Source organism: Alcanivorax sp. (assembly GCF_002733835.1).
Lineage (GTDB): Bacteria > Pseudomonadota > Gammaproteobacteria > Pseudomonadales > Alcanivoracaceae > Alcanivorax.
This window is the reverse complement of record NZ_NVWY01000004.1, coordinates 1-113,862: the sequence shown is the minus strand read 5'-3', so window position 1 is coordinate 113,862 and position 113,862 is coordinate 1. Positions and strand designations below refer to the sequence as shown.

At 58.5% G+C, this 113,862-nt stretch carries 112 protein-coding genes and 1 pseudogene (1 of these 113 only partly in view); 56 read left to right on the top strand and 57 right to left on the bottom strand.

The window, feature by feature from the left end; all coding sequences use genetic code 11:
• Positions 1-1,415 carry the start of a methionine synthase gene (gene metH / locus COA55_RS03740; protein ID WP_063518942.1) on the bottom strand. Its footprint begins 2,287 nt before the window's first position, so the window shows 1,415 of its 3,702 coding nt (coding positions 1-1,415); it begins with the start codon at positions 1,413-1,415; its stop codon lies beyond the left edge, outside the window.
• A 300-nt stretch (positions 1,416-1,715) separates the two neighbouring features.
• Here metH and COA55_RS03735 point away from each other — a divergent pair, with 300 nt between their 5' ends.
• The gene (locus COA55_RS03735) at positions 1,716-2,534 is read left to right on the top strand and encodes a mechanosensitive ion channel domain-containing protein (protein WP_063518939.1); all 819 of its coding nucleotides are present in this window, start codon (positions 1,716-1,718) and stop codon (positions 2,532-2,534) included.
• Between the two features lie 10 nt (positions 2,535-2,544).
• Positions 2,545-3,330 (top strand): DUF481 domain-containing protein, encoded by a 786-nt coding sequence (locus tag COA55_RS03730; RefSeq protein WP_063518940.1) that lies wholly within the window; start codon positions 2,545-2,547, stop codon positions 3,328-3,330.
• A 347-nt stretch (positions 3,331-3,677) separates the two neighbouring features.
• Here COA55_RS03730 and COA55_RS03725 read toward each other — a convergent pair whose 3' ends face one another.
• The 4 genes from COA55_RS03725 to COA55_RS03710 all read right to left on the bottom strand — a co-directional run bounded on the left by COA55_RS03725 (position 3,678) and on the right by COA55_RS03710 (position 8,223).
• Positions 3,678-5,060 (bottom strand): NAD(P)(+) transhydrogenase (Re/Si-specific) subunit beta, encoded by a 1,383-nt coding sequence (locus COA55_RS03725; RefSeq protein ID WP_063519402.1) that lies wholly within the window; start codon positions 5,058-5,060, stop codon positions 3,678-3,680.
• 3 nt (positions 5,061-5,063) lie between these two features.
• Positions 5,064-5,339 carry an NAD(P) transhydrogenase subunit alpha gene (locus COA55_RS03720; RefSeq protein ID WP_007151153.1) on the bottom strand — a complete coding sequence of 92 codons (276 nt, stop codon included), beginning with the start codon at positions 5,337-5,339 and terminating at the stop codon, positions 5,064-5,066.
• Entirely contained in the window at positions 5,339-6,562 is a 1,224-nt protein-coding gene (locus tag COA55_RS03715; RefSeq protein WP_063519403.1) for a Re/Si-specific NAD(P)(+) transhydrogenase subunit alpha, read from the bottom strand. Before COA55_RS03715 ends, COA55_RS03720 begins: the two co-directional genes overlap by 1 nt.
• Positions 6,563-6,795: 233 nt before the next feature.
• Complete coding sequence (locus COA55_RS03710; protein WP_290500701.1) at positions 6,796-8,223, bottom strand: AarF/ABC1/UbiB kinase family protein; 1,428 nt, start codon at positions 8,221-8,223, stop codon at positions 6,796-6,798.
• Positions 8,224-8,313: 90 nt separating this feature from the next.
• Between COA55_RS03710 and COA55_RS03705 the strand changes: the two genes are divergently transcribed.
• A complete protein-coding gene (locus COA55_RS03705) occupies positions 8,314-9,084 on the top strand; it encodes an alpha/beta hydrolase (protein WP_290500700.1) in 771 nt (256 codons plus the stop codon).
• Positions 9,085-9,178: 94 nt separating this feature from the next.
• Positions 9,179-10,321, top strand: coding sequence for an oxygenase MpaB family protein (locus tag COA55_RS03700; protein ID WP_063519406.1), 1,143 nt, complete (start codon positions 9,179-9,181; stop codon positions 10,319-10,321).
• A 98-nt stretch (positions 10,322-10,419) separates the two neighbouring features.
• Here the strand turns inward: COA55_RS03700 and COA55_RS03695 are convergent, their stop codons facing one another.
• Positions 10,420-12,528 (bottom strand): carboxy terminal-processing peptidase, encoded by a 2,109-nt coding sequence (locus tag COA55_RS03695; RefSeq protein ID WP_290500699.1) that lies wholly within the window; start codon positions 12,526-12,528, stop codon positions 10,420-10,422.
• A gap of 163 nt (positions 12,529-12,691) precedes the next feature.
• Here COA55_RS03695 and COA55_RS03690 point away from each other — a divergent pair, with 163 nt between their 5' ends.
• On the top strand, positions 12,692-13,915 hold the full coding sequence (locus COA55_RS03690) for a nucleoside recognition domain-containing protein (RefSeq protein WP_290500698.1): 1,224 nt from the start codon (positions 12,692-12,694) through the stop codon (positions 13,913-13,915).
• On the opposite strand, the pseudogene COA55_RS03685 reads toward COA55_RS03690, so the two are convergent.
• A pseudogene (locus COA55_RS03685) lies at positions 13,897-14,337 on the bottom strand (alpha-ketoglutarate-dependent dioxygenase AlkB); the annotation flags it as partial. The gene COA55_RS03690 and the pseudogene COA55_RS03685 overlap by 19 nt on opposite strands.
• A 271-nt stretch (positions 14,338-14,608) precedes the next feature.
• Between COA55_RS03685 and corA the strand changes: the two are divergent.
• A complete protein-coding gene (gene corA / locus COA55_RS03680; protein ID WP_063519410.1) occupies positions 14,609-15,559 on the top strand; it encodes a magnesium/cobalt transporter CorA in 951 nt (316 codons plus the stop codon).
• Positions 15,560-15,610: 51 nt separating this feature from the next.
• Here the strand turns inward: corA and COA55_RS03675 are convergent, their stop codons facing one another.
• Positions 15,611-16,447 (bottom strand): MBL fold metallo-hydrolase, encoded by an 837-nt coding sequence (locus tag COA55_RS03675; protein WP_290500697.1) that lies wholly within the window; start codon positions 16,445-16,447, stop codon positions 15,611-15,613.
• A 76-nt stretch (positions 16,448-16,523) separates the two neighbouring features.
• Positions 16,524-17,003 (bottom strand): hypothetical protein, encoded by a 480-nt coding sequence (locus COA55_RS03670; RefSeq protein WP_290500696.1) that lies wholly within the window; start codon positions 17,001-17,003, stop codon positions 16,524-16,526.
• Between the two features lie 74 nt (positions 17,004-17,077).
• Here COA55_RS03670 and yaaA point away from each other — a divergent pair, with 74 nt between their 5' ends.
• Entirely contained in the window at positions 17,078-17,857 is a 780-nt protein-coding gene (gene yaaA, locus COA55_RS03665) for a peroxide stress protein YaaA (RefSeq protein WP_290500695.1), read from the top strand.
• Positions 17,858-17,907: 50 nt separating this feature from the next.
• Here the strand turns inward: yaaA and COA55_RS03660 are convergent, their stop codons facing one another.
• From COA55_RS03660 to COA55_RS03585, 16 genes are all read right to left on the bottom strand, one after another.
• Complete coding sequence (locus COA55_RS03660) at positions 17,908-18,213, bottom strand: hypothetical protein (protein WP_007149397.1); 306 nt, start codon at positions 18,211-18,213, stop codon at positions 17,908-17,910.
• 21 nt (positions 18,214-18,234) lie between these two features.
• On the bottom strand, positions 18,235-19,167 hold the full coding sequence (locus COA55_RS03655; protein WP_290500694.1) for a universal stress protein: 933 nt from the start codon (positions 19,165-19,167) through the stop codon (positions 18,235-18,237).
• Positions 19,164-19,901 carry a fumarate/nitrate reduction transcriptional regulator Fnr gene (fnr, locus tag COA55_RS03650; protein ID WP_290500745.1) on the bottom strand — a complete coding sequence of 246 codons (738 nt, stop codon included), beginning with the start codon at positions 19,899-19,901 and terminating at the stop codon, positions 19,164-19,166. Before fnr ends, COA55_RS03655 begins: the two co-directional genes overlap by 4 nt.
• A gap of 53 nt (positions 19,902-19,954) precedes the next feature.
• Positions 19,955-21,328 (bottom strand): oxygen-independent coproporphyrinogen III oxidase, encoded by a 1,374-nt coding sequence (gene hemN / locus COA55_RS03645; protein ID WP_290500693.1) that lies wholly within the window; start codon positions 21,326-21,328, stop codon positions 19,955-19,957.
• A 73-nt stretch (positions 21,329-21,401) separates the two neighbouring features.
• Positions 21,402-22,184 (bottom strand): sulfite exporter TauE/SafE family protein, encoded by a 783-nt coding sequence (locus COA55_RS03640; RefSeq protein ID WP_290500692.1) that lies wholly within the window; start codon positions 22,182-22,184, stop codon positions 21,402-21,404.
• Positions 22,174-22,434: a cbb3-type cytochrome oxidase assembly protein CcoS gene (gene ccoS, locus COA55_RS03635; RefSeq protein ID WP_290500691.1), complete on the bottom strand. Its 261-nt coding sequence runs from the start codon at positions 22,432-22,434 to the stop codon at positions 22,174-22,176. The genes COA55_RS03640 and ccoS overlap by 11 nt, the downstream gene beginning before the upstream one ends.
• Positions 22,413-24,779 carry a heavy metal translocating P-type ATPase gene (locus COA55_RS03630; protein WP_290500690.1) on the bottom strand — a complete coding sequence of 789 codons (2,367 nt, stop codon included), beginning with the start codon at positions 24,777-24,779 and terminating at the stop codon, positions 22,413-22,415. The genes ccoS and COA55_RS03630 overlap by 22 nt, the downstream gene beginning before the upstream one ends.
• On the bottom strand, positions 24,776-25,294 hold the full coding sequence (locus tag COA55_RS03625; protein WP_290500689.1) for a FixH family protein: 519 nt from the start codon (positions 25,292-25,294) through the stop codon (positions 24,776-24,778). The genes COA55_RS03630 and COA55_RS03625 overlap by 4 nt, the downstream gene beginning before the upstream one ends.
• Positions 25,263-26,675 carry a cytochrome c oxidase accessory protein CcoG gene (gene ccoG / locus COA55_RS03620; RefSeq protein ID WP_290500688.1) on the bottom strand — a complete coding sequence of 471 codons (1,413 nt, stop codon included), beginning with the start codon at positions 26,673-26,675 and terminating at the stop codon, positions 25,263-25,265. Before ccoG ends, COA55_RS03625 begins: the two co-directional genes overlap by 32 nt.
• A gap of 100 nt (positions 26,676-26,775) precedes the next feature.
• Positions 26,776-27,693: a cytochrome-c oxidase, cbb3-type subunit III gene (ccoP, locus tag COA55_RS03615; protein ID WP_290500687.1), complete on the bottom strand. Its 918-nt coding sequence runs from the start codon at positions 27,691-27,693 to the stop codon at positions 26,776-26,778.
• Positions 27,690-27,857, bottom strand: a complete 168-nt coding sequence (locus COA55_RS03610; protein WP_290500686.1) for a cbb3-type cytochrome c oxidase subunit 3 — start codon at positions 27,855-27,857, stop codon at positions 27,690-27,692. The genes ccoP and COA55_RS03610 overlap by 4 nt, the downstream gene beginning before the upstream one ends.
• Positions 27,854-28,489: a cytochrome-c oxidase, cbb3-type subunit II gene (ccoO, locus tag COA55_RS03605; RefSeq protein ID WP_063521377.1), complete on the bottom strand. Its 636-nt coding sequence runs from the start codon at positions 28,487-28,489 to the stop codon at positions 27,854-27,856. Before ccoO ends, COA55_RS03610 begins: the two co-directional genes overlap by 4 nt.
• 10 nt (positions 28,490-28,499) lie before the next feature.
• Positions 28,500-29,930 (bottom strand): cytochrome-c oxidase, cbb3-type subunit I, encoded by a 1,431-nt coding sequence (gene ccoN, locus COA55_RS03600; RefSeq protein ID WP_290500685.1) that lies wholly within the window; start codon positions 29,928-29,930, stop codon positions 28,500-28,502.
• A 317-nt stretch (positions 29,931-30,247) separates the two neighbouring features.
• Positions 30,248-33,352, bottom strand: a complete 3,105-nt coding sequence (locus COA55_RS03595; RefSeq protein ID WP_290500684.1) for an efflux RND transporter permease subunit — start codon at positions 33,350-33,352, stop codon at positions 30,248-30,250.
• Positions 33,352-34,422 carry an efflux RND transporter periplasmic adaptor subunit gene (locus tag COA55_RS03590; protein ID WP_290500683.1) on the bottom strand — a complete coding sequence of 357 codons (1,071 nt, stop codon included), beginning with the start codon at positions 34,420-34,422 and terminating at the stop codon, positions 33,352-33,354. The genes COA55_RS03595 and COA55_RS03590 overlap by 1 nt, the downstream gene beginning before the upstream one ends.
• A gap of 255 nt (positions 34,423-34,677) precedes the next feature.
• Positions 34,678-34,965, bottom strand: a complete 288-nt coding sequence (locus tag COA55_RS03585; RefSeq protein ID WP_290500682.1) for a hypothetical protein — start codon at positions 34,963-34,965, stop codon at positions 34,678-34,680.
• A gap of 226 nt (positions 34,966-35,191) precedes the next feature.
• Between COA55_RS03585 and COA55_RS03580 the strand changes: the two genes are divergently transcribed.
• The 21 genes from COA55_RS03580 (at position 35,192) to COA55_RS03480 (ending at position 47,805) form a co-directional block, all read left to right on the top strand.
• Entirely contained in the window at positions 35,192-35,389 is a 198-nt protein-coding gene (locus COA55_RS03580) for a hypothetical protein (RefSeq protein WP_290500681.1), read from the top strand.
• On the top strand, positions 35,386-35,730 hold the full coding sequence (locus COA55_RS03575) for a hypothetical protein (protein ID WP_290500680.1): 345 nt from the start codon (positions 35,386-35,388) through the stop codon (positions 35,728-35,730). Before COA55_RS03580 ends, COA55_RS03575 begins: the two co-directional genes overlap by 4 nt.
• Positions 35,731-35,911: 181 nt before the next feature.
• A complete protein-coding gene (locus tag COA55_RS03570; RefSeq protein WP_290500679.1) occupies positions 35,912-36,037 on the top strand; it encodes a hypothetical protein in 126 nt (41 codons plus the stop codon).
• A 163-nt stretch (positions 36,038-36,200) separates the two neighbouring features.
• Positions 36,201-38,045 carry a replication endonuclease gene (locus COA55_RS03565; protein WP_290500678.1) on the top strand — a complete coding sequence of 615 codons (1,845 nt, stop codon included), beginning with the start codon at positions 36,201-36,203 and terminating at the stop codon, positions 38,043-38,045.
• A gap of 15 nt (positions 38,046-38,060) precedes the next feature.
• On the top strand, positions 38,061-38,240 hold the full coding sequence (locus tag COA55_RS03560) for a hypothetical protein (RefSeq protein ID WP_290500677.1): 180 nt from the start codon (positions 38,061-38,063) through the stop codon (positions 38,238-38,240).
• Positions 38,237-38,452, top strand: a complete 216-nt coding sequence (locus COA55_RS03555; RefSeq protein ID WP_290500676.1) for a hypothetical protein — start codon at positions 38,237-38,239, stop codon at positions 38,450-38,452. Before COA55_RS03560 ends, COA55_RS03555 begins: the two co-directional genes overlap by 4 nt.
• A gap of 44 nt (positions 38,453-38,496) precedes the next feature.
• On the top strand, positions 38,497-38,814 hold the full coding sequence (locus COA55_RS03550; protein WP_290500675.1) for a hypothetical protein: 318 nt from the start codon (positions 38,497-38,499) through the stop codon (positions 38,812-38,814).
• A gap of 3 nt (positions 38,815-38,817) precedes the next feature.
• Complete coding sequence (locus COA55_RS03545; RefSeq protein WP_290500674.1) at positions 38,818-39,327, top strand: hypothetical protein; 510 nt, start codon at positions 38,818-38,820, stop codon at positions 39,325-39,327.
• Positions 39,317-39,958, top strand: a complete 642-nt coding sequence (locus COA55_RS03540; RefSeq protein ID WP_290500673.1) for a hypothetical protein — start codon at positions 39,317-39,319, stop codon at positions 39,956-39,958. The genes COA55_RS03545 and COA55_RS03540 overlap by 11 nt, the downstream gene beginning before the upstream one ends.
• 300 nt (positions 39,959-40,258) lie before the next feature.
• The gene (locus COA55_RS03535; RefSeq protein WP_290500672.1) at positions 40,259-40,414 is read left to right on the top strand and encodes a hypothetical protein; all 156 of its coding nucleotides are present in this window, start codon (positions 40,259-40,261) and stop codon (positions 40,412-40,414) included.
• 13 nt (positions 40,415-40,427) lie between these two features.
• The gene (locus COA55_RS03530) at positions 40,428-41,276 is read left to right on the top strand and encodes a major capsid protein P2 (protein ID WP_290500671.1); all 849 of its coding nucleotides are present in this window, start codon (positions 40,428-40,430) and stop codon (positions 41,274-41,276) included.
• Positions 41,277-41,286: 10 nt separating this feature from the next.
• Positions 41,287-41,598 (top strand): hypothetical protein, encoded by a 312-nt coding sequence (locus COA55_RS03525; RefSeq protein ID WP_290500670.1) that lies wholly within the window; start codon positions 41,287-41,289, stop codon positions 41,596-41,598.
• A gap of 32 nt (positions 41,599-41,630) precedes the next feature.
• Positions 41,631-41,819 (top strand): hypothetical protein, encoded by a 189-nt coding sequence (locus COA55_RS03520; protein WP_290500669.1) that lies wholly within the window; start codon positions 41,631-41,633, stop codon positions 41,817-41,819.
• Positions 41,795-42,256 carry a hypothetical protein gene (locus COA55_RS03515; RefSeq protein ID WP_290500668.1) on the top strand — a complete coding sequence of 154 codons (462 nt, stop codon included), beginning with the start codon at positions 41,795-41,797 and terminating at the stop codon, positions 42,254-42,256. Before COA55_RS03520 ends, COA55_RS03515 begins: the two co-directional genes overlap by 25 nt.
• Positions 42,154-42,633, top strand: coding sequence for a hypothetical protein (locus COA55_RS03510; RefSeq protein WP_290500667.1), 480 nt, complete (start codon positions 42,154-42,156; stop codon positions 42,631-42,633). The genes COA55_RS03515 and COA55_RS03510 overlap by 103 nt, the downstream gene beginning before the upstream one ends.
• Entirely contained in the window at positions 42,633-44,081 is a 1,449-nt protein-coding gene (locus COA55_RS03505) for a hypothetical protein (RefSeq protein WP_290500666.1), read from the top strand. The genes COA55_RS03510 and COA55_RS03505 overlap by 1 nt, the downstream gene beginning before the upstream one ends.
• On the top strand, positions 44,081-44,494 hold the full coding sequence (locus COA55_RS03500; protein WP_290500665.1) for a hypothetical protein: 414 nt from the start codon (positions 44,081-44,083) through the stop codon (positions 44,492-44,494). The genes COA55_RS03505 and COA55_RS03500 overlap by 1 nt, the downstream gene beginning before the upstream one ends.
• Positions 44,494-45,084: a hypothetical protein gene (locus COA55_RS03495; RefSeq protein ID WP_290500664.1), complete on the top strand. Its 591-nt coding sequence runs from the start codon at positions 44,494-44,496 to the stop codon at positions 45,082-45,084. Before COA55_RS03500 ends, COA55_RS03495 begins: the two co-directional genes overlap by 1 nt.
• Positions 45,084-45,356, top strand: a complete 273-nt coding sequence (locus COA55_RS03490) for a hypothetical protein (protein ID WP_290500663.1) — start codon at positions 45,084-45,086, stop codon at positions 45,354-45,356. The genes COA55_RS03495 and COA55_RS03490 overlap by 1 nt, the downstream gene beginning before the upstream one ends.
• A 4-nt stretch (positions 45,357-45,360) precedes the next feature.
• On the top strand, positions 45,361-46,104 hold the full coding sequence (locus COA55_RS03485) for a hypothetical protein (RefSeq protein ID WP_290500662.1): 744 nt from the start codon (positions 45,361-45,363) through the stop codon (positions 46,102-46,104).
• Positions 46,105-46,377: 273 nt separating this feature from the next.
• Positions 46,378-47,805 carry an MATE family efflux transporter gene (locus COA55_RS03480; RefSeq protein ID WP_290500661.1) on the top strand — a complete coding sequence of 476 codons (1,428 nt, stop codon included), beginning with the start codon at positions 46,378-46,380 and terminating at the stop codon, positions 47,803-47,805.
• Between the two features lie 24 nt (positions 47,806-47,829).
• On the opposite strand, the gene COA55_RS03475 is transcribed toward COA55_RS03480, so the two are convergent.
• The 3 genes from COA55_RS03475 to COA55_RS03465 form a co-directional block, all read right to left on the bottom strand.
• A complete protein-coding gene (locus COA55_RS03475; RefSeq protein WP_290500660.1) occupies positions 47,830-49,038 on the bottom strand; it encodes a hypothetical protein in 1,209 nt (402 codons plus the stop codon).
• Between the two features lie 302 nt (positions 49,039-49,340).
• Complete coding sequence (locus COA55_RS03470) at positions 49,341-50,519, bottom strand: VWA domain-containing protein (RefSeq protein ID WP_290500659.1); 1,179 nt, start codon at positions 50,517-50,519, stop codon at positions 49,341-49,343.
• A gap of 18 nt (positions 50,520-50,537) precedes the next feature.
• Positions 50,538-51,380 (bottom strand): MoxR family ATPase, encoded by an 843-nt coding sequence (locus tag COA55_RS03465; protein ID WP_290500658.1) that lies wholly within the window; start codon positions 51,378-51,380, stop codon positions 50,538-50,540.
• 204 nt (positions 51,381-51,584) lie between these two features.
• Here COA55_RS03465 and COA55_RS03460 point away from each other — a divergent pair, with 204 nt between their 5' ends.
• Entirely contained in the window at positions 51,585-52,304 is a 720-nt protein-coding gene (locus tag COA55_RS03460) for a 16S rRNA (uracil(1498)-N(3))-methyltransferase (RefSeq protein ID WP_290500657.1), read from the top strand.
• Positions 52,305-52,640: 336 nt separating this feature from the next.
• Here COA55_RS03460 and COA55_RS03455 read toward each other — a convergent pair whose 3' ends face one another.
• Positions 52,641-53,228, bottom strand: coding sequence for a hypothetical protein (locus COA55_RS03455; protein WP_290500656.1), 588 nt, complete (start codon positions 53,226-53,228; stop codon positions 52,641-52,643).
• A gap of 48 nt (positions 53,229-53,276) precedes the next feature.
• Entirely contained in the window at positions 53,277-54,845 is a 1,569-nt protein-coding gene (locus COA55_RS03450; protein ID WP_290500655.1) for a GMC oxidoreductase, read from the bottom strand.
• 160 nt (positions 54,846-55,005) lie between these two features.
• Here COA55_RS03450 and COA55_RS03445 point away from each other — a divergent pair, with 160 nt between their 5' ends.
• Together COA55_RS03445 and COA55_RS03440 are read left to right on the top strand one after the other, a co-directional pair.
• Positions 55,006-55,263 (top strand): hypothetical protein, encoded by a 258-nt coding sequence (locus COA55_RS03445; RefSeq protein ID WP_063521635.1) that lies wholly within the window; start codon positions 55,006-55,008, stop codon positions 55,261-55,263.
• Positions 55,264-55,401: 138 nt separating this feature from the next.
• Entirely contained in the window at positions 55,402-56,574 is a 1,173-nt protein-coding gene (locus tag COA55_RS03440; protein WP_290500654.1) for a prolipoprotein diacylglyceryl transferase family protein, read from the top strand.
• Here COA55_RS03440 and modC read toward each other — a convergent pair.
• From modC to COA55_RS03410, 6 genes are all read right to left on the bottom strand, one after another.
• Positions 56,552-57,604: a molybdenum ABC transporter ATP-binding protein gene (modC, locus tag COA55_RS03435; protein WP_290500653.1), complete on the bottom strand. Its 1,053-nt coding sequence runs from the start codon at positions 57,602-57,604 to the stop codon at positions 56,552-56,554. The two genes, COA55_RS03440 and modC, sit on opposite strands and share 23 nt — an antisense overlap.
• Entirely contained in the window at positions 57,601-58,287 is a 687-nt protein-coding gene (gene modB / locus COA55_RS03430) for a molybdate ABC transporter permease subunit (RefSeq protein WP_290500652.1), read from the bottom strand. The genes modC and modB overlap by 4 nt, the downstream gene beginning before the upstream one ends.
• The gene (modA, locus tag COA55_RS03425) at positions 58,277-59,005 is read right to left on the bottom strand and encodes a molybdate ABC transporter substrate-binding protein (protein WP_290500651.1); all 729 of its coding nucleotides are present in this window, start codon (positions 59,003-59,005) and stop codon (positions 58,277-58,279) included. The genes modB and modA overlap by 11 nt, the downstream gene beginning before the upstream one ends.
• A gap of 69 nt (positions 59,006-59,074) precedes the next feature.
• Positions 59,075-60,028 (bottom strand): rhodanese-related sulfurtransferase, encoded by a 954-nt coding sequence (locus COA55_RS03420; protein WP_063520056.1) that lies wholly within the window; start codon positions 60,026-60,028, stop codon positions 59,075-59,077.
• Positions 60,025-60,384: a BolA/IbaG family iron-sulfur metabolism protein gene (locus tag COA55_RS03415; RefSeq protein WP_063520057.1), complete on the bottom strand. Its 360-nt coding sequence runs from the start codon at positions 60,382-60,384 to the stop codon at positions 60,025-60,027. Before COA55_RS03415 ends, COA55_RS03420 begins: the two co-directional genes overlap by 4 nt.
• Positions 60,385-60,539: 155 nt before the next feature.
• Positions 60,540-62,060 carry a carboxylesterase family protein gene (locus COA55_RS03410; RefSeq protein WP_290500650.1) on the bottom strand — a complete coding sequence of 507 codons (1,521 nt, stop codon included), beginning with the start codon at positions 62,058-62,060 and terminating at the stop codon, positions 60,540-60,542.
• 307 nt (positions 62,061-62,367) lie between these two features.
• On the opposite strand from COA55_RS03410, the gene COA55_RS03405 reads away from it, so the two are divergent.
• Together COA55_RS03405 and COA55_RS03400 are read left to right on the top strand one after the other, a co-directional pair.
• Entirely contained in the window at positions 62,368-62,724 is a 357-nt protein-coding gene (locus COA55_RS03405; RefSeq protein WP_063521099.1) for a hypothetical protein, read from the top strand.
• A gap of 221 nt (positions 62,725-62,945) precedes the next feature.
• Positions 62,946-64,010 carry an AraC family transcriptional regulator gene (locus tag COA55_RS03400; RefSeq protein WP_290500649.1) on the top strand — a complete coding sequence of 355 codons (1,065 nt, stop codon included), beginning with the start codon at positions 62,946-62,948 and terminating at the stop codon, positions 64,008-64,010.
• Here the strand turns inward: COA55_RS03400 and COA55_RS03395 are convergent.
• Positions 63,992-65,080 (bottom strand): geranylgeranyl reductase family protein, encoded by a 1,089-nt coding sequence (locus tag COA55_RS03395; protein WP_290500648.1) that lies wholly within the window; start codon positions 65,078-65,080, stop codon positions 63,992-63,994. The two genes, COA55_RS03400 and COA55_RS03395, sit on opposite strands and share 19 nt — an antisense overlap.
• A gap of 144 nt (positions 65,081-65,224) precedes the next feature.
• On the opposite strand from COA55_RS03395, the gene COA55_RS03390 reads away from it, so the two are divergent.
• Positions 65,225-66,205 (top strand): malate dehydrogenase, encoded by a 981-nt coding sequence (locus tag COA55_RS03390; RefSeq protein WP_063520123.1) that lies wholly within the window; start codon positions 65,225-65,227, stop codon positions 66,203-66,205.
• Positions 66,206-66,301: 96 nt separating this feature from the next.
• On the opposite strand, the gene COA55_RS03385 is transcribed toward COA55_RS03390, so the two are convergent.
• From COA55_RS03385 to COA55_RS03360, 6 genes are all read right to left on the bottom strand, one after another.
• On the bottom strand, positions 66,302-66,883 hold the full coding sequence (locus COA55_RS03385) for a DUF805 domain-containing protein (protein ID WP_290500647.1): 582 nt from the start codon (positions 66,881-66,883) through the stop codon (positions 66,302-66,304).
• Positions 66,884-66,942: 59 nt separating this feature from the next.
• Positions 66,943-67,353, bottom strand: coding sequence for a CBS domain-containing protein (locus COA55_RS03380; protein ID WP_290500646.1), 411 nt, complete (start codon positions 67,351-67,353; stop codon positions 66,943-66,945).
• Positions 67,354-67,450: 97 nt separating this feature from the next.
• Positions 67,451-67,933 carry a ribonuclease E activity regulator RraA gene (rraA, locus tag COA55_RS03375; RefSeq protein ID WP_063521648.1) on the bottom strand — a complete coding sequence of 161 codons (483 nt, stop codon included), beginning with the start codon at positions 67,931-67,933 and terminating at the stop codon, positions 67,451-67,453.
• A 46-nt stretch (positions 67,934-67,979) separates the two neighbouring features.
• Positions 67,980-68,672, bottom strand: coding sequence for an NAD(P)H-binding protein (locus COA55_RS03370; protein ID WP_290500645.1), 693 nt, complete (start codon positions 68,670-68,672; stop codon positions 67,980-67,982).
• Positions 68,669-70,810 (bottom strand): response regulator, encoded by a 2,142-nt coding sequence (locus COA55_RS03365; RefSeq protein WP_063521646.1) that lies wholly within the window; start codon positions 70,808-70,810, stop codon positions 68,669-68,671. The genes COA55_RS03370 and COA55_RS03365 overlap by 4 nt, the downstream gene beginning before the upstream one ends.
• A 142-nt stretch (positions 70,811-70,952) precedes the next feature.
• On the bottom strand, positions 70,953-73,256 hold the full coding sequence (locus COA55_RS03360) for an MMPL family transporter (RefSeq protein WP_290500644.1): 2,304 nt from the start codon (positions 73,254-73,256) through the stop codon (positions 70,953-70,955).
• Between the two features lie 123 nt (positions 73,257-73,379).
• Between COA55_RS03360 and COA55_RS03355 the strand changes: the two genes are divergently transcribed.
• The 7 genes from COA55_RS03355 to COA55_RS03325 all read left to right on the top strand — a co-directional run bounded on the left by COA55_RS03355 (position 73,380) and on the right by COA55_RS03325 (position 82,991).
• Positions 73,380-73,778, top strand: a complete 399-nt coding sequence (locus COA55_RS03355) for a MerR family DNA-binding transcriptional regulator (protein ID WP_063519088.1) — start codon at positions 73,380-73,382, stop codon at positions 73,776-73,778.
• Positions 73,771-74,934: an isovaleryl-CoA dehydrogenase gene (locus COA55_RS03350; RefSeq protein WP_063519087.1), complete on the top strand. Its 1,164-nt coding sequence runs from the start codon at positions 73,771-73,773 to the stop codon at positions 74,932-74,934. The genes COA55_RS03355 and COA55_RS03350 overlap by 8 nt, the downstream gene beginning before the upstream one ends.
• Before the next feature lie 96 nt (positions 74,935-75,030).
• A complete protein-coding gene (locus COA55_RS03345) occupies positions 75,031-76,638 on the top strand; it encodes a carboxyl transferase domain-containing protein (RefSeq protein WP_290500643.1) in 1,608 nt (535 codons plus the stop codon).
• A gap of 54 nt (positions 76,639-76,692) precedes the next feature.
• Entirely contained in the window at positions 76,693-77,466 is a 774-nt protein-coding gene (locus tag COA55_RS03340; RefSeq protein ID WP_063519085.1) for an enoyl-CoA hydratase/isomerase family protein, read from the top strand.
• 257 nt (positions 77,467-77,723) lie between these two features.
• The gene (locus COA55_RS03335; protein WP_290500642.1) at positions 77,724-79,709 is read left to right on the top strand and encodes a biotin carboxylase N-terminal domain-containing protein; all 1,986 of its coding nucleotides are present in this window, start codon (positions 77,724-77,726) and stop codon (positions 79,707-79,709) included.
• A complete protein-coding gene (locus COA55_RS03330) occupies positions 79,706-81,646 on the top strand; it encodes an acetoacetate--CoA ligase (RefSeq protein ID WP_290500641.1) in 1,941 nt (646 codons plus the stop codon). Before COA55_RS03335 ends, COA55_RS03330 begins: the two co-directional genes overlap by 4 nt.
• Positions 81,647-81,725: 79 nt before the next feature.
• Positions 81,726-82,991, top strand: a complete 1,266-nt coding sequence (locus tag COA55_RS03325) for a hypothetical protein (protein WP_290500640.1) — start codon at positions 81,726-81,728, stop codon at positions 82,989-82,991.
• A gap of 35 nt (positions 82,992-83,026) precedes the next feature.
• On the opposite strand, the gene COA55_RS03320 is transcribed toward COA55_RS03325, so the two are convergent.
• Positions 83,027-83,266: a YdcH family protein gene (locus COA55_RS03320; RefSeq protein ID WP_290500639.1), complete on the bottom strand. Its 240-nt coding sequence runs from the start codon at positions 83,264-83,266 to the stop codon at positions 83,027-83,029.
• A gap of 268 nt (positions 83,267-83,534) precedes the next feature.
• Between COA55_RS03320 and COA55_RS03315 the strand changes: the two genes are divergently transcribed.
• Entirely contained in the window at positions 83,535-84,479 is a 945-nt protein-coding gene (locus tag COA55_RS03315) for an oxygenase MpaB family protein (protein ID WP_290500638.1), read from the top strand.
• 550 nt (positions 84,480-85,029) lie between these two features.
• Here the strand turns inward: COA55_RS03315 and djlA are convergent.
• From djlA to COA55_RS03290, 5 genes are all read right to left on the bottom strand, one after another.
• Positions 85,030-85,872: a co-chaperone DjlA gene (djlA, locus tag COA55_RS03310; protein WP_290500637.1), complete on the bottom strand. Its 843-nt coding sequence runs from the start codon at positions 85,870-85,872 to the stop codon at positions 85,030-85,032.
• Positions 85,872-86,660 (bottom strand): hydroxypyruvate isomerase, encoded by a 789-nt coding sequence (hyi, locus tag COA55_RS03305; protein ID WP_290500636.1) that lies wholly within the window; start codon positions 86,658-86,660, stop codon positions 85,872-85,874. Before hyi ends, djlA begins: the two co-directional genes overlap by 1 nt.
• Complete coding sequence (locus tag COA55_RS03300) at positions 86,660-87,574, bottom strand: NAD(P)-dependent oxidoreductase (RefSeq protein WP_290500635.1); 915 nt, start codon at positions 87,572-87,574, stop codon at positions 86,660-86,662. The genes hyi and COA55_RS03300 overlap by 1 nt, the downstream gene beginning before the upstream one ends.
• Positions 87,575-87,714: 140 nt before the next feature.
• A complete protein-coding gene (locus COA55_RS03295) occupies positions 87,715-89,631 on the bottom strand; it encodes an FTR1 family protein (protein WP_290500634.1) in 1,917 nt (638 codons plus the stop codon).
• Between the two features lie 109 nt (positions 89,632-89,740).
• Positions 89,741-90,409 (bottom strand): DNA-3-methyladenine glycosylase I, encoded by a 669-nt coding sequence (locus tag COA55_RS03290; RefSeq protein WP_063520494.1) that lies wholly within the window; start codon positions 90,407-90,409, stop codon positions 89,741-89,743.
• A gap of 107 nt (positions 90,410-90,516) precedes the next feature.
• Here COA55_RS03290 and COA55_RS03285 point away from each other — a divergent pair, with 107 nt between their 5' ends.
• Positions 90,517-91,746, top strand: a complete 1,230-nt coding sequence (locus tag COA55_RS03285) for a pyridoxal phosphate-dependent aminotransferase (protein WP_063520495.1) — start codon at positions 90,517-90,519, stop codon at positions 91,744-91,746.
• Positions 91,747-91,819: 73 nt separating this feature from the next.
• Positions 91,820-92,299: a hypothetical protein gene (locus COA55_RS03280; protein WP_290500633.1), complete on the top strand. Its 480-nt coding sequence runs from the start codon at positions 91,820-91,822 to the stop codon at positions 92,297-92,299.
• A 100-nt stretch (positions 92,300-92,399) separates the two neighbouring features.
• Here COA55_RS03280 and COA55_RS03275 read toward each other — a convergent pair whose 3' ends face one another.
• The gene (locus COA55_RS03275; RefSeq protein WP_290500632.1) at positions 92,400-94,898 is read right to left on the bottom strand and encodes a penicillin acylase family protein; all 2,499 of its coding nucleotides are present in this window, start codon (positions 94,896-94,898) and stop codon (positions 92,400-92,402) included.
• A 164-nt stretch (positions 94,899-95,062) separates the two neighbouring features.
• Between COA55_RS03275 and COA55_RS03270 the strand changes: the two genes are divergently transcribed.
• Positions 95,063-96,196: a helix-turn-helix transcriptional regulator gene (locus tag COA55_RS03270; protein ID WP_290500631.1), complete on the top strand. Its 1,134-nt coding sequence runs from the start codon at positions 95,063-95,065 to the stop codon at positions 96,194-96,196.
• Positions 96,197-96,264: 68 nt separating this feature from the next.
• Here the strand turns inward: COA55_RS03270 and COA55_RS03265 are convergent, their stop codons facing one another.
• On the bottom strand, positions 96,265-96,528 hold the full coding sequence (locus COA55_RS03265) for a PepSY domain-containing protein (RefSeq protein WP_290500630.1): 264 nt from the start codon (positions 96,526-96,528) through the stop codon (positions 96,265-96,267).
• Between the two features lie 74 nt (positions 96,529-96,602).
• A complete protein-coding gene (locus COA55_RS03260; RefSeq protein ID WP_231883988.1) occupies positions 96,603-97,511 on the bottom strand; it encodes a class I SAM-dependent methyltransferase in 909 nt (302 codons plus the stop codon).
• Positions 97,512-97,715: 204 nt separating this feature from the next.
• Between COA55_RS03260 and htpX the strand changes: the two genes are divergently transcribed.
• The gene (htpX, locus tag COA55_RS03255; protein ID WP_063520908.1) at positions 97,716-98,612 is read left to right on the top strand and encodes a protease HtpX; all 897 of its coding nucleotides are present in this window, start codon (positions 97,716-97,718) and stop codon (positions 98,610-98,612) included.
• Between the two features lie 100 nt (positions 98,613-98,712).
• On the opposite strand, the gene COA55_RS03250 is transcribed toward htpX, so the two are convergent.
• Complete coding sequence (locus COA55_RS03250) at positions 98,713-99,849, bottom strand: ATP-NAD kinase family protein (protein ID WP_063520907.1); 1,137 nt, start codon at positions 99,847-99,849, stop codon at positions 98,713-98,715.
• 92 nt (positions 99,850-99,941) lie between these two features.
• Between COA55_RS03250 and COA55_RS03245 the strand changes: the two genes are divergently transcribed.
• Complete coding sequence (locus COA55_RS03245; RefSeq protein ID WP_197468714.1) at positions 99,942-100,118, top strand: PA1571 family protein; 177 nt, start codon at positions 99,942-99,944, stop codon at positions 100,116-100,118.
• Here the strand turns inward: COA55_RS03245 and COA55_RS03240 are convergent.
• On the bottom strand, positions 100,078-101,205 hold the full coding sequence (locus COA55_RS03240) for a 4-phosphoerythronate dehydrogenase (RefSeq protein WP_063538595.1): 1,128 nt from the start codon (positions 101,203-101,205) through the stop codon (positions 100,078-100,080). The two genes, COA55_RS03245 and COA55_RS03240, sit on opposite strands and share 41 nt — an antisense overlap.
• A gap of 36 nt (positions 101,206-101,241) precedes the next feature.
• Positions 101,242-102,120, bottom strand: a complete 879-nt coding sequence (locus COA55_RS03235; protein ID WP_231880780.1) for a fructosamine kinase family protein — start codon at positions 102,118-102,120, stop codon at positions 101,242-101,244.
• A 150-nt stretch (positions 102,121-102,270) separates the two neighbouring features.
• Between COA55_RS03235 and COA55_RS03230 the strand changes: the two genes are divergently transcribed.
• From COA55_RS03230 to COA55_RS03190, 9 genes are all read left to right on the top strand, one after another.
• Positions 102,271-102,789: a hypothetical protein gene (locus COA55_RS03230; RefSeq protein WP_063521606.1), complete on the top strand. Its 519-nt coding sequence runs from the start codon at positions 102,271-102,273 to the stop codon at positions 102,787-102,789.
• A complete protein-coding gene (locus tag COA55_RS03225) occupies positions 102,786-104,702 on the top strand; it encodes a tetratricopeptide repeat protein (RefSeq protein WP_290500629.1) in 1,917 nt (638 codons plus the stop codon). The genes COA55_RS03230 and COA55_RS03225 overlap by 4 nt, the downstream gene beginning before the upstream one ends.
• Positions 104,699-107,644, top strand: coding sequence for a tetratricopeptide repeat protein (locus COA55_RS03220; RefSeq protein WP_290500628.1), 2,946 nt, complete (start codon positions 104,699-104,701; stop codon positions 107,642-107,644). Before COA55_RS03225 ends, COA55_RS03220 begins: the two co-directional genes overlap by 4 nt.
• The gene (locus COA55_RS03215) at positions 107,625-108,389 is read left to right on the top strand and encodes a tetratricopeptide repeat protein (RefSeq protein ID WP_290500627.1); all 765 of its coding nucleotides are present in this window, start codon (positions 107,625-107,627) and stop codon (positions 108,387-108,389) included. The genes COA55_RS03220 and COA55_RS03215 overlap by 20 nt, the downstream gene beginning before the upstream one ends.
• Positions 108,389-108,676 carry a hypothetical protein gene (locus COA55_RS03210; RefSeq protein WP_290500626.1) on the top strand — a complete coding sequence of 96 codons (288 nt, stop codon included), beginning with the start codon at positions 108,389-108,391 and terminating at the stop codon, positions 108,674-108,676. The genes COA55_RS03215 and COA55_RS03210 overlap by 1 nt, the downstream gene beginning before the upstream one ends.
• 149 nt (positions 108,677-108,825) lie before the next feature.
• Positions 108,826-109,518, top strand: coding sequence for a MotA/TolQ/ExbB proton channel family protein (locus COA55_RS03205; protein ID WP_007151030.1), 693 nt, complete (start codon positions 108,826-108,828; stop codon positions 109,516-109,518).
• Positions 109,519-109,558: 40 nt separating this feature from the next.
• Entirely contained in the window at positions 109,559-110,098 is a 540-nt protein-coding gene (locus COA55_RS03200) for a biopolymer transporter ExbD (RefSeq protein ID WP_290500625.1), read from the top strand.
• On the top strand, positions 110,095-110,595 hold the full coding sequence (locus COA55_RS03195) for a biopolymer transporter ExbD (RefSeq protein ID WP_063521611.1): 501 nt from the start codon (positions 110,095-110,097) through the stop codon (positions 110,593-110,595). Before COA55_RS03200 ends, COA55_RS03195 begins: the two co-directional genes overlap by 4 nt.
• Complete coding sequence (locus COA55_RS03190) at positions 110,592-111,581, top strand: TonB family protein (RefSeq protein ID WP_063521612.1); 990 nt, start codon at positions 110,592-110,594, stop codon at positions 111,579-111,581. Before COA55_RS03195 ends, COA55_RS03190 begins: the two co-directional genes overlap by 4 nt.
• A gap of 256 nt (positions 111,582-111,837) precedes the next feature.
• On the opposite strand, the gene COA55_RS03185 is transcribed toward COA55_RS03190, so the two are convergent.
• Both COA55_RS03185 and COA55_RS03180 read right to left on the bottom strand, forming a co-directional pair.
• Positions 111,838-112,275, bottom strand: coding sequence for a thioesterase family protein (locus COA55_RS03185; protein ID WP_063518735.1), 438 nt, complete (start codon positions 112,273-112,275; stop codon positions 111,838-111,840).
• Between the two features lie 48 nt (positions 112,276-112,323).
• Entirely contained in the window at positions 112,324-113,481 is a 1,158-nt protein-coding gene (locus COA55_RS03180; RefSeq protein ID WP_290500624.1) for an iron-containing alcohol dehydrogenase, read from the bottom strand.
• Positions 113,482-113,862 lie beyond the last annotated feature (381 nt).

Below are 113,862 nucleotides of genomic sequence, written 5' to 3'. Positions count from 1 at the left end.
AATAGGCGCGCCTGATGAAGAAAGGCCTCTTCGCCTTCCTTCATGGAGATGGAGTTCACCACCCCCTTGCCCTGGATGCATTTCAGCCCGGCCTCGATCACTTCCCACTTGGAGGAGTCGATCATGATCGGCACTTTGGAGATTTCCGGTTCTGAGGCCACCAGATTGAGGAACTTCACCATGCACTCGGCGGATTCCAGCATCCCCTCATCCATGTTGATATCGATGATCTGGGCGCCGTTCTCCACCTGGTCGCGGGCCACGTCCAGCGCGGCATCGTAGTCCTCTTCCTTGATCAGGCGCAGGAATCGTTTGGACCCGGTCACATTGGTCCGTTCGCCCACATTCACGAACAGGGAATCCTTGGCGATGGTGCAGGGTTCCAGGCCGGACAGGCGGCATGCCACTTCAATGTCCGGGAGCTGGCGTGGCGCCAGACCTTCAACAGCCTCCGCCATGGCGGCGATGTGCTCCGGGGTAGTCCCGCAGCAACCACCGATAATGTTCAGAAAGCCTTTCTCTGCCCAGGCGCGGACTTCTTTTGCCATGGTGAACGGATCCAGGTCATATTCACCCATTTCGTTGGGCAGCCCGGCGTTGGGGTGGGCGGAAACATAAGTTTCGGAAATGCGCGACAGCTCTTCGATGTACGGACGCAACTCCATGGGCCCCAATGCACAGTTCAGGCCAAAGCTGATTGGGCGGGCGTGACGCAGGGAGTTGTAGAAGGCCTCGGTGGTTTGCCCGGTGAGGGTACGGCCCGAGGCATCGGTGATGGTGCCGGATATCATGACCGGCAAGTCCAGATTGTTCTCGTAGCAGTACTGGTCCACCGCAAAGACCGCCGCCTTGGCATTCAAGGTGTCGAAAATGGTTTCGATCAGCACCATGTCGATGCCGCCCTCTACCAGGCCGTCCAGGGCCTCCAGATAGGCGTTCACCAGTGCATCAAAGTTCGTGTTGCGATAGCCCGGGTCGTTCACGTCCGGGCTGATACTGGCGGTGCGGTTGGTGGGGCCAAGCACCCCGGCCACGTAGCGGGGCTTGTCTGGTGTGGAGGCTTCGTCGGCGGCCTCCCGGGCGACACGGGCGGCGGCAACGTTGATGTCCCGCGCCAGGTCCTGCATGTCGTAATCGGCCATGGCGATGGACGTGGAATTAAACGAGTTGGTCTCGATGATATCCGCGCCCGCGTCCAGGTAGCCCTTGTGCAATGCCTTGATTCGCTCAGGTTGCGTCATGCTGAGCAGGTCATTATTGCCTTTCAGGTCGCTGGGCCAGTCGGCGAACTGGCTGCCGCGGAATTCCTCTTCACTGAACTGGCAGCGCTGGATCATGGTGCCCATGCCACCATCAAGAATCAGGATGCGTTCCTTGAGTTGGGCAGTTAATTGAGCGCGCGGGTTCTGTGACATCGATGGCTCCGGCAAGGGCGGGAAATTGGGGCGTGCATTATAGCGGGGCAGGGCGCAGATACCCAATATGTGGTGCTTTTTCCGGGGGGAATCGCGATAAAAGGGCATTGTTGGCGGCAGCAGACTGGCCATAAGGTGCATTAGGTTTCATTATTGGGCAGGCTTGGTGGCGGAATGGCAGGCATGTCTCGCGGCCAGTGGATGAAATTTTTGTAAAATCCCGCGCGGTGGCATCAGCATGGCTTGGGCTTGCCGCAGGAACGGGCATAATTCGCGCTCACAGGATGAGGAGTACGCTTAATGGATCAATATCTGACCCAACTGGAAACCTTTGCCAATGAAAATCTGGTGCCTTATGCCTGGAGCATTGCGGCGGCACTGGTTATTTTCATTGTCGGTAGCTGGATTGTTGCCCGCCTTAGTGGCTGGGTAAAAAAGCTGCTGAACAAGCGCATGGATGAAACAGTCGCCACTTTCCTGGGGCGCATTGTTCACGTTCTGCTGTTCGTTTTCGTAGTGATTGCGTCCCTGGATCAACTGGGTATAGAGACGACCTCCCTGGTTGCGATTCTGGGTGCCGCCGGCCTGGCTGTTGGCCTGGCCTTGAAAGATTCCCTGGGTAACTTTGCTGCGGGCGTCATGCTGATCATGTTCAAGCCGTTTCGCGTGGGGCATTACGTGGAGGCGGGGGGAACCTCTGGCACGGTCAAGGAAATCCGTATTTTTGCGACGATCATGAACAGCCCGGATAACAAGGTTCTGACCGTGCCCAACGGTGCAATCATGTCCGGAAATATCGTCAACTATTCGGAAAAGCCCACACGTCGAGTGGATATGGTTTTTGGTGTCGCTTACGATGCGGACCTTTCCGTAGTGAAAAAGGTGCTGCAGGAGGTTCTTGCTGCGGATGATCGTGTGCTCAAGGATCCTGCGCCGACCATCGTCGTGGGTGAGCTTGCGGATAGTTCGGTTAACTTCTTGTGCCGTCCCTGGGTAAATAGCGCGGATTACTGGCCGGTTCTGTGGGATACCACGGAAACCGTGAAGCGTCGCTTTGACGAAGCTGGCATTGGCATTCCGTTCCCGCAGATGGACGTACATTTCGACAAAAACGATTAAGGAGTGATTCATGCGCAGTAAGACAATCGCTGCCATGCTGCTGGCCGCCGGGCTTCCGGCGGTATCGGTGGCTGCAGAAGATGCAGCCACCGACGAGGGCAGTGAAGTTTCAAAGTGGTCTGGTGATATTGGTGTCGGGTTGTTGTTCAAGCGTGGCAACACCAATTCCGACTCTACCAATGCCAACGTTAATATGGCACGGGACAGCGAGAAATGGCGTCATACTTTCAAGGCTGATGCCAATAACGAGAAGGAAGAGGATCCCGATACGGAAGAATACAACCGTACGGATGAGAACTACTTCGCTTCCTACAAGCTGGACCGTAAGCTTGGCGAAGATGCCAAGAACTACCTCTTCAATGTGCTGACCTACCAGAAAGATAATTTTTCGGGGTATCACTACGAAGCCAGTTATGCCATCGGTGTGGGTCGCCGCTGGATTGATTCGGATCTGCAGACCCTGGATGCCGAAATCGGTCCGGGTTATCGCGTAAAGTGCCTGGAGCCCCAGGACACCTATATGAGCTGCCATAACTCGGAAGAAGATGCGATTGCCCGCATTGGTATCAAGTACGAGTTGCGCGTCAGTGACAACACCACCTTCAAGGAAGATTTCTCTACCGAGGTAGGTGAAGAGGGCGCGGATACACGGGCTGAAACGTCTTTGACCACGGCGATTAATTCCAGCTTTGCCTTGCGCCTGCGCCACTTGCTGGAACATAACTCCTCGGTACCGCCTGGCACCAAGGAAACGGATCATACGTTCTCTGTCGGTGTGGTTTACACCCTGCAGTAGAGCGGTTTTTCTGCGTCACAAAAAAAGCCCCGGCCGGTAACGGTCGGGGCTTTTTTTGTGTTCATCGCGGAATTGAGCAATCAGCCAGCTTCAGAGCTTGTCGCATTGTCCCGCCCTGACAGATGCTGGACGACCGGAACCTCCTGCCCATCCCTCAAAAGAGATGCCGCAATAGCGACAGCCTCTCAGGCTATGGGGTTTGACGTCAGGCATCCGGCATCCGGCATCAGGCGTTAGGCTCTGGGCAAAACTCCGTGGGAAGGGCTCGCCATCATGGCCTTCTCTCTAAGCCGCGATGAGCCAAAAAAAAGGAGCCCGAAGGCTCCTTTTTTTGCGAAGGCGGTGGATCAGCCTTCCTTCAGGGCGGTGGTGATATCCAGCACCGCGCCTTTGCCGTCGCCGAACAACATCAGGGTGTTGTCCTTGGCGAACAGCGGGTTGGGCAGGCCGGCAAAGCCGGCGCTCAGAGAGCGTTTGACCACAACTACGGTCTTGGCCTTGTCCACGTTGAGGATGGGCATGCCGTAAATCGGGCTGCCTTTGTCTTCGCGGGCCATGGGGTTGGTTACGTCGTTGGCGCCCAGCACGATGGCTACGTCGGTCTGCTCGAAGGTCGGGTTGATCTGGTCCATGTCCTTGAGCTGGTCGTAGGGGACTTCGGCTTCGGCCAGCAGTACGTTCATGTGACCAGGCATGCGGCCTGCAACCGGGTGAATCGCGTATTCCACCTCGATACCGGCGGCTTCCATGGTGTCAGCCAGTTCACGTACAGCATGCTGCGCCTGTGCCATTGCCAGACCAAAGCCTGGAACAATAACCACGCGTCGTGCGGTTTCCAGCATCATTGCGACTTCGTCTGCGGAGGTGGATTTCACCTTGCCGGCGTAGACTTCGTCTTCGTCCACGGCGTCGCCTGCTTCCGCCATTACACCAAAGAGCACATTGGTGAGAGAGCGATTCATGGCTTTACACATGATGCTGGTCAGGATCAGGCCGGATGCGCCTACCAGGGAACCGGTAATGATCAGGGCGCTGTTGCCCATGACGAAACCGGCCGCAGAGGCTGCCACACCGGAGTAGGAGTTCAGCAGGGCGATCACAACAGGCATGTCTGCACCGCCAATCGGCAGCACCAGGAACAGGCCCAGCACCATGGCCGCTGCCACCAGGCTCCAGAACACCATTTCGTTACCCGGGTTAACCACCAGGTAGCCGATACCGACGAGAGAACCAATAAACAGGATGGCGTTAACCAGCTTCATGCCGGGGAAGCCCATGGGCTTTCCGTCGATGAGCTCCTGCAGCTTGGCAAACGCCACAAGAGAACCGGTCAGGGTAACAGCACCAATCAATACGGCCGCGCCAGTGGCGATGATGGAGACCGTATCGTTGGCGGAACCACGGAAGAATTCCGCTGAGGCAACAGCAAAGGAGGCACCGCCACCAAAACCGTTGAGCAGCGCAATCATCTGCGGCATGGAGGTCATCTGAACCTTCTTGGCCATGATGGCGCCAATCAGGCCACCGACAACGACGCCGGCAATGATCACTTCGTAGGTAACGATATGCTCGTTGAGCAGGGTTACCACGGCGGCCACGCCCATACCGGCTGCTGCCAGCAGGTTACCGCGTACCGCTGTTTTCGGCTTGGTCAGCCCCTTGATGCCCAGCACAAACAGGCAGGCAGAAATCAAGTAGGCGATATCAATCCAGTTCTGAGAAACGTGCATGGTTTACTTCCTCTTGAACATCGCCAGCATTCGATTGGTGACCATAAAGCCGCCAATCACGTTAATGGTGGCCAGAACCACCGCGGCAAAGCCCAGCACATTGATCAACATGCCGGAATCAGACCCGGCCGCAATCAAGGCGCCCACCACGGTGATACCGGAAATCGCGTTGGAACCGGACATCAGCGGGGTGTGCAGGGTCGGCGGAACTTTGGTGATCAGTTCCACACCGAGGAAGATCGCCAGCACAAACAGGGTAAGTTGGGCTACGAAATCCATTACTTTTCCTCCTTGCTGTCCGCGTCGGACGCTTCTTCCGCGGCTTCCGGCTCAGGCTTGGCCAGAGCGGGGAGACCCAGAATGTCGCGCAGACGGGCTTGGGGAACGTCGCCATCGTGACTGATCACGGTTTCGGCAACGATTTCGTCTTCGAAATCCAGCTGCAGCTCGCCGTTATCGTCGATCAGCAGGTTAAGCAGGTTTTCCATGTTCTTGCCAAACATCTGGCTGGCATGGAACGCCACAGAGGAGGGCACGTTTTCCGGACCGATGATGGTCACGCCGTGCTTCACTACTGTTTTGCCGGACTCGGTCAGTTCGCAGTTGCCGCCACGCTCAGCAGCCAGATCCACAATAATGGAGCCGGGCTTCATGGCTTTCACCATGTCTTCGGTGACCAGGATCGGGCTCTTGGCGCCGGGAACGGCCGCGGTGGTGACGATCACGTCCATTTCCTTCACGACTTCGGTCATCAGCTCACGCTGACGCTTGAGGAAGTCTTCGCCCTGGGCCTTGGCGTAACCGCCGGAGCCTTCCGCTTCGCCGGTATCCAGATCAAGCTCGACCGGCTTGGCGCCAACAGACAGGATCTGTTCACGGGCAGCAGGGCGAACGTCGTAGGCCTCAACGACTGCACCCAGGCGCTTGGCGGTGGCACAGGCCTGCAGACCAGCAACACCGGCACCCATGATGAACACGCGTGACGGCTTCATGGTGCCGGCAGCGGTCATGTTCATGGGGAACATGCGTTGGGATTCGGTCGCGGCGAGCAGCACGCACTTGTAACCTGCGATCATGGCCATGGAAGACAGCACATCCATGGCCTGGGCGCGGGTAATACGCGGTACCAGCTCAAGCGCCAGGCCGGAAACTTTCTTTTCCGCCAGGGACTGGGCAAATTGCGGGTTAGCCAAAGGGTCGGTCATACCGATCAGCACCTGGCCTTCCTTCAGTTTGTTCAGATCCTCGTCACCGTTCTTGATGTTGCTGCCGGGCGTTTGCACCTGCAGAACAACCTGAGCGGAAGAGAATACCTCATCGCGATCAACCAGCTTGGCTCCGGCAGCTTCATAAGTGCTGTCCGGATAACCGGCAATATCGCCGGCGCCGCGCTCGATGATGATCTCGATACCTTGTTTTTTCAGCAGTGCGCTGACATTGGCAGGCGTTAAAGCAACGCGCTGCTCGCCAGGGCAGATTTCTTTGGGAACACCGATAATCACCTGCGTTACCCCCGTCTGTGGTTCGCAAATAATTGGCTATTCAGGAGGGAGGATATTGGCAACCCGAAACCTCTGAAAGCCTCGAAAAACGGCCGGTTCAGGTGAACCGGCCGATGAGCAGGGTGCTAACCTTATTGTGCACGTGCCAGCTTGGCAAATGACAAATGGTTATCGCACCGATAAGTGGGTGATAAATGAGCGTTTTGGCCTGTCAGCACCTGTAATCATGGGAATTACCCGCCCGGACTGATCGTTTTTCGATCAACAAGGGCGATATCGTCCTCTTCCTGCATGTGAATGAAAGGCTCAAGGATGGTGTTGCCACGGACCTCCGACTCGATTACATGCAAAAAGGTGTATGCGCCAAGCAGCTTGCGGGCGAGGAAGATGAATTCCTTGGGGGGTACATCGAAATGCACCGAGAGGGCATTGCGGCCGGCACGATTCATGATGCGACTGGGCAGATTGCTCCTGCCCCAGCAGTACTCGCCATTCTCATTGAGCACGGAGGCCGGGGGCGGGAAACGGTCCGGGTCCTGCAACACTTCAACCGCTTCGAAGCAGAGTTCGGAGAACTCCTCAAGCAATTTGCGCGGGGCGTTACGGGCCAGGAAATCCAGGGCGTTGAGCGCCCGGATCAGCCGGTCAGCGTCATGGTAGAAGGAGGCGCGAATCATTTCCCGGCCCGGGCCAAGCACTTCGTTGTCGAAATCACGGATGGCGCCGAAATCCAGCAGCACGATCTGGTCCTGCTCCGGGGTTTCCCCAATTCGCAGCAGATAGTTGCCGAAATTCGGGTCCGTTTGCATCTTGTTCCATTCGAACACTTCCCGGCAGCACAGCTCCATAATGGCGCGGCCGATAAAGTTGCGGCGGGTCTGGGACAGCTCAAGGACGGCAGGATCGTTGACGCCAATACCACGCTCGAAGGTCATGCACATGATGTTGTGGGTGGAGAATTCCGGAATAATTTCCGGCACCACGAAACGCGTGTCATCGGCCAACGCGGCGCGAAAATGGCGGGTGGTGTGGGCTTCAAGATCATAATCCACTTCACGCTTGAGCATCTCGCGCACTTCATCGAGCCACATATTGAATTGCTCTGTCATGGGCACCAGTCGGCTCAACTTCAACAGGCGCACCAGCGCACGCATGTCGGAATCAATCGCGTCAGCCACGCCGGGATACTGGATCTTCAGGCACAGTTCCTTGCCATCTGACTTGCGCACGGCCTTGTGCACCTGCGCCAGCGAGGCGGCCCCCAGCGGTTGCTCTTCAATCTCAAGCTCAGCCAGCTTAACTTCACCGAGCTGGCGTTTGAGGTGCCGCTCGATTGCGGGCCATTCCAGGGCCGTTGTCTGGTTTTCCAGCGTATGCAGTGCCGTGGTGACCTCTTCTGGCAGAAAGTGCTCGCCGAACAGCGCCATCATCTGGCCAATCTTGACCACTGAACCTTTCAGGCTGCCCAGCTCTTCCACCAGTTCCTGGGCGCGGGCGGACAAAATTTCCTTGCGCCGGTCATCACGTTTGTCTTTAGCGGTGAACAGTGTGCCTGCACTGGCGGTGGCGTACTTGGCGCCAGCCAGAAAGCCAGCTTTGGCCATGGAGAAGCGTCGCTCCACAGAACCTGTTTTAACCCGTTTTACTGTTTTACGTGCCATAGTCGCGAGGAAACTCCATTTGCCATCCTGAAAGCCGGTGGCATTCTAGCCCGTATTACCAAGCGGGTCATTGTCCCAAGGAGATAACAAATGGCGAGAACCTGGGTGTTATTGCGAGGCCTGGTTCGTGAAAAGCGGCATTGGGAGACGTTCCCGGAGCAGTTTCAGGCGGCGGTGCCACAGGACACGGTGATTACACTGGACCTGCCCGGTAACGGTGAATTCTGGCAGGAACGCAGCCCGACGCGGATTGCGGCCATGGTGGCCCATGCCCGCGAACAACTGCACGCCCAAGGACACAGTGGCCCTTATCATGTGGTGGCGCTGTCGCTGGGGGCGATGATGGCGGTGCAGTGGCTTTGCCAGGCGCCCCATGAAATCGCGTTTGCCGGCCTGATCAACACCAGTGCCAGTCGTTTCAGTCCTTTTTGGCAGCGCTTGCGACCCATGAATTACCGCCGACTGTTGCGAGAGGCCGTGCTTAGCCGCGACACCCTGCGCAAAGAGACCGCCATCCTCGAGATTACCTCGAATATGCGCGAACGTGATTTTCTGCACGCCCTGGCGGAAAAATGGGCTGACTATGCCGCCTCGCAGCCGGTTTCGCTCAGTAACAGCCTGCGCCAGCTTCTGGCTGCCATGCGTTTCCGGGCACCGGTGGCGCTGCCGGATTCAGTGCCGGTAATCATTGTTAACGGGCAAGGGGATCGCCTGGTCAGCCCCAGCTGCTCCCGGCGGCTGGCCGCCGCCTGGCAGCTGCCACTGAAAATGCATGCTGAAGCGGGGCATGATCTGCCTCTGGATGCACCTCAGTGGCTTATCAATACGTTACTCGAGGGGGTAACAGATTCCGCTGTTTAGTGTATTGACCGCAACCGCCTGCTAACCTAAGTTCTATTCAGAACCCGTGAGTTCTGACATGGGTTCTGAATAGACCAATAATCAAGAGGTATGCATGGCAACGCCGCAGGAATTAACCCGTTTTGCAAAAGGTCCACAGTCACCCCAGGAAAGGATCTGGTGGGACCGCTATTCCCACGACAAGCTCAATGCCTGGCGTCAGGTGCAGGATCCGCTGGCCGATCGCTGCGCCGCACAGATTAAATTCACCCGCCCGTCCGGGTTGCTTGATGAAGTGGAGCGGCGGGCTGAAACGGAAGGGGGAGATTTCCAGGCCTTTCTGGATCATTGCTATACGGTACCGAGCTGGGTGGATTTCGAGGAAATGGAGCTGGGCCGGCGCATGTATCGTCGCAATGGGGCGCTACAGGGGCTAGTGCTGATGTGCTCCAGCCTGGTCGAAGGGTACGCCCACAACAAGCCCTCCCAGGTGCTGGTGGCCACCGGACGACTACAGAAGGATGTATCCCGGCGGATCTATGAAACCGGGCAGATGCTGCACAACATCGTCGGGGATGACGGCATTCGGCCCGGCGGGCTGGGGCACCGAACCCTGATGGAAGTCCGGCTGCTACATGCGGCGGTCCGGCAATTCCTGGCCAATAATCCGCGCTGGGACAATGAAAAGTATGACCTGCCGATCAATCAGGAAGACATGGCCGGTACGGTGCTGGAGTTTGATTTTATGGTGGTCCGGGGGCTCAAGCGTCTCGGGCTGCCGATTTCCAGGCGCGAACATGAGTCCATGCATTATTTCTGGCGCTATGCCGGATATTTGCTGGGCGTGAATGAGGCCTTGCTGACCAGCACACTGGAAGAGCAGAGCGTGCTGGCTATGCAGCTGACTTCGCATCTCTATGATCCCACGCCGGACAGTGAATCCCTGGCCAAGGCCTTGCTCAAGGACATGTCCGGCAAGCCGCCCTTTAATCTTTCCTATGATGTACTGCTGGCGTTCAGTCGCTACCTGATCGGTGACCAGGTGGCAGATGATCTGAATATTCACAGCACCATTCCTGCCTCTGCCGCCGTCAGGGTGGTGAAGACGGCGATCACCACAGCCAGTTTCGGCTTGCGCTTGTTGCCGGACCCGGCCAAGCGGGCACTGGAAGGCTTTAATCACCAGCTGGGCAGGCGCACCCTGAAAGCTGGACTGGGCGATAACCCGGCACGATGGGGCTTTAAGGCACTGGCCTGACGAGTACGCTGTTAGCATCGCGATGTGGCCAAGGCGCGCCACAAAAAAACCGGCTATAAAGCCGGTTTTTATTTCCATGGTCTGTGCGTTGGCTGAAATCAGCCTTTGCGGGCAACCTGGTTTTCCCGCAGCAAATCCATGTAATCCACCAGAATTTCACCAGTTTCGCGAACGTAGGGGTCTTCGTCCATGGCTTCATCATGGCTTTCCGGATCCAGCGCCCGCTGTTCTTCCAGTGTGCGCAGCGCCTTGATGCTTTCAAGGGGATCTTCATTACGGGCCTGGCGACGGCTGTTTTCGATGGCCAGCCGTTCCTTGTCGAACTCGGTCTGCATTTGAGTGCGTGTTTTCTCGTTCAGCGACAGCTCAGTACGGTTGCGGTTCACGTCGAGCAGTTTGCGCAGAGAATGCACGTAGATGAATTCCGGGTCGCTATCCGTGCGTTCTTCATGGCGCTGGCGCAGTTGTGGCAGGAATGGCACCAGGTCAGTGACACGCTGGAAATTGGCTGATTTGATTTCATCCCAGGGCAGGGCGTTGGGCAGAGAGCTTTCCCCCACGTCATCCTTGTCTACCAGGGAGGGCAAACCCACGTCCGGTACGATGCCCAGGTTCTGGTTGCTGGAGCCCGACACCCGATAGAACTTGGCATTGGTCATCTTCAGCTTGCCATGATTGAGATCCAGCAGGGTTTGCACGGTGCCTTTGCCGTATGTCTGGTCGCCGACGATCAGCGCGCGGCCATAGTCCTGCATGGCGCCCGCAAAAATCTCCGATGCCGAGGCGCTGTAGCGGTTCACCATAACAGCCATGGGGCCGGCGTACAGGACGCCGGGGAATTTGTCGCCTTCGACGCTGACCCTGCCACTGGATTCGCGAACCTGTACGGTGGGGCCCCGATTAATAAACAGGCTGACCAGCTTGTTAACTTCCAGCAGCGAGCCGCCGCCGTTGTTACGCAGATCGATGACCAGACCATCGATATTTTCCTTGCGCAGCTCGACCAGCAGTTTGGCCACATCGCTGGTGGTGCTGGTGTATTTCGGGTCGCCGCGGTGGTAGGCGTCGAAATCCAGATAGAACGCGGGGATTTCGATAATGCCCAGTTTCAGGTCCTGACCATTGCGATCAACGTGGATAATGTCTTTCTTGGCGGCCTGTTCTTCCAGCACCACCTTGTTGCGCACAATGGTGATGGTGCGAGTGTCATGCTCGCTGGGGCTGCCGGCGGGGATAATTTCCAGATTGACTTTGGTGCCCTTGGGGCCACGGATCTGGTCGACCACTTCATCCAGGCGCAAGCCGATCACTGGAACCGGCTCTTCTTCATCCTGGGAGACACCCACAATGCGGTCCGCAGGCTTCAGTTGGCCGCCTTTGGCTGCTGGACCACCAGGCACCAGACGCACCACCTTGGTGTAGCCGTCTTCGTATTGCAGTACCGCACCAATGCCTTCCAGTGAGCGGCTCATGCTGATATCGAAGTTTTTCGAATTGTGCGGGGTGAAGTAGGTGGTGTGGGGATCAAATGTCTGCGTCAGCGCATTCATGTATACCTGGAATACATCCTCAGGAGTATTCTGCTTGATCCGCTTCAACTGGCTTTCGTAGCGACGAGTGAGCCGCGTTTCGATATCTTCCGCACTGGAATCGTTGAGGCGCATGGAGAGCACCGCATTTTTCAGCTGGCGCTGCCAGATTTCATCCAGCGCCGCCTTGTCCTTGGCCCAGGGGGCATTCTCACGATCCACTCTTACCGACTCTTTGCTGTCGAAGGTCAGCGAATCCAGGTCATTGGCGATGGTTTCCAGTGACCAGGTCAGGCGCTCTTCCAGGCGCTGCTGGAAGCGATTGAAAATGGTATAACCGCCTTCCAGCTGACCCTTGCGTAGCTGGTCATCCAGGATCTCGTTATAGCGCTGGAAGTCCTTGATGTCGGATGCCAGGAAATACAGACGATTGGGATCCAGGTCTTTCAGGTAGCGCTGCAGCACCTGTTCGGAAAGCTGATCGTCGAAATCCAGCTGGCGATAGTGATACTTGAGCTTGTCAGCAATTTCTTCAGCCGCTTCCAGTTGCTCTTCCGTCGGCTTCAGGTCGCCCTGAATATCCGGCGATGAGTCGTGAAGGGCGCCGCCGCCTTTGATTGCCCCACCCAGCAACAACAGTGCAAGGGCAAGAGGGAACAGCTTACGGAGTAATGACATACTGGCTCTCAAACAGTTTTTTTCAGTATAGCCGACAGCCCGGGAGCGGTCATTCAGGGTTGAATCGCCGGCTATCGGGGTAGACTATCGTGATGGCACGAAGTTGCAGTGCCTGGCGCCGTCTATCGGCGTAATTCTATGACCCTAGCGCACGGGAGATACTTTGCACAGACTGTTCAGCCTGTTTTTCCTGGCGGGTATCGCCGGGGCTGTGATCCAGCTCATGGCCGGGGACATGGAGGCACCGGGGCGCCTTATCAATGCCCTGTGGGAATCCGCTGATCTGGCAGTTGAAGTGAGCCTGGGCTTGATCGGGGTGCTGGCCCTGTGGAGCGGCCTGTTTCGCCTGGCGGAAGCCAGCCGACTGGCCGATCGGGTGTCCGGCTGGGTGACGCCGGTGCTGGCCCGTGTCATGCCAGGCATTGCCCGAACCCCGGAAGCCGCCGCTCCGGTGTCCATGAACCTGGCGGCCAATATGCTGGGGCTGGATAACGCCGCGACGCCACTGGGCCTCAAGGCCATGGAGTCGCTGCAGAAAGACAATCCGTCCCCGCGCAGCGCCACCAACAGCCAGATCATGTTTCTGGTGCTCAATACGTCATCGGTGACTTTGGTTCCGGTCACCGTACTGCTTTTTCGCGCCCAGCAAGGCGCAGAAGACCCGGCGCTGGTGTACCTGCCTTTGCTGATGGCAACCACCATTTCCACCCTGGTAGGCGTGATTGTTACCGCCAGGGTGCAAAAGCTTCCCCTGGCCAGCCCGCTATTGCTCACGGTAATGGGACTCTGGCTGGCGGTTCTGGGTTTGCTTGGCGCCGTTGTTTTACTGGCCCCGGCAGAGGCCGCCAACACCTTCGCCAGCCTGCTGGGCAATGGCATTCTTCTGCTTGTCTTGAGTGTGTTCTTTATCGCCGCCTGGCGGTCCGGGGTGGATAGCTACGATGCCTTTGTCGAAGGGGCAAAGGAAGGCTTCACGCTTGCGGTGAAAATCATTCCTTACCTGGTGGCCATGCTGGCAGCCATTGCCATGCTGCGGGCCGGGGGCGTGCTGGGCTTGTTTCTGGACGGCATTCGCAGCGGGGTTGGTGCGCTAGGGCTGGACACCCGCTTTGTGGATGCACTGCCCGTGGCGCTGCTTAAGCCCTTGAGCGGTTCCGGGGCGCGGGCCGCCATGGTGGATGTGATGCAGACCCATGGGGTGGATTCGCTGGCCGGGCGGATGGCGGCGGTGATGCAGGGCTCTACGGAAACCACCTTTTATGTATTGACCGTCTATTTCGGCAGTGTCGGCATCCGTGATTTCCGTTATGCGCTGTGGTGCGGGCTGGCGGCAGATGCCGCCGGCCTGGTCAGCGCCATTTTCCTGAGCTACCTGTTTTTTGCCTGAACGGCATGGTCAGGAACAATATAACGGAAGGTCAGGTTGATACGCGGGGCCGGGCGGTTGCGGCGGCGGGGCAGGGCGTGTTCGAAGCTGGCCTGCACGCCCGGCGACATCAACAAAAGATCGTCATGATGTAGTGGCACACTCAGGCACTGGCGCTGGCTGCCCGGGCCTTTCGGCCGAAAAGTCAGCTCCCGGCAAGCGCCCAGATTGTAGGACGCCACCCAAGGTGTATGGCCCAGCTCCGGTTCGTTATCGCTGTGATAACCCATGCAGTCGTCACCACTACGGTACAGATTGGCCAGCACACTGTTAAAGGTTTTTCCGGTGACGCGTTCGATCGCGGCCTTGACCGGCAATAGCCCGGCAGGCCAGCCCGCTGCCGTGTGCGTATGCCCGGAATAGCGATAGCGCAGCCCGGCATCGCCATGCCAGGCGGTTCACCGCGGGACTGGGTGCTGCCGCCCATACACGGTAATCTTGGGTTGTTGCCAATCCAGAGTCTGGCTTAACGTAGCCAGCAGGCGGTCTGCTTGGGATGGCCCCATTAAACCCGCCCAGTGATGCAGCTGCGCATTGCTACTGAGGTCGATAAGGGAAGCAGTTTGCCGAGCCTGAGGCCCGGTTGTCGGTAAACACATAACGGCTCTATAAAGATTGCCGGCCGCTGCCGGCGAGGATGATCAGGGAAACATCATGCTGCATATCTTTCGAATCGAAAATGGTGTCCTGCGCGAAAAGGATGTGGACACCATCATGCCGTCCCTGGCAGAAGACGGCAGCTGGATCGACCTGGTTGATGCCGAGGAAGACGAGCGGAACCTGGTCCAGCAATTTCTCCAGGCGGAACTGCCCGATTCCGACGACATGGAAGAAATTGAAGCCTCGGCCCGCTTTTTCAGTGATGAGCAGGGGCTCCACGTTCACTCCCTGTTCCTGTTCCAGTCGGAAGGTCGGGCCCGGACTTCCACGGTGGCCTTTGTGGTACAGGAAGGGCGGCTGCTCTCGTTCCGCGATTCCCGGTTGCCGGATTTCCGCTTGCTGCGCCTGCGTGTGCGGCGGGGCTGGGTCAAGGTATCGCAACCCCTGGACATCCTGCTGAGTATTCTCGACCAGAAAGTGGAAAATCTGGCGGATGCCTTGGAAGACGTGCACCGGGACCTGGAAAAAGTCGGCTATAGCGTGCTTGAAGAAGAAAACGGGGAGCTGGAAGAGGACATTGAACGCCTGGCACAGCTGGAAGACACCAACGGAAAAATCCGCCTGTGTCTGATGGATACCCAGCGATCCATCTCGTTTATTCAGCGCTATGTGCGATCGGACAAGGTGCGCCGGCGTACCTGTGCGGAAATCCAGCACGACCTGGACACTCTGCTGTCACACACGACTTTCCTGTTCGACAAGATCAACTTCCTGATGGATGCAGCCCAGGGCTTCATCAATATCCAGCAGAATCAGATCATCAAGATCTTTTCCATCGCGGCGGTGGTGTTCCTGCCGCCCACCATGATTGCCAGCATTTACGGAATGAACTTCGAGGTCATGCCGGAGCTGGATTTCCGCTTTGGGTACCCCATGGCCATTGGGCTGATGGTGCTGTCCGGCATGGCGCCGTACTGGTATTTCAAACGAAAGGGCTGGTTATAGCGGGTGGCCTGACCTTTGGTCCTGATCTTTGGTGAAAGGCGGCGTCGGGCGTCAGGATTGCAACGCCCAGCCACTCGCCGTTTCAGATGCCTTGCCTTCTGCGGCCAGCTTGATCAGATGAGCATTCAATGAAAGCTGTGCCACTCCGTGCAAAAAGGCCGGCACATCGTCATATACCGCCGTTACCAGTGTTGCCAATGGTTGCGCCGTTGCCGTCAGACAGTCGACTACCTTGTCTTCTCGTTTCTGCCGGTGGGCCAGGGTTTGTGAAAGGGTGTCTTCCGGGTGGCTGATGACATCGCCATGACCTGGAGCCATCAGGGTAATGCCCCGATTTTGCAATTTTCTCAGCGAAGCAAAGTACGCCTGCATGGAGCCAGAAGGGGGGGCGATCACTACCGTGGAGCCCTGGATCAAGTGGTCGCCGGTGAATAGCAAACCCTGTTCGCTCAGGTAGCAAAGATGGTTTCCCACATGGCCCGGGGTCTCAATGGCTGTCAGGCTGACACCGCCACAATTCACCGTATCGCCTTCAGTTAACAGGCGGTCCGCATGCCAGCTTTCATCCTGCAGCCCATCATCTGGCACAGAAGGTCCCAGGCAGCGAGCACCGGTGGCGGCCACCAGGGCCAGTGCGCCGGGAGAGTGATCGCGGTGAGTGTGAGTCACGATGACCTGAGTAATCGGCTTATCCAGCGCGCGTGCGGCCTGCAATAATGCCTGCAGGTGCTCTTGATCCTCCGGGCCGGGGTCAATAACGGTAAGGCTGTCCCTGCCAAACAAATAACTGTTGGTGCCTGGCCCGGTCATCATGCCCGGGTTGCGCGCCAGTACCCGCCAGGCGTGGTCGCCGATGGGGGTGAGCTGGCCGGGAATCAGTGATGCCATAATGACTCCTGGGAGTTTGGAAGCCGCATTGTGACGATTCATGTCAGATCATGCCAGCCCGGTCTTGCGTGCCTTATTACGCTTCCGGGTAGGCCAGTTTTTCCACCACCCTCAGTTGCCAGCGATCCACCCGCGTTTTTTCCTCCGGGTGACGGCTGACAACCGCAAATTGATATTCACTGCCGCGGGGCAGATACATCTGCAGGGTAATGTGCTGCTGATAAATGACCTGACAATCATCCGCTGACCGGCAATGCAGCGCCTGTGCCTGCAGGGAGAGTGCGGCTATATCCTGCTTGCCTTCATTGCGAACCGTGCCGCTAAGCCGCACGCCGGATTCCGAGTCACGAATTTCCGAAAGGGCCAGTTCCACTCCCTTGGGTGGCAAATATACCTGATCATCCTTGCCGCCTTGCCACACACCGACGGCCAGCACGATCAATCCGGCCAGCACCAGACTGGCGATCAGCAAAAACGGACGCCGGCCCCACTGCCAGCTCCCCCATAACAGGGCAGAGACCGCGATAACCACAGTTAATACAAGCAATAGGCGCATTTATCCTCCACAGATGCAGACCTGACCTTTCCTGATTCATATAATCCCAGCAGGCATATGTAAAGGAGAAGGGCATGTTGATTGTTGTCTCGCCGGCAAAAACGCTGGATTACGAGAGTGAATTACCGGCACTGAAAGCCACGCAACCCCGCTTGCTTGACGATAGCGAGGTGCTGATTGAGCGTGCACGCCAGCTTTCGCCGGCAGATATCAGCAGCCTGATGAGTGTCAGTGACAAAATCGCCCATCTGAATGCAGAGCGTTTTTCCTTGTGGGCTCGCCCCTTCAACAAGAAAAATGCCCGCCCGGCGGCGTTTGCTTTCAAAGGCGATGTGTATACCGGCCTGGACATCGAATCGTTCACAGACAACCAGCTCAACGATGCCCAGTCGCGATTCCGCATGCTCTCCGGCTTGTATGGGGTGCTGCGCCCACTGGACCTGATGCAGCCTTATCGGCTGGAAATGGGCACACGACTGGATAACGTTCGCGGCAAGGATTTGTATGCCTTCTGGGGCAGCACCATTACCGACTTGCTGAACAAGGACATGAAGGCGGCCAAAACCGATACCCTGGTGAATCTGGCGTCCAACGAGTACTTCAAATCGGTGAAGAAGAAGGACGTTGCCGGCACCATCATTGAGCCCGTTTTTCAGGACGAAAAAAACGGCAAGTACAAGGTTATCAGTTTTTATGCCAAGAAGGCGCGCGGCCTGATGGCGGCCTGGATTATCAGAAAAGGATTGAAGGATCCGGGCAAGCTGAAACAATTTGATGTGGCGGGCTATCGCTATTGTGAGGCGGAATCCACAACGTTGAAGCCGGTGTTTCGCAGGGCAGAGCAGGGCGCCTGACAGGCTTGGGCGATGACGCAGGCAGCGCCGGCGTCATCGTTTTCATGTGCTCAGTGCTTCTTGTTGTCTTCGAATTCACTCTTGGCGGCGAGAAAACCGGTTTTCAGACCATCCCAGGCGATTTCAAGCCCGGCTTTGATGTCATCCCAGGCGTCATCGCCATGGGATTCCAGCCGCTCCAGTTTTTCCTCGAACTCGCTGCGCCGGCCTTTCATTTCGTTGAGCTTTTCCCGGGCCTCATCGCGCCATTCATCACGCAAATCGTTCAGCCGTGCCGACAGCCGATCCAGCTGGTAGTCCCAGTCCTCAAGCTGCTGACGGGCGCGGGCGGTAAAATCCTTTTTATCTGACATCATGGAGCCTCTCTAGTGTGAGTGTCATTGGTCATCGTCATTGTTGATCCAGGGCGACTGGAAGTCCTCCGGTTTGATCACCAGTACGTCCGCGTTAGCGCGAGTAATCACGGACTCTGCCGTGGAGCCGAGCAGCAGCCGCTCTGGCAGGTTGCGGTGCACGGTACCCAGCACCAGCAGGTCTACGTCTTCCCTGTCGCAATAGCTGGCCAAGCTGTGGGCAATGGGGCCATTCAGGGTGATCAGCTGGCTTTTATCCAGCCCCTGGGCGGCCCCGAATTGAAAGAAATTATCGCGATGGAAGGCGCGCACTTTTTCCATGCTGCCGGTGTAATCCGGAATGGCTTCGCCGGCCACCATAATCAGGCCTTCATCCATTTCATCGAGCACGTGGCAGGCGGTGAGCTCGGCACCAAGCAGGGTGGCCTGCTGTTGTGCGCCTTCCAGTACCCGCACAGAGAGCCGGTCATCGGAGGCTTCCCCGGTGCCCGGATCCAGCGCGGCAAGAATGCGAGGGGAGGCACTCCACTCCCTGCTATGCACGCAAAGCACCGGGCAGGGCGCCTTGCGAATTAATTGCCAGTCCCTTGGGGTAAAGAGGTGGCGGCGCAGGGCACTGTCGTCGCTGGTATGCACCACCACCAGTGACGGAGTCAGCGTCAGTATGGCCTTGCGCAACCCATCCATGCTGTCTTTTTCCCAAAGAACACGGATCTCGCCTGCATCTTCACCCAGCAGTGCGGCGACGCGTTTGTGCCAGGCTTTACTGATCTGTTGCCGGGCCGCCTGCTGGCGTTCGGCATCCAGGCCAACGGCACGCACCATAGCGGAAGAATACGCATTGACGATGACTTGGAGCGGCGCCCCGGCCGCAGCCGCGATGCGCTGCGCTTTGTTCAGGGCGGGCTGGGCGGCCTTCAGATTACGGTCAAGAATCGCGACGACAGGTGTTGTCACTCTGTGAGCTCCAAAGCGGGATCGTGGTTCTGGCCGCACAGGCGGGCACGATCAAGAATTTCAATATCGCGGCCGGTAACGCGAACCCATTGATGTTGCTGGAAACGGGTAAAAATACGGCTTACGGTTTCCACGGCCATGCCGAGATAATTGGCGATGTCGTAGCGGGACATGGGCAGGCGAAAACGATGATCGCTCAGCCCGCGGCGCTGGTGCCTGGCAGACAGTGACAGCAACAGGGAGGCTACACGGTCATCCGCACTTTTCTTGCCAAGCAGCATGTGCAACTCCCGATCCGCCCGAATTTCATTGCTCATCAAACGGAAGAAATGATGCTGCAGAGAGGGAATCTGCTGGGACAGCGTTTCGAGTTGCGAGAAGGGAATCTCGCACACCGTGGCGGTCTCAAGGGCTTTGGCATTGGAAACATGGTGCGCGGTACTGATGCCATCCATGCCCAGTACCTCGCCGGGCAGGTAAAACCCGGTGACCTGTTCCTCTCCGTCATCGCTGACCACATAGGTTTTCAGGGCGCCAGAGCGCACGGCATACACAGAATCAAATCCGTCGGTGGCGCGAAACAGGTGCTCGCCGCGTTTCAGTGGGCGGCCTCGGTGGATAATACGATCCAGCTGGTCCAGTTGTGCCGGGGCCACTGCCAGGGGCAGGCAAATGGGGCTGAGGCTGCAGTCGTTGCAGGAAACATGATGAGACACGGTCAGACTCCGGTTGATCGCTGCGTAAAGCGTCACTCTTAGAGTATAGAGTGAAAATAGTAGAATAAAGGTCAAATAATCCGGCTAAACCGGGCTTGCTGCTGATTCCGGGTGTAGCGGTCAAAGGGCATCACCAGGGCCCGGCTAACCAGGCGACCGCTGTCGGTGATATGCAGCCGATTCTTTTCCACAGCCACTAATCCCTGCGCCTCAAACGCCACCCATTCAGACAGGGCATCCGCAAAATAATCCGGGAAATCAATCCCCCAGGTTTCGCTGAATACGGACATGTCCACGGACAGATCGCACAGTAACTGAATAATCAGCGCCCGGCGGATCTGGTCGTCGCGATTGAGAATGAAGCCTTTTTCAATCGGCAGACGGCGCTGCGACAAGTCGCGGCCCCAGCCATCCAACGTCTTGTGGTTCTGGGCGTATAAATTGCCGAGCTGGCTGATCGCACTCACGCCGAGCCCCAAAAGGTCTGCGTCGCCATGCAGGGTGTAGCCCTGGAAATTGCGATGCAGCAGGCCGTTTTTCTGTGCCACGGACAGGCTTTCGTTTTCCAGCGCAAAATGGTCCATGCCGATATATCGGTAGCCTTGCTCTTGAAGCATTTTTCCGGCCCGGGTCAGCATGCCGAGCTTCTCTTCCGGGCCGGGCAGGGCTTGCTCCTGGATCTGACGCTGAACCTTGAACCGTGAAGGCAGGTGGGCATAGTTGTACAAGGAGATACGATCTGGCCGAAGTGGCAGCAGCCGCTCCAGCGTGCGTGCCAGGCTAGATTCAGACTGCCAGGGCAGGCCGTAAATCAGATCGGTATTGATAGAGCGAAAACCAAAGTCACGGCTCCATGCCATGGTATCGCGGATCAGCTCATAGGGCTGGACACGATTGACCGCTTTCTGCACACGCGGATCCAGATCCTGCACACCCAGGCTGACGCGATTAAAACCGAGCCCGCGCAGCAATCCCAGCCGGGATTGATCCACGGTGCGCGGATCGATCTCGATGGCATAGTCACTGCGTTCGTCATCGCGCAAATTGAAGTGGCGAGCCAGGTCGTATACCAGCTCGGTGAGCTGTCCGTCATCGAGAAAGGTGGGGGTTCCGCCGCCCCAGTGCATCTGCGTCACCGGCCGTCGCTTGTCGACTCGCGTGGCCTTGCGTTTGATTTCGCGTTTCAACAGTTGCAGATACTCCGCCCCTCGCGCCTTGTTGGCGGTGACAATGCGATTGCAGGCACAGTAATAGCAGACGCTGTCACAGAAAGGGATGTGCATGTATAGCGACAAAGGCCGGCGAGCCACATTGCCTTCATCCAGTGCCAGCCAGAAGTCTTCTTCACTGATGCCATCGTGAAAACTGGTTGCCGGCGGATACGATGTGTAGCGTGGGCCTGGGCCGCCGTACTGCCGAATGAGTGATGTATTCCAGCGAATCATGGACGCCTCCTGCGGCCGCACATCAGTGTGAGGCTGATTATCCTCCTGCCGGCGCGGCGCTATTTGATCCAGATCAAGGGTGGGCGTGATGCTGGTGCGTATTGTGCCTTTGTACATCATTTTCGGCGGCAGAATGAGAGGGCATGGCGTGTGCAGCATGGCTATGCTGCATCATGCTCATGGCTTGCCAGAAGAACACCAGCGCGAGACACAAGGTGAGGACGCTGGCCAGAACGGGCCAGGCGCCACGGCGAAAACGCTGTAGTTGAGACGCCAGCACTCCCGTGGTGGCGACTGGAACCACGGTAATGACACCGAAACAGAACATAACCAGCGTCCCCGCCAGGGCCGAGCCTGCAGTGGCGGCCAGTGCCAGAGCGGTATAGATCAGCCCGCAGGGCAGAAACCCCCACAACGCCCCCAGCCCCAGGGCTTTTGCCGGATGGTCAACAGGCATCAGCTTGCGGGTAACCGGTTGCAGTCGCCGCCACAGGTGCTGACCAATTTTCTCCACGCGCTGAAGCAGCCCTCCGCGACCGAGCAGGTACGCGCTGAGCAACAACATCAACAGACCGGACAGTATCAGCCCCACCGCCATGGAGGGGCCGGGAAGTTGTGCCAGGAAGGTGCCGCCAAGCAGGCCCGCCAATGCACCCAGGGCGCAGTAGGTGCCGACGCGGCCCAGCCCGAATAACAGCTGCCACCCCCACAGGGCCATTCCCTGGCGCCGGGCTTCCGGGATGGAAAAGGTCAGCGCGCTGCTGATGCCTCCGCACATACCAATGCAATGGACGGAGCCGGCACTGGCGATCAGGGCGGCACTGGCAATCAGGGAGGCAAGGGCTTCAATGGTCATCGCGAGGGCTCGATGGTGAATCCTGGATGCTATCTGTTTTATCTGTTCTGTCTGAACTGTCAGCGTAGTGCGGTTCTTTTTGTGCCTGTGTTCTAGCCTGCTTGCGCTGCTCCCTGTCTTCGAACACAACTCGCCAGGCCGCGTTATCCAGATCATCAAATTGATCCTTGCGCAGCGCCCAGAAGAGGGCAGCAATGGCTCCAGCCAGGAACAACAAGGCTAGCGGTATCAGCAGGAAGACAATTTCCATCGAGTCACCCGGGTGGCGTTGAATGTGACCAGAAGCGAGCTGGCTGACATGCCCAGCGCTGCGGCCCAAGGCGGCAGCAAACCACTGACAGCAAACGGGACGGCAAGGATATTGTAAAGCAACGCCCAGGCCAGATTTTGCCGGATGGTGCGCTGACAAAGCCGGGAAAGGCGAGGCAGGGCAGGAACCGCGTTGAGCGTGTCATGAAGAAGGAACAGTCCAGCCGCCCGCTGGGCCAGGCTGGTCGCATTGCCAGTCGCAACGGAGACCGAGGCGGCGACCATGGCCTGGGCATCATTGATGCCGTCACCGATCATCATTTGCGGCGCACTGCTTTCCAGTTGTGTCAGCCAGGCGGCCTTCTCGGCGGGGCGTTGTTGAGCGCGTCGCTCATCAATCTCCAGCTGATCGGCCACCGCATTCACCGCGTGAGCATTGTCGCCACTGGCCAGGCGTGAGGTAATGCCGAGATCAGCAAGGCTCTTCACCACAGCGCGAGCCTCCGGGCGAATCGGGTCCTGCAGCCATACGTAAAGCCGTACTTCATTATCGCAAAGCAGTTGCAGGCATGTGGTGCCGGGGCGCGCCAGATCCGGCGCACCGGTGATACGCCATGCGTTACCCTGCAGCATGCCAGTGACTCCCGTATGGTCGGCATGAAGCGCCGTGACACCGTGGGGGCGGGAGTATTGCTGGAAGGGCTTTGCCAGCGGGTGCGGATTATTCCACTCCAGTGCGGCGGCAATCGCCAGCAGATCCTGCTCCGGCGTCGTGCTGTTGGCTGCCTTTGTATCGACAATACGAAACCGGCCAGCGGTGAGCGTGCCGGTTTTATCAAACAGTACGCCTTTCACCGCGGTGCAGCGCAGAAGCTGCCGGGGTGAGGCAACCAGGATGCCTTCGCGCAATGCGGTGCCGAGTGTCGATGACAGGGTCAGGGGGACAGCAAGAGCCAGCGCGCAAGGGCAGGTCACCACCAGTACGGCCAGGGTATGTTCAAACGCCATGGCCGCGCCGGCGGACCAGTGCAAGATAAAGGTCGTTGCGGCCAGCAACAGGATGCCACCGGTAAACAGCGGCGCGATACGTTGCCAGTCCCTGACCACTTGCACGCGTTCATGCTGGGCGTGCTCCACCTGCTCAGCGATTTTTGCCACCAGGCTGGAGGATGCAGGCCCCGAGGCTTCCAGCACGATATTGCCTTCCACCAGTCGGCTGCCGGCATGGACCGGATCATTAATGCCATGGCTTACCGGCAAAGGCTCGCCATTCAGTGCCGATTCGTCGAAAGCACCGCGGCCTTCGATAAGGATCCCATCCACCGGAATAATGTCACCCTGTATTAGCTGCAGGCGATCTCCTTTGGCCACCTGGCGGGCGCTGATCCAGTGCGCTATCTGCTGCCCATCAAGGCGGCGTACGGCCTGGGGCAGGGTATCGCTGACTCGCCGGTAAGCTTGCTGGATCGTCATGCGCTGACGCTGCTCCAACCAGCGACTGGCCAGCAAGAAGAACACAAACATGGCAGCGGAATCGAAATAGACGTGCCTGCCTCCGGTAGCCATCATCACCAGGCTGCCGGCCCAGGCCAGCAGCAGTGCCAGTGCGATGGGCGCATCCATGGTCAGGCGTGCCTGCTTGAGGCCGCGCCAGGCTCCCTGGAAAAACGGCCAACCGGAGTAGAACACCACCGGCGTGGCCACGGCGAAACTGGCCAGCCGGAACACCCATTCGTAAAGCGCGTCTTTGCCGTCGAACACGCCGATATACAGGGCGGTGGAGTACATCATGGCCTGCATGGCGCCCAGCCCGGCCAGTGCCAACCGGCCCAGCAATTGCTTATGCGCACGTTGTTCGTCGGCCCGGGCGCGAGGGTCGCCGGGCAGAGTCACCGTGTAGCCCAGTGCCTGAATCCGTTGTACGGTCTGGCTGGCCTCAGCTTGGCCGCTGTAGTCCACGGTCAGTGTCATGCTGGCCAGGTTGACGCTGCTGCGCCGCACGCCGGGCTGTTGGCTCACCGTTTTTTCGATCAACCAGCTGCAGGCGGCACAGGTTAGCCCACCCAGCTGCAGTTTCAGGCGTTGGCCATCAGCAAGGCTGGTGAGGTGCGGGGCAATTAATTCCGGCACAGAGAAAAGTGCGCAATCCAGCGCCTGGCGCTGATCGTCAGGCTGTGGCGCGGCATCCTGGCGCATCTGGTAGTAGTCATCCAGGCCCAAGCCATAAATGGTTTCTATGGCGGCGGCGCACCCCGGGCAGCAGGCATCACGGGGGCCGTCAGGCGTTTGCGCGGGGAAGGCGCCGGCGGGAGCCGGGTTACTGCAATGCCAGCAGGCAGAAGTCATGGTGTGGCGGTTTTCCCCAGGATCAGGTTGTCGCCTTGCGCCATGACAGTCTGATACAGGCGCCAGTGATCGCCAGAGGCGGTCACCGTAGCGGCACGGCGACCATCATGGGGCAGGGTGCCGTCGCTGCGGTACAGGGTGCCTTCAATATGCTCCAGGGCAAGGGTGACATCCCGTTCCGGGAGCGTCGGGTGGCGCAGGGAGATGTTCAGGGTGTCGGGCATGGGAATGCCCGCCTCGCTGCTAAGGCGCGCCTGAATGCCAGCACCCACCTGGGCCAGTTCAAGGCGAATACCCAGGCGCGCCGCAAGACGCTCCTGCTCCACGGAGCGGTTGATGGCTCGCCCCTCCTTGTACCATTCGTCTACCACGGGCGTGTCGGCATTAACGATGGCGATATACAGCAGCGTCAGGCCGCCGACTACCGATGTGGCGGGCAGCAGGATTGCCAGCCACAAAAAAGGGTAGCGGTACCAGGGAAGCTCATCGCCCTGGGGCAATGAATCGGGATTCATGGCGTTTCTCCAGGTCAGGATCATCCAGTGCCGTTACCGTAAACCAGATCGGCGCGGATTCCATTTCCACCTCATAAGGGTCATAGCTCACGGTCACCGGCAAAGACAGTTTCTTGCCGCCGTCGAGGGTGAATTCAGTGCGGTTCTTCATGCGCAGGCCATCTGGGCCTTTCATGGTAAGCATGTACCGGTGGCTGTGCTGCCCCTTGTTCTGGATTTCCAGCCGATAGATGTTTTCCACTTCGCCACTGCTGGCGGTGCGGTAGAGCTGATTCCGGTCTCGAATCACATCGACCTGCAGTGGCACACGGCTGTACAAGGTGCCCATAAACAGGCTGCCCATGATGATGAGGATGGCACCATAGCCGATGAGTCGGGGGCGCAGAATGCGAGTCTTAAAGCCTTCCAGGGCGTTTTCGGTGGTGTAGCGAATCAGCCCGGGTGGCTTGCCGATATGATCCATGACGTCGTCACAGGCGTCCACGCAGGCCGCGCAGGTAATGCATTCATACTGCAGCCCATCACGAATATCGATGCCAGTGGGGCAGACCTGAACACACATGCCGCAGTCGATGCAGTCGCCTTTTTCCACCACCGTATCTTCCTGCTGGCGTTTTTTGGCACCACGGCCACGGGGTTCGCCGCGTTGTTCGTCGTAAGACACGATCAGCGTGTCGCGGTCGAACATGACGCTCTGGAAACGGGCGTAGGGGCACATGTAGAGACATACCTGTTCGCGCATGAACCCGGCGTTGCCGTAGGTCGCCACTGTGAAGAAGCCCACCCAGAAGAGCTCCCAACCTCCCCAGCTGAAACTGAGCAAGCGGGTGGTCAAGTCCGTAATCGGGGAGAAGTAGCCGACAAAGGTAATGCCGGTAAGCAAGGCAAGCATCAGCCAGAGCACATGCTTGCTGCCACGGCGCATGATCTTGATTGCCGTCCAGGGGGCACTGTCCATCTTTATACGGCTGTGGCGATCACCTTCACACCAGAACTCGATCCACTGAAAGAAACGGGTCCAGGTGGTTTGCGGGCAGACGTAGCCACAATAGACGCGGCCCGCCAGCACGGTAACAAAGAACAGGGCAAATGCGGCCAGGATCAGGATCCAGGACAGCAACAGAAAGTCCTGGGGCCAGAAGCTGGCACCAAAAATACGGAACTGACGCCCCGGCAAATCAAACAGAACCGCCTGCTGGCCGTCCCAGCGCACCCAGGGCAGGATCATGTAAAGGCCCATGGTCGCCAGAATGGTGACGTCGCGGATAAACTGGAAACGTCCGGAAACGGATTTAACCTGAATGCGCTCGCGCTTGCTGTACAAGCTCACGCTGCCGCCATCGGTGGCATCCGTGACCTTGATGCGCTTGGGGTCCGACATACTACTCTCCGCTAACACCGTTGCGCCGCCGGCATCCCCTCACTGTTATGAATGATGGGCGGTGGCACCTTGCCTGTATAAACCAGGGCTGACCCGCGGATTACTCCGCGGTGTCAGCGTTCCGGGACAGGCTGTAAACATAGGCTGCGATTACATGAATGCGCTCTTTACTGAGCAGGTTTTCATGGGCCGGCATGTGGCCCGCGCGGCCGTGGCGAATGGTGTATTCGATATCTTCCACGCGCGGACCGTACAGCCAGGTGGTATCGGTGAGATCCGGCGCCCCCATCATGATGTTCCCCTTGGCGTCCTGCCCGTGACAGGCAGCGCACATGGCGAACTTGGGTTTGGCCCGCTCAATCGCCGCGGCCTTCTGGCTGTCCTTGGCCAGGTCCGGTCGACTCAGACTTTGCACATACAGCGCCATGTCCCGTACCGCTTCATCGGTGTTGCCGATGGCTGCGGCCATGGGGGGCATGGCTGCCTTGCGCCCTTTGGTGATGGAGGTGACGATCTGATCCGGCTCGCCACCGTACAGCCAGTCGTCATCGGTCAGGTTGGGGTAGCCCTTGGCGCCACGGGCATCGGAGCCATGGCAAATGGCGCAGTTGTTCGCGAACAGGCGACCCCCTACTGCCAGCGCTTCCGGGTATTCCACCAGCTCCTCGATGGCGACTTGCCCATATTGTTCGAACAGCGGGCCAGTGCTTTTTTCCATCACGGCCACTTCTTTCTGATACTGGTTATCGCTGGTCCAGCCCAGCACCCCGTCGAACTTCCCGAAGCCGGGGTACAGCACCAGATACACGGCAGAGAAAATCAGCGTGCCGATAAACAGGAACAGCCACCAGCGGGGCAGGGGAGCGTTGCGCTCCTGAATGCCGTCGAAGCTGTGGCCCGTAGTCTCCTTGGCGGCTTCCTCTGCAGAAATCTGGTTATTCCACAGCAGCAGGCCGCCGCAACCCAACAGGTTGATAACGACGATGACGATAATGAACCAACTCCAGAAGTCACTCATTGCTCGTCCCCCTTATCAAGGTTCCCGGCTGTTCGCTCGTCCGCATCCAGCGCGATATAGGCGAGCTTTTCGTAATCTTTTTTGCGACTGGGGCGATACACCCACGCCGCCATGGCAACAAATGCCAGGAAGAACACCAGGGTAAACAGGGCGTGATAGCTCATTGCACAGCCTCCTTGCGTTCCTGACCCAGCGACAGCAGGTAGGCCACCAGTGCATCTTCTTCCGTGGCGTTGGCCCACTCGCCGTTGACCTTGCTCATCTGCTCGGCGATGTCTTCATCGGTATAGGGAACACCAAAGGCATTCTTGAATACCGACAATTTGCGCTCGGTCAGATCCCAGTCCACCGGGGTTTCCTGCAGCCAGGGGTAAGCCGGCATGTTGGATTCGGGCACCACCTGGCGTGGATCGCGCAGGTGCTCGCGGTGCCATTGCTCGGTGATGGGTCGCAGGCCCACCCGGGCCAGATCTGGCCCGGTGCGCTTGGAGCCCCACAGGAAGGGATGCTCCCACACATCTTCACCAGCCACGGAATACGCGCCGAAGCGTTCCGTTTCCGCGCGCAGCGGCCGCACCATCTGGGTATGGCAGACATGGCAGCCTTCGCGGATGTAAATATCCCGGCCTTCCATCTCCAGGGCGGTGTAGGGTTCCAGGGTTTCCAGCGGCTCGGTGGTCGCTTTCTGCCAGAACAGCGGCACGATCTCTGCGAGCCCCCCGAAACTGACGGCGATCAGTGTCAGCACAATCATGAGGCCGACATTCTTTTCTACTACTTCATGAGCGTTAGACATGTCGTTCTCCTCAGTCAGCCTGCTGCACGTTGTCTTCACCGTGGCAGTCGCGTTCGGCACGGACGGTTTTATAGACATTGACGGCCATCAGGATCATGCCGCTGAGGAAGATGATCCCGCCCAGCAAACGAATGATGTAGAACGGATGCCGCTCGACCAGCTCCTGCACGAAGTTGTAGGTGAGGGTGCCGTCGGTGTTCACCGCGCGCCACATGAGCCCCTGCATAATGCCGGACACCCACATGGAGGCGATGTAGAGAACCGTGCCGATGGTGCTTAGCCAGAAGTGGGTGTTGATCCAGGAGATGGAGTACATTTGTTTGCGCTCGAACAGGCGCGGCACCATCACATAGGTGGCCCCGATAGTGATCATGGCAACCCAGCCCAGGGCGCCGGCGTGTACGTGGCCGATGGTCCAGTCGGTGTTATGGCTGAGCGCGTTCACTGTCTTGATGGCCATCATCGGGCCTTCGAACGTGCTCATGCCGTAGAAGGACAGCGCCACAATCATAAAGCGGATGATCGGATCGGTGCGCAGCTTATGCCAGGCCCCGGAAAGGGTCATCATGCCGTTGATCATGCCGCCCCAGCTGGGCGCCAGCAGCACGATGGAGAACACCATGCCCAGGGATTGAGCCCAGTCAGGCAGGGAGGAGTAGTGCAGGTGGTGCGGCCCGGCCCACATGTAAACCGCGATCAGGGCCCAGAAATGCACAATGGAAAGGCGGTAGGAATACACCGGCCGTTGGGCCTGAACGGGCACGTAGTAGTACATCATGCCCAGGAAGCCGGCAGTCAGGAAAAAGCCCACCGCGTTATGGCCGTACCACCACTGCACCATGGCATCGATGGCGCCGCTATAGGCGGAGTAGGACTTCATCAGGGAAACCGGTACTGCCAGGTTGTTCACCACATGCAGCAACGCGATGGCAATGATAAAGGCACCGTAGAACCAGTTGGCCACATAAATGTGGGAGGTCCTGCGCTTGGCGATGGTGGCAAAGAATACGGCCGCATAGGCCAGCCAGACCAGCGTGATCAGGATGTCGATGGGCCATTCCAGCTCCGCATATTCCTTGGTGGAGGTAAAGCCCAGGGGGAGCGTAATGGCAGCGGCGACAATCACCACCTGCCAGCCCCAGAAGCTGAATGCCGCCAGTTTGGGAAATGCCAGGACCGCGCTACAGGTGCGCTGGACCACATAGTAGGAGGTGCCCATGAGGGCTGAGCCGCCGAAGGCAAAAATGACCGCATTGGTGTGCAGGGGGCGCAAACGCCCGAAGCTTAACCAGGGGATATTGAAGTTCAGGGCAGGCCAGGCGAGCTGGGCGGCGATAAACACCCCCACCGCCATACCCACGATCCCCCAAACCACAGACATAACTGTGAATTGCCGAACAACCTTGTAGTTGTAATCCGGCGAAGCAACAGCATTTTCCATGTGCGTTTCCTTCCGATTTTTGTGCGAGCAGACTGTAACAGGCACAAACGCGGTCCTTTTTGATGCAGATCAAGTGGCGCTGTCGGTTGCTCACGCCTTGATCGGCAAGCCTGGGCGTCCGCACCCCAATTGCGGGTAATAGCCGCAAATGCTGTACGGGAATATCGCTATACTATTTCGGACTAAGTGAAATAGCGATAGCGATACGGCACATCCAGGCAGGACATTTTGCCCCACCCCTTTTGCGTCCAAATGCACACTCTCTTTGTGGGCAATTTAGGGGGTGAGGTCAACGGAAAGCGGGGATATTTTTGAATCTACGCAGAAGAATTGCGGGACAGGCCAAAAATCAGCGCCGTCAGGCAAGCCAGGAAAGTAACGGTGACGATGGCGGTGCCGAGCAAGCCGAACAGCACGATGGCACCAACCCCGCGATATAACTCCGTCCCTTCACCGGGGATCAGCACCAACGGGGCAAGGCCGCAAACCGTGGTGATGGTGGTCATGGCAATGGGCCTCAGTCTCGATGCCACCGCATCGCTGACCGCCTGCGCAGCAATGCTGCAGGCACGCATGTTCAGGGTGGCTTCGTGAACAATCAGGATAGGGTTGTTCACCACCGTGCCCATCAGAATCAGGAAGCCCAACATGGTAATCATGTCGAAAGGCTGACTGATACCAGCGGCATTCATCAGCGCGAGGCCCAGCAAACCGCTGGCAATGCCCAGGGGGATGGTGGTCATGATCAGCAGTGGGTAGCCCCAGTGTTTGAAAATGGCGACAAGCAGCAAATACACCAGCAGCAGGGCGACCACATAGTTACCGCTGAGCGATTGTTGTGTTGCCTGCAGCTGGTCGCTGGCGCCGGACAGGCTAATGCTGATGGTGTCCGGAATGGCCCCGTTGTCACGCAGCCGCTGGACCATGGTGCGCACCTGTGCCACGCCGCTTTCCAACGGCACTGACCGGGGCGGAATGATATTCAGCGTCACCGTGCGGCGGCCATTAACCCGGCGAACCACACTGGTATCCACGGTTTCCTGAAGGTCAGCCAGAGACGATAGCGGCACAGTGGCGCCAATAGGGGTATGCACCGGCAGGCCGGGCAAGGTGGTCAGAGACGGCGAGCTGCCAGTACGGTCGCTATAGGCGTAGATATCCACCTTGTCGTCACCAAGGAAGAATTCGTCCAGGAAGGCGCCATCGGTGAGCGCCGCCACGGTATAGCCCAAATCCCGGGTGGAGAAACGCACCTCCGCCGCGCGGCTCCAGATGGGGCGGACTTCAATCAGTGGCTGGGCCAGCGACAGACTGGCGGGCTGGGACTGGATGCGCGGATTGTCGAAGACGGTTTCCGCTTCCCGATACAGCGTTCTGGCCACATCATAAATCTCAGCCAGATCCTTGCCCGCCACATCCAGTGTTACGCTGCGGGTGCCGCCATCATTGCTGGAAATGATCGAGCCGCGAGCGGCAAAGGCGCGCATACCTGGGTATTGCCGGTAAACCTGGGTAATCCCGTCCATCATCGGTTCCATATGGGCCGGGTCCATGGGTTCAGCGATGATGCGCAGGTTCTCGGCACTGACGCCCAGGTTCATGTACTTGAGTGGCGGCATGGACAGTTCGCCGCGGTCATAGGCCTGCGGGTCCTGGCCTACCAACGGCAACAGTTCTGCTTCCACTTCGTCAGCAATCGCGGCCATGGTCTCCAGATTGTAGCCGGGTGGGGCGTTCATGCTGGCAAAGGTCTTGGGTTCTTCACCTTCCGGTAAATATTCTGCGGGTGGCGTCAGGAACACCACAATGGCGGTGGCAATTGCCAGCGTAATGCTCAGGGTGGCAAGTTGGCGCGGGCGGGTGGCCGATAACTGTGTGGCCCAGCGATTGATCGCTCGCATCCACCGGCTGTGTTCACCGTCATGATCCATCACGGCGGAGAAATCCAGCCGGGCGGAGAGGGTGGGGATCACCGTCATTGCCACCAGCATGGAGACCAGAATCGAAGCGGAAACGGCAATGGCAATATCGGAGTACAGTTGCCCGGCTTCTTCCTGAATAAACACCACCGGAAGAAATACCAGCACCGTGGTCATGGTGGAGGCAAACACCGCCGGCCACACTTTCTGGATACCGCTCACCGCTGAGCGGATTCGATCAAGCCCTTTGCGCCGCTCCATTTCGATGCTTTCCAGCACTACAATCGAGTTATCCAGGGTCATGCCGATAGCGAAAGCAATGCCCGCCATGGAGATGACATTGATGGTTCGTCCGGCCAGCAACAGCCCCAGGAAAGCTGCGATGGTACAGATGGGAATACCAATCACGCCTACCGCAGTAATGCGTACCGAGCGCAGAAACAAAAACATGACCAGGGTGGCGAAGAGGGCGCCGATGCCGAGATTGATCCACACGTTGGCCACCGAGGCTTCCACGTAACGCACGTCGTCGGACATTAGCGACATGTCCATGCCGGCCGGTTCCAGCACCTCCTTTTTAATCAGGTCGACCTGCTCCAGCATTCCCTGCTTGATGTCGATTACGTTGGAGCCGGTTTCCCGGCGGACCGCCAGCATGATCACCGGATTGCCGTTGAAGCGGGATATCTGCCGCACGGGGAAGTGATCCATGACCACGATGGCCACATCCTGCAAGCGCACCAGTGAGTCGCCCTGGCGCTGCAAAATCAAATCGTTGAGATCATCCAGATTTTCGAAACGGCCCACGGTGCGAAGCAGGTAGCGCCGCTTTCCACTATCTACTTCACCGCCGGAAATATCCTGATTGCGTTCGCGAAGGGCATCGCGCACATCCACTACGGTCAGCCCGAACTGGGCCAAAGCCTGGGCATCGAGCAGCACCTGAATCTGCCGTTCAGCACCGCCACGCATTTCCACCATGGAGACGCCCTGTACGCTTTCCATGCGCGGGCGGACCTCGTCGTCAATAAAGTCACGCATCATGTCCATGTCCAGGCCGCGGGGGTTGCCGGCCTGCGGGTAGACACTGAAATACATGAAGGAATTGCTGGAAAACGAAGAGGAGAGAATTTGTGGTTGGTCCACCGTATCCGGGTAGGCGGGGACCTGGCTGAGCGCGTTGTTCACCCGGATCAACGCATCGGTAATATCCACGCCAAAAGGGAATTCCAGCTCGATCTCCGCTTCTCCGCTGTAGGCGGTAGCGGTGAGGCGACGCAGATTGGGTAGATTGCGCAGGTATTCTTCCTGCTCAATCAGAATTTCCTTTTCCACATCCTGGGGCGTGGCGCCGGACCAGCGTGTCAGTACGCTGATGCTACGCACTTCCAGATCAGGAATCATTTGCACAGGAATACGCAGCGCGGCAAGCACACCGAGCAGGGTGATGATCAGCACGATCACCGTCATCAAGGTGCCGTTACGTACAATCCGTTCGAACATCAGCGGGTCACCTGAACACGATCACCGTCTCGCAACCCTTCGTTTCCACGGATTACCACCTGATCGCCCTTGCTGAGGCCTTCCAGAACGATTACCGGATCGGATTGCCCCGATCGCACCTTGATGGCGCGCCGCTGGGCGACTGCCTTATCGTCATCCGTGACCACAACCCACACCGACACATTACCCTGAACATCGCGGAGCAGGGCATCGCGGGGCACCACCGGCTCCGCATTCGGGGCCTGAATGGCCAGATTGCCGAACACGGCCATGCCCGGGGTCAGATCTTTGGCATCCAGGCTCGCACGCAGGGTGAATGTTCGGGCGGCCGGGTCATTCACCGGCACAATAGCCGTTATCTTCGCGGCCATGGTCCGTTCGCCGGTGGCCTGGGTTTGGGCGCCGGCATTTTCCTGGCGAATCGTAAGCGGGGTGCCTGTATCGATCTGGGAGTAATAGCGCTGAGGCACCGCGAAATCCGCATGCAGTGAACCTGTACCCACCAACTCAAGCACTGGCGTACCGGGCACCACCCATTCGCCCACCTCGGTCAGCTTGGCGCTGATAACCCCCGGAAACGGAGCTTTCAGAGTGTGGCGCTGAAGCAACGCTTGCTGGCGGCCTACCTCGGCCTGACTGGCCGCCAGAGCCGCCTTGCTGGCCTCCACCTGGGATTCCAGACTGCGGACTTCGCTGGCGGCGATACTGCGGCGAGCAATCAGGCTACTGGCTTCATCCAGTTGCCGCTGTAAATCCGCCAGCGTGGTTGCCTGCTGTTTATGGCTGGCTTTTGCCTGTTGCAAGGTTAGCCGGTTAATCTCGGCGTCCAGCGTCAGCAGCACGTCGCCAGACTCAACCCGGGAGCCGATATCTACGTTCAATTTGCTCACCAGGCCAGCCACTGAGGCAGAGAGCCGGGCGGACTGATCGGCTGCCAGGGTGCCATTGATCAGCAGTTCACGAACCGGTTTCTGCATTTTCACCGTGGCGACGGAAACCGGTACCGGATTGGCCTGCGTTATCAGTGGCAGGCAAAAAGAGACAAGCAGGCAGAAACGCAGCGCGAGCATAGACAGCAGAAACTCCGGCAGTAGAACAGTGTAATGGCGATAGCACCCAGACTAACGCGATTTAACTGGCCAGGGCATCCAGATGCAAATACTAACCGTTAATGATTACAAGCTTTGCGTTGTGTGGGCGCTCTAGAGGAGCGTGGTGGGTACCCAGCGGGAATTTCGGTGTGTGCCCATAACGCCATTACTGCGCATAATGTATAACAAGTTAACTACCCGGCATCGAGGCCGGGTAGTTGTAACTGTCTGATTCTATGCGACTATTTGCTCTGCTATGTGTCGCCAGTGCTGCGACAAAGTGACGTTTCCTTTCTTCTCTGCCCGCTCCACTTGAAGCCACAAAATGACCGATTCCGGGTCAATATTGAGCAGTTTTGCGGCCCGGATGCCTACCTCATCATCCATCACAGTTTGGCGGGTATACCAGCAGCGGGCACCCTCGCGGGTGACGCCTAGAGCTTTTGCAAGTGCATAGTGGGAATCCTTGCCAATCAATGACTTAACGCGATCAGCAAGAGAAATCGTGTTGAGATTTTCCATAGTTGCGACACCTTTTAAACACCGGGGAACAGACAGACACCACTCTGTCAAGAGGCCGTAGCCTCACGGGTACTCTACCGACAATTGCCCGTTGCCGGTAGTTGGGTGTTGGCAGTTGCCATGGGTGTTGCCGTTTGCCTATTGTGTTCTGGCCAACCGGGAGACGGGCCACCATGGCCCCGATCCCGGCGGCACACCGAAGAACAACACCACGAGGTTGGCACCTATGGAAATCATTCAGATAACACCGGAAGAGTTGAGAGCGACGGCTGAGAGCCTGCGCCTGTTGCTGCCTGAGGCGGTGGCCGGATCAGTGGCAAAGATTCAGGACGTGGCCAGCAAATACGACAAGCTGGCCGACAAGCTGGACGCCGATAGGTTGGACGCTATGACGTTCTGCGCCGCCAAGGGGGTGCAGGCATGAAAACCCTTCGCGAAACCTGCGCCGCCTGGCTGGAAAGAAGCCGGCCAGCGGATCCTGAATCAGCCGTTTGGGCCGAGCTATCAGCAGCGCAACAGCTTTTCATTCTGCGCGGCCTGGGCCTCGATCCCGACCGCCTCACCATGCACAACATGAGCCGCCGCGAACGCGCAAAGCTGATGGAGTGCATACGCGCATGGGCGGGCACCGCCGAGCGCCTGCAGGGCATTTTGCACACCTGCAGAGCCGAACAGCAGCGCGAACACCTGACCCTGGTGGCGGACATTGACCGCCAGACCCTACCGCAAGCCCCGGCACCTGCCCGGAAGGGGCAGGCGGCATGATTGAGTCTCTATTTGTTGAGTCTCTATTTGTGGCTGTGGTCTTCTTTGTGGCCTTCTGTTTTGGTGGCGCTTTTGGGTGCTTGATCGTTCGGGTAAAGCTCGCCGAAATTATGGAGAATGAAAGGCGGAAAGGTTACAGAGAGGGGTTAAGGGTCGGAAGGGCGACAGGATTTTTAGAAGTGTGGCAAAAGCGGAGGGCGGAGAAGTGATGTATTCCCCCGAATCCGTAAACCGAGCCCGCCATGTGGCCCATGGCCTGGTGATCATCGGTTCCCTGTTCATGTGCGGCTGGCAGGGGGTGGCGTGATGCGATTGACGGCAGAGTGGTACAGGGAGCAGGCCGCAAGGGCGCGGCATTTGGCAAGGGTTATAAAGTTTTTCGAGGGTGAGGACTCGGCCCTTGTGGCGTCTCTTTTGAGTAAATCTGCTGAGTGGAGCAATAGAGCAGAGCAGAAAGAGAGTTGCGGCAAATGATCAGCACTGCCACCACACCGCCACACCTTGCCCGCCTGGCCGTTCTGGCTGGGCACTTTGGCGACACAATCCCGAATGATGAGTTTGGCACTGCGGAGCAAAACCTACCATGGGCCGCTGACTTTGCTGGCCCTGCCTGGGGCGATGTGGGCCGGGGCTACCTGAAAGCGGCAGAGCGACACGGCTATGTGAAAGCCAATCGGCAGATGCACGAGTTTTCGCCCTTGATCCGTGAGGATTTATACCTGGCGGCGGATGATGCCGACATCCGGGCGTTCTGTGATCGCCGGGTGAAAGAGTGTGCCCGTTTGATGCAGAACGGCGGGATGGTTAGCGGCTTGAATGAGTGCTGCTTGGTGGCGACCCGGTACGGCCTGGCCTGGCCGGTGCCTGATGAGGTGGAAGAGTGTGAGCTGATTGCCTGGTCTCGTCGGCTGGTGTGCAAGTTGTGGTGGCGTCGCCAGATTCGCACCTTGCAGGCCCGTGAAGTGGGGCGGCTGGCGCGGGTGCGTGGGCAGGTGGCGAAGTATCGGCAGGCGTACATTGATGACTGGAATCTTAACCGGTATCGGGCGGCGCAGGTTCGCAACCTGGAGACGCTGGAGCAGGTGGTGGCGACCAATGAGGAGGGCCAGGAATACACGCTTGCCCAGTTGGCCGAGCTGGGGCCGTCCAACCTGACCAACCGCCGTCACGAGCTGATGGTGAGAATGCGGGGATTTGAGGAAGTGGCCGAAGGCCGTGGGCATGTGGGCGAGTTCTGGACGTTCACCCTGGCCAGTCGCTGGCACCGTATGCGGTGGATTCAGCGGGCCAATAAGCCGGTGAAAAACTCCCGTTGGAAAGGGGCGGACCCGAAACAGGCGCAGGAGTGGCTTTGCAAGCTGTGGTCACAGATTCGTGCCTGCATGGCCCGTAATGGCATACGTATCTACGGTTTCCGGGTGGCAGAGCCGCACCATGACGGGTGCCCCCATTGGCATCTGCTTGTGTTCATGCATCCTGCGGATCGTGACGACGCACGGCGCATATGCAGCCGCTACCTGCTGAAAGATGACCCGAACGAGCCAGGCGCGAAAAAGTATCGATTCGATGCCAAAGCGATTGACCCGGCCAAGGGCACCGCAGCGGGCTACGTTGCCAAGTACATCGCCAAAAACACTGACGGCGCGAACCTGAACGAGCAGGACGACGATAGCGGCCTGGATATGGCGCAGGGTGCGGAGCGGGTTAGGTCGTGGGCCAATTCATGGAAGATTCACCAGTTCCAGCAGATCGGCGGCCCGTCCGTGACCGTGTGGCGGGAGCTGCGTCGGCTGTGGGCGCAGAGTGAGCCGGGATTGCAGGCTGATCTGTTCGGTAACCAAACCGTGGAAGCTGCAGGCCAGGCGGCGGATAAAGGGGACTGGGCGTCATTCGTTGAATACATGGGCGGCCCCACGCTGCCCCGTGACGCACGCCCGGCCCGTCCTGCCTATTGGACAGAGTGCGAGGACTTGGACCCGGAAACCGGCGAATTGCTGCCGGGTACTACCTGCTACGGCGACCCGGCGAGAGGCCAGGTATTTGGGCTGTGGATTTGGGAGCGAACCGGGGGCACGGATCAGGCGCGGGAGCGCCCCTGTTTGACTCGCTTCTATCGGTGGGAGATTGAACACCGGAAGCCGAAACAGCGTGAGGTGCCGGTGTTGAGTCGGTCAGATGATGACCTGGCGGGGGTGAAAGGCGTCCCGTCCTGGTTGAAGGAGTTGGCCGGGAGGCTGTCCGGACAAGGGCAGGGCATCGCGGCGCGGTGGTCTTGTCCTTTTAGCGGCGCAGCCGCCTTGGACTTGTGTCAATAACTGTACGGGGGTCGGATGAAGGAAGCGGACTATAGGGCATATTTTGAGGAAAACGGTTTGATTGAAAAGGCGGGCGCATGGTTATCAGATAACCCGAAGCCGAAGGGGTGGCGCGGCGGGAAGTATTCGTGGGCTTACACGGAAATGACCGTGTATCCGTGGGAGCAATTCAAGGTTAGGAAGGTGCGCAAATGAATGGTTTATTTTTAGCTCTATGCGGGCTGCTCTTGGTGGGGTCTGTGGTCGGTTTGCATGATTACCACATTTACAGCAAATGCAATTACTACGGCCAGAAAACCGGTAAAGCCGTTGAATATCGCCCGTTTGATACCTGCTATGTAGAGAGCGGCGGGCGCTTTATGCGATGGGATGAGTACAAGGCGTATCTAAAAGGGGGCGGGAAATAATGGCGGTAAAAAATAACGCACAAGTAGCTGAAATTGAGTGCCCTATGTGTCACGGCACCGCGTCGGTGCATAGCTGCATGATCGGGCGGGGCGCAAAAAAAGAGGCGCTTTATATTCGCTGTGGCACCGTCTCGAACGGTTGCGGCTGCATCCAGCCCTACGGCCCAACCGGCCAGCAATTCATCCGTGACAACCTGCGCAACCCCGTGGGCGACCTGGCACCAGCCCCGAAAACCGAAAAGGTGGCCGAGCCTGAGCAGCCAGCGGCAAACGCTGGCGAGTGGACGCCGGAAGAAACCGAAACCCCGGCGGTAAAACCGGAAAAACGCGGCATTCTGGCCGCACTGTTGAGAGAGGAATAACCGATGACCGCACGCAGAAAACCAGCACAGAAACCGGAAGAAAAACCGGAAGAGCAGCAGACAGCGGCCAACGATGACGGCCAGCCGGAGAAGGAGCGGGAAACCGAAAATAAAACCTATGATGCCATTGATGCGGCCATTGCTGACGAAGAGGGCAAGGCCAAGGAAGGCGAATGGCAACCGGGACAGGGCGCGGCCAACGATGACAAGCCAGAAGACACCGTGGGCGTGCAGGAAATTAAGGCCCTGACTCAAATGGCCTTCGCGGTAGCGGCGGCACGGTTCGGGCCACATTGGAACCTGAGCAACGATGAAGCCCAAGGCCTGGCCGAAGCGGGCGACGCGGTGGCCCAAAAATACCTGGGCAACGTGACCATGGGGCCAGAGGCGGCGCTGTGCATTACCGCCGGTATGATCATTCTGCCTCGCGTGGTGCTGACGCTGAACCAGCCGGAAAAACCGGAACCGAAACCGGAAAAAACCGGAACCGAAGGGGGCCAGGGTGGCGATTAACCGGAACGGGAAACATGACGCCCGCCATTGCGTCATCATCGCATCCACGGGGGGCGGTAAAAGCCAGTCACTGAAAAACCTGATACCCCGGCGCGGTGTCCGGCTGGTGGCGTTCGACCCGGACAACGATCACGGGTGTATCGCCTACGACAGCTTGGGCAAGTTCGCAAAGGCCCTGAAAGCGGCAGATAAAAGCGGGAAAAACTACCGGATATCCTACACGGGCGCTAAGAAGCCGGAACAGTTCGAGGCGTTCTGCGCTATGGCCTGGGAAGTGCTGGACGGCAACAAGGAAACGCACGTAATCCTTGAGGAAGCGGCGCAATTCACGGCCAGCAGCGGCCCCGCGCTGGAAAGCCTGGGGAATCTCATGCTCAGGGGGCGGAAGTACGGCGCGATAATTTACACCATCGGGCAGCGGGCGGCAGAGCTGCCGACCACGGTACGCAACAACAGCGCGCATAAATACGTGGGGGTAATGGAAGGCTTGGATGATGCAAAGTCGGCGTCAAAACTGGTTGACGTAAAACCGGAAATTCTTATGAAGACACCGCCCAAGGAGTTGAGGTTCTGGCACCGGGAAACCGGAAGGGAGCCTGAATATATCCAGTTTAAGTACATGGGTGAGTAAAGAATTAAACCTAAAAAACAGGTTTTAGGGGCTTCGGCCCCTTTTTTTATGCTTGACCAAAAACCGAAACCCCATGGTTCCCTGATTACTTACCGACACCTTACCGGCCTCACCAGCCGGGAATCCAGGGAAGGGAGCGCGCAAGGATGCGTTTTTATTTCCGGTTTTTTAATTGGCAAGCATGGGAATTTTACCGATGAGCAAAAGCCGACTGATCACCGTAGCCATGGCCGTAGCCGCCATTGCGATCATCAACCGCGTTCCTCAGGCGCGAAAACTGGTTAACGGCCAGTAATCGCCATGAGTGAACAGCCGCTACGCTACATCAAGCGCAACACGAACCCGGAAATCGTTGTTTCAGGGATTGTAACGGCGCTGGCCGTGGGCCTGGTGTTCGTGGCGTTCAAAAAATCAGGCATTGGCGCGCTAAAAGCGGTAGCCGGTGCTGCAAAGTAAGGGACGACTTGCAATGAATGGCATTTTGGCTATTGAGCGCAACGAGGTTAAACTCCTCAGCAATTCCGGTATTTCCGCCGGTGGTACTGCCTATTTCCGGTTTAATCCCGGTCTGCGCTACCACGGTCTGGTGGTGAAGTATTCCGGCACCCTGGCCGACTATCCCGAGCTGCGGGTAATGGCCAACACGGAAACCATCCGCCGGGTTTCCTTTGCGGAACAGGACATGATGAACCAAACCGATGGCCTGGCGGCTGCATCCGGTTTCCTGTTTATCCCGTTCGATTCCCTGGGCATGCGAGTGCGTGAGGGCGAGGAAGAAACCGCCCTGAATGTCGGTCGTCCGGCTGGCATTGCAGAAATGCAGCCCAACGAAATCACCAGCGCAGAGCTGCAAATTGATATTGCAGAATCACCGACTGCCACCCCGTCGCTGGAAATTTGGGCCACCGTGTCCAATGCCCTGCCGGGTGGCGCTGGTCTGGTTCGCCATATCGTCAAAACCAACCGCCCCGTGCAGGGTGCCGGTGAATTCGATGTGCAGGACCTGAGCCACGGCAAGCCTAACCGCGCCTGGTTGCGTCGCGTGTTCTTCAAGTCCGAAGACATGAATCAGCTGGAAATCTACCGCGAAAACGTGAAGATTTTCGAGCGAACCCGCGCCGTGAACACCATTAATCTGTCCAACGGCATGCGCAACCAGCAAAGCGGCTGGACACTGATTGACAAGTGTGAAGACGGTTATGCCGGTTCCAAAATCAACACCATTGGTGTGGCGGACTTCCGCATTCGCCTGGGCATGACTGATGCCGCAAGCAATATGCCGGTAATCACCGAATGGCTGGGCACGCTGAAAGCATAAGGGGCCGTTTATGAGCTGGATGGACAGCATTAAGGGTTCCTTGGGCGACTTCGCGGGAAGCGTGGGCGATACCGTGTTGGGTGGCGCACAGGACTGGGTAGGCAATGAAATCGGCAACTGGTCAAACAGTAACACCGAGAACAGCGCCAAACCGGAAACCGTGCGCCCCCCGGCGGGCACCGCGCCCCCTACCGGTGACGCAAAGCAGAGCATCGAAGCGGCAGACCAGATGCAGGCCACCGCTAACAAGCTAATGAAGTACGGCGGTTATGCCCTGGCGGCTGCGGCGGCGTATCTCATTATCACCAAGGTTAAGGGGTAGCCATGATCGGCGGGATGATGGCAGGCGGCGGAATGTCCGCCAGTTCTGGTGCCAGTTCCGGCACGGGTGACTCCGTACTAGGGCCGATTGATCAGGGCGGGCCGGTCGTTAACTTCGGCATGCCAGCCACCAACACCGGGCTAGCGGGAATCAACGTGCAGCAGTTGGCCATGGTCGGCGCTGCGGTGGCCGTGGTGTGGATGATCAGCCAGCGCCGGTAAAGGCCACCACCTGGACGGCTGACGACTGCAAAGAAATCAGCCGCGCCGGGGGAGCCGAGCAGGCCGAGCAACTGCGCCAAGCCTGGCAGCGCCATGAAGTGGCGTTATTCCGCACCAGCACCGCCCGCATGGTGGTGGAAGCGGTGAAGGATCAGCAGGGCGTGGCCCTGGTGGTCTGCGCCGTGGCTGGTACCAACTGCGCCCCGCTGATCGGCTGGCTGTGCGACCTGGCAAAAGAAAAAGGAATAGGGCGAGTCACCGCCAACGCAAGGACAGCAAGCCGCGCCCGCCTGTATATGCGATGGGGCAGGCACTTTGAACGGCAGGGCCGTATATGTCGAGCAGCAGCAGCAGTAGTAAAAATCAATCCAGCGTTACAAACATTCGCGAGGATTACATTTTTAACAACGCCGGGGGCGGAACGTCTGCCAACGTAGGCCAGGCGGACCGGGTTGTTAACAACATCACCACCGCTGACCCGGAAGTGATGCGCGATGCCCTGGCGGCAATTTCCGCCACGTCACAAGATGCCTTTTCTCAAGCGTTCGGTTTCGGGGGAACTGCCCTGGACAGCATGGCGGACACCGCAAGCAACGCACTCACCAGCAATAGCGACGTGATGGCCCAAGCCCTGGACGGCTTGGAAAATCAGGCCTTCTGGTCGAACCAAGCCATCGAGCAATCACTAGGCACCCTGAAAAGCATTGGCACCGGTGGCACCAGTGATGCCGCTGCCGCTATCACCGCCGGTATGAAATTTATCCCCCTGGCTGCGGCGGTTGCCGTGGGCCTGTATGCGTGGAGCCGTAAATAATGCGCGAGATTCGCACAACTCTACTGCCCAACGGTGAACAGCAAGTGCAAGCCGGTGGTGATTTTGTCTACGTCGATTATGTAGACCGTGAAATCAAATTGATGATTCACGACCAGGTCATCACCGTTAACCCCGGCGACAAGGTGCGCCCTGCGCGCCCGTTCAAGTCCGTGACCGTAATCAACCCCGACGACACCAACCCCGTGGCCGTAGTGCTAAAAGTGGGTGAGGGTGATTACAACAGCCAGATCATTCGTGGTGAAGTCACGGTGCAGTCAGGAATCAGAAAGGCTGACGGGCAGTGGATTGATGACAGCAGGGCAGATCTGCCGTTAAGGGTGAATATCACGGGAACGGATCAACGGCAGTTTGATCAGTGGGAGTTAATGAAGGAGTTTTCCGTAGCGGGTAAGACAACATCACAAGTGATAACACTGATCGCGCCGGATCGGCTGTTGTTGTGTCCAGATTCAAACAGCAGCGGATCGCTATATTCTGAAGTAACAGGATGGCCAGATAACCCGGTTGTGACGGATAGGCCCGAAATTTATGGGCGTGGACAGGGCTTTATTATTGGTAGTCGGCTGTTCCTGCCTGATTTCTCGGGCGGGGCTGATCGGGTGATTGTTTATCGGATTTATTCTCTCGTGACGCACAGAGCGCTTGGCAGCCTGACAACGGAAGCGCCTTTTGTTCAGAACCCCAATACGCCTTTGTTGCTATGCGCCGCCTGTGATGGGGATGTGATTTATCAGGCGCAAAAGCAAACGATATTTGCGATTAACGCCAGAACCGGCGCGGTAATGTCGAGCGTGACACTGGCAACGTTTCCGCGCTCCATCGTCTTGCATGGTGGATATGTGCATGTTGTGGATACACAAGGGCAGGTCGTTTTCCTTTCTAAAGTGGGCGGGCTGGAATCGGTAGACACTGCGCTGGCGACCATTCCGACCTATGACAGTATCTATGATGGATACCCTGCCTGGCGTCAAAACTCCGGGGCAGTGTATATACCAGGAACGGAAACCATGGTGGTGCCCCGGTTTGTGCAAAATGGCGTGCCCATTGTGTTGCGCGAATTCTCGGCAATTGACCGTGATATAAGGCTTTTCGGCAAGGTGTCGAATTGCTCCGGGGCTGGTCTGTTCAAAAGCAACAATAAGGACTGGGGCACCAATGCCGTTATCGGTGTCGATGTGCTGCCAACCGGCCAAGTGCTGGTGGAGGGTGAAGTAATTCGCGCCGTGCTGGAGATTTACCTGGGCCGATTTGTGCGCCCGGATTATCTGGATTTTGTGTATCAAGTGGTTTTTGAGAACGAATCAGGATATGCGCCGCGAACGGTTTCATCTGGGGGTCAGTCATTCAAGGCCGCGAACATAGAAGACAGTTTTAGCTGTGAGTTTCCGCAAAAAATCAAAATCACACTCCGAGAGGGAATCATCTAATGGAGTTCGTAAACACTACACAAATGGAATTCGAGCCAGGCGCGGCGGGCGGCATTAGTCTTGCTGTTGCTGAGGAGGCATATTCTACGCCGGTACACCTTCGCCCGAGCCTGGGCGACCTGTCCCGCCTGAGCTATATCCGCGCAAAGTGGGCCGTAGACCTGGACACCACAGCAGCCGGAACGGCTGACGTAACGGTGCAATTGAAGGCGGGCGCGACAGTCGTGGCAGAACGGCAGTTCCCGGCAGTGTCCGGGCGCGTGGGTGAGCTGTTGGAAGTGGATATTTCCGCTGTACCCGGTTCGGCGGCGCTGGCTGTGCATGTAGTGGTGGACACTCTGGAAGCGGCAACGGAAGCCAGCCTGAAAAGCTGGTTGCAGGTTGAGCATCCGCTAGTTATTTCCAACTGCTAATGATTCGCCTGCTAGCCCTGGGCGGGCTGGCCGCTGGCGTGTGGTTGGCCAGCAGGCCAGCCAGCGCCACCGCGAACAAGCCAGGCGGCTTGCTGGATGGGTTCGACCTGTCCGGCCTAAAAATTGATATTCCGTTCTTAACCGGGGGCAGCATGGAAGCGCCGAACCAGTTTTACGACAAGTCGTTGCCGCGAGGCATCCGCAACAACAACCCCGGCAACATTCGCAAGAGTGGCGACGCATGGCAGGGCCTGGCCGATATCCAGCCTGATAGCGCGTTCTTTTCCTTCGCTGATCCCGTGTATGGCATTCGCGCCCTGGCAAAGATCATCCGCAACTACCGCGACCGCTACGGCCTGCACACCGTAGAGGGCATCATTAACCGCTGGGCACCGCCAGTAGAAAACAACACCGGGGCCTATGTGAACGCCGTGGCCGCAGCCGTAGGCGTCGGCCCAAACCAGCCGCTGGCCTTCGATGCCGGCCAAATGCGTGCCCTGGTGTCGTCCATCATCCAGCACGAAAACGGGCAGCAGCCCTATAGCGCCGCCACCATTGATGACGGCATTGCACGGGCCGGGTGGGCGTAATGGCCGTATTCACCGACAAGCAGCTATTAGCGGTCGGCGCGGTTGCAGCGGTGGGCGTGTTCCTGGTCTGGCGCAAACTGCCAGCCCTGGGCGAAGCCGTTAACCCGCTGAACAATGAAAACGTGTTCTATGAAGGCGTGAACGCCGTGGGCGAATCAGTGAGCGGCCAGGAAGGCTGGTCGCTGGGATCGTGGATTTACGATATCACCCACCCAAACGAGGCCGAAGAACTGGGCCTCACCAACAACACCGACACCGTAACCGGGGGATAAAAGCATGGGCAAGCTGTGGGGCGTATTCAAACACCACTGGGGTAAAACCCTGATCACCGCACTATTGGGCGTCGGCTTAACCGCTGCGGGCCTGTCACCGGTCGCCGTGGGCATCCTGGCGAAAGCCGGGGGCGAAGCCGTGCAGGACTACGCCGACGAAAAAAACAAGGAAGGGGAGGCGCTGGAAAATGTCATTGATGGAAATCATTCTGGGGGGCGGAGCGACGGCCAACGTCGCAATACTGGGGGTGCTTCTCTCGATAAAGAAGGACAACCGGCAGACGCGGCAACGAGTGCGCCGACTGGAGCGCCACATCTGGCCGGAAGTATTCGGGCGCGACACCTGCGAGGACTAGCCGCGCACAGCCTGCAAGATAGCGGGCTGGCCGATATCCCGGCGGCGGCGCTCTCGCAGCTCCTGGAACATCACCCAACCGGCCCGCAGCTCCCACGGCTGCCAGGTTTCCCCCGTGTGGACATTGTGCAGCCGGTCACCGATCAACCGGAAGTCGTGCCAGGCATCACCGGGCAGCACACCGAACACCCGGAAGGCCAGCACCTGAGACGCGGCGGCGTCGATGCGGGAACCGTTGGCCCAACGCTGGGCAGTCCTCAGGCTTCTGCCGGTAAATCGGGCCGCATGCGCGGGCGAAATGGCGCGCTGGTGGCCGGTACGCGGGCAAGTAATGGGCACCTGGTTAAATCGTTTATTCATAATCCGATCCCTTTGGATAACAAAACAGTCTGACAACCGCGCAATAAATGAGCGGCGCGGGATAGTCTCAAAATCGAGCCTTGACAGTCTGTGGTGCTGTTGTTCCAGGTGTCCGCCTGACTACGCATAATGTATATTATGTTAAATAGAGTAATTACCGTTATGGTTACATCTTTATTGGTCCACCCTCGCCACTGATTCGTACGCAACAGTTGTTGCGTCTGTCGTAAGCATTTCGGGTAGGATTGCTGACAGAGGAAATTACTTCCTTCAGCAACCCGTTCCTAGTACACGCCTGGAGACCTTGTGGCCCAAGACACTCCTAGCCTGATCCAGGGCTCCATTACCCGCGCGCTGTTGACCCTGGCGATTCCGATTGTCTTCGCGAATCTTCTGCAGACGGCCTACCAGCTTACCGACACGTTCTGGGTCGGCCGACTGGGGGCGGATGCCGTTGCTGCGGTGTCGCTCAGCTTCCCCGTTTTGTTTTTCCTTATCTCGTTGGGTATTGGCCTTGCCGTTGCCGGAACCATTCTGGTTGCCCAGAACAAGGGGCGCGGTGATCTGGATGCGGTCAATCATGTGGCCGCCCAGGCATTGATGGGCGTAATCGCCCTCTCCTTATTGCTCGCTGCCATTGGCTATTTTATTGCGGCACCGCTGGTGGCGTTTCTCGGTGCATCGGCATCCGTGCAGCCCCACGCCACGTCCTATCTACAGGTGTCTTTTCTCGGGCTGCCGTTCATGTTTGCCTATGTGATTTTTCAGTCGCTGATGCGTGGCGTCGGGGATGTAAAGACACCTCTGCTGATCGTTGCGGGGACGGTGCTGCTTAATTTTGGGCTCGATCCGTTACTGATTCTTGGTTATGGCCCGGTGCCGGCCCTTGGCGTTAGTGGCGCGGCAGCCGCAACCCTGGCTACCCAGGGCCTGGCCGCGGTGATCGGTTTGTTTATGCTGTTCTCGGGGCGCTATGGCATTCAGCTTGCCCGTTTGCACATGCGCCCGGATTTGCCCATGTTGTGGCAGTTGTTCCGGCTGGGGCTGCCTGCCGCCGTGGAACAGGCAACCCGGGCACTGGGGCTGATGCTAATGACCATCCTGGTGGCCGGGTTCGGCACCGTTGCGCTGGCCGCTTACGGCATTGGGTCGCGGATGCTGAGTTTTGTGATTATTCCAGCGCTGGGTCTCTCACAAGCCACCTCCACGGTGGTGGGGCAAAACGTGGGCGCCGGGCAGCTGGAGCGCGCGGAACACACGACGTACCTCAGCGGCGCACTGGCACTGACGAGCTTGACGCTGGTTGGGGTGGTCAGTTTCTTCCTTGCCGCGCCGCTGGTTGAGCTGTTCGTGCCCGGCGAGGTCGCAGTTATCGAAGAAGGCGCCCGCTTTGTTCGCATCACCGCCCTCTCCTACGGCCTGCTCGGCGCCCAGATTGTGGTCACTGGAGCCTTTCGCGGCTCGGGCAACACGCTCGCCGCCATGGCCATTGCCTTGATTTCCCTTTGGGTGTTGCAGTTCCCGATTGCCTGGTTACTCACAGAGCGCACGCAACTGGGCGTGGCCGGAGTGTGGATTTCCTATCCGGTTCAAGCCTTTATGTCGGCGCTGGTTGCCTGGGTATGGTTTAAACGTGGTACCTGGAAGCAGAAAAATCTGGTGGGAAGAACCCCTGAAGAAACCAAGGTGGCTCAGTACCCCACCGACACGGTAATGGATACCAACGGGGGCTGAGCCAGCTCTGAGTCCTGCTGTGCCTTATTCGACCGGACGGCTGGTGTGCGCAAACCGGTACGTCATATTGAACTGCACCCGTGGTGCTTCATTGCGGTCACCCGCCTGGTTGTCACGCAGGCCGTATGACAGCTCCGCACCATAGCTCAAGGCTGGCGTGTATTGATGTACCGCTGTCAGTGTCCCGTAGCGGGTGCGCCGCAGCGCCTCGGCCGGCAAGGCAGTGTCGGACTCGATAGTGACTTCCCCGGCGACCATGGCCAGGGTCCAGGCGGGATTGAGCTGCCACTGAGAACCCAGATAGCCGCCTTGCGCCAGCAGAGGCTGCAGATCTCTGCCGGCGTAGACATAGCCGTCCATGCCACTGTCGCCAAAGCCGGACAGGTCATTGTAGTAATGCGCCATGGCCTGACCGTAACTGCCATTGGCAAGCAGTTTGACGTTGTCGCTAACGTTGATGGCGGCACTGGCCACGCCACCCGTTGCGTTGGCAAATTGCTGGTCGCCATCCGCGAATTCCACACCGATTTCACGGTTCACCACACCCAGCTTGATGTGCCCGGCGGGCAAGCCCTGTTTCCAGGTAGCGATGGCATCGGGTCTGCGACCCGCAGCGCTGGTCGCGTTGGTGGGATCGTAGACTTCACTGTTCGGATCTTCCAGGGCCAGGGTCAAGCGCTCTCCCTGCCAGCGCACACCGGTTTGACGCGCAAAGATGGCACTATTGGGGCCCTGAGCATCCAGCGTGAGCGGCCAGGCCGCGCCATCCAGCAAGGCGGTGAAGCCGTAACCTGCACGCAACGGCCCGTTTTCAAAATAAAAATCGCGGATACGCAGCTCATACCGGTCCAGGCTGCCGAACAGGTCCATGGCAAAGACCATGTGCGGGCCGCTATCCTCTCCCACCTGAAAGCCAAAGCGGCTGTTCTTGGCACTCATGACGAAATTCTGCTGATCCGTGTCGCCACCGGGAATCGTGCTGGGAATCAGTAGTTCGTCGAAGCCGGCATCCTTGTCATCATAGATGGCGTCAACGCTGACGCTGCCGAATACGGTGAGCGGCGGCCAATTCAATGAGGACGAGTCGGCCTCATCGCCGAGACGGGATTTGAGCTGGTCGAGCTCGGATTGCAGACGACGGATTTCAGCCTGGGTGTTGTCCCCATGGGCGGCGCTGGTCAGTGCGGCAAGGCTGAAAGCAGTCATCCAGATGGTGGTTTTCACCCTGGACATGAAGATCTCCTGAAGGTCCACCGGATCACGGTGGGCGCTCAAAGTGGCATCGCCCTTTCCTCTGCCCAGCCTTGTGAGCGGGGTAAATTCGGTCTGGCGACGCGTGGAAGGCGCGCAGGATACGGAACTGCCGGGGTGGCAACCACTAAACGTGCTGTTTATTGGTGCATAAAAGGTAAAAAATTGACGGGTGGAATGAAACTAACTGCATCGGATATCGCCAAGGGCGACAACAAGCTGGCAGGGGTAGAGGAAGAGATGCCCCGGGCTGGCCTTTCGCCATCCGGGATATCATTAAGTCTTTATTTACTCAGTTGCCGCATGGCTTTCTCAAGCCCTTCAATGGTCAGCGGGAACATATGGTGTTCGCAGAGCTGTTTGATCCACTGGGTGGAGGTGGTCATCTGCCAGGCGCGTTCCGGTTCCGGGTTCAGCCACACTACTTTCTCATAGGTGTCGGTGACTCGCTGAAACCAGACAGCGCCAGGCTCTTCGTTCCAGTGTTCCACACTGCCGCCTACCGAGTTGACCTCATAGGGGCTCATGGCCGCGTCACCCACAAAGATCACCTTGTAGTCGCTGCCATACTTGTGCAGCACGTCCCAGGTGGCGATTTTCTCGTCCCAGCGACGGCGATTATCTTTCCAGACGTACTCATAGATGAAGTTGTGGAAGTAGAAATACTCCATGTGCTTGAACTCTGCGCGGGCAGCGGAGAACAGCTCTTCGCACAGCTTCACATAGGGGTCCATGGAACCACCGATATCAAAGAAGATCAGCACTTTGACGCGGTTTTCCTTTTCCGGGCGCATCTTGATGTCGAGCAGCCCGGCGTTACGGGCGGTGGACGAAATGGTGTCGTCCATGTCCAGCTCTTCATCGCGACCGGTGCGGGCAAACTTGCGTAGACGACGCATGGCCAGCTTGATGTTGCGGGTGCCCAGCTCCACGGAATCATCCAGATTGCGGAATTCCCGTTTCTCCCAGACTTTCACGGCTTTCTTGTTCCGTGAAGGGCCAGTCATGCGAACCCCTTCGGGGTTTTCGCCGTAACCACCGAACGGGCTGGTGCCACCGGTGCCAACCCACTTGTTGCCGCCCTGGTGACGTTTTTCCTGTTCTTCGAGCCGCTTGCGCAGCTCGTCCATGATTTTTTCCAGGCTGCCGAGCCCCTTGAGCTTCTCGAATTCCTCCGGGCTCAGGTTCTTTTCCAGCTCTTTGCGTAGCCACTCATCGGGGATCACCTTGCTGAGCCAGTCCGGCTCCAGGTTTTCCAGGCCTTCAAAGTAGTTGGCAAACGCCTGATCAAAGCGGTCGTAGTACTTTTCGTCTTTCACCATGACTGCCCGGCTCAGGAGGTAGAAATCCTCAATGGAGCCAAACGCCACATGCGCATGCAGCGCATCGAATAAATCCAGCAGCTCGCGCAGGGTGACAGGCACCCGGTAGCGACGCAGATTTTCGAAAAAACCAATAAGCATAGTCTGCCCGTGGACCGGTTAGCTTTCGCGGCGATTCATGAACGCCAGACGCTCGAGGAGCTGTACATCCGATTCGTTCTTGAGCAAGGCGCCGTACAGGGGCGGAATCGCGCTCTTGGTGTCACGGCTACGCAGAATGTCTTCCGGAATATCGTCGGCCATCAACAGCTTGAGCCAGTCGATCAGCTCACTGGTGGACGGCTTCTTCTTCAGGCCCGGCACCTTGCGCAGGTCAAAGAAGATTTCCAGCGCTTCACTCACCAGGTTCTTTTTGATCTCGGGGAAATGCACATCCACGATGGCCTGCATGGTGGCCGCATCGGGGAAGTTGATGTAATGGAAGAAGCAGCGGCGCAGGAAGGCGTCCGGCAGCTCTTTCTCATTGTTGGAGGTAATGATCACGATCGGGCGCTGTTCTGCCTTGATCAGTTCGCCGGTTTCATAAACAAAGAACTCCATCCGATCCAGCTCCTGGAGCAGATCGTTGGGGAATTCGATATCGGCCTTGTCGACCTCGTCGATCAGCAGGACCACCTGACCTTCATGGGCAAAGGCTTCCCAGAGCTTGCCCTTCTTCAGGTAGTTGGACACATCCTCGACCCCTTCGGCGCCGAGCTGGGAATCACGCAGGCGCGATACTGCATCGTATTCATACAGGCCCTGCTGTGCCTTGGTGGTGGACTTCACGTTCCACGACAGCAGTGGCAGGCCCAGGGATTCAGCGACCTGTTCGGCCAGCAGCGTTTTGCCGGTGCCGGGCTCGCCCTTGATAAGCAGCGGGCGCTTGAGGGCAATGGCTGCGTTCACGGCCATTTTCAGGTCATCTGTGGCCACATATTGGTCAGTACCCTGAAACTGCATGAAATTCTCCAAACTGAACAGTTAATGGAACGGGTGATCAGGCGGCACACTCTAGCAATCCAGTGGCGCCGGGCAAAGGGCTATAATAGCCAAGGAAACAGTGATTTGCGTCAACAGATCGCCGACCGGCCTGTTCACAACGCAGCCCCTCGCCGTCGTAAACGCTTGTTCTGACGCGCCACACGGTGTGCCATAATTCGCGCCATGAATTTGCTGCTGCTGCATCCAGACCAACACCTGCACGACGCCCTCTGGCGCCTGAATGCCCGCCAATGTGATCATGTGCGCACGGTGCTCAAGCTGGCCGAGGGGCAGCAATGTCGAGCCGGACTGCTGGGCGAAAGCACAGGTTTTGCCACTATAAAATCGATAAAAAACAATGAGATATTGGTTGAATTTAAACCGGAATCTCAACCAATGCCCCCCTTGCCGCTTTCCTTGTTGATGGCCCTGCCCCGGCCCAAAATGCTCAAACGCATTCTCATTGATGCCACCAGCCTCGGCATTAAACGCATTGTGCTGATCAACAGCTGGAAGGTGGACAAGAGCTACTGGCAAACCCCCAACCTGAAAGCCGACCTGTTGCGCGAGAAGATGATCCTCGGGCTGGAGCAGGCACGAGATACCCGGTTGCCAGAGCTGATTCTGGCCCCCCGCTTTAAACCCTTTGTGGAAGATTCACTGGGTAAATGGGCCGGTAGCGGCCAGCGCATCCTTGCTCACCCAGGGGATGATTACCCCACCCTTCCCTGTGACCTGAGCGAGCCAGTCACACTGGCCGTGGGCCCGGAGGGAGGCTGGACGGATTATGAAGTGGATATGCTGCAGCGACAGGGATTTGCCTGTCACCGTTTCGGAGCAAGAATCTTACGCGTGGAAACGGCATTGCCAGCGTTGGTCGGCCGGCTGATGAAGCTGCCGTAGCAGCATGCCCTGCAGCCGAACCGCATACGAATCACGGCCTCGACTGCAAAGACAGGAAAGGTGCTAGGGAACCTCTGAAAAACTCCTTGCATGCTCAGCGTGGCCTGAAGCGTGCAGCTGTTGCGTCTTGTCTTGATGGTCAGGGTGGCTCCCTTTCCGAGAGGCAAGGCGCAGCAGATGTGCGCTTCAGGCCACGCCCTTCGGGTCATTCAGGCTGGCCCGCACTCGTTGTTGCGTTTTTTCGATGGATGGACATACACCTTCAAAAGCGCGCCTAGATTGCGAACCAGCCTGAAAGACTGAGTACACAAGGAGTTTTTCAGAGGTTCCCTAGGCCTAGCTATCGTTCTTGAGAGACAAGTGGCTTATGTCCGGTTGCGCTGGTGGCACCTCCTTCTTCTGCTGCCCCAGATTCTCCCCCGGCGCGGCCATGCTCAGGTGACTCACATCAGGGGCAGGTGGAGGCGGAGCCTGTTCCCCGCTATCCATATCCTCTCCCACATCCGCTACCGTGAACGCCCCGGAAAATCCGGTTCCACCAGTACGGATAGTACCCACGGTCTCCAGATCTCCGCTGCTTTGCTCCTGAGCGCCGCCCTGCCCGGCTGGAGAGCGCGACTCAACGGCAGAGGGCTGAGCCTGCGGCGCAGGTTCCGGCGCAGCGGCGGGCGCCGGTGGTGAGCCACCCGCGGATACAGGCCGGATGTCGCACTCCGCGCCGGCCTGCTTCATCAACGCCCGAAACTTCATGGCCGTGGCCTGATCGGCATCTTTCTTGATCACCACCGGCTGACCGGAAAACAGTTTCTCAACCCGGGCGCTGTCCATCTTGAACAAACGCCCCAGATTGCTCTTCACCGTTGCCAGGTCAGCACCGCCGACCAGCTTCCCGGAAAACACGATATGGAAACGAGCATCACTCATGCTGTTGCGTTTCTCCCTTCAGGCAATTCAGTTTTCAGGCGCAAAAACTCAATCCATCTGCGCCGCACAATACTCCGCCAGCGCCGCAATGGTCCGTGACGGGTTCAGGCCCAAAGCCCGAGGCACCATGGCGCCATCCACCACATAGAGCCCCGGATAGTTGAACACTTCCCCGGCATGGTTCACCACCCCCTGTTCCACAGAATCCGCCATATTACAGCCACCCAGTGGGTGGGGAGTGACCAGATTCTTGAACCAGGTCCAGGTGGCCGGGGTCATCGGGTTGCCGCCGGTGGCTGCCGTCAACGACAAATGCCGATCGGCCAACCCCTGCACTGCCTTTTCTGCCTTGCGATAATCCCACTTGAGCTTCAGGCGATCACGCTTCCATGGCCAGTACCAGCGCCGGCCCAGCGAAAAGGTGCCACCGGGATCATCCATGGCCTGGCCAAACCAGGGCATCATTTTGCCAAAGGGGTTACTGCTGTCGCCATATTTCAGCATGGCCGCACCCAGCCGGCTGCCGGCAAACCGGGACTGCTTGCCCAAACGCTCCAGCCAGCTACCAAGAATATCCGGCAATCCGCCGTCTTCCACAAAATAGCGGGCGCCATTGTCCGAGCCATCCAGATAATCGATGGCGCTGGTGATGGTCGGGCCCCGCGTAGGTGAAATCTGACGATCTTCGTAGAAAGCCGCCGTGGCGAAATCGCCGTTACTGCTCCAGTTGTGCCCGAGCTTACGGCTGAGTTTTGGCAGCGTCTTGAACTGATCCCGGCAGCGCAGTAACAGTTCGGTGGACCCCATGGAGCCAGCAGCCACGATCACCTTGTCAGCCCGGAAACCACGCCAGCCCCGCGCATCCAGATCCATGGCCTGCACCTCATAGCCCCCGGAGGCCAGCGGACGAATCGTGCGCACGTGATGCAACGGGCGAATCTGCGCGCCAGCACTTTCCGCCGCCGCCAGGTAATTCAGATCCAGTGTGTTTTTGGCTTTTACCGGGCAACCCAGATCGCAATTGCCACAATGGGTGCAGGTACCCTGCTCTTTGCCCTGGGCGTTGACCCAGCTTTTACTATGGCGGTAATCAAACGAATCATCGTTTTCCGCACGCCACTCTGGATCAAACGTAATCGCCTGGGGCACCACCGTGAAACGGTCTCCGGCGCCGACCGCCTCCGCCGCTTCTTTCATCAAGTGAGTGCGTGGCGTCCACTGGCTCGTCGGCAATGTCTGTACATTGAGCATCACGCCAGTGATGTCGTAATAGGGTTTCAGGGTGGCGTAATCAATCGCCTCAGGCCAACCCTGCTCGAAAGCCTCGGGCTTGGCTTCAATACTGACGTTGGCATAAATCAGCGAGCCGCCGCCAACCCCGGCCCCCATGGCAATACTCATGTCGCCGAAATTACGAAAATCAATCCAGCCGTTTTGTTTTTCCGGCTCATCTTCATCCCAAAGCCAGTCTGTCTGGGACACGGACGGGTACTCACCGGGCAACCAGCGCCTGCCCCGCTCCAGCACCACCACCTTGCTTCCCTTCTCAGCCAGGCGGCATGCCATCACAGCGCCCCCGAAGCCACTGCCGATGACCAGCACATCAACCTTTTCCATGTTGTCCCCAGTATTTTTCTGCTTTTCGTTATCAGCTATCCCAGCGTCCAACCGTCTTCCTACACTAATTTTTGCACTATAAATTTAAGCGCCAATCCTGTCCATTTACACCGCTTTCCAGTAACCTGACCACCATCTTCGCCGGCCCACAGCAGCACCCATGGAACAGATCGATTTCGTTACTATTGAAGAGAAAAAACGCCCCCGCAAGCGGGCTGCTGCCCCAAAAAAAGCGGCCAGCACTTCGCGGCAGGCAACGGCGCGGCAAGGTGCGGTTCGTGAAGGCTACCGGCGCCTCACCGCCGACATTCCCGCCGATTTGCACAAGCGACTTAAAATGCAGGCGTTGATGGAAGACCGCTCTGTTACCGAGTTGATCGTGCAAGCGGCAGAGAGCTTTCTGCGTAACCGCGACTGATTTCCCCGGCAATATTTCCTTCGTATCCATCCTGTTTGCGCATACCCCTTGCACGCTGTCATTGAAGCGTCACCGCGCTGTCATTCATTCGCACCCTTTTGGCGACACCCTTGGCGAAACCGTCGAAGGAGCTAGCTCATGGCTGCAGATCTGTTTCTGCTCGTCTGTGCCCTGCTGTTCGGGCTTGGATTTCGTCAATTGTTCCGCCACCTTCCCGAGGAGCGCTGGCAATTTGTCGCGTCCCTGCCCTTGAAAAAAAACGGTGATGGTTCCTGGCAGGGCCTGAATTTGACCTTCTACGGTTTATTTACCGGCCTGGCCGGCGGGTTCGGCGTTGCCACTTTTATTCTTCTCACTGCCGCCGTCGGCGTTTCGTTAATGACCACCGTGCTCCTGACGCTGGGCGTACTGGCCATTTGCCTGCCGGCAGCCAAGATCATTGCCACCGTAGTAGAAAAAAATCGCCACGGATTTACAGTAGGCGGCGCCAGTTTTGTGGGCATTATCATTGCGCCGCTGTTTCTGTGGCTGGCGGACAAGGCCAGCCAGCATTGGTGGGACACGCCGCTGCCCACTCTGCCCATGCTGGCAGCCATGTCCATCGCCTATGTGATGGGGGAAGGGATCGGTCGACTGGCCTGTATCAGTTTCGGCTGCTGTTACGGTAAAGCGCTCAACGATGCTCCCGGCTGGGCCCGGCGCATGTTTGCCACGCTTAATCATGTCTTTATCGGCAAAACCAAAAAAATCGCCTTTGCCGGGGAAATGGAAGCCGTCAAGGTCATTCCCATTCAGGCAGTAACCTGCGTGCTCTACACGGCATTGGCACTGTTATGCAGTGCCCTGTTCTTCCACCAGTTATTTGCCCTGGCCTTTGCCCTGAGCCTGGTGGGCAGCCAGCTTTGGCGGGTGTATTCGGAAACGCTGCGAGCGGATTATCGTGGAGGCAGCAAGCTGTTCTCGGTCTATCAGCTGATGGCGTTGCTCGCCGCGCTGTACGGTGTGGCAATCAGCATCGCCCTGCCGGCCCACAGCGATTTACAGCCATTACTCCACGCAGGGCTGGGCGCATTGTGGACGCCGGGAGTTATCCTGTGCCTGCAGTTGATTACGGTTGTCATGTTTTTCTTCTCGGGCACCAGCACCATCACCACCGGCGAGCTACGATTCGGGCTGGCCGCCGACTGGCGTAGCCAGGCCGGCTGCGACGGTGAGCATCACCAGCATGACAAGAAAGACACCGGTCAGCCATCGGGCACTGCGCCCCTCGGCGCCACCCTGCGCCGTTCTACACCAACGCCACGGCCTTGATCTGGGCATAGACGTCGGCACCGGGAAACAGGGAGAGCTGACGAGCAGAACGCCCTGAGATCCGGGCCAGAATGCACTGCCCGGCCAGGGCAAGTTGAACCAGGCATTGCCCGGGCCCCACCTCACGCAAGCCGACCACCCGGGCCGGCAGAATATTGAGAATGCTGCTGTCGACCGGCGCACTCAGGCAAAGGCTCACATCCCGGGCGGCAATACGCAGCCGCACAGATTCACCGGCAACCAGCCGCTGCTCAACAGGCAGCCACAGCGTGGCATCCCCCACCGTAATGCCCTGCAAATGATCCTCGCGGGCATAGTCCGCCACCAGGCCGGCCAACAGCGCGGTGGCGTCCGCACGTTGAGCCAGGGAGCCATCCAGGCGCGACAGCTCCTGACTGGCTGGCCCCTGGGCAATAATGCGGCCGCGCTTCATCAACCAGACCTGATCCGCCAGGCGCAGAAGCTCGTCCATATTGTGGGTCACGTACAACACCGGCACGGTGCGCGCGGCCAGGGCAATCAGATCCAGAAGTTCACGCTTATGCGCCTCATCCAGAGCCGACAGCGGCTCATCAAGCAGCAGCAGTTGCGGCGCCCCCAGCATGGCCCGCGCCAGCGCCACCCGCTGGCTTTCCCCGCCAGACAAGCCCTCCACCCGCCGGGCCATCAACGGGGCAATGCCGGTTTGTTCGATCACCTGCGCTTGCTGCCCCGCCGGGCTCTGACGGCGCCGGGCCACATACTCCAAGTTGCCCTGCACGGTGAGGTGGCGAAACAGGGTGGGCTGCTGAAACAACATGCCGATGGGCCGTTGCCACGGCGCTAGCTCAACGTCTTGTGACAACCACGTCTGGTCGGCAAAGCGGATCGCACCATCGCAATGGTCCAGCCCCGCCACCATCCGTAGCAACGAACTCTTGCCAGCCCCGGAAGACCCAAACAACACCGTGACGCCCCGGGGCTGCAGCGTCGCCTCCACCTGCAATCGAAAACTGCCCCGCAGGCCCTGTACTGACAGCTCAAGGCTCATGGCATGGCCCCCAGACCCGGCCGGCGACGCTGCCAGCGGAACAACCCCCACAACAACAACAGCGACAGCCCCAGCAGCACGGCTGCGAGCCGATGGGCACTGACATAATCGCCGGCCTCCACATGCTCATACAGGGCCACAGAAGCCACTCGGGTTTCCCCGGACAGGCTGCCACCAATCATCAACACCACCCCGAACTCGCCCAGGGTATGCGCGAACCCCAAAATCGCCGCGCTGGCATATCCCTCCCGGCACTGGGGAAGCACCAGGGAGAAAAACCGGTCGCGGGGCCGTGCGCCAGCAACGGCGGCCATGTCCAGTTGCTGTGAATCAATGGCAGAAAACGCGTTTTTCAACGGTTGCAGAACGAAGGGCAGCGAATACAGCACAGAGCCAATCACCAGTCCGGTAAAGGTAAACGCCAGTGAACGTTGCGCGAATACCTCTGCCAGCCAGCCCCCCGGCCCGTTCGGGCCCAGCCCGATCAACAAGTAAAAGCCCAGCACCGAGGGAGGCAGCACCAGCGGTAAGGCCAACACCGCCTCCAGCAGAGCCTGGCCAGGCAAACGCCGGCGGGCCAGCCACCAGGCCAGCGGCGTGCAAAGTGCCATGAGCAGTACAGTGGTTAACAGCGCCAGCTGAATACTGACGCCCAGAGCAAGCCAGTCCCCCTCAGAAAGCATCGTCAGGCACCCGGTAACCCGCCTGGTCGATCAACGTCTGCGCCTGGGGGCTGAACAGGAAGTCGTAAAAACGCTGCGCGGTGGCATTGGCGCCAAGCAGTCCACCCTGCTGAACAATCGGTGCATACCACTCCGCCGGCACACGCCACTGGCTTCCGCCCTGCTGCTGTACCTGGCTCAGGGCCACGAAGGCCGCCGCGGCTGCACCGCTATGGGCAAAGTGATAGCTCTGCCCCACATTCTCTGCGGTCACCTGTTTGACGGCCACGGGCAGATTCACCCGCGCCAGGACTGCTTCCGCCGCCACGCCATAGGGAGCGGTACGGGCATTCGCCAGCGCCAATGGCTGCACATTACCCTGACGCAAACTCTCGGGCCCCAACGGAACGCCACGGGCCGGCGTCCACAGCACCAGAATGCCCTGGGCATAGGTACGGATCGATGCCGGGAGTAACAAGCCTTCTTGTGCCAGTTCAGCGGGGCGGCGCTGATCGGCCGCGAGGAAGATATCGTATGGGGCGCCCTGGCGAATTTGTGCCGCCAGTTTGCCGGTGGAGGCCACGGTCACGCCGATCCGGTCATCCGGGTGGCTCTTTGTGTACAGCGTGATCAGTTGTTTGAGCGTTTGTGCAAAGTTGGCGGCCACCGCCACCTGGGCGTTGCCGGCCAGCACCGGGGCGCTGAGCACACTCACCAAAAGAAAAACCAGAATCCGCATCAAGCACTCCGTGACTATCCCGAGACCAGGACCGGGAATCGCCCAGTCTAAGTCAGCCGTGAAGCACTGTCAGGAAGATTTGCGCGGGTTCTGCCCTCGATGCTGGCGGCCACGCGCCCGGGCCAGTTCAATCTGTTTCTGCCGTTCCGCAAAGCGCTGCTTCTGTTCAGGGGAGGATTCGTCGTAGCACTTCGGGCATGACACCCCAAGCTGGAATTGTTCGCTGCGTTTGTCTTCATCGCTGATCGGCCGGCGGCAGGCATGGCACTGATCAAATTCACCGGGGTTCAGATCGTGATCTACGGTCACCCGCTCATCAAACACAAAACACTCCCCTTCCCACAGGGAGTCTTCCTTGGGCATTTCTTCCAGGTATTTGAGAATGCCCCCTTTCAGGTGGTAGACCTCTTCAAAGCCCTGCTCTTTCAGGTACGCGGTGGACTTCTCGCAGCGGATGCCACCGGTGCAGAACATGGCCACCTTCTTGTGTTTGGCCGGGTCCAGGGTCTCTTTCACGTAGTCAGGGAATTCACGGAAGGTACGGGTTTCCGGGTTAATGGCGCCCTTGAAGGTGCCCACTTCCACTTCATAGTCATTGCGGGTATCGATCAACACGGTATCGGGATCGGAAATCACCGTATTCCATTCTTCCGGCGACAAATAGGTGCCCACGGTGCGGGTCGGGTCGATGCCTTCCACGCCCATGGTGACAATCTCTTTTTTCAGCTTCACCTTGGTGCGCAGGAACGGGTGTTCGTCGTGGAAGGACTCCTTGTGCTCCAGTGTCGCCAGCCGCTCGTCCTGTTTCAGCCAGCCCAGCACCGTATCCACACCCGCCCGCGGGCCGGAAATGGTGCCGTTAATGCCTTCATCCGCGAGCAAGAGGGTGCCACGCACATCATTGTCATGCATCAGGTCCAGCAAGGGTTGCTGCAATTGCTCGAACCCGTGCAGGCGAACAAACTTGTACAGGGCTGCAACGACAATGCTGTCTGCGGTTTCTACCCGATGCTGGGTGCTCACTGTTTCTCTCCCGCTGTGTTCTTTCCCGCCGTCATCTGCGGATCGTGTTTACTGCCACCCAGACAATCTGGTGACGCCAGTATCTCGCCCCCTTTTGCCTGCCATTCCGCCGGGGTATGGGTATGCAAAGCCAGTGCATGGACCGGGCCATCCAGCTCTTCGGCCAGAATCTTGTACAACATCTGGTGGCGACGTACCGGCATCATGCCGTCAAAGGCGTCGCTCACCAGCACCAGCTTGAAATGCGTTTCCGAGTTCGGCGGCACGCTGTGCTTGTGGCTTTCATTTTCCAGCGCGAAATGTGCCACAGGCACCGCCTCGAAAACCTTGCGCTCGATCAATGTCGCTACACTCATGGTCCACCTCACAGATAAAACCGGGCCGGGGCCGTTCGGGAAAACACGGCGAATGGACTGATTATACCAGTCACAGCAGGGCCTAACGCCCCTCGCGGGGCGCGTATTCTACGGGGTTTGAGGGCACAGAGAAAATACAGCAGCCCGGGACGTCATTAAACCGTGGGGATAATCGCCTGCCAGAGCTGTTCGCCGGCCTCATCCAGCAAGGCTGCCCGGGGCTCTCCCGGACCCAGCTGACAAACCTGACGGTCGTTGCGCCAGCCATCCCAACCCGGTGAATCCCCACGGGCAAAGGCGCCCCAGGCACCCTGCACCTTCCGGGACAGTGCCCGAGCTTCATCGGTGCCACCGGTAAAATACATGCCCGCAGGCGTATCGGTCACGCCAAACACAAAAGGCACATCCACCACATGGCAAGCCCCCAAAGGGATGCCGAAAGGCTCGCTCTGCCAGGTGAACTGGAAGCCCCAGCACTGCGCGTTATGCTTGCTTTGGGCATCCAACAGCCGGACCGTTGGCACCCGGAACAGGCGATCCGACTCCATGGCCGACAGGAAGTCCAGCCGGCTACGACGGCTATCCGGCGCCACCGTGGACTGGTAATAATCCAGCGCCCGGGCACCATTGCCCGGCAGCGCCCGCTCAAAGCGCCGCAGAATCTCGTCGCCGTCAATCTGCTTCAACGCATCCATGGTGGTGGTGCCCGCCAGCACCCCGGCATACTGAAAGAAGTGGAATTCATCACGGCAGACACCGGCCAGCAGGCGCTTGTCCGCTGCCGCCCCTGCGGCAATCGCGTCGATCGGCAGTGCCGGCAGCAAGTCACCGTCGACCATGGGCAGAAAGTTCATGGCAAACTGCGGCGTGGTTGTGCGTAGCCCGCGATCGACCAGCACCTTGACGGCGGCGTTCTGGGCCTTGATCCAACTCTTGTCATCGGCACTGGCCAATTTCTCGGCTGCGCTGCCCGCCCCCGGTAGTGCATCCACAAAGGCGTCGGTCACCTTGCGCACCTGATCCGGGGCGAGCACAAAATCGGCAGCACCAGACTGGGTGATCGCACTATGGAACAGGTCTTTCGCCTGGGGGCAGGCCAACAGCGCGCCGACACTGAAGCCCCCGGCAGACTCACCGAAAATCGTCACTTGCCCGCAATCACCGGCAAAGGCACCGATGTTTTCCTGCACCCATTGCAGCGCGGCCAGCTGGTCGCGCATGCCCAGGTTGGTGTCTGCCTCCAGCTGCGGTGCCACCGCAGAGAAATCCGCAAACCCCATGGCCCCCAGCCGGTAGGCGGCATTCACCACCACCACATTCTGGCTACGCGCCAGTTCGGCACCGTTATAGAGAACCTGCGACACCGAGCCCGCCAGGTAACCCCCACCGTGGAACCACACCATCACCGGGAAAGGCCCTTCGCCGTCCGGCACCCAGATATTCAGGTACAGGCAATCTTCGCTGGATTCCTGAATGCCCATCACCGGGTTTTTCATTTGCAGCGAGGGCATCGGGTAATGATCCGCCGTTTGCTCCGCCTCACTGTCAGCCAGGGGTTGCGGCGCCTTGAAGCGCAACTCGCCCAGCGGCGCACGCGCAAACGGCACGCCGCGGTATTCAGTTACGCCCTTATTGCCAAGCCCCTGGTAACGCCCTTGCCGGGTTACTGCCGTCATCTACCACTCCTGTTTTGCCAGCTGGCGCCGGCCTGAAAATTAACCCGCTTCAGCAACGATAAACGCCACTGACCCCCGCTTTAACCAAGCCATGCATAACTGGCGGACCGCGCCATTTGCCTGTCGCCCAATACCAGCGCTCCAGCCTAGCAAAATACATACTAATGAGTAGGCCAATTCGCCTGTTTAATTGTTAGACAACATTAACAATCTTGCCTTATTAGTGACTTACACTTGTTCACGCCCTCATAGAGGCAACATCGAGGGCTTTGTGAATCCATTGAATTTTCTACGGAGGGAAGCCCCCATGAGCAAGACCGCAACCATTGAGCAACGTGTCAACGAACGCTATGAGCAAGTGGCCACCGAAACCAAGGCCGCGCTGGAAAAAATCAACAACGCTGTTCGTGGTGCCTACACTCGTCTGGAAAACAATGGCAATGAGCTGTTCCAGAATCTGGTGAAAGCCGGCGAAAAACGCCAGAAAGCCGCCAGCAAGCCCCAGAAGAAAACCACCAAAGCCCAGCCCTCCCAGCTGGACGAAGTGCGCAGCAAAGTTGCCGCCGCACTGGGCCTGCCGACCCGCGACGAAGTTGAAGCGCTGAACAAGAAGCTGACTTCGCTGACCCGCAAGGTCAACAAACTGGCTAAAGAAGCCAAATAAAGACCCGATGTCCCGGGAGTGGCTCAGCCGCTCCCGGCACATTACTCCTTCCTCTCTCTTTTCCTGCTTTGACTTCTGCCACCAGCCCATTAGAGCCATAAGCTCGCCAACACGGTCAATAAACCAGCAATACGCACTTATCCACACGCCAAGTGTTGACTTGCCACGCTACGTCTCGTTATCTAAGTGGCTCTGTACCCGATAACAACAACTGCGAGCCCATGCCGTCCGCTAATCTTTCTGCCTCTCTGAAGCACAAAACCGTCGCGCCTTTCTGGCTGGAATACCTGCTGGATGCTGCTCTGCGCGCCGGCGTTGACCTGAGCTATGCGCTGGTGGAGTCCGGCATCAGCAACGACGACCTGGAAGATCCACAGTCGCGGATTTCCATGGCCATCGAAAACCAGTTACTGAAACAGGCTATCGCTGGCAGTGCAGATCCGCTATTTGGGCTGCATATGGGGGAAGGCATCCGTCCGCGCTTCATGGGCGAACTGGGCTACGCCAGCATGTCCAGCGCCACGCTGGGGGACGCCATCGAGTTGATGATTCCCTTTATGAAAGTCACCACCGAATACGCCCAATTGCGTTTTGAGTGGCGCGAACACCATGGCGATAAAACGCTGTGGCTGATGTGGGAAAGTGATCTGGAAGACCTGCCCACCTATCCAGCCCGGGTAGACGCCAATTTCGCCGCCGCCATCGTTTACGGGCGCTGGCTGATTGGCCAGGAGCTGAACCCGGCACGCATTCTTTTCAAACACGCCCCCCAGGGCGACGAAGCCGAGTACCAGCGCATCTTCCGTTGCGACGTCACTTTCAGTCAGCCGGAAAATGCCATTGTACTACCCGGACATCTGCTGGATTTGCCCCTGCGCGATGCCGACCCGGAAGTGCACAAGGTGGCCCGCTCACGCATGCAACGGGCGGTTACCCAGTACCACGCCCGAGACAACCTGCTGGAACAGGTACGCCTGGAAATCCAGAAACGTCTGCAACAAGGCGTCCCGCAGCTGGAGCCCATCGCCGATCAGCTGGGCGTCAAGCCCTGGACCCTGCGTCGACAGCTACGGGCCGAAAACACGGATTTTTCCAGCCTGCTGGAAGATGAGCGCCGCCGCCTTGCCTGCGACTGGCTGCTGCACAGCGAACGTTCCGTTAATCAGATCGCCCTGGATTTGGGCTATTCCGAACAAAGCGCGTTCAACCGTGCCTTTAAACGCTGGTTTGAGATGACGCCGATGCAGTACCGCGATAGTCAGGGCAATCAAACCTTCAACGACTGAGCACCCCGCCACTGGCGTTTGCACTGGCCCAGCGTCAGCCCCTGTGCAAAGCCGTTGACCAGGGTGGCGCCCAACCGCCCCTGTAACATCCGCGTGGACACCGGGAGCAAGCCATAGAAAAGCTGCCCAAGGCGGCTGACGTGCTGCAGCTCTTCTCGCCACCCCGCCAACGCACGGGGATAGGACACCTCTGGCCTTTCGCCCAGCACCGCTTGTGCAGCGAGTTGACCACTGAGTACCGCGCCGTAGATTCCCTCGCCCAGTAACACCTCCGTGCAACCCGCCGCATCGCCCGCGAACAGCACACGGCCATTGACCAACCGGGCTTTCGGCAGCCAGGTGCCCAGCGGATAGCCCGCCACGTGCTCCGCCTCTGCCCCCAGGCGTGCCCGGCAATAGCGCTGCAGGGCCGCACGTTCCGGTGCCGCCACCCCGTGCCGCCAGACATAGAGCCCCACATTCACATGGTCGCCCTTGGGAAACAGCCAGCCATAACCGCCGCGAATAACACCAAAATCCAGCGTCATCGGCGGATAATCGCTCACCTTTTCCCGGGGCACGCACCCTTCAATGGCCATGGCTCCAGGCAGGTGACGTTCCCCCAGCATCCGCGCCACGGCGCTGTTGGCTCCGTCCGCTGCGATCAGCCAGGACGCAGAAAAGGAGTCTCCCTCACGGGTCTTCACGCGGACCCAGCTTGAGCCTTGCTCTATGAGTCTCAGGCCTGCAGTCTCATGGAACACGGCACCTTGCTGTTCTGCCTGCTCTCGGCAAAACGCATCCAGCTCTGCCCGTTCGGTCATGACACAGAACGGCGTGGCGCTGCTGAGGTGACGCACCGGCGAGGACGAATGACTCACCGCCAGGGAAGTAACCGCTTCGCGCACCACCGGCGCAATGCTGAATCGGTAGCGCGCCAACGCTTTCTCCGTGACCCCGCCCGCACAAGGCTTTCCCCGTGACCGGGGCCGCGAAATCACGGCCACTTTCAACCCGGCCGCAGCCAGATCCCATGCCGCTGCGCAGCCCGCCTGACCGGCGCCGACAATCAACACATCCCAGTTCGTCATATATCTCCCCCTGATTCCGTGCGATTAGCCGCCGGGTCCTTTATAATGCGCGCCGTCCGGGACCCTGACCCACGGACCTTGTTCAGCGGTCCCCTCGGTTTCAGCCCACATAAGTTCTCCCGAATTAAAGCTAGGAGATTGTTCATGAAAGCACCCGTACGCGTAGCCGTCACCGGCGCCGCTGGCCAAATCAGCTATTCCCTGCTGTTCCGCATCGCTTCCGGCGATATGCTCGGCAAAGATCAGCCCGTTATTCTGCAGCTGCTCGAAATCACCCCTGCTCTGGAAGCCCTGAACGGGGTCATCATGGAGCTGGAAGATTGCGCATTCCCGCTGGTTGCCGGCATTACCGGTACCGACGATGCCAACGTGGCCTTCAAAGACGCCGATTACGCGCTGCTGGTTGGTGCTCGTCCGCGTGGTCCGGGCATGGAGCGTAAAGACCTGCTGGAAGCTAACGCAGCCATCTTCTCCGCCCAGGGTAAAGCCATCAACGACAATGCCAGCAAAGGCATCAAAGTCCTGGTTGTCGGTAACCCGGCCAACACCAACGCCCTGATCGCCCAGCGCAATGCGCCGGACATCGATCCCCGTCAGTTTACTGCCATGACCCGCCTGGACCACAACCGTGCCATGGCGCAGCTGGCCAACAAGCTGGGCAAAACCGTCAATGACGTGAAGAAAATGCTCATCTGGGGCAACCACTCTTCCACCCAGTACCCTGATCTGCACCACTGCGAAGTGGATGGCAAAGTGGCCATCGATCAGGTTGAGCAAGACTGGTACGAAAACGACTACATCCCGACTGTGCAACAGCGTGGTGCGGCCATCATCAAGGCCCGTGGCGCTTCCTCTGCCGCGTCTGCTGCCAACGCCGCTGTGGACCACATGCGTTCCTGGGCACTGGGCACCGACGAAGGTGACTGGGTTTCCATGGGTATCTACAGCGATGGTTCCTACGGCATCCAGGAAGGTCTGATCTACTCCTTCCCCTGCACCTGCAAGGATGGCGACTGGACTATCGTTCAGGGCCTGGAAGTCAACGACTTCTCCCGTGGCAAGATGCAAGCTACCGAGCAGGAACTGGCGGAAGAACGTGACGCCGTTTCTCACCTGCTGCCGTAAGGCTCAGGTCGGGTAATAAAAAAAGGGGCTCTTCGGAGCCCCTTTTTTGTGCCGCTCTGCGGCTGCAACATGCTTCACGCAGCATGTAACGAGCGATCAGTATTCAGAATAATCCATCTGCTGCATCTGGGCCTGTTGTGCATACTGTGCATAGTTGGCCATGGTGATCGGGAACAGCACACCGAAGTAGCCCACCACCAACAGCAGCACAATCACAAAGGCGGCTTTTACGCCACCGGAATTACCGACCGGAGCGGCGCCGTACTGGTTGCTGCCTTCGCTACCGCGTTTGAACAACATCACCAGGCCCAGTACCAGGTTGGCAATCGGCACCAGCATGAGCAGGCTCAACCAGCCGCTGGCGTTGATGTCGTTGAGACGACGTACCATGTAGCCCCAGCTCATCACCATCACACCGATGAAAGCCACGGTGGCAATCACCCCCATGATCATTGCCCCTGCGCCAATGGCACCGTCACCGGCACTCATGATGCCAGGGATCACAACAGCAGCTGCGACACCCAGCACCAGATAGAACAATAAGGTCAAGCCAGCGGCATAGACGAAATAACGCATACGGCCGATGCGCCCTGACAGAGACAGGAATTTGGGTTGATAGGTGTCCTGGTTACCGGCAACAGCAACATCTGCATTGGGTGCCTGATAGGGTTGGTTCATGGGTACTCCCCCTGGGTTCAAGGTTAAAAAAACAGTCAAAAATTAATGCGTCGCAATCGTTACAGCGTATGGCGCCGACCGAAGTCATCCATGGCACGCAGTAAATCCCGACGACTGATCTGTCCGATCAGTTTTCCGCTGTCCAGCACCGGTAGCCGACGGCGGTGATCCGCAAGAAAAATTTCTGCCACATCCAGAATGGAATCCGAGCCTTCCACGGTCTGCAGATCCACACTCATGTACTCCTTTACCGAACCGATATCTGTACCGTGGTAGCTTGCTTCCAGCGCGCCCTTAAGACAGTCGGATTCGGAAAAGACCCCCACCACACGGCCCGTTTTATCCACCACCGGGCCACCGGAAATCTGATTTTCCAGCAATACACGAATGGCTTCACTCACGGACATATCGGGGGAAAAGGTGACCAGACGGCGGCTCATGTACTCCGCCACATGCATGGACTTGAGCATAATTCTTCCCTGTGCAGTGAGAGCCGGCATCATGCCGGCCATTTGTGATTTTGTTCTTTATAGCAGGATTCTTAACAACAATCGCTAACAGCTAACGTTACACGAGTGCCTTCGGTGCGGTGATAATGCCGTTGTTATCCGCATAGACGAATTCGCCCGGGCGGAAGGTCACGCCACCAAAGGTGATGTCGATATTCAGCTGCCCTTCGTCACGACGAACGGATTTAATTGGCACACAGCCTTGCGTGATGACACCGATATCCAGTGTCGCCAGCGCATCCACGTCACGGCAGGCACCGTAAATAATCACGCCTTCCCAGCCGTTCTTCACCGCGTTTTCCGCGATCATGTCACCGATCAATGCATTGCGAAGGCTGCCACCACCATCGACGACCAGCACCTTGCCTTTACCATCGGTGCCCAGGTGCTCCTTGACCCGACTGTTGTCTTCGAAGCATTTCACCGTAACGATTTCACCGCCAAACGCTGCGCGGCCACCGTAACTGAGCCAGTTGAGGCCGGTTACCACGGAGACACTGTCCGCATTGTCATCACACAGATCGCAGGTCACAAAGGTCATACTGACTCCTTCGGTTATGTTGTCCATCAGTTGCGACCAAGGTGCCTCAGGCAGCCTTGGTCACTTTTTCATGAAATTTACCGGCAAACACCAGGATGTCCCGGTACCGTAACCGGTACAGGCCGGTATCCGGCCCCATCAATGCCATGCCGACCATGGCATCAGCCACCTTGCGGCTATCCACGGGCAACCAGTGGGCATCCGTCCAGCGTGTCAGTGGCTCAATCACTCGATTGAAAATATTGCCCCAGTCTTCTGCCGGGCGCTTGTCCTCACGTTCACCGCGCAGTAACGACGGCTGCACAATGGCAAGCAAAGGCAAATCGAGCTTGATGAGCGCACGCTCCATCTGCCCTTTTACCCGCGAATAAAAAAACGGGGAGCGGGCATTGGAATTCACCGCCGACACAACCAGAAAACGTTGTACGCCAGCCCGGCGTGCCATGTTGCCGGCCAGCACGACAAGATCATGATCCACATGACGGAATGCCTGCCGCGACCCGGCTTTTTTCATTGTGGTGCCCAGGCAGCAAAAGACATCATCCACTTGAAAGCGGTCCTGACACGCCTCGATATTATCGAATTCCACCAAATGTACGTCCAGCTTGGGGTGCTCGATGGATAAGGCGCGGCGTGTCAGCACAGTGACCTGCTCATATTCATCGCAGGCCAGCAGGCTTTCCAGGCAATCACGCCCCACCAGCCCGGTTGCCCCCAACAGCAAGGCTTTTCTTGTCATTGTTCTTCCTCGTCTTTGGCGGGCTGTTCCGGCAGCCAACGCCGTAACACCGTTTCCAGTGCATCCAGATGTACCGGTTTGGCAAGAAAATCATCCATGCCCGCAGCCAGGCAACGGGCCTGAACCCCTTCCGCCGTATTGGCAGTAACCGCCACAACCGGCGTGCGCAGAGTCGCTTTATTCTGCTCGATTTCACGCAGACGCCGGGTCACTTCAAAACCGTCCATCTCCGGCATCATGCAGTCCATCAACACCAAATCGAACGATTCCTGGTCCAGTAACGCCAGCGCGGTTTCCCCGTTACTGACGGTTTTCACCTGGAAACCCAGCTTGCTTAGCATGCCCCGGGTCACCAGCTGGTTTACCTCGTTGTCTTCCACCAGCATCAGCCGGAAACGTTTGCGCCGCTGGCGTTCTTCCGGCGTCTGCAGCGGAGCATCCCCCACCGGCATCTGCCGCTGCAGGCCCACCAGTCGTGCCAGCCCCTGGCGCAATACAGTGCGATGAACCGGGCGTACCAACACCACCAGGTCATGCTTGTCGATAAGCTGTTGAACTGCTGTGTGGCTGCGCTCCTCAATGGTTGCCATCAGCACCAGACGTACCGGACGCAGCGAAGGATCCTCAAGCACATTGCGGCACAGGTTCAAGGCCAGTTCAGGCCGCGACCAGGTATCCACAAACAACACATCAAAATCGCTTTGTTCGCGGTGCCCTGCACGAAGGGCCTGCAACGCATGATCGTACCCCATCGCAGAAGACGCCTGGCAGTCCAGCGCTTCCAGCTCTTCCTGAATACTGGCAACCGTGCCTGAAGCGGCTCCGACGACCACGGCCTGGGCACCATCCAGCGCCCGAATCAGGCTCTGCGCTTCGCGCATGTCCGGCTGCATTTGCACCGGCACCGTGAACCAGAAGGTTGATCCTTCTCCTGGTACACTTTCCGCCCCCAGGGCGCCGCCCATGGCATCAATCAGGCCCTTGCAGACCAACAGGCCAAACCCGGTGTGGTGGCTGTTATATACGTCCTGGCCATCTTCAATAAAACGATCCTGAAACAGGTGGCGCAAGGTTTCCGGATCCATGCCCGCGCCCTGATCACTCACGCGCACGCGCAGCACGCCGCCACTTTCCCCTTCCACGGTAAAGTCCACATCCAGACGAATTTCGCCCCGCTCGCTGAACTTGATGGCGTTGCTGAACAGGTTATTGAGCACCTGCATCAGGCGCTCGCGGTCGCCCCGGATGCGTTTGGGCAGCATGCGGTCAATCACGCAGGTGAGCTCCAGCCCGGAGGACTGGGCCATGGGGCCAAAGGCTTCCAGCGACTGCTCGATCGCTGTACGGAAATCGAAATAATCCGAATTGAGGGTAATGCGACGGGAAAGAATGCGGGAATAATCCAGCACGTCATCAATCAGTGACAGCAGCAGCTTGCCGCTCTGCCCCGCCACCTGCAGGTAATCTTTCTGCTCGTCATTAAGCCGCGTGTCTTCAAGCAGCGACATCATGCCCATCAGGGAATTCATGGGGGTGCGCAACTCATGGGCCAGCCGGTATACCAGGCTGAGCTGCACTTCGGTACTGCTGCGCACCGGCTGCTTTCGGTCCAGAGGCCCGCGGCGCTCGCGTGTCATTGCGTGCCAGAAGGTTTCGTATTGACCCCGATAAAGCCGGAATAGATAGAACGCGTAAACACCAATCAGTGTCGCCAGCACCCAGTCATGCAAGGTGCCGGTGAACAATAAAACCGCCAACGTCGGCAGGAACATCAGCACAATATAGGCTTGGCGAACCCGCAACCCGGCCATCCAGGAGCTACCCAGGGCCGTGGTCACACCCACGTTATAAAGAATGACCACGAAAAAATTGAAGCCGGTGCCCAGCCGCCAGATCAACCAGGCAGGCAGCAAGCCCCATAACAAGGCGTGCAACGCCAGGCCCAGCCCGAACAGACGCCGCCAGCGGGCCGGTCCGGCCCCATAAAGGGCATCGAAACGCGCCACCAGCCACAGCCGGTAAGCGGTGACCAACAGGACCGCACCACCGCCTATCAGCGCTTCCAGTTCGAAGCTCTGATAAACCTGGCCCCAGGCAAAGACAAGTGCATAAACCAGAAGGGCCGCCAGGACTCCCATCAAGGAGTTCTTGGCGGCCCCGTAATCTACGCGTTTAAGAACCTTTCGATCTTTCTTGTATGGCACTGTATTTTGTTCCGCAGAAACTGGATTTACCCGGTTTCGCGCTACGTTAACACCGCCTCATCAGACTGGCTAGAGCCTATTGCACGCTGCCTCTGGTCCGCTTGCGGCGGTCCAGCGCAACCAGTAATGGCACGAAAAAGAAGAAATCCACAATCAGGGCCATGGCAATGGTGATCGCAGACAACTGCCCCATACTGGAATTGGGGTAAAAATGACTGGTGCCGATGACGGCAAAATTCGCCACCAGCACCACGGATGTGGCCACCAGTGCTACGCCGACAGTACGGAATGCATACTCCACCGCTTGTTCGGTTTTGAGGCCCAATTCACGTTTGGCACGCACGTATTTACTCAGGAAATGCACAGTGTCATCCACCACGATCCCCAGCGTCATACAGGCCACCACGGATACCGCCAGGCCGATCTCGCCATTCACCAACCCCCACAGCCCGAAGGCCATGGCCGCCGGCAACAGGTTGGGCAATAGCGACAGGATGCCGTACCGCACGGAACGCAACGCAATAACCAGCAGCACCGACACGCTGACCAACGCAATCAGCGCGCCGCTGAGCATGCTCTGAATATTGCGCATGGTGACCCGGCCAAACAGGATGTCCATGCCGGTGCCCTTGGTCTGCATGGCTTGCGGCCAGTTATCCTGCATCCAGGCTTCCACCCGATCATTGAATTCCAGCACCGGGTGCGAGCCGATATTCTCCAGCATCACGATGACCCTTGCCTGCTCCTTGTCGATATCCAGCTGGTCCTCCAGCCCCAGCCCCTGGGGTAGCGACAGCTCATATAACAAGGTGTATTGGGATATCAGTTCACGGGAGTCGGGAATGCGGTACCAGTCAGGATCGCCGCCGTGCATGTCTCGGTTTAATCGCTTGATCACATCCGTGTAGGCCGTGGCGTATACCACCTCATCCTGCTGCTCCAGCCACACGGTCAAATCATCAATATGCTGCAGATAGGCAGGCTCCATGGCACCGCCGGATTCGCCGGAATGCACCGCATAGTCGATACGATGCATGCCCGTCAGGTTGTTCATGGCAAAATCGTTAACCCGACGAACCTCAAACGTCTCGTCGAAATATTCGTTGAACACATCATTGATGCGGTTCAATCCGATGGCGGCAGTAAGCACCACCACGACCACCGACATACCCAGCAACCAGGGCTTGAAGTGACGACTCAGGTGCCTGGCCAGGGCGCCCATCAACGGCGCGAAATCCCGCTGCTTGCCCGGCTCGATACGATGCGGCAACAACATCACCAGCGCTGGCAACAAAATCACCGAGAACACAAACGCCAACAGCACACCGATCAACACCACATTCCCTAACGCACGGAACGGCTGTGACTCGGAAAAATTCAGGATCGCAAACCCGATTGCAGTGGTAAAACTGGTCAGCCACACCGGCTGCATATTGATACGCAGGCTTTCCAGCATGGCCGCCGCCCGTGCCTTGCCTTCCAGGCATTCATGGCGGTAACTGGCAAGGATGTGCACAGAGTCCGCCACGGCCAGTGTCAGAATCATGGCCGGGGCCATGCCCACGATGGGGGAAAACTCGATCCCCAGCCACATGGCGACGCCCATGGCCGAGGCGATGGAGAAGCCGATCACCATCACCGTCACCACCACAAACATGCCGCTGCGCAAAATCAGCCACAAGCACAGCAGCATCACCACAAAGGCCAGTGGCAAGGTGGTCGCCATGGATTGCTCCGTGGCATCGGCCGAGGCCTGGGAAAACACCACCGTGCCGGTGACCATAAACTCGATATCCGGGTAACGCTCCCGGTAGGTCTGCGCCATGTCGCGGGCGGCTGCGGTAATCACCGGGGCTTCGGTGTTCCCCTCGTCCATGGTCACCGTGGCCACAACACCGGCCACATGCCCGCGGTCAGAGACCAGCCGCCCCACCAGCGCCGGCTCTTTCAGGGCAATGTCACGGGCCCGGACAATCTCGTCCGGTGCCATTTGTGCGGCACCTTCCACCAGCGGCGCCACATACAGCTCGTCGCCTTCTACCTCGGTATGCTGGAAATTGGTCAGGGAGTCCACCCGGGTGGAGTTAGGCAGTGTCCAGGCATCGTCGGTGAGAGACTCGATGGCTTCCAGGGTTTGCGCTTCAAACACCTGATCGCTCTTCGGGTGCACCACGAACAACACCACCTCATTGGCGGTAAAACTGTCTTCCAGCGCCACGAACCGTTTGAAATCCGGATTTTCCTGGGTGAAAAAAATGCGTGGATCGTTGTTGTTGCGAAAACTCTGCAACCCAGCCGCCATGGCCGCACACAGCGCAATACAAATCAGCAGTACCCACACCGGGTGTGCCACTACCCAGCGACTCCAAGTCTCTTTCATTGTTATTCCCACTGTCCCCTTACGTTGAGCCCGGAGTCTAGGCACAGGTAAACACCGTGTCACGGACCGAAAAGGCCAAAATTCATACTTTACGTTAACGTAAACTTCCCCTAGCATTTCGCCATGAGCAAAAAACAGACCTACAGCATCGGCGAACTGGCCCGGGAATTTGACGTGACCACCCGAACCATTCGCTTCTATGAAGACCAGGGGCTGGTCAGCCCAGCGCGACGGGGCCAGACCCGAGTCTATTCACCGGCTGATCGGGTCACCCTGAAACTGATCCTGCGCGGCAAACGGCTGGGGTTCTCCCTGGCCGAATCCCGTGAATTGATTCAGATGTATCAGCCCAGCGGCGATAACCGCAATCAGCTTCTCGCCCTGCAAGACAAGATTCAGCAACGCCGGGAACAACTGAACCAGCAACTCAGAGATATTCAGGCACTACAGCAGGAGCTGGACGACGCCGACCAGCGCTGCGAAGACGCCCTCACCGCTTTGGAGAAACCTGACCATGTTTGACAGCAGCTTTAACTTTGATCTGGATGAAACCCTGGTGGCCCTGCGTGACAGCGTGCGCCACTTCGCCCAGAAGGAAATCGCGCCGATCGCCGCCGAGGTGGACCAGAGCAACCAGTTCCCCCTGGAGATGTGGAAGAAGCTCGGTGATCTGGGCGTACTGGGCGTCACCGTCAGCGAAGAATACGGCGGCGCCAATATGGGTTATCTGGCCCACACCCTGGTGATGGAAGAGATCTCCCGTGCCTCCGCCTCCATTGGCTTGTCCTACGGCGCCCACTCCAACCTGTGCGTGAACCAGATCTACCTGAACGGCAACGATGCCCAGCGCGAGAAATACCTGCCCAAACTGGTCAGCGGCGACCATATCGGCGCCCTGGCCATGAGCGAACCCGGTGCCGGTTCCGACGTGGTCAGCATGGGGCTACGGGCCGACAAGCAAGGCGACCACTATGTGCTGAACGGCAACAAGATGTGGATCACCAACGGTCCCGATGCCCACACCTATGTGATCTACGCCAAGACTGACACCAGCGCCGGCCCACGCGGTATCACCGCCTTTATCGTGGAGCGCGGCTTTGCCGGTTTTTCCCAGGCCCAGAAACTCGACAAGCTCGGCATGCGCGGGTCGAACACCTGTGAGCTGGTATTCGAAGACTGCCACGTGCCGGAAGAGAACGTGCTTGGCACGGTCGGCGAAGGCGTCAAGGTGCTGATGAGTGGCCTGGATTACGAGCGCACCGTGCTGTCCGGCGGCGCCACCGGCATCATGCAGGCCTGTATGGACGTAGTGGTCCCCTACGTCCACGAGCGTAAGCAGTTCGGCAAGGCCATCGGCGAATTCCAGCTCATGCAAGGCAAGATCGCCGACATGTACGTGATGCTCAACGCCAGCCGCAGCTACCTCTACAACGTGGCCAAAGCCTGCGATCGCGGTGAAACCAACCGCAAGGATGCCGCTGGCGTAATTCTCTACTGCGCCGAGAACGCCACCAAAATGGCCCTGGAAGCGATCCAGACCCTGGGTGGCAACGGCTACATCAACGAATACCCCACCGGCCGCCTGCTGCGCGACGCCAAGCTCTACGAAATCGGCGCCGGCACCAGCGAAATCCGCCGCATGCTGATCGGTCGCGAGTTGTTTAACGAGACAGCCTGAAGGGGTCAGACGTCTGAAGTCTGACGTCTGACGACACAACACTACCGCTGGAGAGGACGTCCGACGTCAGACACCCGACGTCCGACCTCAATTGCCATGCCCAAGATCAATAGCCAGATCAATCCCAACAGCCCGGACTTCCAGGCCAACCGGGAACACAACCTGCAGCTGCGTCAGCAATTGCAGGACAAGCTCGATCACATTGCCCACGGCGGTGGCGAAGCCGCCGAGCAGCGGCTTCGTGAGCGCGGCAAGCTGCCGGTGCGCGAGCGCATCAATTTGCTACTCGACCCGGGGTCGCCGTTTCTGGAAATCTCCGCCCTGGCCGCCGACGGTGTCTACGGCGAAGACGTGCCCGCCGCCGGCTGTGTCGGTGGTATCGGCCGGGTGCAGGGTGTGGAATGCATGATCGTCGCCAACGACCCTACCGTAAAAGGCGGCAGCTACTACCCGCTCACCGTGAAAAAACACCTGCGCGCCCAGGCCATCGCGGCGGAAAACCGCCTGCCCTGTATTTACCTGGTGGATTCCGGCGGCGCCAACCTGCCCCGCCAGGACGAGGTATTCCCGGACCGCGAACACTTCGGCCGCATCTTTTTCAACATGGCCAACATGTCCGCCCGTGGCATTCCCCAGATCAGTGTAGTACTCGGTTCCTGCACCGCCGGCGGCGCTTACGTGCCCGCCATGGCCGACGAAGTGATCATGGTGAAGGAACAGGCCACCATCTTTCTGGCCGGGCCGCCACTGGTAAAAGCCGCCACCGGCGAGGTGGTCACTGCCGAAGACCTGGGCGGTGCCAACCTGCACTGCGAACAATCCGGTGTGGCGGACCACCTGGCCGAAGACGAACCCCATGCCTTCGAGTTGGCGCGCCAGTGCATCGCCCACCTGAACTGGCACAAGCCGGATCAGGTAAAGCGCCTGCCCGTGCAAGCCCCGGCCTACGACCCGCAGGAGCTGTACGGTGTGATCCCCACTACCACTCGCCAGCCCATGCCTGCCCGTGAGTTGATTGCCCGCATGGTGGATGGCTCGGAGCTGGACGAATTCAAATCCCGTTACGGCACCACCCTGGTGTGCGGCTTTGCCCGCATCCACGGCTACCCGGTGGGCATTCTCGCTAACGACGGTGTGCTGTACTCGGAATCCGCCCAGAAAGGCGCGCACTTCATCGAGCTGTGCAACCAGCGCAAGATTCCCCTGCTGTTCCTCCAGAACATCACCGGTTTCATGGTCGGCCAGAAATACGAAGCCGAAGGCATTGCCAAGCATGGCGCCAAGATGGTCAACGCGGTGGCCTGTGCCACCGTGCCGAAATTCACCGTGATCACCGGCGGCAGCTTCGGTGCCGGTAACTACGGCATGTGTGGCCGCGCCTATGACCCGCGCTTCATGTTCATGTGGCCCAACGCCCGCATCTCGGTAATGGGCGGCGAACAGGCGGCCAGCGTGCTTACCCAGGTGAAACAGGCCTCGCTGAAGAAAAAGGGCCAGGCATGGAGCGATGAAGAGGCAGGACAATTCCAGGCCGAGATGACCGAACGCTATGAAGAAATGGCACAGCCCTGGTATGCCAGCGCCCGCCTTTGGGATGACGGCGTCATCGACCCCGCCGATACCCGAGATGTGCTTGGCCTGGCCATTTCCGCCAGCCTTAACGCACCGATTGAAGAAACACGCTACGGCGTGTTCCGGATGTGATCAGGACGCTGGACGCAAGATGCCTGACGCACGACGCAAAACAGGAAGCAAGCTATGAGCGTTAACACTTTGATCGAGGGCCCGGTTGCCCGGATTACGCTGGATAACCCGGACAAACGCAACGCGTTCGACGACACCATCATTGCCTCGCTCACCGAGGCCTTTGAAAAAGCCGGAAGCGATGAAGCTGTGCGCGTGGTGGTACTGCAGGCCGCCGGCAAGCACTTTTCTGCCGGTGCAGATCTGAACTGGATGCGCGCCATGGGCAGGCTGGATGCGCAACAGAACCAGCAGGACGCCCTGCGCCTGGCCACGCTGATGCAGGCCATTGATCAATGCACCAAACCGGTCATTGCTCGCGTACAAGGAGCCGCTTTTGGTGGTGCCTTGGGCTTGATCTGCGCGGCGGACATGGCCGTGGCAGCGGACGACGCGCGCTTCTGCCTCAGTGAAGTGAAACTGGGCATCGTACCGGCTGTGATCAGCCCCTACGTGGTTCGCGCCATGGGTCCGCGGCAAGCCAATCGCTATTTCATGACCGCAGAAGTGATCCCCGCTGACCGCGCACAGCAGATCGGCATCGTCCACGAGGTGGTCAGCGAAGACGCTCTCGACAGCACCGTTGATGCACTGGTGCAGTCCCTGCTCAGCGGCGGCCCGCTGGCACAGGTGGAAAGCCGCGCCTTGATAGCCCGCGTCAGTGATGGGCCCATCAATGACGCCATGCTGAGCGATACCGCCGCTCTCATCGCCCGGTTGCGTACCGGCGATGAAGGTCAGGAAGGGCTCAGCGCCTTTCTGGAAAAACGCAAACCGAATTGGATCTGACCCACTATCCGTAGGAGCGTCACTGGCGGCGCGATGAAAGGCAGTTGCAAGTTTAAAGTTAAAAGTTGAAACGCGAAGCTGATTGTGTGCCCATTCAGGTTTTAGGTGCTCCGCGCTCAAACCATTTACATCGCGGGCACTGCCTGAAAAAACATAACGGTCCATGCCGCACTTTTAAACTTTGAACTTTTAACTCATCCCGATCGCGACGCAAACGACACTACTAAACAACATTGCCACCGATAATAGGCACCGCTATGGCAAAGATAAAAAAACTCCTGATCGCCAACCGCGGCGAAATTGCTCGTCGCATCATGCGCACCTGCCGCCAACAAGGCATCGCCACGGTGGCAGTCTATTCCGAACCTGATGCCACCCTGCCCCACGTAATGGAAGCGGACCAGGCCGTCTGCCTGGGGCCTGCTGCTGCCCGCGACAGCTATCTGGTCATCGACAAGGTAATCGCCGCTGCCCAGGCCACCGGGGCCGATGCCATCCATCCGGGCTACGGTTTTCTGTCCGAGAACACCGCCTTTGCCGCCGCCTGCGACCAGGCTGGCATCATCTTTGTGGGCCCCAATGCCCGCGCCATCGAAGTCATGGGCGACAAGGCCGCCGCCCGCCAATTGATGGCCGAAAGTGGCGTACCGGTTCTGCCCGGCTTCGATAAAGAAGGCGCCAGCGACAGCGAGCTGACCACTGCCGCCAGCGAAGTCGGTTTCCCGCTGCTGATCAAGGCAGTCGCCGGCGGCGGTGGCAAAGGCATGCGCATAGTCAATCGTGCCGAGGAATTTGATGAAGCCCTGGCCGCCGCTCGCCGCGAAGCAAGCAACGCCTTTGGCGACGACCGAGTGCTACTGGAGCGCTACCTGCCCACCGCCCGCCATGTGGAAGTTCAGGTGTTTGCTGACAATCACGGCAACGCCGTGCACCTGTTCGAACGGGACTGTTCCGTGCAGCGCCGCCACCAAAAAATTATCGAAGAAGCGCCGGCGCCGGGCCTGGATGAAGCCACCCGCAACGCCTTCGGCCATGCCGCAGTGCAAGCCGCCAAAGCCATTGATTACCGGGGTGCAGGCACCGTCGAATTCCTTTACGGCGAGGATGGCCAGTTCTACTTCATGGAAATGAACACCCGCCTGCAAGTGGAACACCCAGTCACCGAAATGATCACCGGCGAGGATCTGGTCGCCTGGCAACTGGCCGTGGCCGCCGGCGAACCGCTACCGAAACAGCAAGATAAAATTCAGCGCCACGGCGCCGCCATGGAAGTACGTCTCTATGCGGAAAACCCGGAACAGGGCTTTCTGCCCTCCTCCGGTTTGCTGCGCCATTTGCGTTGGCCCCATTCCCTCAGCCGGGTGGATGCTGGCTACGAACAGGGCGACCGGGTAGACGAGCACTACGATCCCATGATCGCCAAGCTGATCTGTCATGGCGCGGACCGCAACGCCGCCCGGCAACAACTGATTCAGGCACTGGACGCCCTGGAGCTGGAAGGCATCCACCATAACGCCGCCTTCCTGCGCCGGGTGCTCAACGACGAGGCTTTCGCCGGGGCCGAGCTGGATACCCGCTTGCTCGAACATCGCCCGCATTTGCTGGAGGCCACCGCCGTCGACCCCGCCTTGCTGGCCCTGGCTGCGGCGCGCTTGCAGGCACACAAGGCCACCGGCGACACCCCTTGGCAATCCCTCAATGGCTGGCGTCCACTGAATCAGCGCCTGCGCCAAACCCGGGTGGAAGCAAACGGGGAACAATTCACCGTGCGCGAAGACAGCCAGCAAACCGCTATCGGTGACCGCCAGGCCGCTGTCAGTTTTGCCGTGACCACCGCCGAGCAAGATTTCAGCCTGCATTGGGGAACGGACAGCCTGGCGGCCCGCTTCGCCTGGCAAAACACCCACACAGTGGTGCTGTTTGTGGGCGGCCAGGCCTACCCGGTCACCCTGAACCCCAGCCGTGATACCGCCCGGCATGCGGATGCTGGCGGCTTCAGTGCCCCCATGAGCGGCACCATTGTCGCCCTGCATGCCGCCCCCGGCGATAGCGTTGAAGCCGGCGATGCGGTGATTACACTGGAAGCCATGAAAATGGAGCACACCCTGCGCGCCACCGTACCCGGCATGGTGAACGGCTTTGCCGTCGCCGCTGGCGACAGTGTCAGCGAAGGCACCGTGCTGGTGGAATTCACCGCCGCTGACAGCCACACGGATACCGACAGCAAGGGAGAGACAGAATGAGTGAGCCTCTCTGGCAACCCGATGACAGCAGCCAGCACACTCACCTGGCCGCGTTCTGGCAACAAGCACGCACCAACAGTGGCCTGCCCTTAACCGATTATCAGGCCCTGCATCGCTGGTCTGTGGAGCAACCGGACGCCTTCTGGCAACAGGTCTGGGATCATTGCGGTGTGGTCGGCCGGCCCGGCGATACCGTGCTGACGCCAGGGGAACGCTTTCAGGACGCCCGCTGGTTTGCCCACGGCGAACTCAATTACGCGGAAAACCTGCTCAAACGTAACGACACCCACCCTGCCGTCGTCAGCGTGCTGGAAGATGGCAGCCGCAGCGCCATCAGCTATGCACAACTGCGGGTGGCCGCCGGCAAAGTGGCCGCCCAACTGCTGGCGGCCGGCATTCAACCCGGAGACCGGGTAGCGGGCTTTATGCCCAACCGCACCGAAACCCTGATCGCGGCCCTGGGCGCCGCCTGGATCGGTGCTGTCTGGTCCTCCTGCTCCCCGGATTTCGGGGTTTCCGGCGTGCTGGATCGTTTCGGACAGATCGAACCCAAGGTGCTGCTGGCCTGTGATGGCTATCACTACAACGGCAAGTGGATCGATCTCGGCGAGCGTATAGACGCACTGCATGAGGCCTTGAAACCGGAATTATTGATTGTGGTACCCGGCCGTGGCGATAGCAGCAGCGTTCCCCGGGCACTGATCTGGGGCGCCTGGCTGGAGGCCGCCGGCCCGGCGCCTGACTTTATGCGCCTGCCCTTCGATCATCCGCTTTTTATTCTCTATTCCTCCGGCACCACCGGGCAGCCCAAATGTATCGTCCATGGGGCTGGCGGCACCCTGCTTCAGCAGACCAAAGAACTGCATCTGCACGGCGATGTGCGCGACACCGACACCCTGTTCTACTTCACCACCTGCGGCTGGATGATGTGGAACTGGCTTATCTGCGGCCTGCACACCGGCGCCACTCTGGTGCTCTATGACGGCAACCCGGCCTACCCGGATACCGGCCGGTTGTTTGACCTGATTGATGCAGAAGGCATTACCCACTTCGGCACCAGTGCCAAGTTTGTTCAGGCGGTGGAAAAATCCGGCTTGCGCCCGAAAGACAGCCACGACCTGAGCACCCTGCGCACCCTTTTCTCCACCGGCTCGCCACTACTGCACGAAAGCTATGACTACCTGTACCAGCAGGTGAAACCGTCATTACTGGTCAGCTCCATTTCCGGCGGTACCGACATTATTTCCTGTTTCGCACTGGGCAGCCCCATGCTGCCGGTGTATCGCGGCGAGCTGCAATGCCTCGGCCTGGGCATGGATGTGGCCGTATTCGATGACAACGGCCAGCCCCTGGCCGACAGCAAAGGCGAGCTGGTGTGCCGCAGCCCCTTTCCGTCCTGCCCGGTAAGCTTCTGGAATGATCCGGACGGCCAGCGCTTTCACGCTGCCTACTTTGCCCGTTTCCCGGGCGTCTGGGCCCATGGCGATTACGCCCAGCTGGTGCCCCATGACAGCCATCAGGGGCTGATTATCCATGGCCGCTCCGATGCGGTACTCAACCCCGGAGGTGTGCGCATCGGCACCGCAGAGATCTATCGCCAGGTGGAAACCCTGCCAGAAATCCGCGAAGCCATTGTGGTCGGCCAGCAATTCGACGGTGATGTGCGCGTGGTGCTGTTTCTGGTGCCCGCAGACGGCGTAGACCTGAATGACGAACTCCAGGCTCGCATCCGTAAAGCCATTCGCCAGGGCGCCACGCCACGCCACGTGCCCGCCGTCATTCTGTCGGTACCCGAAATCCCGCGCACGGTCAGCGGTAAAATCGTGGAGCTGGCGGTGCGAGAAGTCATCCATGGCCGGCCTGTCACCAACCGCAATGCCCTGGCCAACCCGCAGGCCCTGGCCCATTTTGCCCAGCGCATTGAGCTTGAAGACTGACCTTCCGGTCGCCGGATCATTGACGGCCCGGCGCAAAGGCGCATCATGGACCCTGTACCGACAGCCATGACAGACCATAATGATAAAAAATACCGTCACCCGGGCGCTGGCTACACTCCTGCTGCTTTGCGCCTCATCGGCCCTCTGGGCACAGATCATTACCCTCACCGGCGCCGACTTCAAACCCCTGATCGGCAAACATATCGGTCTGTACTCCTTTTTCGCTGTAAAAGAAGGTCGCCTTGTGCCGGTTCCCCACCAGTGGGTCCAATGGTCCAGGGAGGGCTACCCCTACTTTGAGAAAGATGACAGCACGCATCTGATTGGTGATCCGCTCCGCATCGATGCAGAAGACCGGCTGCTATTGCGTTTCGAAGACGGTGGCCCGGCATTAAGCGGTAATGTTTCAGAAAACGTCGCCGCAGAACTGCTGGTCTCCCATAACGACAAGGAACACCATTTTTACCTGGTCAAGAACGCCTATCTGCAAAGCACAGAGCGCTATGTGCAGTTCGACCCGGAAAGCATGACCATCAAAAGCACCGACTTTGCCTTGAGCATGACAGATCAGAATCTGTTCAAGTGGAGCGATTTTTATTTTCGCGGTTTCGAAGGGGAAAACGGCGAGCGCCAAAGTATTCTTGATACGCTCAAATTGCGCCTCAGCGCTGGTGTATTCGGAGAAAACAATCGCGTCACCCTGAACAACAACAACCTGGATCCAAAAGTAGAACAGATTATCAGCGGCCCACTGGCAGCCATGGTCTATGCCACTACCTCCGTCAAGGTGGCACGGGTGCCGGTGCTGCGCATTCACAACTATTTTCTGGTGATGCCGCAACAGGTCGATATCCATAGCCGTTTCACCCTGCCCGGCATTGCCGACACTGTGCTGGCACGCCCTGCTCTGGATATTTCGCTGGATGGCAACGGCCTCTACGACAGCAAACTGGTTACCAGCTGGACCGGCAACCACGTGGGCATTACCGATGGAGTGCTGTCGGACTCGGAAAAAGCCATGCTCGCCATGCCACTGGAAGGCAACAACTGGATCTGGTTTGGCACTGGCCGAGGCTTCGACATGCTGGCCCAGCTGGCCTTCGTGAAGGGCTTTGATACCCCCGCCCGGCTGCTCTATCAGGACGATGCCGGCCAGGTGAACGAACCCGAAAGGTTTGCCGGGCAATTACCCAATGTGGGCTTTTCACTGACGGACATTCCGTTTGGTAAGGAATTTTATTTCATCACCCGAATGTATTATAGCCGTGATAGCAATGGCCTTCCGCCGGGTGTCTATGCAAAAAAACTGCTCTCGGAACCAAAAGCTAGATTGTTAATGAAGTAAATAAAAAAAGCCTCTGATACCAGAGGCTTTTTCTTTCAGTGATGGCTTAACCGGTGGTAGATCTCGTCCTTCAGCCGTATGCGGTCCTGCTTTAGCCGTTCCATCTCAGGATCCGAAATCGGGCTCTCGCGCATCTCCAGCCCCCGTATCTTTTTGTCCAGTTTATCGTGCTCCAGAATCAACGCCTTGAACGAGGGGTCGGCGTTAGCAAGCTCGTCTATCTTCTGGTGAAAATCGGGAAATTCGTGATGAATGCTGTGATTTTCGCCCAACATGAAAGTCGCTCCTTAAATGGAAATGGCAAGCCAGCCCAATACGACCGGCCCTGTTTATGCGACAAGCAGAAACGGTTCACCGTTCCCCTTAACGCTCAAATCACCACATTTTCTGATTAGATTCAATCGCCCGTGGCCGTAAGATAAAAGTGAGCATGGCGGTACGGCCATGTCGAAATCTGCACTACGTTGTCCCCCTGCAGCCTTGTCCTGCAGTGTTTGGTGGTAGTCGGTAAATCCTATCCATCTGCACCACGGAGGCATGCACATGGCATTACCGAAATTAATCACCCGAGATCATCAGGAACACGGCTTGATGCGCATCACCGACCGCTGCCACCACCCTGATGCCGGCCTGTTCGGCCCCGGTTCCATATGCTGGCAACTGATGCGCGAAAACCTCATGTGCCTGGCACAAGGTCGCGTATTACTCCTGGCGCTGGCAGACAGCCGCACAGCGCAACTGACCACATCCGGAAACGACATGATGCAGCGCCTGCAACACACGCAGGTATTTATGCTGAAGCTGGTTTTTGGCAATCTGGACCAGGCGTTACTGACCCTGCAAAGCCCCTGTACCCGCCGCAAAACCCTGTTCGATGTGGAAGACAGCGACACCCTGTTGTACATGCTTAGCGCGTGGATGGATTCGTGCCTGCGGATCTATCAAAGCGTTATTGAACCGCTGTCCACCGCCCACCAGGAAAGGCTGTTCGAAGAGACCATGGTGATGGCCGAAGCGATGGGCATACCCCCACAGCGATTACCGGTGCACTGGCATGCACACCAACGCTGGTGGAGCAAACGGCTGGCCCGCAACGGCGACATTCCCCGCCATCGCCGCCAGCTTGGCCATACCCTGATACGCGAACAGGGTTACCCCGGCCGGCTCCCCTACGGGAGTTATCTTGGCCTGGCGTCTTTTCAGATTCCCGAACACCTGCGCGAACAGTTTCGGTTGCCACAAACCGGACTTGATGCCCATCGCAGCTACCAGAAACACATTCACCGGCTAATGGACCTGACCTGCCGGCTACCCGAACGCTTGCGCTACCAGCCCGCCTACCATGAAGCCCTGCAACGGCTTAGCGGCCGCGCCCGCGCGGATCTGCCAACGCGCTTGCTGAACCGCTGGTGGTCCGGGGAATCCGATCTGGTCAGCAGCGGCTGGCCGATTCCGAAAATCGACCGGCTCCCCAGCGCCAGTTATTGAATCGGGAAACGCCACAGGCTTCACGCGGCACGCAACACGCCAAACTCCCGGCGTGTTGCTTGTTGCGTGAGCCCTGTTGCGTTTATTTAAGGTTCATCGGGGATTTGAGGGAATATCACGTTTCTAGCAGTTGGCTTGATTTGTCGTGAATGTCTCGCACGTTGCCGGATGCTAAACGCCGAATGCCTGACGAGGAAACGAGCATCGAGCGTCGCCTGCATAATGTATTATCAGCGTTTGACCGGCGAGTTTTGATGCCAGGCAGCCCCTAAAAAACGCCCACGCTAATATAGGAAGGGGTTCTGGCATCGTGAAGGAGCCTGTAATCCATCAACCTTATTCGTGATGCAAGCATCACTCCCACAAAAAAATCAGCGCTGTTGGGCGTGCTACAGAGACTCCCCAGTTCGTCGCTTCAACCTTCCAGAGCATCAGGGGCCTGATTTAACGTCCGGCATCAGGCGTTTGGCATCCGGCAACGCCGGCATTTCTGGCAACTCTATGGTCAACCAAGCATAACGGCGTTTTTCACGCTAATCCGCGAAGAACCTTATTTAAAGCCGCGGTGTTCCTTGATCATTTCGTAGGCCTTGCTGATTTCCGCGGTTTTTTCCGTGGCCACGCGAATCATTTCTTCCGGCACGCCTTTGGCGGCCAGCTTGTCCGGGTGGTGCTGGCTCATCAGTTTGCGGTAGGTCTTTTTGACCTCCTGATTACTGGCGCTATCAGTGATGCCCAGCACCTGATACGCCTGCGACAGGGGCGGACGTGATGGCCCGGCTGCCTGCTGGCCACCCTGGTAGGAATGCCCACCGCGGGCGCCGGAAAATTGCGCCTGGGCCAGCAGCATGTTGAGAATCTGCTGAAACTGGGCGCGCGGCACACCCAGGCCTTCCGCCACCCGTACCAGAATCGCTTCTTCGGCCGGGTCCAGTTCGCCATCGGCCAGCGCGGTTTGCAGCAGAATTTCCAGCAATACCAGAATCAGTTGTTTGCGATGCTTCACGCTTGTCGCAAACGCGGCCACGGTTTGGTCCAGCGGAAAATCGTCCTGCTTGCCCTGGTTAAACAAGGCAACGGCCTGCTTGCGCTGCTCTTCAGACAGCTGCATGCGATCCATCACCGCCCTGGCCTGTGCAATTTCGTCTTCGCTGACACGGCCATCGGCCTTGGCCAGGTGCCCCATGATCGAAAACGCCGTATCGAACAGCGCTGTCTGAATCTGTGACTGTTCGCCCGGGCCATAGGGCCGAAATGGGTTAAAGGTCTGTACCCGTTCGGCGCCCTTGTCGAGCATATGCCCAATCAGCATGCCAATACCCAGACCTATGGGCCCGCCCACCAGCATGCCGAGCAGGCCAAGGATGATCTTTCCACCCCAATTGAATTGCATCACGGTTCCTGTTTGGTTGCGTTAAACCAGCCCAGGCTGGTTATCGTGTCGGCCCGGGGCCGGTACTCCGCACTCACCCAGCCCGCATAATCCAGCGAGTCGATGTGAGCAAACACGGTATCAAAATGAATTTCGCCGCTGCCCGGCTCATGGCGCCCGGGATTATCGGCAAACTGAATATGTCCTATATGGGGACAAAGTCGCGAAAGGGAACGGCACAAATCTCCTTCCATAATCTGCATATGATAAAGATCGTATTGCAGGCGGATATTGTCGCGGCCCGCCGCCTCAATCACCGCCATGGCCATGGCCGAGGTATCCACCAGAAAACCGGGCATATCCACCCGGGAGTTGATCGCTTCCAGTGTCAGGGTCAGCCCCTTGGCGGCGAACAGGTCCGCAGCAAAACGCAGGTTCTCCACCAGGGTTGCAAAGGCCACCTCTGACGGCAGCGCTGCCGGTTTCAGGCCCGCCAGACAGTTTACCTGCCCACAGCCCAGCGCCTCGGCGTAGTCCATGGCGGTAAACACACCTTCGCGAAACGCCTCCACCCGATCCGGCAAACACGCAATGCCGCGCTCTCCGGCATCCCAGTCCCCGGCAGGCAAGTTGAATAGCACCTGGGTCAGCCCGTTCTCCGCCAGCAATGACGCCAACTCGTCAGCAGGCCAGTCATACGGGAACAGATATTCCACCCCCTTGAAGCCGGCATCCGCCGCAGCGGCAAAACGCTCCAGAAATGGTAACTCAGTGAACAGCATGGACAGGTTGGCGGCAAAACGTGGCATTACCCGTTCTCCTCTTCGGGATCTACCCCACCCGTGCCAGCAGACAATCGAACGCCATTGAGCCTTTCCAGCTCCAATAGCAGACCACTGTGATCCACATCGCCATGACCGCTTGCCTGCAAGGCCCGATATTGTTCGAACACCCGCTGGCTAAGAGGAAGGGTTAACGCTTCAGCACGGGCCTCGTCCAGAATCATGCGCAAGTCCTTGAGCTGGATCCGCGCCGGGGCGCCGGGTTCGAAATCCCGGGCCAGCATGCGCTCGCCATGCTGCTCAAGAATCTTGCTGCCCGCAAAGCCGCCCAACAATGCTTCACGAACTTTTTCCGGGCGGGCGCCACCCTTGGCGGCCAGCAACAGGGCTTCTGAAACCGCGCCGATGGTAATGCCGACAATCGCCTGGTTGGCCAGTTTCGCCAGCTGGCCGCTGCCCACCGTGCCAATATGCGTCGCCTTGCCCAGGGCTTGAAAAATCGGCCCTGCCCGGTCGATGTCTTGATCACTCCCGCCCGCCATGATCGACAACGTGCCGCCTTGTGCTCCCCGGGTACCGCCGGACACGGGCGCATCCAGATACCCCCCGCCCTGCTGCGCAACCCGCGCGCCATGCCGCCGGGCGGTGCCGGGTTCAATGGAACTCATATCGATGACCAGCGCCTGCGAGCGCAACCCGGCAATGGCATCGCTCTGGTACAGCACCTGATCCACCACCGCACCGTCTTCCAGCATGGTGATCACCACATCTGCTTCGGCCACGGCTTGCGCCGGGCTGGCCGCAATGCGTGCTCGACTGGCAAATCGCTGTGCCTTGTCAGGGGTACGGTTCCACAAGGTGAGGGAAAAACCGGCATCCAGCAGTCGCGCCACCATGGGCGCCCCCATCAGACCGATGCCAAGAAAGCTGATATGAGGCATGAAATGTCCTGAACTAACGGAACGAAAAGTCTACGCGATTCACACCGGTGACTGTAGCCACGGGCTGGCACGTCAATCAAAAAAGCCGCCCGCAGGCGGCTCTTTCAATCCGGGACACGATACCCGGAGCAACTCAGTGCTCAGGCCGACTGGCTGCGACGCCCACGTAGCCAGAAAACCACGGCCAGGATAATCGCCACTGATTGTGCCACCACACCTTGCACGGTCGGGTAGAGACCCAACCACTCGATGGTGGGCACGCCCAGGTAGAACGCACTGATCAGCCCGGCTTCCTGCAGGGCGGCAATGCCGTTGCCAAGCAGAATCACCGACAGGATCAGCAGCACAATGCTGGTCACGCGGAAGAACAGACTCAGGGGCAAGCGCATGCCAATGCGGAAGAACAGGAAACACACCACCGCCAGCGCCAGAATGGCCGCCCCCATACCGTAAAACAGGTAAGGCTGAGTCGCCGCCGTCACCTGGCTCAACAGGGCCTCATAGAACAGGATGGTCTCGAAAATTTCCCGGTACACGGAAATGAAGGACACGAAGGCCAAGACCCAGATGGTGCCCTCGCCCAGGGCATTGTCCACCTTGCTCTTGATGTAGCCCATCCACTTCTGGCTATTGCTGTTGCTGTGCATCCAGAAGCCCACGTAAAACAGAATCAGCGCGGCCACCACACCGGCAAAGCCCTCGGTCATTTCCCGCGATGCGCCACTGAAGGTAATCAGCGTGTTGGCCACGTACCAGGTCAGGCCGCCGGCCACTAACGCCGTGATCCAGCCATAGTGAATATGACGGGTCGCCTTCACCGCGTTGGCCTTGCGAGTAAACGTCAACAGGGCTGCCACCACCAGCAGGGCCTCCAGACCTTCACGGAACAGGATGAAGAAACTGGCAGACAAGGTTGCCGCCGGGCTCAGGCCATCACCGGACAAGGCATCACTGGCCTGGGCCAGGCCCTGTTGGGCTGCCGCCACCTTGTCGCTCACCTCACTGGCCTCACGATCCCGGTCGATGGCTTCGCGTACCGCCATAAAGCGGGATTCCGCACTGCGCATCAGCTCGCTGTCCACCGCAGCCAGCTGCTGCTCAATCATTTCAAAACCGTCCAGGTAGGCAGACAGCGCCGCCGCCTTGGCCGCCTTCTTATCGCCGGCCTGATACGCCTTGTCCGCATCGGTCAGCTTGTCATGACTCAAGGCGATGAAACGGTTCTTGTTGAACAGCGCACCGGGGGTGCGGCGCAGGTAACCCAGGGCCGCATAGGCCTTCGGGCCTTGCTCCTTGAGCACATCTTCCGGGGCCTGAGCCACCAGGGTGTCCAGGGTGAGAGTACCTTTCATGCCAGGCACGGTGCTGAAAACCTGTTCGCCCTCCTCAGCCACCTGATCGGTAACTGCCTTGGCCCCCACATAGAACGCCAGCGCCCAGCGGTCTTCTTCACTCAGCGTGTCGGCATAGGCGGCCATGCCAGTCCCCTCCACCCCTTGGGTGATGGTGGTGTGCAGTCCCAACAGTGAACGGCCGTTATAGCGCTCCACTTCGGTAAAGTCAGTGGGGGCAGGCTCCAGCGCCGCCCCTGCGGGGCCATCGCCCTTGCCTTGCGCACCATGACAGGCCGCGCAGTGGCTCTGGTACAACGCCGCCGCATGCTCCTGATCCGGGGCCTGCTTGGGCGATACCGGAATACCGTAAACGCTCACCAGCGTCGCACGGATAGATTGCGCCAGAGTCTTGATCTCACTCTCCGCCGCTTTATCGGTTACCGCTTGCTGGAGGTTATTGGCCTGGGTTTGCAGTGTCTGCTTGCCTTCAGCCTCGGGCAGCTCTGCCACCCCTTCGGCCAGCAGCGCGGAAAATTCCGACATTTCAGCATATTCTGCCGGGCTAACGATCTCGCCATCCACCACGGCATTGATATAGTCCGCCCCCACATACTCGACCAGCTGGACAAGGGCGGTCTGGTTGGCGGCATGGGCAGGCAGGGAAAAACAAAAAAACGCGAGCAGGACCCCGAAGAAAGGACGGACCAGGAAGGTGCGCGGCATAGGCTTGAACTCGATTCAGTACATTAAAGGCGAGTCATTATCATTTATGTCTTTGCCTGCATCAAGCTAGTCATAACTCTTAATAAAGCACGAGAGTTCCAGGATCGGGTCAACCCACGGTAAACGCCAGCACCTTGCTGATATGCGCCTGGGGCCGCCCACTTTCCGCCTGCCAGGTGTTGAAAGCCGCCTGCGCGGCTTTCTGGTCCCGCTGGCTCGCCGGGGGTTTATCGATAATGTTCTGCGCTTTCAACGCGGCCACCACATCGCCAGTGGGATACCAGGTGTCGCGCCCCACCATGCGCAAAAACGCGGCACCGGAATTGCCGCCCAGCTGCTTGCCCCGCTTCTTCAGCAACAGCCACATGCCTACGGTATCGTCCGCCGGCCAGTCCGCCAGCCAGTTCCCCACACTGCCATACTCTTCGGCCAGATCGAGCACCAGCTGGGCGTTATGGCGGATCGCCTTCATCTTGCCCCAATGGCGAATCAAACGGGTGTCCTGCATGCGCTCGTCGAGCATGGAATCCGGCATCAGCACCAGCTTCTCCGGGTCGAAACCGAAAAAGGCTTCCTCGAATGCCGGCCACTTGTTGTCCACCAGGGAATGTTTCAAGCCGGCACGGAAAATACGGCGGGTTAACGCTGACATATAAAACGCATCATCACGGCCACGCAGTGTTTGTGCATCAGCGACGTCAGGCAGCTGTGACTGCACCGCTTTCAGCGAGCCTTTGCGGTTCACCGCCAGGGCCAGTAAATCCTTGAATGGGGTCACGCTCTACTCCGGTTTGCGCCTTTCAATGCAGGCGCCAGATATACAGTGAAAAGGACGCATTGTAGAATCACTTCCCTGCCCTCTACGAGTCGACCTGCGGGAACTTCATGACAAGCGATCAATACCACGTCAGCAAATCCGACAAACTCAAAGGCGTATGTTACGACATTCGCGGCCCTGTGCTGCGTGAAGCGCACCGGCTGGAAGACGAAGGCCACCGGGTCATCAAGCTCAACATCGGCAACCCGGCCCCGTTCGGTTTCGAAGCGCCCGAAGAACTGCTCCAGGACGTGATCGCCAATCTGCCGGAATCTACCGGGTATTGCCATTCCAAGGGCCTGTTCCCGGCCCGCAAGGCGGTGATGCAATACACCCAGACCAAGGGCATTGAAGGCGTCACCGTGGATGACGTAATCATCGGCAACGGGGTATCCGAGCTGATTGTCATGGCCATGCAAGCACTGCTCAACAGCGGCGATGAGGTGCTGCTGCCCGCGCCTGACTACCCGCTGTGGACGGCCTCCGTGCGGTTATCCGGTGGCACCCCGGTGCATTACCTGTGCGATGAACAGCAGGACTGGCAGCCGTCTCTGGAAGACATTCGCGCCAAGGTGAACAAGAACACCAAGGCATTGGTGATCATCAACCCGAACAACCCCACCGGTGCCAACTACGAGCCGGCCATGTTGCGCGAGCTGTTGCAGATCGCCCGCGAGAACAACCTGATCGTGTTCGCCGATGAAATCTACGACAAGATCCTCTACGACGGCGAGGAACACACCTCCATCGCCTCCATGGCCGATGACCTGCTGTTCATCACCTTTAACGGCCTGTCCAAGAACTACCGCGCCGCCGGTTTCCGTGCCGGCTGGATGGTTATTTCCGGCGCCAAACACCGGGCGGAAAGCTATATCGAAGGGCTGGATATGCTGGCCAGCATGCGCTTGTGTGCCAATGTACCCAGCCAACATGCTATCCAGACCGCTCTGGGCGGCTACCAGAGTATTGGTGACCTGGTGCTGCCCACCGGCCGCCTGGGGCGCCAGCGTGATCTGGCCTGGGAAATGCTCGACTCAATTCCCGGCGTGAGCTGCGTGAAACCCAAATCCGCGTTGTACCTGTTCCCGAAACTGGACCCGAAGGTCTTCCCGTTCGAAGACGATGAAGCCTTTGCGCTGGACCTCCTCCGCGAAGAAAAAGTGCTGATCGTTCAGGGCACCGCCTTCAACTGGCCCGACCCGGACCATTTCCGCGTGGTGTTCCTGCCCCGCCCGGATGACCTGGAAGATTCCATCGGCCGGATTGCCCGTTATCTTGACCGGGCACGCAAGAAATAACGTATTACTGCGTCAGGCGCTGAGCGTCTGACGCCCCATAAGAACAATACCATGACGTCTGTTAGGTAAGCCCATGTCCCACCTGCATATCGATGATTTCACCCACGATGTGGCCCGCATTCTGATGCAGAGCTACATGAGTTTCCCTCGCCCGGGCGCCTTGTACGTGGAAGATATTATCGGCCCCACCGAGGTGGATGATGTGGGTTTGCACAGCACCCGACACATGAGCTGCCTGGGCGCCATGCTGTGGCTCGCCGAAGAAGGCTACCTGCGGTACCAGGCCACCATTTTTCAGGAAGGTCTGGAACAGGCCGTATTGAGCAACCGCGCTTTTGTGCTGCTCACCGCTCTCAGCGATCTACGCTTTGAAGAAACCGATCCGCAACTTCCCGCCTCAGTGCAGCTGGAAAAAGCCACGGTTGCCGAACAACTGATTCAGGCAATACGTGCCCAGGACTCCGCTCGCACTACGGCGCTGGTGCGCTACCTGCTGTCACGCAATCCGCAGCCGGTAGACAAGGACGAGTTCGCCCCGCTCGGCGCCAAATAAACTGCGCCACCTTTAAATCACCGCGCACCAACGCAAAAGGCCCACACCATGTGGGCCTTTTGCTGTCGGGACATTTAGCGGGCTTCAGTGAAACGGAGCATTAGCGCTCCTGCATCAGCTCCAGGGTCTCCACCGTATTATCGGCCACCTCGGACTCGGTGAAACGCACAGGGCGCCACTGCAACTGGCTGTACTGCTGCGTCTGGTCACTGAAAAAATCACTCTCAGGATCATGTGACTGGCTGTAGCTCAGAAGCATTTCCGCCTGGGGTCCTTCATCGGTGTAAGACAACGCCATGATAAAACTGGAACCGTAATTGGGCGGGTATGCCAGCTCATCCGTGCCATCACCATCTTCATCCAGCGCAAACAGCAGGCTGTCCGGTTGCGGGCTGCCAATAACATTGTTGGCAAAGTCAGAGGTGCTGCGCGACGCGGTTTTGCTCTCCGCCATATTGAACACGCCCTCATAGGAGTAGCCGCCACTGACGGGGATCCCGGCTTCTCCCTGCGCTTTGATCAAATACTGGATGTCACCCAAGGGGGCATCCAGGCTGATGCCATTATCGGTCAGCATTTTCGCGGCGCGAGCCAACGCAACCAGCACCGGGTCCTGCTCGGGGTTGGCCGTATCGATGGGCGCCAGGCCTGACGGCGTTGTCGCCCCGTTATCCGCATCGAAAGGTTGCGCAAACAGGCTGTCAGCCAGGCTACGATGCCCGCTCACCCGGAACTGGCGCAGGGTTTCACGCATCAGGTGAGCCCCGCGACTGGTGATGTTATAGGTTCCATCCCAGTTCACCAGCGCCTGGCAGGCTGCGGTCAAATCGTAAACGGCCCCATCCAGCTCGGCGGTGCTGTAGCTGGTGCAACGCTGGGTCAGCTGGTTGGTCCAGTCACCGGCGAACAGCGAGCCATTATGGCTCAGCACGGTTTTCAATTCGCTGACACTGAAGTTGCCATCGGCACCGGACAGGCCACTGCCGGACTCGTCACTGATCATCGCCGCGTTGTAACGGGTACGTGGGCTACGCACGGTGTCTTCAGGGCCGTAAAGAACACTGTATCCTTCCAGTGGTGCTTCAAGATTGCTCAACCAGTGGCTGCTGTTGGCGTTGTACAGGTAATCGTCGCGGGTCATTTGTGGCGCCTTGCTGAAAGGCACCAGCCCCGGGGTCAGGGTATCGCCACTGTCCACCCACTCATACACAGAGCTGTTGCCGGGCAGCAGCACGCTCCCTGCACCATCCTGCCAGATGGGTGCCAGCTGCGGGCTCTGCGATGCGGCGCGCCAGTAGCCTTCCGCCTGGGCACTCAACTGCGGTACCTGGGTGCCATCGATGTAACTGGCCGAGCCGGATTTGTCGATCATCAGCGTATTGACCCAGGGAATGCCCTGGTGCTCTTCAAATGCCGCAAAGAATTCTTCACGGCTGGTCGCTTTATCCATGGCCAACCATTGGTCCAGCATGCGGGTATTACCGGCATTGGCATCGCGGAACGTAACCGCAGAACCACTGCTCCACCCCAGTGAGGGCGACAGGGAAGCGAGGTTCACCATCGGCCCGAAGTGGCTGTAGTAAACCGGCTGGGAATACGGCGCCAGGCTGCCATCCGGCTGCTTGACCTGAACGGTTACTTCCCTTTGGGTCATGGCGCGGCTCTCGCCATCAAACAGATAGCGGGTGGGATCGCTGCCATCCAGCTCAAGCTGGTAAAGGGTAAAACGTTTTGACTGGGAAACCGTGTGCGTCCAGCCCAGATGCTCGTTGAAACCGATCACCACCGCCGGCAACCCGACCAGGGTCGCGCCAGTGATATCCAGCTCGCCGGGAATGGTCAGATGATTCTGGAAAAAACGCAGTTCCCCATCCCAGGGAAAGTGCGGATTGGCCAGAAGCAAGCTATTGGCGGACTCACTGCGCTCCGCCCCCAAGGCCCAGCCATTACTGCCGATACCCTCAGAGGTCAGCACCTGTTTGGCGTCCAATTTCACGTTGAATGCAGCCCGGGCGCCGGCTGCTGCCGACGGCGGCTGTGCCGCAGCGATGGCGCTAATGAAGTTCCGGCTACTGGCCAGGCCTGCCAGATCAAGCTGATAGGCCAACAAGTCTTCAGCTGAAATCGGCGTTACCCATTCCGCCCCACGGCAAGGGGAAGGATAGTCTCCCTGGCTTTCTTCCAGCACCTGATTGAACCCGGCGCTGTACCCAGCCAGCATTTGTTGCGACGTGGCAGACAGCTGTGCAAACAGCTGCTGCGCCTGCGCCGGATAATCCAGCGCTTTATAGCCCACATCACTCAACAGATTTTGATTGCCCTGCCCCGCTCCCAGGTAACGGGATTTTTCTGATTTCAGCTTCATCAGCTGTTCAGACAAGGTACACAGGTTTTCCCGGGCCTGGGCATAACCCACCCCGTAGCCAAGGCTGGCGTAGTCTTCTGCGGTGATATGGGGGACCCCATACTCGGTGTAGCGCACCGTTGCCTGGTAGGGAGAATCGGGGCCTGTTGTTGGTGGACTTGCTTTTTCCGAATCCTCACTACAGCCTAATAAGAGCGCGCAGCCAAGCATGGCAATGCCAGTGCTGAATCGCATGATAGCCTCCTCGATTTGTTATCATTCTGACGATGGAAGCGTGTTATTAGACAGGACTGTTGGCGGCAGAACGCCCGCTTCGATGGACTCGAAACAAAACAATTTATCCGTTTTAATTCAAAAAGTTACAGGTTCAAATCGATCCATTCGAACGTGAGATCCCGATGAATTACTGGACTGCAGGCGCCGCTATCGTGTGCCTGAGCATCAGCTCTACCTTGCTGCTGGCCGGCTTGAGCTGGATGGTCAATCGCCAACAACATCGACTGCCACTGGCCTACCTGCTTGCACTGATTGCGCTGGCAGTTCTGCAATCGCTGGAATTTGTGTATCACTCCACAGATCTGTTCCAGCACTGGCCCTTCTTCCTGAAGCTGGCTGACCCTGTCGTGGTGATGATCCCGTTTTGCATCTATGGCTATATTCGTGCCCTGCAAGGGCAGAACGTCCTGGCCAGGTCGCGGCGTCGCCGCTGGACGCACGCGTTACCGGTGCTGCTGGTGGCCGCCCTCGCCGTGCCCTTCTGGAGCCTGCCCCCGGAACAGAAAATCTACTGGATGCTGGCCGGGCGCAAGAACCATGACCTGTGGGAGCCCATCACCCTGTACGGCAACCCTTATCTGGCCATCATTGGCGCTCTAAGCCTTTTTTACTGGTGGCAACAACGCCAACAGGGAATCCAGAGCCGCCGCAGTGCAGTGATTGAATGGGTAGGCAACCTGCAAACATTCCAGCTACTGATCGCCTTGTCCATTGCCGCCAGGCTGGCGCTGTTCTATTTGTTCGATATCCGCATTTCGCTGACTTTTGTGCTGGCACCAGCCACGGCCTACCTCACCTATTTGTTGCTGACCCGAATTAATCTTCCCGTGCAGCAAGCACCACCGCTTGCTGCTGCAACGAAAGCAACAGCGAAAGAGATACCGGCTTGTGCAAAAAACGAAAAAAACGATGACGCGCACGCTGTTTTCCCGTTGCTGGAAAACGCCATGAAAAAAGGATTATTCAGAGAAAATGATCTGACCCTGGGGCGACTGGCAGCACACTGCGGCGTCACCACGCATCAGGCCTCTGCGGCGATCAATCAATGCTCCGGCCACCATTTTTATGACTGGATTAACGGCTTTCGTCTTGAGGCGGCAGCACAGGCACTGACAGACACCCGACAACCCGTGACCCGGATTTGCCATGATGTCGGATTCAATGCCAAATCCACCTTCAACACTGCATTCAAACGCCGCTTCCACACCACCCCAACGGCGTATAGAAAACAGCACGATACAGCAAAAAAGGAATGACCTCAGGGCGATTGTTGGGCCACGACAATCGCCCAACACAGCCTTTCAGCTCCGGCGATCAGCGATCTTTAATCATCCCGACGATCAGACAGAATCTTGCCGCTCTTGGGATCGACCTTGAGCTCACGCTTGTTGGTGCCTTTGTACGCCTCCACCTCCAGCTGCCCCCGATCAAAGGAAATCTCGGTAATCGGGGAATACCCCTGCTCTTCAATCATCTTTGCCAATTCGGACATGGGCTTGGCGCCCTCCGGCGGCCGTTCATCGGCAAGCCCCAGGGAAGACAGGCCCAGAGACGCACCCACTACCACCGCAAGATAAATCCGCTTCATGTCGCTCTCCTTCATCCATAAAGTATCACCCGGTCACAGGCCACTACACAGGTAGCACATCCCTACAGGCCTTGCTACGCACCAGGTCTACCATCTGCAGGCACATCAAGCATCGCGGGGCGCTGATAACGATAATGGAGCGTTTTCAGCGCAGGCTCCCCCGCTTCGTCAAATCCACTGGCGCCAGGTAGCCGGGCTTGCAGCTCGGCCCCCGGTAAATTATCGGCCACACACTGCTCCAGCCAGGCGTAATCCAGCCAGGGCGCATTGAGGCAGATCAGCAGGTCGGCCTCCGGCGCCAATAACTTATGCAGTTTACGCAGCACTTTCGGGTAGTCCTTCTCCGCCATAAAGCTGCCTTTCTGGGCACTGGGCGGATCAACCACAATCAGATCGTAACGCCCCAGGCTGTGCAGCTTTTTCCAGCTGCGAAAAATATTGTGGGGCAAGTAATGCACCCTGGCGTCCTGGAAACCATTCAGGGCGTGATTTTGTTTCCCCAGCGTCAAGGCGGCACCGGACAGATCAATGTTCACCACAGAGTGTGCCCCGCCAGCCAGCGCCGCCACCGAAAAACTGCAGGTGAAGCTGAACAGATTGAGCACCTTACGCCCCTCCGCCCGTTCCCGAATCCAGCGACGCCCCTCCGCCATGTCGGCGAAGAAACCCAGATTCTGGCCGCGCTGGAAATCCAGTTTGTAATCCAGCCCCTGCTCTGTGGCGACCGGGCTGTCCGCTAGCTCACCAACTACCACCACATTCTCGGCCTTGCCGTCATACCGGTGCTGGAACACCAATGTCTGACACCCCAGCCCGGCCAATGCGCCGCCAAGGCTGGCCTCCAGACCCGCCAGCACCGCTTCGTCCTGGGGGCGAAATAGCGTTGCCACCAGCACCGGTGGGAAGCAGTCCACGGTGAGCCACTCCAGCGATGGCAGCGTTTTGCCACGGCCATGAAAAAGGCGATGTTTTGGCTGGGACAATGGAACCAGATACGGGTCAAGAAGGTCTGATAACTGGGACGAGCGCATAGGGATCAATACAGGCATAAAGGTGGATACAGCATGCTGCCGGAAGACACAGGATGACTTCCGTTCAGCCGGTAAAGGCAAATTATAGCCCAAGGCTTGAACCCTCTGCGCCCCGCCCCCAATAAATAATTATCTACCTGATGGAGAAACCCCACGATGATGCGCATCGCGCTTTATCTGCTTACCAACCTGGCGGTTATTGTGGTCGCCAGTATCACCCTTAGCCTGCTTGGCGTTAATAGCTATTTCGCCCAGAGTGGCAGTGGCCTGGACCTGACCAGCCTGCTAATTTTCAGTGCGGTATTCGGTTTCGCCGGTTCATTGATTTCACTGCTGATATCCAAGCCCATGGCCAAGTGGTCCGCCAAGGTGCAGATCATCAAGGAGCCCGGCAACCAGGCGGAGCGCTGGCTGCTGGATACGGTGAAAGAGCTGTCAGACAAGGCCGGTATCAAGATGCCTGAAGTGGGCATCTTCCCGGCCCAGCAATCCAATGCGTTCGCTACCGGCTGGAACAAGAACGATGCCCTGGTAGCGGTTTCCCAGGGGCTGCTGAGCCGTTTTCGCCCCGAGGAAGTCCGCGCGGTGCTGGCCCATGAAATCGGCCACGTGGCCAATGGCGACATGGTCACCCTCAGCCTGATCCAGGGCGTGGTAAACACCTTTGTGATTTTTGCCGCCCGCGTGGTGGGTTATGTGATCGACAGCTTCCTGCGTCGTGACGGTGGCGGCGGCCTGGGCTTTGGTTACTACATCGTGGTAATCGTGGCAGAAATTATCTTCGGCATTGCCGCCAGCACCATCGTGATGAAGTTCTCCCGCTTCCGGGAATACCGGGCCGATGTGGCCGGCGCTCAACTGGCTGACCGACGCGACATGATTTCCGCCCTGCAACGGCTGAAAGCGGAGTCCAAGGTGCCTAACCAGATGCCTGACACCCTGGTGGCTTTCGGTATCAACTCTGGCGTGAAGCAAGGGCTGAAAGCCCTGTTCTCTTCGCACCCGCCGCTGGATGACCGCATCGCGGCGCTGCAGGAAAAGCGCCACGGGTAATCAAAAAGAGTTTTAGCAGGAGCACTGTAGGAGGCTGCTTGCAGCCGAAAAGGTTCGCTTGCAAGCAAACTCCTACAGCAGCTTCGTAGGGGACTGACCGCTAATCCCCTGCATTCGTCCCCACCCGGTAAAGAATCTGATCCTCATACCCGGTGGTCACCGGCCATAACCCGCACAACTGCTTGTCCAGCGCCGCGTCGCCACTGTCCACCAGCAAGGGCCGCCCTTCCAGGGTTTCCAGTTTGGTTCGGGTAGCCAGTATCTGAATATTTTCTTTGCCCAGCCGGCGAATCAGTGCAGGGCTGAATTGCTGGTTGCCACGGCCGAACAAATGCCCCTGGCCGCCAATCACGGTGATCACGGCTTTGGCCGGCGCATCGCCAATGTGCTCCAGTAACTGCCTGGCACCGAGATCCGCGGCGACCACCTCGCCATTGCGGACCAGATCCACGCCCAGCAGCGTATTGTCCAGCCCCAGCTGCTCCATCACCACCGCCACCGTGGAACCAGACCCCATCAGGTACCAGGTGTCGTCTTCCAGACTGTCTGCCACCCAGGCCGCTACTTCGGTAATCACCAGGTCTTCCACTTCCCGTCCGCCGCATTTCACCTGCTGCAGGTAACGGGCCTCTGCCGGTACTTGCAGCTCCCCATAGTGACGGGCCTTGACCACACCCTCGCGAAACGCAGCTTCGTCGATGTCCCGCACCTCGGCACTCTCCAGCGCCACCAACCCGCCACCGGCCAGCTCCGCCAGCAGACTTCCCGCCGCCTCTGGATTCACCGCATACACGGCAGAATGCATCTTGCATCCTGCCGGCACGCCCAGCACAGGGGTACCCAGCCCGATGGCATCCACCAGATCCCGGGCGGTGCCATCGCCACCGGCAAACAGGATCAGTTCAGCCCCGGCCGCTTTCAGGGCAGCAGCAGCAGCACGGGTATCATCCGGGCTGCTGGGCATGGGCGACTCACCAATCACCGTGCAAGGAACCTTTGCCGCCCGGCAGCTGTTCTCGCCCATGTCTCCACCCCAGGTCAAAACAGACACATTGGTGACGGCGGACAGTACTTTCAGCGCCCGGCTCATCCGACCTGGTGCCTGGGGTTCGGCGCCGCGACGCAGGGCTTCATTCCGGGTTTGCACCCCGTCGCTCCCCTTCAGGGCCACGCTGCCACCCAGCCCGGCATAAGGGTTGACCAACACACCGAGACAAAGACCTTGATCAACTTTCATAAAAGGGTCATATCCAGATACAAAAATGGCGTTGCTGTCACCGACAGTCGCTAAGTAAATTTAAAGGCCAACTGCACAAGCAGGGATGAAACATGAACCTGAACAACACATCCTCAGCATCGCACTTCCACGGCGCGGCCATCATCGATGAGGACGGCCGGGAAATTCCCATTACCGAAGACATGATCCAGCGTGCCTGCGAGCACCTGGAAGATCAGTGGCAGTACCCTACCGCGCAATACCATCGGGCTCAAAAAGTCGGCGGATAATTGCCGCCCAAGCGTCCGCAACAGCCCCGTCATGCTGCCAGTGGTGCAGTTCGTGACGGACAGGATACTGTTTACGCAGGCGATCAAAGGCCGCAGCAGGGGCCGCTTCATTCAAGCTGTCGCCCAATCGCCGGTAATCATCGTCCAGCCGATATGCTGCTTGCAGTAACGCCAACAGGTCCGCATCACTCGCCACCGGCTGCCGCAACACTGGCGCATCCTCCCCAGCCGTCTCTGCCACCGCTTCCCTGCCTGCCCACTCGCACACCGCGTCATAGAGCATGCGGGTCCCTTTGCGCTTGCCTTCCAGGCTGTAACCCGCAATATGCGGCGAGCCCATCAGCACCTGCTGATACAGCGTCGGCGGCACCGTCGGCTCTTCCTCCCACACATCCAGCACCGTTGACGGCCCGGCACCACCGGCCAGCTGCCGGGACAGGGCCACATTGTCGATAACCGGCCCGCGACAGGTGTTAATCAGCATCTGTTCCGGCCCCAACCGGGCAAGCCGGTTCGCATCCAGCAGATGCCAGGTGGCATCATCCCCTGTGCGGGTCAGCGGCACATGCAAGGTGATGATATCGGCATCCAGCACCTGATCCAGCGGGACCAGGCTCACCGGCCCGGCGTAACCGGCACGCTCCAGCAGAGGGTCACAGCCGCGCACCGTCATGCCCAGCGCTCCCAGCCAGTCCGCTACGCGACGCCCCACATTCCCCAGGCCAACCACTGCCACCCGGGTTTCCCGTGGGCATCGCCCCTGGGCCGCGCACAGCAATAGCACGGATTGCAGCACATATTCCGCCACCGCACGGGCATTACAGCCCGGCGCATGGGCAAACGGAATGCCTGCCTGGGCCAGGTACGCCAGATCCACGTGGTCCGTACCAATAGTGGCGGAGCCTACAAAGCGCACCTGTGAACCGGCCAGCAAGGTGGCATCCACACGGGTGACAGACCGCACCAGCAGAACCTGCGCCTCACCCAACTGTTCCCGGGTCAGGGTGCGGCCGTCCACTCGCTCAACGGTGGCAAAGGCCTCGAAAGGCTCCAAACCGGGCATGTTGGCATCGGCGATAATGTGCATCGGTATCCTTGGGTTAAGCATCAGTATTGGCGCCAGCTATTCCAGCTCCCGGCAAAGCAACCGGGCCGTATCGGTGACAGCGGAGGCATAGCAATGGCCAAACAGGTTGAAGTGATTCAACCAGTGATACAGGTCATACACTGGCCACCGTGCCCGTTGCTCCGGTGTCGGCAAATGCCCCTGGTAGCCATGATAAAACGCCTCGGGTGGTCGGCCGAACAGGTTCAGCATGGCCAGATCCACCTGCGGGTCGCCATAATAACAGGCCGGATCGAAGAACACCGGCTCTGGGCCGTCAATTTGGCCCAGATTCCCCATCCACAGGTCCCCGTGCAACAACCCACTGGCAGGCCTGCGCGGCAACCACTTCGACAGATGGTCAATAACCCGATGCACGGCGCGACAGGCCGGCGCCGGCAGCCCCTTCTCCGTTGCCCATTTCAGCTGTGGCCGCAGCCGCTGACGGGCAAAAAAACGCGGCCATTCGGTTTCGTCGCCGTTGTGCTGCACCATGCCACCGATAAAGTTGTCCGCCACACCGCCATAAACCGTGTTTGTGGCCCCGCTATGAAGCCCGGCCAGGGCTTGCCCGGCAGCCCACCACCCGGCCTGCCCCAGTGGCTCCAGCGCCAGAGCGTCCAGAAACAGGACCCCGCCCGCCTCATCGGCGTACCGGCCCTGTACCTGCGGCACCCGTAACCACGGCTCCAAGGCCCGCAACCCGGCTTCTTCCGCTGCCAGCAATGCGGCATTCGGGTGCATTTTGACAAAACAGCGCCCTCCGGAATGCGTCAGCAAGCCGCTGCTGGCAGTCTCTCCACCAGCACCGGGCCGGTACCCTATCTGCTCGTTCCAGCCCCGTTCGGACAATGCCCGTCGCAGCACCAGTGGCAAATTCGTATCATTGCTATCCATAAACTTGACTATAGAAGCCTCCGTCGGTGGCGCTAAGGGCCAATCATGACCGATGGTTACCCTTGATTTAAGCCGTTCTTCTGATTACAACTAGGCACTAAAGAATGCCGCGTTGGCGGCCCATAACAACAAAAGAAGCGATCGCCACCCATGAAAGCATTTTTGCCCTTCTGCGGCGCCGTGTTAGTGAGCCTGTGTTCCATTGCCGGTGCGGCTGACGACGATGGTCTGTCCGAGCAGATTCGCCAACTCAAGAGCGAAGCCCTCAACCTGAACCGGGATCTCACCCTGCTGGAACAGGAGCTGCTCTACGCCAGCCCCCAGACCAGCATATTTGTCTCCGTCGACGTGGGCACGCCGATTCGACTGGTGGACATCAACCTGACCATCGACGGTGACCATGTTGGTTACCACTTTTATTCCGACCAGGAATTCGAGGCGCTCACCAAGGGCGGCATCCAGCGCTTGTATACCGGCAACCTGACCAGCGGTCGCCACGTCATGGAAGCCACCATTACCGGCTACGACCCCCTCGGCAAGGATTACCAGAAAACCACCAGTTACAGCTTCACCAAGGGCCCCGGCCGCAAAATGGTGGAAATGCAAATGGTCGATGACCTGAATAACCAACAGCACAAATTCCAATTCCGTGAGTGGAATCAGCAATGACACGACCCCGCATGCAACGGTGGCTGTTGTGTTCGCTGTTAGCTATCAACCTGACTCCGGCCCAGGCCGCCAAGGTTGAGTTCTTCGATGAGATTGACACTGGCCCACAGGTCCTTGGCGAAGAAGAGCACCGTTATCTGGCGTTTGGAGAAGTCATGTATGACTACTACCGCGAAGCCAGCTTCGACGCCATTAACCTGCTGCTGACCAACCAACAGCAGCAACTTTTCAATGAAGATACCGATTACGCCGAACTGGTCCTTGGTGACCTCTATGTTACCTACGGGCTACCAGGCAAAGCCGAGGTAATCTTCAACCGGCTGCTGGCAAAGGATATTCGCAGCCGCACTCGCGCCCAGACCTGGTTACACAAAGCCGCCCTGCACTACCGCGAAGGCAACTACACCGACGCCGCCATGATTCTCGATGGCGACAATATGCAAGGCCTGGAACCGGCCGATGAAGCCCGTCGCCGCCTGATGCTGGCCAATATCCTCATGGCTGAAGGCGACTTCACCGGTGCCCTGGATTATCTTCACTCCGTTCCCCTGAACACTGACGAAGGCCGTTACGCCAGCTACAACATGGGGGTAGCGCTGATCCGGGCCGGCCACCAGGATCAAGGCCTCGAGTTGCTTAAATCCTTGCTGTCCGCCGGCGGCAGCAGCAATCAGGCTCTGGCACTGCGCGACCGGGCTGCACTGGCATCAGGCCTGACAGAATTGAAAGGCGGCAACCTGGAGAATGCCCGCGCCGCCCTGCGCCAGGTACGCAGCGACGGCCCATTCTCCGAAGACGCCCTGCTCGCGCTTGGCCTGGCGAACTACCGCGCCGGCGACGTAAAACGGGCCCTGCCCCTGTGGCTGGAAGCCGTGCACCGTAACAGCAGCCATCCCTCCGTGCAGGAAGCGTTGATGCTGGCACCCCGCGCCTATGAAGAGCTCGGCGGCCTGCCCCAAGCGCTGTCGGGCTATCAGTATGCAGCCACCCAATACCGCGAGGCCCTTAAGGACATTCAGCGCGCCATCGATAACATCGCCAAACCTGGCTGGTCCGAAGCCTTGCTGCCTGAAGACGAAAACGCGGCCGGATTACTCCCCGCCAATACCAGCGACATGGCAAAAGGCGGCGAGCTGTCGTATTTATACAAGCTGTTTTCCAGCAATCATTTTGCCCAGCGCTTTGAGCACTACCGGCAAATTCAACAGATCAAATCCATGGTGGAGCATTGGCAGGACGCCCTTCCCGCCCTGCAGCAAAGCTACCAACAACAACGCGACACACTGAACCGCAACCTGCCCCATGTCCGTGGTCAGGTCACCGGCTTGATGAGCCGCCAGGAAACGCTCAGCCAGGCCAGCGACAAACTGGCCAACCGTATCCCCAACTATGTGGATCTGGAAAACCCCGCCGATGTGGCCAATGCTGAACAGGCCATCATGTGGAAGAAAGTCGATGCCCTCGCCCACCAATTCGGTCGCATCCCTGGCTCTGATCACAACAACGCCATTCGCCTGCGCCGGGTCCGTGGCCTGTTACTTTGGGATATTGCCCACCAGTCGGTGGAACAGCGCGAGCAACAAGTGCAAGCTGCTACCCAATTGCGCGAAGAAAGCCAGGTGCTGGCGCAGCGTATTGCGGCCATAAGCCAGCAAATCCGCGATGCCACCCTGCGCACCCGTGACGACGTAGGCCTGCGCCTCGCCGCACAAGACCAGAAAATAAAACAAATAAAGCACCTGACAGAAGAGACCTTGCTGGCCTTGGAGCAAAATATGCAGGCCGACGCCCTCGCCCTGCTCCACGCCAACCAGCAAAAGCTGGCTGACCAGCTGGCCGAAGCACACCTGGCCATTGCCCGCCTGCAAGACTCGTCTGTCTCCGGTGAGAAGAACCAGAGGAAAGGATCGTGAAACGATTTCGCCTGCATAGTCTGGCAGCCGCGATGGTGGCCCTGGGGGGCTGCGCATCCGCACCGCCAAGTGGCACCCTGGAGCAACAGGCCCGTTTCGGGGGAACCACCCTGGCGGACCTGGAAAGCACAGACATTGTCATTGAAGAGCAGCAACTGGAAAGCGCCTCCACCCAGGATGCCTTGAACAGCTACCGTCAGGCAGCTGAACTGTTCGATGATCCGCAGCGCCGGGCCAAGACCCTGCGGCGCATGGCCGACCTGGCACTGGCATCTGCCACCGAACAGGACATGCAGATCGCCCAGCAAGAAGAAGCGCAGCTGGAACAGAAAGTCGACCAGCTCGTCTACGACAACACCATGTCCCAGGTGAAAACCACCGACGACACCGAGCGCAAGCTGGCCCTGCTGGATCTGGCGGGTACCATGTCCCCCACCCTGGCCGACGAGGATGTGGATTACAGCACCGCCATTCAGCTGTATCAGGAATTGTTGAACAGCACCAACGACGCCAACGAACGCGCCGAAGCCTATTACCTGCTATCCAAGGCCTACGCCATGGATGGAGACCTGGACAAGGCCCGCAGCAGTCTCGACTCCCTGGTAGAGCAATACCCCAATAGCGAATGGGCACTGGAAGCTCAGTTCCGGCGTGGTGAAATGCTGTTCTCGGAAGGCGACTACGAATACGCAGAAAAAGCCTATGCCGACGTCATCGAACGGGGCGAGCGTAACGAATTCTATAACCAGGCGCTGTACAAGCACGGCTGGAGCTACTACAAACTGGGCGAATACGAACGCGCCCAGAACAGTTTCTTTACCCTGCTGGACAACCTGAACGGCGAGGCCGTACTGGCTGATGACACCAGCATGGAAAGCAAGCTGTTCGGCGATACCCAACGGGTTGTCAGCCTCAGCTTCAGCAACCTGAATGGCGCCAAGTCAGTGAAAGCCTGGTTTGCCCGCAACGGCAACCGGGACTACGAACCGGAGATTTACCGCACCCTGGGTGACGTCTACCTGAATCAGGAACGTTTCCGCGATGCGGCGGAAACCTACGACATGTTCGTTCAGGTCTATCCGGATTCCCGCCTGGCCCCGGAGTTCTCCACTCTGCAGATCGAGTCTTACCAGAAAGGGGGGTTCCCGACACTGGTACTGCCGGCGAAAGAAAAATTCATCGATCACTATGGGGTGAACAGCGAGTACTGGAACCGCCACCCGGATATCCGCCAGCAATATGTGGATCTGCTCAAGGGGCATATCCTCGACCTGGCCGAATACCACCATGTGCTCGCCCAGAAATCCGGCAAGCCTGCCGACTACCAGGCCCCGGCACGCTGGTATAAAGAGTTCCTGGATACGCCGCCGGTCAGCACCAATCAGGGTGACGTGAACCACCGCTACGCCGATGTGTTATTCGCCGCCAACGACTACCCGGCGGCGATCACCGAATTCGAGCGCACCGCCTATAGCTACCCCGAACACACCACCGGTGGCGACGCCGCCTTCTCCGCGCTGGTTGCCTACCAGAAAATTCTTGATGGCGAGCTCGAGCAGGAACAGGCCACCCAATGGCGCCAACAGAAAATCGCCAGCGCCCAGAAGTTTGGACAAAACTTCCCGCAACACCCGCAGGCAACCAACGTGTTGCACGATACCGCCGAAGATCAGCTCGCTCTTGGTGATGTGGAAGGTGCAGTGAAAACCGCCGGCATTCTGGTCAGTCGCGATCCGGCTCCGGCGCCGGAAATGCTTCGCTACGGCTGGGCCACCATTGCCAACGGCGAATTCGATCTTGGCCGCTTCAAGGTTTCCGAACTGGCCTACAACAAGCTTCTGCTACTGGAAGTGCCGCCGGAACAACGCGCTGAATACCGCGAAAAACTGGCGCTCAGCATCTACCGCCAGGGCGAGCAACAGCGGGACCAGGGCAACCTGGACGTGGCCGCCGCCACCTTCCTGCGCGTTGGTCAGGCGGTGCCGGAAGCCGCTGTACGCAAGAATGCCGAGTTTGACGCCGCCACCCTGTTCATTCAGCAGCAGCGTAGCGCCGATGCCATTCCCGTCCTCGAATCTTTCCGTCAGCGTTACCCGAACGACCCGCTGGCCGATACCATTCCGGACAAACTGGCGGTGGCCTACGAACAGCAAGGCAACTATACCGCCGCTGCCGGTGAGCTGACCCTGATCGCCGCTAACCATAAAGGCGAGAACGATGAACTGGCCCGCCAGGCCATGTGGCGCGCCGCCGAAATGCAGGACCGGGCCGAGAAGCCGCAAGCATCGATTGCGCTCTACGAGCAGTACCTGCAGGAATGGCCACAACCTTATGATTTCCGCTCCGAAGCACAATTCAGGCTGGTGGAACTGAACCGCAAAACCGCCAACAGCGAGCGCGAAACCTACTGGTTGAAACAACTGGTCACCAGCTACCGTGATGCCGGCAACAATGCCGACGACCGCGTCGCCTGGCTCGCCGCCTACGCCAGCTTTACTCTGGCTGAACCGAACTTCCAGGAATTCAACCGCATCAAGCTTGAACAGCCACTGAAAACCTCGCTGGCTGCAAAAACCACAGTAATGAAAAAAGCGCTGGCGGATTATCAGGCTGTGGCCCAGATCGGCGTCGCCGAGTACGCCACCGCCGCCAACTACAAGATTGGCGAGATGTATCGCGTGCTGGCCAGAGATCTGATCAAGTCGGAGCGGCCCAACGGCATGGATGAGCTTGAGCTCGAGGAATACACCATGCTGCTTGAAGACAAGGCCCTGCCCTACGAGGATCAGGCCATCGATATTCTTATCGCAAATGCCAACCTGGTCACCGATGACATCTATGATCAGTGGGTAAAAAAGAGTTTTACCGCGTTAGCAGAGCTGATTCCCGGCCGTTATGCGAAGTTTGAACAGGTTGAGAGCTATGTCGACATTATCTATTAACGCAGCACGCAGCACGCAATACGCAACACGCGGCGCGGCTCTCTTGCTGGTACTGCTATTCGCTGGCTGTGCCACCCAGGGCGGCGGCGGGCTGGACGGTACTGCCGAAGGCAACACCAGCAAATATGAACAGCAGAAAAGTGGCGGCGCTGCTGCCAACAGCGATGCAGTGCATATTCCACCGGTGCCCCACGACCCGAAAGTCGAGAAAATTGCGCAACAGGCCATGGGCGAATACGCCCGTGCCCTGAAAACCCGCATGGCGGGCAACAACCAACAGGCACTGGTCATGTTCCAGTCTCTGGCGGAACGCTACCCGCAACTGTCCGGGCCACAGCTCAACATTGGCTTGATACAGATGGAATTGGAGGATTACGACAAGGCCCAGGCGGCTTTCGAGCAATCCCTGGCCATCAATGATGCCAATCCCTACGCCCACAACGGGCTCGGCCTGGCCCTGCGCGAGCAAGGCGAGTTCGATAGCGCGCGCATTCATTATGAGCGCGCGCTGGTGCTTGACCCCAAATATGCCCGCGCCCATTTCAATCTGGCTGTACTCGGTGAGCTCTACCTGCAGGACATGAACCTGGCCCTGAATCATTTCCGTGCCTATCAGAACCTGCAGAAACTGCCGGACGAAAACGTAGCCAACTGGATTGTCGATCTGGAGCGCCGTGCGCCGGATCAACCCAGCCAACCGGTTGCCGAGAACGGCTCTACCCTTAACCCCGGGGAGATAAACTGATGCGAAGCCTGTTGCCCCTTGCTGCACTGCTGCTGGCCACTGCCAGCTATGCCGCCGATGACCCGAGCGAACCGTCTACCAACGTCATCGGCACCCAGGAAGCTCCTACCGTGCTGAACGTGGTGCCCTGGAAAGATCGGGAAGTGAAACTGGAAAAGAAAGATCCCACCTCATCATTGCTCAACCGGGTACTGGAGCCACTGGACCAGGAAGTACTGATGCGTGAAATAGAGTACCACCAGCTGCTGACCCAGGAACCGGACAATGACGGCCTGTTTCTGGAATAAACAAACACGGTAAATAGCATTAGCGTGCTTGCACGCTTTTTTTCTGATAAAAACGAACACTTTGGGGAAAGGCGTCAGCACGTTCACAACAGCCGAAACGTCGCTGCGCTCAACAATAACGCTAAACAGAAACATCGCAGGAGAAGTTCATGCCCACCACCGCCGCTGCCGCCCAAAATCTGGGTGTCATTGAGACGTCTATCAAATTTATTCAGGATGGCGGGTTTTTCATGTACCCCATTCTGATTGTGTTGGCACTGGGCCTGGCCCTGTCTCTGGAGCGTATCATCTACCTCCAGGCCACCAAGGCAAAAAACCAGAAGACCTGGAAAGATGTTTACCCGCTGATTGCCAAAGGGCAGTTCCGCCAGGCGCTGGACGTGGTCAGCAACAGCAACACGGGTATGGCCAAGGTGATTGGCTACGGTCTTGAGCGTGCCAAATCCGCCAAGCGCCACGATGACATCGAACTGGCCATGGAAGAAGGCCTGATGGAAATCATTCCGCGCCTGGAAACCCGCACCCCCTATATCGCCACCTTCGCGAACATCGCTACCCTGCTCGGCCTGCTCGGCACCATTCTCGGTCTGATCAGCGCCTTTACTGCGGTCGCCAGCGCAGACCCGGCCCAGAAAGCTGACCTGCTTTCTGCCTCCATTTCTGTTGCCATGAACACCACGGCGTTCGGTCTGATCGCTGCGATCCCCATGCTGTTGGCTTTCGCCTTTATCAATTCCATGACCGGCAAACTGGTCGACAGCATGGAAATGGCCTCGGTGAAATTCGTTAACGTATTCCGCCAGGTTTCTGCCCAGCAAGAGCGCAAGAACGACGGCCAATAAGCCGATTCTTGTTTTCGCTAACCTGGTGTAAGGATCTGGTATGCGTTTTCGCAGACGACGTTCGCACGACACCGAGGTGGAACTGAACATCACTGCCTTTTTGAATTTGATGGTAGTGCTGATTCCCTTTCTGCTGATCAACGCGGTCTTCGCGCAGGTATCTATCCTGCAACTCGACCTGCCCGCCGTGAATGACAGCAGCACCCCCTCGGAAGACGACGAAAAAGACAAGCTGGTGCTTGAAGTGCTGATTTACGGCAACCGCTATGAAGTGGTCGACCGTAATACCAGCGCAGTGCTCAAAATTGTGGAAAAAAATGGCGAGACACCCAACAGCACCGGTTTGCACGATTACCTGGTGAAGGTAAAAGAGAAGTTTCCCAATGAGACCGCCATTACCCTGCTGTGCGAGGATGACACCCCCTATGAGGTGATGATCCAGACCATGGACGCTGTGCGTCTGTACAACAGCGAGGTCAACGGCCAGACCATCAAGAAAGAGCTGTTCCCGAGCATCAGCATCGGTTCAGCGCCCAAGGATCAAAGCGCCAACAACGCCGGCAAGGGAGGTGATGCATGAAGAAGTCATCCCGCGCCCGCCGCATGGCCCGGCACCACGGCAAGCACAAAGCCGTAGCCACGTTGAACCTGACCTCCCTGATGGACATTTTCACCATCCTGCTGATCTTTCTGCTGGTGAATAACAACAATGCGGCCAAGCTGCCGGACAATCAGGATATCCAGTTACCGGAATCCATTGCCCAGGAACTGCCCACCGAGGTGCTGACCATTCAGGTGAGCCCCATGGATATCATTGTTGCTGGGCAGAAAATCGCTGATACCGAAACGGTAAGGAATCAGGAAGAGCGTACCGTGGCGGCGCTAGTGGAAGAATTGAATTTCCGCGCTTCACAGGGCTTGGCAATCAGCCCGGACGAAGACCGGGAAATAATGATTCTTGCCGACCGCTCGGTGCCCTACTCGGTGATCAAGAAGTTGATGCGTAGCTGTATGGAGACCCCATACACACAAGTCGCCTTCGCTGTGCTGAAAGTCGCAGAGGAGGAAGAGGAATGACGCAGAAAAACAATAACAAGCTGCGCATACTGATCGACGGCTCGCTGCCTTGGGACAAACAGGAAGGGGAAGACCGACGCCTCTACGGCATCGTTATCGTTCTGCTGATTCTCTCCCTGCTGATCATGATCATGGTAAACGCGGTAACCATCGAGAAACCGGACCGCCGTGAGCAGCAGAAAATTCCTGAGCGCCTTGCGCAACTGGTCATGGAGAAGAAAAAGGAGCCACCACCGCCGGAGCCCGAACCGGAACCCGAGCCGGAAGAGAAAAAGGAAGAACCCAAAAAAGAGGAGCCTGAACCGGAGCCCAAGCCTGAGCCGAAACCCGAGCCCAAGCCCAAACCGGTACCGGAACCTCAGGAACGCCAGCAGGCCCGTGAAAAAGCACAGGCCAAACTGGAAGAGGACCTGGGTGACTCTCTGGCCGGGCTGGACGATATCGGCCCATTGGTGGACTCTGGCAGCGGCCTGCGAACCGGCGGCAACACCACAGCCAAGGCTGAGCGTGACCTGATCGGCACCCGTGCCGGCAGCGGCTCCGGCGGCGTTGCCGTAGCCCGTGCCTCAAGTGGCGGCGGAGGCGGTGGCACATTGTCCTCCGGCACCGTCGGCAGTGGTGGCAAGCAGGTGGACAGCAAGATCGCCCAGGCCGGCGAAGTGGCCAGTACCTCGCGTAAAGGCAGCGATGGCAAAAGTCGCCGCACCCAGGAGCAGTTGCGCCGCGTATTCGACCGCTATGCTGGCAAGTTCAACAGCCAGTACCAGCGCGCATTGCGCAGCAATCCTGCCCTGCAAGGGACCGTGGTACTTGCGCTCACCATCGCCCCCAGCGGCGACGTGCTGGACGTGAAAATCAAGTCCAGCCAACTGGGTGACGACAAGCTTGAACGGCGAATCCTGTTGGTGGCCCGAAAAATGAACTTCGGCGCCATGAATGTGGAAACCTGGAAAGGCGATTACAAGCTGAACTTTTTCCCTAACTAAGACGCGGCACGCAACACGCCGTATGCAACACGTAAAAAGGCGGAAATGGGCTGACACCCATTTCCGCCTTTTTCCTATCATCGCCATGTAGGTCGCATTTACCCAAGGGCACAGAGAGTCTGAAAGGCGTAATCCGACATCCTGCACGCAAAGCAACGCAAACGGCTGATTGTCGGCTTACGGCTACGCCTAAGTCGACCTACATTATCAGCAAGCTGTTCTGGGTATCACCCTTTTCAGATAACGATAACGCACACTATTGTGCCAGTCGCGCTAACGCTTCGCGCAAGGCATCAGGAATGGCGACAGGCCGCCCTGTTGCTCGATTCACGAACACGTGTACCACAAAACCGGTGGCCTTGGCCGGGCCTTCACTGCCGAACAGTGCCAATCCATAGCGCACAGAACTGTTTCCCAGCTTGTCCACCTTCATCCCCACCACCAATGATTCCGGATAGGCTGCCGCTTCCAGATAGTCACAACCGGAGCTGACCACATAGGCGATGTGTTCGCCTTCGTGGATATCCAGTCCGCCTTCGTCGACCAGGTAGCGGTTAATGGTGGAATCAAAATAGCTGTAATACACCACGTTGTTGATGTGGCCGTAGATATCGTTATCGCTCCAGCGACTATCCACCGGGCATAGATAGCCGTATTCCTCACGCTGAGGACGGCTTGGTTTATCACTACTCATTCGTGTTATTTCCTGAAGTGCTGCATATCACCTGTTGCGTCTCTTGAATCAATACACTGCCTTGTAAATATTCAGGGCATCCGCCTCGGTCACTTCACGGGGGTTATTCACCAGCAGCCGTTGCTGGAGCATGGCATCCGAGGCCAGCGTTTCCAGGCTGTCTTCGGTGACCCGGGCATCGCGCAGGCGCACTGGCAGGCCCACCTCACTGATCAGCGACTCCAGCGCCGCAATCAACACCCCTGCCCCGTCTTCATGGTCAGCAAAGGGGCGATCACTGAGAATGGGCGCCAGCTCGGCATAAAGCGGCGCCGCCTTGGGCAAATTGAAGCGCAGCACTTCCGGCAACACCAGAGAGTTACTCAGGCCATGGGGAATGTGGAAATGCCCTCCCAGAGGGTAAGCCAGTGCGTGAACTGCGGCTACCGGGGCATTGGCAAAGGCTTGCCCCGCCATCATTGCACCTAGCAGGCAAGCTTCCCGGGCAGCCAGATTATTGCCCTCCTTCACCGCCGTGGCCAGATTCCCCCCCAACAGGCGCAACGCTTCACGGGCCAGCATGTCGGAATACGGGTTCTTCTTGTGCGCACTGGTATACGCCTCGATGGCATGCACCATGGCATCCACGCCGGTTGCGGCCGTCACATGGGGCGGCAACCCCAGGGTCAGCTCGGCATCCAGCACAGCCAGATCCGGTAACAACGACGGCGCCACAACGCCCGCCTTGGTGGTCGCACCGGTGGTCACAATGGCCACCGGCGTCACTTCAGAGCCGGTACCTGCGGTCGTCGGCACCTGCACCAATGGCAGTCGCGGGCCCGTTGCCAGGCCCACGCCGTAGATATCGGACAATTGCTGGCTGGCCTTGGGGTGTGACAGCAACGCAACCAGTTTGGCCACATCCATGGAGGAACCACCGCCAAAACCAATCACCAGATCCGCGCCGGCGTCCTTGGCACTGGCAGCAGCATCCAGCACGACCGAGTCCGCAGGGTCCGCAGTCACCTGGTCGAAAATCGTCAACGGCATATTGGCGCTGCGAAAGCTCTCTTCCACTGGTCCCAGCAAGGGGGTGCTGCGAATACCCGGATCAGTGACCAACATGACCCGGCTTGCACCCAGCTGCTGGCACAGTTCAGGCAAGCGGGTTGCCGCACCCGCTTCCACCAGCACGCGGTGCGTGGTGGCAAATTCAAACCCCACCATGGTGTCTCTCCATCGAAATTTGGAATGTGATTTTATGCTAGCACAAGTGACGATGGGCATAGGCGCCAATCCCCACGGGTTTCACGTCAAAAATGTATCTGTTTATCAATAAAGCGGTCCTTCACTCAATAGCGCGCTCTCGGCCTCTGATGAGTGCCTTGCCCTGTCCCGCGCCGCCTGTGACCCAGTAGGAGACGCCCACGTTCAAGTCACTCTTGATCGAATCCAGGGTGGCGTTTTTCCCTGGAAACCATCACATGAGCCATAAAAAAACGCGCCCTCGGGCCACTGCTGTCCCACAGTTGGCAGCCTCATAAAGCGAACCTCATTTGAGGTTCGCTTTTTTTGTGCCTGTCAGGCTCAGGATGAAGGATGTCTTTC

Excerpts from the sequence above, each read along its gene's own strand:
- COA55_RS03320 (WP_290500639.1), bottom strand. The coding sequence starts at position 83,266 with ATGTTGGGCGAAAATCACAGCATTCATCACGAATTTCCCGATTTTCAC.
- COA55_RS03185 (WP_063518735.1), bottom strand. The coding sequence starts at position 112,275 with ATGAGTAGTGATAAACCAAGCCGTCCTCAGCGTGAGGAATACGGCTAT.
- COA55_RS03250 (WP_063520907.1), bottom strand. The coding sequence starts at position 99,849 with ATGAAAGTTGATCAAGGTCTTTGTCTCGGTGTGTTGGTCAACCCTTAT.
- COA55_RS03355 (WP_063519088.1), top strand. The coding sequence starts at position 73,380 with ATGAGCAAAAAACAGACCTACAGCATCGGCGAACTGGCCCGGGAATTT.
- COA55_RS03245 (WP_197468714.1), top strand. The coding sequence starts at position 99,942 with ATGAACCTGAACAACACATCCTCAGCATCGCACTTCCACGGCGCGGCC.
- COA55_RS03385 (WP_290500647.1), bottom strand. The coding sequence starts at position 66,883 with ATGAACCAACCCTATCAGGCACCCAATGCAGATGTTGCTGTTGCCGGT.
- COA55_RS03470 (WP_290500659.1), bottom strand. The coding sequence starts at position 50,519 with ATGCTTATTGGTTTTTTCGAAAATCTGCGTCGCTACCGGGTGCCTGTC.
- COA55_RS03285 (WP_063520495.1), top strand. The coding sequence starts at position 90,517 with ATGACAAGCGATCAATACCACGTCAGCAAATCCGACAAACTCAAAGGC.
- COA55_RS03195 (WP_063521611.1), top strand. The coding sequence starts at position 110,095 with ATGAAGAAGTCATCCCGCGCCCGCCGCATGGCCCGGCACCACGGCAAG.
- modB (WP_290500652.1), bottom strand. The coding sequence starts at position 58,287 with ATGCTTTCTGAGGGGGACTGGCTTGCTCTGGGCGTCAGTATTCAGCTG.
- COA55_RS03275 (WP_290500632.1), bottom strand. The coding sequence starts at position 94,898 with ATGCGATTCAGCACTGGCATTGCCATGCTTGGCTGCGCGCTCTTATTA.
- modC (WP_290500653.1), bottom strand. The coding sequence starts at position 57,604 with ATGAGCCTTGAGCTGTCAGTACAGGGCCTGCGGGGCAGTTTTCGATTG.
- COA55_RS03230 (WP_063521606.1), top strand. The coding sequence starts at position 102,271 with ATGAAAGCATTTTTGCCCTTCTGCGGCGCCGTGTTAGTGAGCCTGTGT.
- COA55_RS03550 (WP_290500675.1), top strand. The coding sequence starts at position 38,497 with ATGTGTCACGGCACCGCGTCGGTGCATAGCTGCATGATCGGGCGGGGC.
- COA55_RS03415 (WP_063520057.1), bottom strand. The coding sequence starts at position 60,384 with ATGAGTGTAGCGACATTGATCGAGCGCAAGGTTTTCGAGGCGGTGCCT.
- COA55_RS03455 (WP_290500656.1), bottom strand. The coding sequence starts at position 53,228 with ATGAGTGATGCTCGTTTCCATATCGTGTTTTCCGGGAAGCTGGTCGGC.
- COA55_RS03705 (WP_290500700.1), top strand. The coding sequence starts at position 8,314 with ATGGCGAGAACCTGGGTGTTATTGCGAGGCCTGGTTCGTGAAAAGCGG.
- hyi (WP_290500636.1), bottom strand. The coding sequence starts at position 86,660 with ATGCCACGTTTTGCCGCCAACCTGTCCATGCTGTTCACTGAGTTACCA.
- COA55_RS03315 (WP_290500638.1), top strand. The coding sequence starts at position 83,535 with ATGGCATTACCGAAATTAATCACCCGAGATCATCAGGAACACGGCTTG.
- COA55_RS03545 (WP_290500674.1), top strand. The coding sequence starts at position 38,818 with ATGACCGCACGCAGAAAACCAGCACAGAAACCGGAAGAAAAACCGGAA.
- COA55_RS03500 (WP_290500665.1), top strand. The coding sequence starts at position 44,081 with ATGGAGTTCGTAAACACTACACAAATGGAATTCGAGCCAGGCGCGGCG.
- COA55_RS03380 (WP_290500646.1), bottom strand. The coding sequence starts at position 67,353 with ATGCTCAAGTCCATGCATGTGGCGGAGTACATGAGCCGCCGTCTGGTC.
- COA55_RS03235 (WP_231880780.1), bottom strand. The coding sequence starts at position 102,120 with ATGGATAGCAATGATACGAATTTGCCACTGGTGCTGCGACGGGCATTG.
- COA55_RS03210 (WP_290500626.1), top strand. The coding sequence starts at position 108,389 with ATGCGAAGCCTGTTGCCCCTTGCTGCACTGCTGCTGGCCACTGCCAGC.
- COA55_RS03300 (WP_290500635.1), bottom strand. The coding sequence starts at position 87,574 with ATGCCTCATATCAGCTTTCTTGGCATCGGTCTGATGGGGGCGCCCATG.
- COA55_RS03630 (WP_290500690.1), bottom strand. The coding sequence starts at position 24,779 with ATGACTTCTGCCTGCTGGCATTGCAGTAACCCGGCTCCCGCCGGCGCC.
- COA55_RS03465 (WP_290500658.1), bottom strand. The coding sequence starts at position 51,380 with ATGCAGTTTCAGGGTACTGACCAATATGTGGCCACAGATGACCTGAAA.
- COA55_RS03590 (WP_290500683.1), bottom strand. The coding sequence starts at position 34,422 with ATGCTCGCGCTGCGTTTCTGCCTGCTTGTCTCTTTTTGCCTGCCACTG.
- COA55_RS03190 (WP_063521612.1), top strand. The coding sequence starts at position 110,592 with ATGACGCAGAAAAACAATAACAAGCTGCGCATACTGATCGACGGCTCG.
- COA55_RS03280 (WP_290500633.1), top strand. The coding sequence starts at position 91,820 with ATGTCCCACCTGCATATCGATGATTTCACCCACGATGTGGCCCGCATT.
- COA55_RS03445 (WP_063521635.1), top strand. The coding sequence starts at position 55,006 with ATGGAACAGATCGATTTCGTTACTATTGAAGAGAAAAAACGCCCCCGC.
- rraA (WP_063521648.1), bottom strand. The coding sequence starts at position 67,933 with ATGACCTTTGTGACCTGCGATCTGTGTGATGACAATGCGGACAGTGTC.
- COA55_RS03595 (WP_290500684.1), bottom strand. The coding sequence starts at position 33,352 with ATGTTCGAACGGATTGTACGTAACGGCACCTTGATGACGGTGATCGTG.
- COA55_RS03555 (WP_290500676.1), top strand. The coding sequence starts at position 38,237 with ATGAATGGTTTATTTTTAGCTCTATGCGGGCTGCTCTTGGTGGGGTCT.
- COA55_RS03495 (WP_290500664.1), top strand. The coding sequence starts at position 44,494 with ATGATTCGCCTGCTAGCCCTGGGCGGGCTGGCCGCTGGCGTGTGGTTG.
- COA55_RS03325 (WP_290500640.1), top strand. The coding sequence starts at position 81,726 with ATGATAAAAAATACCGTCACCCGGGCGCTGGCTACACTCCTGCTGCTT.
- COA55_RS03335 (WP_290500642.1), top strand. The coding sequence starts at position 77,724 with ATGGCAAAGATAAAAAAACTCCTGATCGCCAACCGCGGCGAAATTGCT.
- COA55_RS03225 (WP_290500629.1), top strand. The coding sequence starts at position 102,786 with ATGACACGACCCCGCATGCAACGGTGGCTGTTGTGTTCGCTGTTAGCT.
- COA55_RS03660 (WP_007149397.1), bottom strand. The coding sequence starts at position 18,213 with ATGATGTCAGATAAAAAGGATTTTACCGCCCGCGCCCGTCAGCAGCTT.
- ccoP (WP_290500687.1), bottom strand. The coding sequence starts at position 27,693 with ATGAGTGACTTCTGGAGTTGGTTCATTATCGTCATCGTCGTTATCAAC.
- modA (WP_290500651.1), bottom strand. The coding sequence starts at position 59,005 with ATGCGGATTCTGGTTTTTCTTTTGGTGAGTGTGCTCAGCGCCCCGGTG.
- COA55_RS03610 (WP_290500686.1), bottom strand. The coding sequence starts at position 27,857 with ATGAGCTATCACGCCCTGTTTACCCTGGTGTTCTTCCTGGCATTTGTT.
- COA55_RS03410 (WP_290500650.1), bottom strand. The coding sequence starts at position 62,060 with ATGACGGCAGTAACCCGGCAAGGGCGTTACCAGGGGCTTGGCAATAAG.
- COA55_RS03530 (WP_290500671.1), top strand. The coding sequence starts at position 40,428 with ATGAATGGCATTTTGGCTATTGAGCGCAACGAGGTTAAACTCCTCAGC.
- COA55_RS03535 (WP_290500672.1), top strand. The coding sequence starts at position 40,259 with ATGAGTGAACAGCCGCTACGCTACATCAAGCGCAACACGAACCCGGAA.
- COA55_RS03475 (WP_290500660.1), bottom strand. The coding sequence starts at position 49,038 with ATGTCCAGGGTGAAAACCACCATCTGGATGACTGCTTTCAGCCTTGCC.
- COA55_RS03525 (WP_290500670.1), top strand. The coding sequence starts at position 41,287 with ATGAGCTGGATGGACAGCATTAAGGGTTCCTTGGGCGACTTCGCGGGA.
- COA55_RS03510 (WP_290500667.1), top strand. The coding sequence starts at position 42,154 with ATGTCGAGCAGCAGCAGCAGTAGTAAAAATCAATCCAGCGTTACAAAC.
- COA55_RS03205 (WP_007151030.1), top strand. The coding sequence starts at position 108,826 with ATGCCCACCACCGCCGCTGCCGCCCAAAATCTGGGTGTCATTGAGACG.
- COA55_RS03710 (WP_290500701.1), bottom strand. The coding sequence starts at position 8,223 with ATGGCACGTAAAACAGTAAAACGGGTTAAAACAGGTTCTGTGGAGCGA.
- COA55_RS03330 (WP_290500641.1), top strand. The coding sequence starts at position 79,706 with ATGAGTGAGCCTCTCTGGCAACCCGATGACAGCAGCCAGCACACTCAC.
- COA55_RS03240 (WP_063538595.1), bottom strand. The coding sequence starts at position 101,205 with ATGCACATTATCGCCGATGCCAACATGCCCGGTTTGGAGCCTTTCGAG.
- COA55_RS03735 (WP_063518939.1), top strand. The coding sequence starts at position 1,716 with ATGGATCAATATCTGACCCAACTGGAAACCTTTGCCAATGAAAATCTG.
- COA55_RS03575 (WP_290500680.1), top strand. The coding sequence starts at position 35,386 with ATGAAAACCCTTCGCGAAACCTGCGCCGCCTGGCTGGAAAGAAGCCGG.
- COA55_RS03565 (WP_290500678.1), top strand. The coding sequence starts at position 36,201 with ATGATCAGCACTGCCACCACACCGCCACACCTTGCCCGCCTGGCCGTT.
- COA55_RS03720 (WP_007151153.1), bottom strand. The coding sequence starts at position 5,339 with ATGGATTTCGTAGCCCAACTTACCCTGTTTGTGCTGGCGATCTTCCTC.
- COA55_RS03700 (WP_063519406.1), top strand. The coding sequence starts at position 9,179 with ATGGCAACGCCGCAGGAATTAACCCGTTTTGCAAAAGGTCCACAGTCA.
- ccoG (WP_290500688.1), bottom strand. The coding sequence starts at position 26,675 with ATGTCGGACCCCAAGCGCATCAAGGTCACGGATGCCACCGATGGCGGC.
- yaaA (WP_290500695.1), top strand. The coding sequence starts at position 17,078 with ATGTTGATTGTTGTCTCGCCGGCAAAAACGCTGGATTACGAGAGTGAA.
- htpX (WP_063520908.1), top strand. The coding sequence starts at position 97,716 with ATGATGCGCATCGCGCTTTATCTGCTTACCAACCTGGCGGTTATTGTG.
- COA55_RS03695 (WP_290500699.1), bottom strand. The coding sequence starts at position 12,528 with ATGTCATTACTCCGTAAGCTGTTCCCTCTTGCCCTTGCACTGTTGTTG.
- corA (WP_063519410.1), top strand. The coding sequence starts at position 14,609 with ATGCTGCATATCTTTCGAATCGAAAATGGTGTCCTGCGCGAAAAGGAT.
- COA55_RS03460 (WP_290500657.1), top strand. The coding sequence starts at position 51,585 with ATGAATTTGCTGCTGCTGCATCCAGACCAACACCTGCACGACGCCCTC.
- COA55_RS03395 (WP_290500648.1), bottom strand. The coding sequence starts at position 65,080 with ATGACGAACTGGGATGTGTTGATTGTCGGCGCCGGTCAGGCGGGCTGC.
- COA55_RS03505 (WP_290500666.1), top strand. The coding sequence starts at position 42,633 with ATGCGCGAGATTCGCACAACTCTACTGCCCAACGGTGAACAGCAAGTG.
- COA55_RS03405 (WP_063521099.1), top strand. The coding sequence starts at position 62,368 with ATGAGCAAGACCGCAACCATTGAGCAACGTGTCAACGAACGCTATGAG.
- COA55_RS03200 (WP_290500625.1), top strand. The coding sequence starts at position 109,559 with ATGCGTTTTCGCAGACGACGTTCGCACGACACCGAGGTGGAACTGAAC.
- COA55_RS03345 (WP_290500643.1), top strand. The coding sequence starts at position 75,031 with ATGCCCAAGATCAATAGCCAGATCAATCCCAACAGCCCGGACTTCCAG.
- COA55_RS03180 (WP_290500624.1), bottom strand. The coding sequence starts at position 113,481 with ATGGTGGGGTTTGAATTTGCCACCACGCACCGCGTGCTGGTGGAAGCG.
- COA55_RS03350 (WP_063519087.1), top strand. The coding sequence starts at position 73,771 with ATGTTTGACAGCAGCTTTAACTTTGATCTGGATGAAACCCTGGTGGCC.
- COA55_RS03730 (WP_063518940.1), top strand. The coding sequence starts at position 2,545 with ATGCGCAGTAAGACAATCGCTGCCATGCTGCTGGCCGCCGGGCTTCCG.
- COA55_RS03585 (WP_290500682.1), bottom strand. The coding sequence starts at position 34,965 with ATGGAAAATCTCAACACGATTTCTCTTGCTGATCGCGTTAAGTCATTG.
- COA55_RS03390 (WP_063520123.1), top strand. The coding sequence starts at position 65,225 with ATGAAAGCACCCGTACGCGTAGCCGTCACCGGCGCCGCTGGCCAAATC.
- COA55_RS03360 (WP_290500644.1), bottom strand. The coding sequence starts at position 73,256 with ATGAAAGAGACTTGGAGTCGCTGGGTAGTGGCACACCCGGTGTGGGTA.
- ccoO (WP_063521377.1), bottom strand. The coding sequence starts at position 28,489 with ATGTCTAACGCTCATGAAGTAGTAGAAAAGAATGTCGGCCTCATGATT.
- hemN (WP_290500693.1), bottom strand. The coding sequence starts at position 21,328 with ATGATTCGCTGGAATACATCACTCATTCGGCAGTACGGCGGCCCAGGC.
- COA55_RS03265 (WP_290500630.1), bottom strand. The coding sequence starts at position 96,528 with ATGAAGCGGATTTATCTTGCGGTGGTAGTGGGTGCGTCTCTGGGCCTG.
- COA55_RS03365 (WP_063521646.1), bottom strand. The coding sequence starts at position 70,810 with ATGGGAGTCCTGGCGGCCCTTCTGGTTTATGCACTTGTCTTTGCCTGG.
- djlA (WP_290500637.1), bottom strand. The coding sequence starts at position 85,872 with ATGCAATTCAATTGGGGTGGAAAGATCATCCTTGGCCTGCTCGGCATG.
- COA55_RS03520 (WP_290500669.1), top strand. The coding sequence starts at position 41,631 with ATGTCCGCCAGTTCTGGTGCCAGTTCCGGCACGGGTGACTCCGTACTA.
- COA55_RS03215 (WP_290500627.1), top strand. The coding sequence starts at position 107,625 with ATGTCGACATTATCTATTAACGCAGCACGCAGCACGCAATACGCAACA.
- COA55_RS03670 (WP_290500696.1), bottom strand. The coding sequence starts at position 17,003 with ATGCGCCTATTGCTTGTATTAACTGTGGTTATCGCGGTCTCTGCCCTG.
- ccoN (WP_290500685.1), bottom strand. The coding sequence starts at position 29,930 with ATGGAAAATGCTGTTGCTTCGCCGGATTACAACTACAAGGTTGTTCGG.
- COA55_RS03340 (WP_063519085.1), top strand. The coding sequence starts at position 76,693 with ATGAGCGTTAACACTTTGATCGAGGGCCCGGTTGCCCGGATTACGCTG.
- COA55_RS03485 (WP_290500662.1), top strand. The coding sequence starts at position 45,361 with ATGGGCAAGCTGTGGGGCGTATTCAAACACCACTGGGGTAAAACCCTG.
- COA55_RS03625 (WP_290500689.1), bottom strand. The coding sequence starts at position 25,294 with ATGAATCCCGATTCATTGCCCCAGGGCGATGAGCTTCCCTGGTACCGC.
- COA55_RS03295 (WP_290500634.1), bottom strand. The coding sequence starts at position 89,631 with ATGCCGCGCACCTTCCTGGTCCGTCCTTTCTTCGGGGTCCTGCTCGCG.
- COA55_RS03640 (WP_290500692.1), bottom strand. The coding sequence starts at position 22,184 with ATGACCATTGAAGCCCTTGCCTCCCTGATTGCCAGTGCCGCCCTGATC.
- COA55_RS03270 (WP_290500631.1), top strand. The coding sequence starts at position 95,063 with ATGAATTACTGGACTGCAGGCGCCGCTATCGTGTGCCTGAGCATCAGC.
- COA55_RS03675 (WP_290500697.1), bottom strand. The coding sequence starts at position 16,447 with ATGGCATCACTGATTCCCGGCCAGCTCACCCCCATCGGCGACCACGCC.
- COA55_RS03370 (WP_290500645.1), bottom strand. The coding sequence starts at position 68,672 with ATGACAAGAAAAGCCTTGCTGTTGGGGGCAACCGGGCTGGTGGGGCGT.
- COA55_RS03440 (WP_290500654.1), top strand. The coding sequence starts at position 55,402 with ATGGCTGCAGATCTGTTTCTGCTCGTCTGTGCCCTGCTGTTCGGGCTT.
- COA55_RS03560 (WP_290500677.1), top strand. The coding sequence starts at position 38,061 with ATGAAGGAAGCGGACTATAGGGCATATTTTGAGGAAAACGGTTTGATT.
- COA55_RS03400 (WP_290500649.1), top strand. The coding sequence starts at position 62,946 with ATGCCGTCCGCTAATCTTTCTGCCTCTCTGAAGCACAAAACCGTCGCG.
- ccoS (WP_290500691.1), bottom strand. The coding sequence starts at position 22,434 with ATGGAAATTGTCTTCCTGCTGATACCGCTAGCCTTGTTGTTCCTGGCT.
- COA55_RS03450 (WP_290500655.1), bottom strand. The coding sequence starts at position 54,845 with ATGGAAAAGGTTGATGTGCTGGTCATCGGCAGTGGCTTCGGGGGCGCT.
- COA55_RS03725 (WP_063519402.1), bottom strand. The coding sequence starts at position 5,060 with ATGCACGTTTCTCAGAACTGGATTGATATCGCCTACTTGATTTCTGCC.
- COA55_RS03580 (WP_290500681.1), top strand. The coding sequence starts at position 35,192 with ATGGAAATCATTCAGATAACACCGGAAGAGTTGAGAGCGACGGCTGAG.
- COA55_RS03490 (WP_290500663.1), top strand. The coding sequence starts at position 45,084 with ATGGCCGTATTCACCGACAAGCAGCTATTAGCGGTCGGCGCGGTTGCA.